Source organism: Asaia sp. HumB (assembly GCF_030263835.1).
GTDB lineage: Bacteria > Pseudomonadota > Alphaproteobacteria > Acetobacterales > Acetobacteraceae > Asaia > Asaia bogorensis.
The window spans coordinates 2,775,760-2,891,102 of sequence record NZ_JARPML010000002.1; the positions used below are offsets into that span (position 1 = coordinate 2,775,760).

The following is a 115,343-nucleotide window of genomic DNA, read 5'->3' on the forward strand; positions in this document are numbered from 1 at the left end:
GTGCGGCAGAAAGCACGCCGCCTGTCGCCTGCAGGCGTCCGTCAAGCGAAAGTTCGCCGATGGCGCAGTAAGCCGCCACGGCTTCATGCGACAGGATGCCCATGGCCGTCATGATGGCCAGAGCAATCGGCAGGTCGAAATGCGAGCCTTCCTTGGGCAGATCGGCCGGGACCAGATTGATCAGGATACGCTTGGGAGGCAGGGCGAGTCCGAGTGCTGCCAGTGCAGCGCGGACGCGCTCGCGTGATTCGCCGACTGTCTTGTCGGGCAGGCCAACGATGATGAAGGCGGGCAGGCCAGAGGCGATCTGGATTTCGACCGTGACCGGGATGGCATCGATGCCCGCAAAAGCAAAACTCTGGATACGGGCAATGGAAGAGGATGAAGCGGTCACCGGCACCAACGAATGATCAGGAACAGGTGAATCTGTTCCTGATCACTATTAGTGCAGTGTTAATAATTCATCAAATTACTTCAGCGCTGATAGATCAGACGTGCGCGCATCGTGCCCTTGAGCTCGCGGAGGCTGTTGAGCAGGCGGTTATCGAGTTCCGAGTCGGGGCTTGCATCGGTCTCGACCACAACATACCCGACCTCGCCATCGGTCTGCAGGTATTGCGCAACGATGTTGCAGTCTTCGCTGGAGAAGATCTCGTTGATCTGGCGCATGATGCCGGGGCGGTTTTCATGCACATGCATGAAGCGCGTACCACGCGGACGTTCGGGCAACTGCACCGGAGGGAAATTGACAGCGCCCAGCGTCGAGCCGACATCGGAATATTCCACAAAGCGCTTGGCGACTTCCACGCCGATACGCTCCTGCGCTTCCATGGTCGAGCCACCGATATGCGGTGTGAGAATGACGTTGGGCAGTCCCTGAAGGGGGGAGACAAAGCTCTCGCCTGCGCCTTTCGGCTCCTTCGGGAATACGTCCACACCGGCACCCATGAGGTGCCCGTCACGCAGGGCAGCAGCGAGGGCATCAATATCGACCACGGTGCCGCGTGCATTGTTGAGCAGGATGGAATTGGGCTTCATGGCGCGGATTTCAGCCTCGCCAATCATGTCCTTCGTCTGCTCCGTCTGCGGAACATGCAGGCTCACGATATCCGACTGGGCGAGAAGCTCATTGAGCGTGGCAACCGGTGTGGCATTGCCATGCGGAAGCTTGTCCACCGTATCGTAATAGATCACGCGCAGGCCAAAAGCCTCTGCCAGCACTGAAAGCTGCGAGCCGATTGAGCCGTAGCCCACGATGCCGAGCGTCTTGCCGCGCACTTCCCACGCGTTCACAGCCGATTTGTCCCAGCCGCCTGCGTGGCATTGCTCGGAGCGTGAGGGGATACGACGCAGCAGCATGACGATCTCGCCCATGACGAGTTCGGCTACAGAGCGCGTGTTGCTGAAAGGAGCGTTGAAAACCGGAATACCTGCCATGCGTGCCGCGTTGAGATCGACCTGGTTGGTGCCAATGCAGAAGCAGCCGATTGCCATGAGCCGGTCGGCCGCCTCGATCACGGGGGCAGTGAGCTGTGTCCGTGAGCGGATGCCCACCATATGCACACCCTTGAGCGCTTCTGTCAGGGCCTCGCCCTCGAGCGCGGTCTTGAGGCACGTTACCTGCTTGTAGCCCTGCGCGGCGAGATGCTGGGCAGCGCTTTCATGAATACCTTCGAGCAGAAGGATGCGAATGCGGTCTTTGGGGAGAGAAAACGAGGCTTCCATGTCGGCTCCTGTCAGCAGCGCAAATCCGAAACGCGGTGCTAGCTCATACGTGGTTCAGGGGGAAGGGCGAAGGCTCGCGATGGCCTCGGGCAGAAGCGCTCTGTCACCACAGGCCAGAACGGTGCCATCGCTCTCGAGCGTGAGGGGCGCGCCCTGCCAGTCCGTCACAATGCCGCCTGCGCCGTTCACAACGGGAACCAGAGCAGCCCAGTCCCACGGTTTCATGGTACATTCCGCAATTAGGTCAATCTGCCCGAGTGCCAGCAGGCCATAGCCATAGGCATCGCCACCCCAGCTTGTGCGCAGTGCGGCTTTCTTCAGCTGCGCGAAACGCTGGTCATAAGGGGCGATGAGCATATCGGGCGAGGTGCAGGACAGTTCGGCGTCACCAAGCGTTGGACAATTCCGGGTGCCGGCAACGCCGGGAAGCGTGGCGGATTCAAAGACGGTTTCACGCCCGGCAACGCCAATCCACCGCTCACGGGTAAAGGGCTGATCGATCACACCCAGCACAGGCGTACCCTTGTGGAACAGGGCAATGAGTGTCGCGAAACTTGGCCTGCCGGTGATGAAGGCGCGCGTGCCATCGATGGGGTCCAGCACCCATATGTAATCCCCCTCATCACCGGAGAAACCATATTCCTCGCCCAGAATGGCATGGTCGGGATGGGCCTGCCTGATGAGGTCGCGCATGGCAGCTTCTGCCTCGCGATCAGCACGCGTGACGGGAGATTCGTCGCTCTTGTCATCCACATCCAGACCAGCGCGGAAATGGGGTGTGACCGCCCGACCCGCATGATCGGCACAGAGCCGTGCTGTTTGCAGGCAGGCATCGAGATCGGGCGGAAGCGTCATGGCTGTAACTCACAATCCGTAAATCAGCCCCGGGCGGGCGGGGCAGCGTCGTGCAATCAGAAGGCATATCCGGCAGTGCGGCCCCGATCGCAAGGGCACATCGGGCCCGAACGACAGTATCGGACCGAAAAACAGAATTTTCAGCCATGATGGCGATGAATCGATACGGGCTGACGCAATGAAAACGTGCAGCCTGCAAGGAAAGATTGACGCGTCATGGGGGGTGCGGCATGTCTGGCCTCGCGCTGCGGCCCTTCACAAGACAAGCGGAAAGCCTGCCTCATTCCCATGAATCCTATTATCGTCATTCCATCGCGTCTTGCCTCGACGCGCTTGCCAAACAAGCCGCTGGCAGAGATCGACGGCAAGCCCATGATCCTTCAGGTGGCGTTACGGGCGCTCGCATCAGGCCTTGGCCCTGTGCTTGTTGCCTCTGGCGATCAGGCCATTCTCGATGCCCTGTCTGGACATGATGTGGCAGGTGTGCTGACCGATCCGGCCCTGCCCAGCGGATCTGACCGCGTTCATGCCGCCCTGCAAAGCCATGATCCGGAGGGGCGTCATGATGTGGTGATCAATCTGCAGGGTGATCTGCCTCTGATTGCGCCGCACAGCCTCTCCGCCGCCCTGCGCCCGGTGGCTGAGGGTTTCGATATCGGTACGCTGGTTGCGCCGGTAGAGACAGAGGAAGAGGCGCGACGGGCCTCCGTCGTCAAGGCTGCCTGCGCTTTCGCGCCGGGTGCAACTGTAGCGCGTGCGCTTTATTTCTCCCGGCAGCCGATCCCCTGGGGTGACGGCCCGCTCTGGCATCATGTCGGGGTGTATACCTGGCGGCGTGAGGCGCTGGCGCGGTTCGTGGCGCTCGCGCCTTCGCCTCTCGAGCGTCGTGAGTCGCTTGAGCAACTGCGTGCGCTTGAGGCGGGTATGAGCATTGGCTGTGCTTCTATCACCGAGGCACCGCTCGGGGTCGATACGCCTGAGGATCTCGTGCGCATACGTCAGGTGCTTGCAGCATGACCCACATAATTGCTTTTCAGGGGCGTCCCGGCGCTTATTCCGATCTTGCCTGCCTCACAGCGCGACCGGGCTGGAAAACCCTGCCATGCCCCAGCTTTCAAGCGGCGATTGATGCCGTGCGCGAGGGACGGGCAACGCTCGGCATGCTGGCTTGCGAAAATTCGCTTGCGGGCCGTGTTCCCGAAATTCATGCACTTTTGCCCGAGGCCGGTCTGCCGATCATTGGCGAGCATTTCCAGCGTGTAGAACACTGCCTGATTGCCTTGCCCGGCACCAGGATCGAGGAAGTGAAGCGGGTTCATACCCACCCGGTGGCGCTGGGGCAGATCAGGAACCTGATCCGTGAGCTTGGTGCCGAGGCCTGCTCGGCCTTCGATACGGCGGGGGCGGCAGAGATGGTCGTCAAATGGCAGTCCCGCGAGGATGCAGCCATTGCGTCATCACTGGCTGCCGAGCTCAACGGCCTTGAGGTTTTGCGGGCTAATGTCGAGGACGCTGCCCATAACACGACGCGGTTCTATCTGGTGGCGCGACAGGCTGCCTGGCCCTCGCCGCAGGATGAACGCGTGATCACGACGCTTGTGTTCCGTGTGCTCAACCGGGCTGGTGCGCTTTACGAGGCTCTGGGTGGGTTCGCCGCAAATGGTGTCAACATGACGCGTCTCGAAAGCTATATGAGCCCCGGCACGCTGACGGCGACAGGCTTTCTGCTGGACGTGGAAGGGCATCCCGAGCAGGAGGCGTTGGGCAGGGCTCTGCCGGTATTGCGGGGATGCAGCGAGAAAATTGCCATACTTGGCGTTTATCCCGCGAGTCCCTCCCGTTATCCGGGGTAGCGCACAGGGGCAGAGCTTCCACGCGATATCCATTTGACAGGGGCGGCAGGAGTTCTATTTAGCAGCAGGTTCTAAAAACGGGGCAGGTGAACAGGCATGGCACGGAACAAGGATTTCAAAGGGTCTCTGACCGCGCTGCTGACCCCGTTTCGTGAAGATGGCACGGTTGATCTCGCGGCCCTCGGTCGCTTTATCGACTGGCAGATCGATGAAGGAACGGCAGGCCTTATCCCAGCCGGCACGACCGGCGAGAGCCCGACCCTGACCCATGATGAGCATGCGCTTGTTGTCGCCCATACCGTCAAGGTGTCGGGCGGGCGCGTGCCGGTCATGGCTGGCGCGGGGTCGAACAGCACGCATGAGGCGATCGGCATGGCACGCCATGCGAAGGCCGTTGGCGCCGACGCCCTGCTTGTGGTGGCACCCTATTACAACAAGCCGACCCAGGAAGGCCTGTACCAGCACTTCATGCTGGTTGCCGATGCGACCGATCTGCCGCTTTATGTCTATAATGTGCCTGGTCGCTCAGTGGTCGAAGTCTTGCCGGAGACGATGGCGCGTCTGGCGCAGCACCCGAATATTGTCGGGACAAAGGATGCAACGGCCAATCTGTCGCGTCCGCTTCAGCTCCGTGCCCTGCTTGGCGATGCGCCATTCACCCAGTTGACGGGCGATGACGGCACAACGGTCTCGTTCCTCGCTGCGGGCGGGACGGGTTGCATCAGCGTCACAGCCAATATTGCGCCGAGGCTTTGTGCCGCGATGCACGAAGCATGGCAGGCGGGTGATGTGGCAAAGGCGATGCAGATCCAGCAACGTCTGACACCCCTGCATGACGCGATGTTCTGCGAGAGCAATCCGGGGCCGGTTAAATACGCAGCATCACGTTTGGGGTTGTGCACCCCGACTGTGCGTTTGCCCCTGTGTGAACCCGGCGCGGCCTCCCGCGCTGTGATTGACGAGGCCCTGAAAAAAACCGGCCTGTCAGGATAAATTGTGGCTGAAAAAAAGAAATCCGGTCTGATCTCTCACGGCATTGCCGCGCAGAACAGAAAAGGCCGGTTCAATTATACAATCCTTGAAACCGTCGAGGCAGGTCTCGTTCTCAAGGGGCCGGAGGTGAAGAGTCTTCGTATGGGTCGCGCAGCGATCAACGAAGCCTATGCTGGCGAGCGGGACGGCGAGATCTGGCTGTTCAATTCCTATATCCCTGAATATCAGGGCGGCGTGCTATCCCGTTTTGACACGCGCGCACCGCGCAAGCTGCTCTTGCACAAGAAGCAGGTTGCCCATCTGCTTGGCGCTGTCTCGCGGGCAGGGGCTTCGCTCGTTCCGCTGGACGTTCATTTCAATGCCCGTGGACGTGCCAAGCTGACACTTGGCCTCGGTCAGGGGCGTAAGAAAGAGGACAAGCGCCACGCGATCGCCGAGCGGGACTGGCAGCGTGACAAGGCCCGGTTGCTCCGCAGCAAAGGCAAGGATTACTGATCAGCGCGTTGGAAAGTGTTGCCCTGCTGTAAGCGTGGTCCGGGCTCACCCACCGTTTATCCGATGATAGAGTCTGCTCCGGTGCTGGTGCGCTTTTTCGGTTGAAAAGGGCATGGCGCTGAGTCCGGGTCATCACAGATGATTGCTGCTCACCATGTGATACGACTGTGCTGGCGGAGAGTCATTCGAGAGCCTGAAGCGGGCTAGTCCCGACAAGGCACATCCCGACAAGGCACAAAAAAAACCCGGCACAAGGCCGGGTTTTTTCTGGATCAGAAGATCGCTCAGGCGATGTTGATGTCGGCTGCTTCCGGACCCTTCTGGCCCTGCACAACCTTCACATCGACGGCCTGGCCTTCATTGAGGCCGGAGAGGCCCGAACGCTCGAGAGCCGAGGCGTGGATGAAGATGTCCTTGCCACCGTTTTCCGGCGTGATGAAGCCGAAGCCCTTCGTGGCGTTGTACCACTTCACGATGCCGCGCAGATCCTGTGCCTGTGACAGGTCAGGAGCCGGACGGGCCGGACGACCACCGCCACCGAAAGCCGGGCGCGGGCCAGCCGGGTTGAAGGCAGCGCGGGGGCGCGGTGCTTCTGCCGTGCTGGTGTCGACGTTGAGAACCTCAGCGACCTGACGGCCCTTGGGGCCCTGGCCAATGCGGACGTTCAGCGTCGTGCCGGGGTTTACGCTGGTGTGGCCAGCGGTGGAGAGGGCGTTTGCATGAAGGAAAACGTCGCCTGATCCATCAGCGAGCTCGACAAAGCCGAAACCCTTTTCGCTGTTGAACCACTTGACGCTGGCGCCCACTTCCGGGCCTGACGCCAGAACCTGTGGGCCGCCCGAAGGGGGACGACGATTTTGCATCCCGCCACGGTCACCGAAGGAGGGGGTCATGAAATCGTCGTCGAATCCGCCGCGGCGCGGGGAACGTGGGCTGCGGTCGGTACGGTTGCTTCTCAACGGTCTAATCCCGAGATCTGTGCGGTGATCCATCATACTGAGAATCACCAGTGGAGTAAGTCGAAACGGTGTGCACGGGCCTGCCGGCTGGTACGGAACGGGCGATGTCCACAAGGGGTTTCATTAAGACCCTAACACGGTTTTTTCGGGTTATGCCACCAGAAAACGTGACCCGATTACCACGATCTTCTTCATATCGCGTTTTTATGAGCGGATAGTCTTCGGGTTACCGGCTGTCACTGTTTCCTGTTACGTGAAATCGGCTATGGTGGCCGCCTGTTATTTCGGAAGGGGATGGATTTGCGCTGTTCAAAGTCGCGCTGGCCGGGCGCCAGACAGGTCAGGGCCGGATCGCTCTCGGTTCTCGGTCTCGCTGTGATGGGTGCAACGGCTCACGCCACCCCGAAACAGGATCCTTATGGCACCTGGACGCTGCAGGGCGAGAATGACGCGGTGTCGACCCTCAAGGGAACCTCGGACCAGTATTATACGTCGGGGCTCCGTTTCAACTGGACATCAGGCACGGATAATCTGCCCAAGCCTTTCGCTGACGTGAACCGCTTCCTGCTCGGTGACGGCGTGCAGCGTGTGAGCCTTGGTGTGCAGCAGCTCATCTTTACCCCGCGCGATACCCAGACCGCTCAGCCGGCTTCGGGTGATCGTCCCTATTCGAGCCTGCTGCTCGGCACAGTCAACTTCATCAATGATACTGACCTTTCGCGCAGCGTTGCCGGCATTCAGTTTGGTGTGATGGGCCCGGCAGGCCTCGGGCGTCAGCTGCAGAACGGTTTCCACGGCGCTATCGGGGATACGAAAAATCTCGGTTGGCACACCCAGCTGCAGAATCAGCCGATTTTCCAGATCCAGGCCGGGCGTATCTGGCGTCTGCCGGTCGTGAACCTCTATGGAATCAGCGCCGATGTGCTGCCGGCCATTTCAGGGGCTGCCGGCGACTATCGTACCTACGCCGATGCAGCCGGAACATTCCGTATCGGTCAGGGACTGGACAGCGATTTCGGCAATGCGACGATCGGGCCGGGCCTCGATGGAACGGATGCCTTCGTCGCCACACGTCCTGTCGCCTGGTATCTGTATGGTGGTGTGGAGGGGCAGGCTGTTGCCTATGACTCGACACTGCAGGGCAATACGCTGCGTGATAACTCGCCTCATGTCGACAAGACCTGGGATGTCGGCATGATCCATGCTGGCCTCGCCGTGATGTGGCATGGTGTGCGCCTGTCCTACAGCCAGAACTGGCAGACTGCCCAGTTCAAGACGGCAAAGGCGGGGCTGTTCAACTATGGTTCGCTCAAGCTTTCGGTCAAATTCTGAGCCTAAGCCAACAGTAAAAACCCGGCTCTGCCGGGTTGTGCCTGCGTGATTGAAAAAGCCCGTACCGGTCTGTCGCCGGTACGGGCTTTTTCCATGCTCGACGTCTGCACTCTCAGTCTGTTTGCGGGCGAACCGCCCCGGACAGGTCTGAGTTAGAGATAATCTGGCGTCGGGATGCCAAGCAGATAGCCCTGAACTTCCTCGCATCCATACGAGTCGAGGAAGGCCATCTGACGCTCTGTTTCCACGCCTTTGGCGCAGCAGGAGATGCCGAGCCGACGGGCCATCTGAATTGTCTGCCCCATAACTTCATTGACCCGGCGATCATCGTTGAGGCGGAGCATGAACGAGCGGTCGAACTTGATCTGATCAACCGGAAAATTCGCCAGCCTTTCGAGCGAGGAGTAGCCTGCGCCGAAATCGTCAAGAGCGACATGCACACCGAGAGCCCTCAACCGGGAAAGCTCCTGATAGGCAATGTCACGCGGACCAAAGGAACGCTTTTCGGAGAGCTCGATCTGCAGACGTTCGGGAGGGAGGCCTGTTTCCTGCAGGATGGCTTCCACCATGCCCGAGAGGAGGCGGCGTGCCAGCCATGTTGGGGAAATATTGACGCATACGCGAAGCGGGTGGCTCCAGGATGCCGCTGCCTCGCAGGCCTTCCTCAAACTCCACTGATCAATCTTTTCGATCATGCCGCCGTTTTCGGCGCATTGAATGAAAATATCGGGTGGAATCTGGCCGACGCCAGGGCGCTCCCAACGCAGCAGCGCTTCGAGCGCCACAACGGTCTGGCTGCCAGGGGCGATGATCGGCATCCAGTTCAGGGAGAGTTCGCCGCGTTCCACGGCCTGCATCAGATCACGTTCAAGGCCAGACGATCCGATGAGCGCCGCCGTGCCGGACAATGTCGCACGTCTCTCATGGGCGCCACCGTTCTGTCGAATGTCGTTCACTGCGGCATCGACGGCCTGCAACAGGGCGGCTGCATTGTCGCCATCATCGGGGAAGAGGGCCCACCCGATCGAGAACAAGGGCTGGATCTCCCCTCGGTCAATCAGGATCTCCGGAGAAAGGGCCTGGCGGATATTGGCGATAAGCGTACGTGTCGTGACGAGCGACAGGCCGGGCGGCGAAACGACAAGGATATTGCCACCCCCTGCATAGGCCAGATAGGCCTGTGCAGGCAGAATGGCCTGGATGCGCGTAATGCTTTCGTCGATGACCCGGTTGGAAGTCTCCCAGCCGTAGCGCAGATTCAGGGCGTTGAGATGATCGAGATCGATCTCCAGTACCGAGAAGCTGGTTTTACGGCTTTCACCGGATGTGGTGTCGATCAGCCTGCCGATATGCGCAGCACAGAGGCGGCGGTCAGGCAGGTCGCGGCGACGCGTCTGCAAAGGCTGGTTGAGCAGGATTGTTCTTGCACAGACAGCCAGATAGGGGGCAAGCTCACGGAGTTCTGTTTCGGATCCCGAAAGCGGAATATGGGCCAGAAGCGCGAGATCATTTTCGAGCGCGATACCTATATCGATCGATGTGTCGGTTCTTTTCAGATAGAGCGAGTCCGTAGCGTTGCAGACGGCCCTGACACACTCAGCCGTAATCTCCGAGGCGATACTGTCGTCACGGGCAATCTCGATCAGGTCTCCGGCCCTGTCGAAACCACATATGCAGGCAGACGATGCGCCCAGCAGCCTGCGCGCGATTTCAAGTATCGCGAGGTGTGGTTCGGGCTGATGGATCGATGACATGTCGCCTCTCTCTGACGGGATAATGCAGGTTATGAAAGACAATGACGATTTGGGCAAGTCTGGTCTTGATCAATAGTCAAAACGAATTCAGTAACATGTCAAAAGATTAAACAAGTATTTCGACGGGTGACTAGTATTGTCATTATCCGGCTCGATTTATCCTGTTCGGATCATCTCGGTCGAATATCCGGAGAAGTGCCTGTAATTCTGTGCCCATTTTGCAGGACTCAGATAATTTATATGTGATCGCCTTGGTTTCGCGATGTGCTTCGTTAAGGAGTGACTCTGCATCGACCCCTTCGGTCAATCTGAAGAGGGGCAGTCCCGACTGTCTGTTGCCAGTCAGATCACCACCGCCGCGCAATCTGAAGTCGCGTTCAGCGATGATGAAGCCGTCCTCCGTTTCCCGCAGCAGGGCGAGGCGTTCCTTGCCTGTGGCACCTGTCGCGCCGTCATCATAGATCAGCAGACAGAACGACGCTGCTGCACCACGCCCGACGCGGCCGCGCAACTGGTGTAGCTGGGCAAGCCCGAACCGTTCGGCGTGTTCGATCACCATGACAGAGGCATTGGGGATATCGACACCGACCTCGATAACCGTCGTCGCGACAAGCAGCCGAGTCTCACCCAGCCGGAAACGGTCGAGCTCGGCCTGTCTCTGAGAGATTTCCTGCCGCCCATGAGCCAGTCCAACAGGTGTAGTCAGGCGTTGCGAAAGGTCGGCCCATCGTGCTTCGGCTGCAGCCACGTCGAGCACCTCGCTCTCTTCAACAAGCGGGCAAACCCAGAAAACCTGTGCCCCTCGCTCGACAATGCGCCTGATCCCGCCAATGACCTCATTAAGCGTTGAGAGGGGATGCAGCGATGTCTGGATGGGTTTACGACCGGGCGGTTTCTGATCCAGCCGGCTCACGCTGAGATCCCCCCATTGAGTAAGAAGCAATGTACGCGGGATGGGGGTCGCCGTCATGACCAGAATATCGGTGCAGTAACCCTTTCCACCCAGCATGGCACGCTGCTGCACGCCAAAGCGATGTTGCTCGTCGATGACGGCAAGACCCAGATCGTGAAACACCACAGCTTCCTGAAACAGGGCATGGGTGCCGATGACGAGCCGTGCCGTGCCGTCGGCGATGGCCTTGAGCGCAAGAGCGCGCGCCTTTCCCTTCACGCTGCCGGACAGATAGACGCAGGGTACGCCAGAATGGCGCGACAGGGTCTCATAATGCTGGCTGGCCAGAATCTCGGTTGGGGCCATGAGGGCGGCCTGCGCTCCAGCTTCCACGGCACGAAGCATGGCCATCAGCGCCACGAGCGTCTTGCCTGCGCCAACGTCGCCTTGCAGCAGGCGCATCATGGGCACAGGTGCGGCCATATCTGCGTCGATTTCGGCCAGAGCCCGGTTCTGCGCGCCGGTCATGACATGGCCGAACCGGTCCAGAGCAGCCTCGCGCAGGGTACCGTCACCTTTCAGAGCGCGACCGGACAGGATGCGTGCCTCCTGACGCGCGAGCGCGAGGGAAAGCTGATCGGCCAGACATTCATCGAATGCCAGCCGTTCGCGCGCCATCAGGGCCAGGCGAGACCAGTGACGGTCTGGCTCGACTTTGGGGCGGTGCAGAATTTCGAGCGCCTCGTGAAAGGGCGGCCAGTCATGGCGCGCCAATGCTTCCGTGGGTATCCATTCCGGCATAGGCGGCAGAAGATCGAGCGCCTTGTGCATGGCGCGGCGCATGACGGACGGAAACAGGCCGGCGGTCAGCGGCCAGACCGGGTCGATGGCGGGGATTGTGTCATGGCGCAGCCAGTTCACCATATAATCCGGGTGCGGCATCGTAAGCGACAGACCGTAGCGCTCGAGCTTGCCCGAGACGGCGAGTTCGTCACCCGGTGCAACGGAGCGGACGAACGCCTGATGGAAGAACAGAATCTCCACCTCATCGGTGTCATCGGTCGCACGGATGCGAAAGGGCTGGCGGGCGCGGCTGGGCTGGACAATGTCGAGCACGCGCAGTCGGGCAGTCAGGGTCGCGCCGGGCATCAGCTGCTCACGGGCCTCACGCAGGGTCATGATCGTGCGTCGGTCAACGTAGCTGCTAGGCAGGGTGAATAGAAGGTCCATAACCCTGTTGCCACCGGCAACCTTGCGCAGCAGCCCGTCATAACGGGGGCCGATGCCGGGCAGGGTGGCGAGGGGCGCCAGAAGCGGGGTGATCGGCGATAGCTCTGGAGACATGACCTTCATGGAACATGGGCTGACATCGGGAGTTTCACAGGCTATAGGATAGAACCGTCATGGAACAAAACGAAACCATCGCCTGGCAGCACGCCTGCATTGTGGCGCGCGTGCTTTGGATTTCTGTATGACCGATACCCCCGACCGGCCGACCCTCTGGGGCGTGCCGGAGGCCTATACGGCCTTTCTCCTGCGTCGCCGCCTGAGCGAGCATGACGGCCCGCTTATCCATGTGGCGCGCGACGATGCCGCTGTCGCCGCGCTGGCTGACATGCTGGCCTATGTCGAGCCCGGCGTGAGCGTATTGCGCTTCCCCGCCTGGGATTGCCTTCCCTATGACCGTGTCTCGCCCAATCCGGCCCTGACAGCTGAGCGTGCCGCAACGCTGACGCGTCTGCTGGAACCCGCAGGGGCGACGCGGCGCATCGTGCTGACCACGGTTCATGCTCTTGTTCAGCGCGTCCCGCCACGCGATGCGTTCCGTAACCAGGCCATCTCCGTGAAGAAGGGCGAGGCCCTCGATCAGGCCATGCTGATCGATCTGCTGGTCGCGAGCGGCTACACGCGCACCGATACGGTGATGGAGGCGGGTGAGTTTGCCACACGCGGGGGCATTTTCGATCTGTTCCCCGCCGGCGAGAGCGAGCCAATACGCCTCGATCTGTTCGGCGATGAGGTCGACAACATCAGGCGCTTTGACGTGTCGAGCCAGCGCTCGACCGATACGCTGGACGCTTTCAATCTTCGTCCCGTCTCCGAATATGCGTTGAGTCCCGAGGCCATAAGTCGCTTCCGCTCCGCGTGGCGCGATCTTTTCGGGCCATCCTCAGCTTCGGATGTGCTGTACGAAAACGTTTCCGAGGGAAGGCGTTTTCCGGGTCTCGAACACTACATTCCGCTTTTCCATGAGCATATGGATACGCTGGTCGATTATTTGCCCGATGCATCGATCAGCATGGACCATCAGGTGCCGGATATTCTCTCGGCCCGTCTGGAAATGATCGCCGATCACTTCGAGGCCAGAAAGGCTCCCGCGCGTGAGGGAGAGGCCATCTATCGGGCATTGCCTTCGCACCTGCTTTATCTCAATCGCTCGGGCTGGGACGCCATGCTGGCCCGTGTACCGAGCATTGCCCTCAATCCTTTCGCCAAGCCCGATACGGTACAGGGCATGGATGCCGGGGGCAGGCCGGGGCCCATTTTCGTCCGTGGCAAGGATGGCACGCGTGAAGGGGCTTTCGATGCCCTGCGGACACAGCTTGAGGCATGGGAGAAAGCCGGACGGCGCTGCTACGTGACGGCATGGACCAAGGGCTCGCGCGAGCGCATTGCCTCGCTGCTGAAGGAGCACAAATTTACCACCGGGTCCCATGACAGCTGGGCTTCGGCGGCGGGGATCTCGCCGGGAACGGTCGGGCTCATTGTGCTCGGGCTTGAACGTGGCTTTGTGGCGGACCGCATGGCGTTCATCTCCGAGCAGGATCTGCTGGGTGAGCGGATCGCCCGTCCGCCCCGTCGCAAGCGCCGGGCCGAGCAGTTCATCACCGAGGCGTCTGAAATTGCCGAAGGTGATCTGGTCGTTCACGCTGATTACGGCATCGGGCGCTATGAGGGGCTGGAAACGGTCAGCGATGGCGTGGCTCCGCATGATTGTCTGCGTCTGCTCTATGACGGGGCGCAGAAGCTTTTCCTGCCGGTTGAAAACATCGAGCTTCTGAGCCGCTTTGGTTCGGAGCAGGGCGGTGTGGCGCTGGACAAGCTGGGCGGTCAGGCCTGGCAAGCCCGCAAGGCCAAGATGAAGGAGCGCATTCGCGACATGGCGGGCGAGCTGATACGCACCGCCGCGGGTCGCGCCATGAAGGAAGCGCCGTCGCTCATACCTGCCGAAGGGATGTGGGACGAGTTTTGTGCCCGCTTCCCCTTTGTCGAGACCGAGGACCAGTCACGCGCCATTGCCGATGTGCTGGAGGACCTGACCTCTGGGCGCCCCATGGACCGTCTGGTTTGTGGCGATGTCGGCTTCGGCAAGACGGAGGTGGCCCTGCGCGCGGCTTTCGTGGCGGCGTTGTCGGGTGTGCAGGTGGCCGTGGTCGTTCCCACCACGCTGCTGGCGCGACAGCACTTTCGCAGTTTCTCGACCCGGTTCGAGGGCTTTCCTGTCCGTATTGCCCAGCTGTCCCGCCTCGTGACAGCCAAGGAGGCTGCCGAGACGCGACGCGCGCTGGAAGAAGGGCAGGTCGATATTGTGGTCGGCACACACGCGCTGATCGCCAAATCGGTCAATTTTGCTAATCTGGGCCTGCTGATCATTGATGAGGAGCAGCATTTTGGCGTGGCGCACAAGGAGCGCCTCAAGTCCATGCGCGAGGATGTGCATGTGCTTACACTCTCCGCCACGCCCTTGCCGCGCACCTTGCAACTCTCGCTGACTGGCGTGCGCGAGATGAGCCTCATTGCCACGCCGCCAACGGACCGGCTTGCCGTACGGACCTTCATCACCCCGTTTGACAGTGTGATGATCCGCGAGGCAATCCAGCGCGAGCGTTTTCGTGGCGGGCAGGTTTTCTGCGTTGTTCCGCGTATCGAGGATATGGACCGCATGGCGGACCGCCTGCGCGACATCGTACCCGATGCAAAAACCGTTCAGGCTCATGGTCGTCTGACCCCGGCAGAACTCGAGCGCGTCATGACGGAATTTTCCGACGGGCGCTACGATATCCTGCTCTCCACCAATATTGTGGAGAGCGGTCTGGACATGCCTGCGGTGAATACGCTGATCATCCATCGTGCCGACATGTTCGGCCTGGGTCAGCTCTACCAGCTTCGCGGGCGCGTGGGGCGCGGCAAGCAGCGCGGCTATGCCTATCTCACCTGGCCGCAGAGCCATCGGCTTTCGCCGGCTTCCGAAAAGCGTCTCGAAATCATGCAGACGCTCGACACGCTCGGGGCGGGATTCACCCTGGCGTCTCATGATCTGGATCTGCGCGGCGCGGGGAATCTGCTGGGTGATGAGCAGTCGGGTCATATCAAGGAGGTCGGGATCGAGCTCTACCAGCAGATGCTGGAAGATGCCGTCACCACCATGCGCCTGCAGAAGGATCAGAAACGCGCTGAGGTCAAGGACTGGACGCCCAACATCATTCTGGGTCTGCCCGTGCTCATCCCCGAAACCTATGTGCGCGACCTTCCTGTTCGGCTGGGTCTCTATCGCCGTATCGCCGGGCTGGAAGGCGAAGCGGAGCTCGATGCAATGCGCGCCGAACTGGTCGATCGTTTTGGTTCGCTGCCGCAGGAAGTGGAGAACCTGCTTGATGTGGTTGTCATCAAGCGTTTGTGCAGTGCGGCTGGCGTGGATCGGCTTGAGGCCGGACCCAAGGGCATGGTCATCCAGTTCCGTAACCGGAAGTTCCGCAACCCGATGGGTCTGCTGAAATGGGTGGAGCGACACAAGGATCAGGGCGTGAAGCTGCGTCCCGATCAGAAGCTTGCCGTCGTGCGCGAAATGACCAACGCGCAGAGAATCACCATGGCCCGCAAGGTAATGGGGGCGTTGAAGAAGCTGGCTGACAAGGCTGACGCCTGAGTCGCGCTGCGAGGTAAGAGCCTACGGGAATATTGGGTTCTGGGGGGAGGGCTCGTCTCTTCCCCTCTATCCCACCCCCAGAGCGGGGGATGATGAGCGGGGTGGAGGCAACTTAATCTGCTCAGGTTTGTTCGATTTGTATCGAACGAATGGAGACATATCATGCTTGCACTCGATCTCTCGGGAAAAAAGGCGCTGGTGACAGGTTCGACCGGCGGTATCGGCCTCGCGATTGCAAAGCGTCTGGCAGAAGCTGGAGCCCATGTGATCGTGAATGGGCGTGGCGAGACACGCACAAATGCGACCATAGAAGCGATCCGTCAGGAGGTCAGCGATGCCTCTGTGAGCGGATTTGCGGGCGACGTGGCGCAGCCTGAAATTATCGCCCAGTTGATTGCAGCGCATCCTGAAGTCGATGTGCTGGTCAACAATCTGGGTATTTTCGAGGAAGTCCCGTTTGCCGAGATCAGCGATGCGGAATGGCAGCGGTTTTTCGATATCAATGTCATGAGCGGCGTGCGGCTCTCCCGTGCGTATCTGCCAAAAATGGTCGAGCGCAAGGATGGCCGGATTGTCTTTATCTCGAGTGAGTCGGGCCTCAATATTCCGGCAGAGATGATCCATTACGGATTCAGCAAGGCGGCTCAAATTGCGATCGCCCGCGGCCTTGCCGAAAGCGTGGCCGGTACCGGGGTGACAATCAACAGCGTGCTGCCGGGCCCCACCCGTACGGAGGGGGTGATGAGCATGATCGACAAGGCTGCCGAAAAATCGGGGCGGTCGGCGCAGGAAGTCGAAGCGTCTTTTCTGAAGGAGAACCGGCCGACCACGTTGATCAATCGCCTGGCCGATCCGCAGGAAGTCGCAAATATGGTGGCCTATATCTGCTCGCCGCTCGCCTCAGCAACGTCGGGTGCGGCCCTGCGCGTTGAGGGTGGCCTGCTACGTCACCCCGGCTGATCGATCTCGCCGGAGGGGGCGTGTAGGGGGGGCGGGTAGTAGCTTGTCGATGAAACGGCTATCACAGGCTCTCCCCGCGATATCGATCAGGACTCCCGAAAGACTGCCTTCCGCGTCGAGTAGTGCTGCAGCGGCATATCCTCCATCGCTGCCGGTGCTGGCGATGAAGCACGGCGTTTCAGATTGCGGGATCGGAAGCGTGCACGCGAAATGGGCAATTTGCGGAAGATGATCACTCACCCAGTCAAAAGCGGAAGGCCATTCATCGGCGCGGTCAAGTGCGCCCAGAGCATCATAGGCCGCCGCCAGAAAAACACCGATGCAAGCTGCATCGATGCTGAACTCCGCCATGAGGACGGTGAAGGCTGGTTTTGTTCCTGACACCTCAAGCCAGATCAGACTGTTAGTATGAGCGTAAAATGCTTCAGTCTCTTCACCAGACTCAAACACCCATGGCGTCAAACTCGTGACGCCTGAGGGGAGCGTGATCTTGTTCAGGGTATCAGGTTGACTCAGCGGGTCGCCTACGAAAATTCCCCGTTCAGCATCGAGGGGCGGGAAAGCCTGCCATGTGAACGGTCGCCCTGCCTAATTTGCCAGCCATTATCGTGCAGGCGATAACGGGGGGTGTTCGCCCATTGTTGGCATCCAGGGTGGCGTGTTGGTGCTGTGACTGATCGCTTCGGCTTATTTTCCGGTGTGCAATGTGCTCATAGCCCGTGATACTGGTTCTATAGGACCCGGATTCCCAGCGATGACCGTTCATATTGCAATAATCGTCCACCAGTTCTGCGTATATGGCGAAACTTTGCTATGAGGATCAAGATTCCATGTATGATAATCTGGCAGGGTATCGTTCGTAGAACAGATTGCGAGCCGTCGTCTTACTCAAAAGACACAAATGAAACCGGAATTGTGACACCAGGGTGTTTCCTCGTGCGCGGGCGTCACGGTTCAGATGCGTGGCGTCAGTGAACGCGCTTGAGGGATCCAAAATCCCCGTCGGCGCCGGATATCCGAGCAGGTCTCGGGCCAATTGTCCCTGATCCGCGAGCCAACTGCCTGGGCAAGCGCGGATCAGGGACAATTGTCCGGGCCATGCCGCTCAGTTCACCGGGATAGGGATAGAGTTAACCTTGAGCACGCCGCCGCCCAGCGTCAGGTCCCACAGAACCTGATTGCCATCGCGATGCCCCATGAACTGGGCCACAGCGAGCGCGGTTGATACGCCACTTGGCAGAACGGGGCGGATGGTCGCCAGCAGATCGCTCAGGTCGGTGATGGCAACATGCAGTTCGCCTGCACTTGTGGCTGTGGTGCGTCCGGGGGTGATCCAGCCATGACCGTCGAGACGTCCTTTATCCCACAAGGCCTGAAGGGAGGAGATCGTAATCCTCCCTTCGGGAGATTTTGTGCTGTCGAGCATCTGCTCAGGAATGGTCAGGGTCGTGCTCAGTTTTCCCGGGAGGGCGGAGCCCCCAGGCGCACTGACACCGGAGGCTACAAAGTTGATATCCACACTTCCCGGTGTCTGGCCTGACCGCAAAGTGACATTCACCCGATCAGCCGTGTAGCGGTTCTTGCCATCAGATAATGCGATGCCCGTCCAGACGAGTTCGGCTACGGCCCCCTGATGCAAGGCGTCGCGCAAGCTCTTAAGGGCAGGCCTGCCATCGACGCCATGGCACCCGGCGGGAGATCCGTTATGGACCAGTTTGAGCAGACCAAACGAGATCAGGGCATTGGCATCACGCAGGTTGGGCAGGGTCAGATGGCCCTGACGGTCCTGTGCCATCACCTGACCGACCCCCAGTGTGGCGCCCCCACCAGAAAGTGCGGCGCTGTAGCCGGACATTGTGAGGCTCGCCGCGCCCATTGTGCGCGATGCGGATTGCGAGGCCATGCAGGATGCCGGGATGGCATCAGCATACGCGTGACGGGCGGCCCCTCCCAGAGCGAGGAGGGCAAGAAGGGAGGCTGCGGCATGTTTCATGGGGGCGAGGATGGGGCTGTTCATGCCCTCTTACAACCCGAATTTTACGGCAGGAGTTGGGCGCAGGCTCGTAGCCCGCTAGGAGAGCTCACGTGCCTGACAGGCGCAATGCAAACATGGATGAGGAATGGTGATGAGTGGACTGGACCCGCAGGACTGGACCGGGCTGCGTGCCCTTGCCCATCGTATGCTCGATGATGTTTTCGATCGGGCCGAGCAGATGGGGGAGGGGCCTGTCTGGCAGCCTATGCCGGCTGCGCTGCGCGCCGGGTTCCGGGACGCGTTGCCGCGCGAGGGGCAGGAGGCGCAGGCGCTTTATGACCGTTTCCTGAGGGGGATCCGCCCTTATTCAAATGGCAATCCGCATCCCGGTTTCATGGGATGGGTTCAGGGCGCGGGTACGCCAATCGGTATTCTTGCCGAGATGCTGGCTGCCAGCCTGAATGATAATTGTGGCGGCCGCGATCATGCTGCCATTGAAGTGGAGCGTCAGGTGATACGCTGGGCCGCCGAGATGGTGGGTATGCCGACCGCTTCGTCTGGTTGTCTCGTCACAGGGTCGTCGCTCGCAAACTTCATCGGAATCATCACCGCCAGCCGCGCTGCCGTACCGGGGCTACGTCAGACCGGGGTATCGGGCGCAAAGCTCGTTGGCTATGCCGCCGAAACCGCTCATGGCTGTGTGAGCCGCGCTTTCGACATGGCGGGGCTTGGGAGCGACGCCTTGCGCCTCATCCCGGTCGATGAGCTGTACCGCATGGATGACGTGGCTCTGTCACAGCGTATCGCCGAGGATCGTGCGGCAGGGTATCATCCCTTTATCATCATCGGCACGGCGGGCAGTGTGGATTGCGGCGCGGTTGATCCGCTGGAGGCCATCGCTGATATCGCAGCAAAAGAAAAATGCTGGTTTCACGTCGATGGTGCTTTCGGGGCGTTTGCCCGGCTTTCTCCTGAGCACGCCATCATGCTTGATGGCATCGAAAGAGCCGACAGCCTTGCCCTTGATTTCCATAAATGGGGACAGGTTCCTTACGACGCAGGGTGTATTCTGGTGCGGGATCCTGCCTTGCATGCGCAGGCATTCGCCCAGTCACTGAGCTATCTCACCCGGGCGGATCGCGGGCTGGCGGGTAATGCCCCCTGGCCCTGCGATTTCGGGCCGGATCTGTCACGCGGGTTTCGGGCGCTCAAGGTGTGGATGACGATCGCCCATTATGGTGCCGACCGCCTGGGGGAAATGGTGGAGGAATGCTGCGCCGTCGCCCGTTATCTGGCCGAGGCCGTGGAGGCAGATGACCGCTTTCTGCTTATGGCCCCGGTTGCCCTGAACATCGTCTGCTTTACAGTGGATGGTCTTGAGGACGATGCGATCGATACGCTGGTGAAAGACCTGCACGAGAGCGGCGTGGCTGCACCCTCCACAACGCGTATCGGCGGACAGCTTGTCATACGCGCGGCAATCGTCAACCATCGCACAACACGCGCCACAATCGACGCAATGCTTGTCAAGATTCTTGAGCTGGCGGAGCGATAACCCGGATATGGGGCATCGGCCCCGTCGTCCGGAGCGAGGCCGCCCGTGAAGGGCGGCCCACGCCGGGACGGATGATCGGGTTATCGCGCCACGAACAGGTCGGAAAGCTGTTTGATCATGGTTCCGCCAAGCTCTTCCGCATTGGTGAGCGTAACCGAGTTACGGTAATAGCGGGTCACGTCATGGCCGATCCCGATGGCGAGAAGCTCCGTCTCGGGTGAGGATTCGATACGCGCAATGACCGAGCGCAGATGGTCTTCCAGATAAGAGCTCGGATTGGTCGAGAACGTACTGTCATCGACAGGCGCGCCGTCTGAAATCACCATCAGGATACGCCTGTGCTCAGGGCGGCGGCGCAGGCGCTTCCATGCCCAGATCAACGCCTCACCGTCGATGTTCTCCTTCAGTAACCCTTCGCGCAGCATCAGTCCGAGATTGTTGCGGGCCCGGCGCAAGGGCGTGTCGGCATCCTTGTAGATGATGTGGCGCAGGTCATTCAGGCGGCCCGGATCAGGTGGACGACCCGCTGCCACCCAGCGCTCCCGGCTCTGGCCGCCTTTCCACGCACGTGTGGTGAAGCCGAGTACCTCCGTCTTGACGCCGCAGCGTTCGAGCGTGCGGGCGAGAATGTCACCACACATGGCGGCAACCGAGATCGGACGACCACGCATCGACCCGGAATTATCGATCAGCAGGGTAACAACCGTGTCGCGAAACTCCGCCTGACGTTCCGTCTTGTAGGACAGCGACAGGGTCGGATTGGCCACGACACGTGCCAGCCGTGCCGCGTCCAGTATGCCCTCCTCCTGATCGAACGCCCAGGAACGCTGCTGCTGCGCCATAAGCTTGCGCTGCAGTCGGTGTGCCAGTCGCGACACGACGCCTTGCAGGCTGCTGAGCTGCTGGTCCAGCTGCTGCCTCAGCCGGGCCAGCTCATCCGGGTCGCACAGATCGGCAGCAACGGCTTCCTCGTCGAAGGCGTTGGTAAAGACCTTATAGGCCGGGGGCGCGGCGCTGGCCTCGGCCTCCTTGCCATTATCGTCTTCCAGAGCACCGGCAGGCTGTTCTGCGCCTTCGTCCTGCAGTTCCGAATCACTGGCATCGCGGCTGTCGGGCTGCTCGGTCGGCTCCGGTTGAAAACCGTGCGTCTCGCTGTCATCCTGATCCTGCGGTGACGGATCATCATCGGGCTGATCGGATTCGGTCTGACTGTCATCATCCTGATCCGGGTCATCTGCCTGACTCTGATCGTCCGGCTCGGGCTCCTCGGTCAGGTCGAATGCCTTGAAAAGGCCGGAGCAGGCCTCGGCAAAGCGTTGCTGGTCCATCTGTGTCGAGGCAAGGCCCGAGAGCGCACGCTTGGCTCCGGGTGAAAGTGTTTCGCGCCATGCCTTGAGCGCCGGACCCGCCTGCGAGGGAGAGGGCAGTCCTGACAGGGCCTCGCGCACAAGCAGGGGCAGGGCGACATTGGCAGGCATATCGTCGCGCGCGCTCATGCGGGCGTAGCCGTTCTCGCTGCAATCGAGGGCCAGTTTCTGGTTCAGATTGGCCCGCACGCCCGCCATGTGACGCGAGCCATAGACCTCGCAACGTACCTGCTCCAGCGCGTCGTACAAGGGGCGGGTCTCGGCGCTGTCGGCCTGCTGGGGCAGGGGGGACAGTTCTGAATTGTGGTGCTTCAGTCGTAAGGCAGCTGCGTCGGCAGCGCCACGAACGCGTGTCATTTCCTGAGGCGTGAGCGCCCGGGAGACATAGGGAAGCTGGACGCCCGTACCCGGTTTGGCACTGGCCGACGCCGCAAAGCTGATTTCGGTCTCGGGCTCGCCTGACATTGCCCGCAGCGCAGCGCTCGTGGCGCGGCGGAAGGCGTCCGTGCGCTCACTGCCCGGCAGGGCAAGGTCGTTCTGGTTCCTGTCCGGTGCCTTGGCTCTCGAGGTGGCCATGCGCTCGCCCCCGTCAGGCGTTCAGCGGCGACTGGTTGAAGCAGCGCTGATAGTATTCTGCGACAATGCCGCGCTCAGCCTCATCGCATTTATTGAGGAAGGTCAGGCGGAACGCAAAAGCCAGATCGCCAAAAATACGCTCGTTCTCGGCCCAGGTGATGACAGCGCGGGGTGACATGACTGTAGAGATATCACCCGCCATGAAACCGGCGCGGGTCAGGTTCGCGAGGGCGACCATGCTTTCGAGACGCGTCGTGATGGCGGGCTCGTTGCCGAGGCCCAGTTTGGCCCGCACGATTCCCACTTCCTGCTCGAGCGGCAGGTAGTTGAGCGATGCGACGATATTCCAGCGATCCATCTGCCCCTGATTGATCTGCTGCGTGCCATGATACAGCCCGGTCGTGTCGCCAAGACCCACCGTGTTCGCCGTGGCAAAAAGCCGGAAACCGGTATGGGGGCGTATCACGCGATTCTGGTCGAGCAGGGTCAGGTGGCCTTCGGCTTCAAGCACACGTTGGATGACGAACATGACGTCCGGACGACCGGCATCGTATTCGTCAAAAATCAGGGCGACCGGGTGCTGCAGACACCACGGCAGAAGACCTTCGCGGAATTCGGTAATCTGCTTGCCATCACGCAGGACGATGGCGTCCTTGCCGATCAGGTCGATGCGCGAGATATGGCTGTCGAGATTGATGCGGACTGTGGGCCAGTTCAGCCGGGCTGCAATCTGCTCGATATGGGATGATTTTCCCGTACCGTGGAAGCCCTGCACCATGACGCGGCGGTTATTGGCAAAGCCCGCCAGAATGGCCCGCGTCGTGTCGCAGTCGAACTGGTAGCTCGGATCGATATCGGGCACATGCTCGGTCCGGATCGAGAAAGCAGGCACTTCCATATCGCATTCGATCTTGAACACGTCACGCGCTGAGACGATCCGGTCCGGCGCGCCAAGAACATGAGTCGGCACCGCGTTCTGTTCGGCAGTGACAACCGTTTCCGGTGCATCGATGGAGGCGAGATCGCTCATGGTTTCAATCCGTCTTTCACTCAGTCATGTCAGGTTCCGGCCAAGGATATGGTCATGTTTCCTCACAAGGCCAGAGGGAAACGCGCAATAATCGGGCCTACAGGCTGATGAGATGGGCGCGAATCGTACTATAGGCCACGCTTACCGTCTTGAATCTGTCCTCTGCTGCGGGGTCTCCGGCATTGGCATCCGGGTGGTGCTTGCGAGCCAACTCCTTGTACCGCGTCTTGAGAGCCTCGATCGTTACGGGCCAGTCCAGCGCCAGTGCACGGAGATGGTCGCGCAGGGGCGGGGGAGCGGCCTCGCGGGCGGCATTGTGCCGCTGGCGGGCGGCCTGAGCACGCCGCGCGCGCGTGGAGGAAAGAATATCCAGCGGGTCGAGAACCTCTTCCTCATCGAAATTCTGTCCACCACGTGTGCCCAATTTCCAAGAGGGGCGCTGCCACGAGATGTCGGCTCGAAGCTGCGCCTCGATCTGGCCCGGTGTCATACCCTTATAGAAGTCCCAGCGCGCATTGTATTGACGGACGTGCTCCAGGCAGAACCAGAAATATTGTCTGAGTTGCGTACGGTCCTTGGGCGCACGATATCCCGCATGCTCGGTGCAGCCGGGCATGTCGCAGTAACGCTCGGGCGCGTCGGGATCCGGGTCGAAGGCCCTGTGTCGTGTGGATTTGCGCTGCATGATCGGGTTTATGTGCGTTGTAAGGCACATTGATGCAAGGAGGGAGTGGAGATGACCGAGTTGAAGGAACGCGCAGCCCGCATGAGCCGGCAGTTGCAGGATGCTTTGGCTCCCGCTGAGTTGACCATTCGTGACGACAGCAAGCGCCACGCCCATCACGCCGGACGCAATGGAGTCGAGGGTGACGAGACCCATTTCACCATGACGATTGTCAGCCCCCGCTTTGCGGGAATGAACCGCGTGGCACGGCATCGCCTCATCAATGAAATGCTCAAGCCGGAATTCGAGAGCGGCTTGCACGCACTCTCGCTCAAGCTGCACGCGCCGGAGGAGGTGTGACGGTGCGGCGCAGCCTTGCGGCAACAGGCCTTGCCATGGCTCTGGCCGGATGCGCTGTCAGCGGGACTGATGGCCTGACGCCGCAGCAAAAGGCGCAGGTGAAGCGTGTCGAGGTCTGTCTAAACGATCCCACCCCGGTTGAGGGCAGCTTCATTCAGCGCGGACCGCAGCAGAATGGCGGGGCAGGGCATTTTCGCTACGCACCAGGGTCGCTTGGGCTGGACTACACTGTTCCCCACGCCATGACGTTGCGTGCAAGTGGAGCCCATCTCGTTCTCGACGATTCGCAGACGGGTGCGGTGACGCGTCTCAACCTCTCACGCAACCCGCTCGGTCTGCTGCTTCATGTTCCCGTGCGCTTCGATGGCAAGATACGGGTTACGGACATCCAGACTGCATTGGGGGCGAGCCAGATTTCGCTCGCCCAGGCGGATAATCCCTCCCAAGGTCTGCTGACTCTGCGTTTTCTCGATCGGGACAACCGATTGCAGCTCTCATCGCTCGATGGTGTCGATGCGCGTGGCAACCGGATACTGATCCAGCTCTCGGATGTTTCTCAGAGTAGCGATGTTGAAAATCAGTCGGACAGCGTCGGAACCGCGCCGAAGAACTGAGGCCAGCAGGTGAGTAGGGCCTGATCGAGATCCCCCATGGTCAGGTCACGATCGAATCGCCTGATGCTCGTGACGCCAAACTCACGAATGCCGCATGGCACGATACCCGAGAAATCATTGAGGTCAGGGTCGAAATTTATGGCGACCCCGTGCCACGATACCCAGCGGCTCACCCGGATGCCGAGTGCCGCAATCTTCGTTTCCTCACCTGTGATGGGGTCGTTGGTCCATACCCCGATTCGACCGCACTCGGTTCGGCTCTTTATGCCGAGCCGGGCAAGGCTTGCGATAATCCAGCGCTCGAGGCTCTGGACGAATGCGCGAAGATCGCGCGGCGGGGTGGGGTCGTGTGGCTGTTGCAGATCCAGCATGGTGTAGATGATTCGCTGGCCCGGGCCATGATAAGTCCATTGTCCGCCGCGACCGGCCTCAAAGGTTGGCAGACCCTCGGGGTTGATCAGGTCGGTCGCCTTGGCTGAGGTGCCTGCCGTGTAAAGGCGTGGATGCTCGAGAAACCACAGCAACTCGCTTTTCTCTCCGGCTCTTATGGCAGCGGCTCTCTGCTGCATGGTCCCGAGCGCGGTTTCATACGAAACCAGCTCTTTCTCGAATTTCGTCGAGATTTTCTCAAAAATCGTCTCATGGACGATTGCCTGGTCATCAGTCATCGGCTATAGCCCCCTTCACACGAGCGGTATCGCCCAGAGCGGCCCGCTTGTCACGATGCGGTCGTGGCGGAATGGTAGACGCGCAAGCTTGAGGTGCTTGTGGGGGCAACCCCGTGGAAGTTCGAGTCTTCTCGACCGCACCAGATGAACTGGTAGCATCCCCTTCGGGGGATGCCAGTTCCACAAAAATTTCCTTGCCAAAAATGTCAAAAAATCTTCGGTAACGAAATGAACTTTCATTAATGATCCGAATTAACCCCAGGGTGTCATTTGTGAAATTTTGTACGCGCGCCATCACTTTGCCGAACTTGCCTATATAACCCGGTTCCAGGCAGCCAGTCATCGTGTAGGCTGCATGGCAGTTCTGAGGTCATAAATTGTACGAATACCCTCAGGACACGCTGCGTACTCAAATAGATCTAAAGGTCGGATAACGTGATCAAGCCGCTCAGAAAAGCTGTACTGCCCGTCGCTGGTATGGGAACACGCTTTCTTCCTGCCACTAAGGCAATGCCGAAGGAGATGCTCCCGGTCGTTGATCGTCCGCTGATCCAATACGCCATCGATGAAGCGCGCAAGGCAGGGATCGATCAGTTCTGCCTGATTACAGGACGCGGCAAGGACAGTCTGATCGATTATTTCGATGTGGCTTTCGAACTCGAGACGACGCTGCGCGAGCGCGGCAAGAACGACCTCCTCAAAACCCTGCAGCCGAGCTCGATCGAGGCCGGATCGCTCGCCGCCGTGCGTCAGCAGGAGCCGATGGGCCTTGGTCACGCCATCTGGTGTGCGCGCTCCTTTATCGGTGACGACCCGTTTGCGATCCTGCTGCCCGACGATATCGTTCAGGGTGAAAAGGGCTGCGTCGCCCAGCTGGTTGAGGTTTACAACCAGACCGGCGGGAACGTCGTTGCGGTCTCGGAAGTGCCCAAGGAGCATACCAACCGTTATGGCATCCTCGATGTTGGCAAGGATGATGGCAAGCTGGTCGAGGTCAAGGGCCTCGTCGAGAAGCCGAAGCCTGAAGATGCGCCGTCGAACCTGTCGATCATCGGTCGCTACGTGCTCCTTCCGGAAATCATGACGCATCTGTCCAAGCTCGAGCGTGGAGCCGGTGGTGAAGTCCAGCTGACCGACGCAATGGCCAAGATGATTGGCCATGCCCCGTTCCACGGCCTGCGCTATGAAGGCACGCGTTACGACTGTGGTGACAAGGCTGGCTACCTTGAGGCGCAGATTGCTTTCGCTCTTGAGCGTCCGGACCTGCGTGATGCCATGCGTGGCTTCATCAAGAAATACGCCGATGCCTGATGGACACTCTGTTTCGACATGAGTTCCATCCCTCGATTCTGCGTGAGTATGACATACGTGGGGTCGTGGAAAAAATGCTTGGTGAGGACGACGCCCGGGCTTTGGGCGTCGTTTTTGCGTCTGGCCTGTGTAAGGGGCACGCGGCCACAATCCTGGTCGGCCATGATGGGCGGCTCACCTCTTCCACACTGGAGAAGGCGCTGGTCGAAGGATTGATCATGGGGGGTGCGACGGTACGTCGCATTGGCTGTTGCCCCACCCCTCAGCTCTATCACGCTTCATACCGTCAAGAGGCGGACGGGGCGATCATGGTCACTGGCAGCCATAATCCGCTGGAGTATAATGGCTTCAAGATTGTCCAGCACAACCGCCCCGTTTTCGGACAGGGTCTTGTTGACCTCACGCATTTGCTTCGAGCGGGCATCATGCTGAATGACAGTGCCGAGGGAGGACAGGCCAGGCTGGAATCAGCGACAGCTTATGTCGATGCGCTGCGTTCTGGCCTGCGTAGCGGCGGGCGTCCTCTCAAGGTAGTGTGGGATAACAGCCATTCCTCAGCGGGAGATATTCTCGTAGCGCTCATTCGGGCTCTACCGGGGCAGCACATCGTTCTGAACGGCGAAATCGACGGGCGCTTCCCGGCTCATCATCCGGACCCGACCCTGCCGGAGGCCATGGTGCAGCTACAGACTGCCGTGTGCCAGCATGGTGCTGATCTAGGCGTTGCCTTTGATGGCGATGCGGACCGGCTCGGTGTGGTGGATGAGCAGGGTACGTTAATCGATGCTGATCATTTAAGCTTGCTTCTGGCGCAATCCATCCTGCGTGACACGCCCGGAGCGACGGTCCTCGGCGACGTCAAAATGTCCCGCGTCTTTTTCGAAGGCATCGAAAGGGCAGGAGGTAAGGGCCTTATGTGTCCAAGCGGGCACTCCCACGTCAAGAATGCGTTGCGTGAGACGGGCGCCGTATTCGCTGGTGAAATGTCCGGACATTTCTTTTTCGCCGACCATTGGCCCGGTTTTGATGATGGGCTTTACGCCGCGATACGCATGATCGACTTTCTGTCGCAGCAGACGGCCCCTTTGTCAGCACTTGTTGCGTCGCTCCCTCACGCCGTCTCGACGCCCGAGATAAGATTCGATTGTTCAGATGAGCAAAAATTCAACGTAATCAACGCCGTTATCGCCCAGGCCCGCGAGAGGGGTATGCGCCTGACGCTCATCGATGGGGTCAGGGTGGATGAGGCCAGAGGCTGGTGGCTTCTGCGCGCCTCGAACACTCAGCCAGCCCTCGTTGCGCGCGCGGAAGGGGACGATGAGGCGGCATGTCAGGCCATGATAGAGACCTTGGCAGATCTGCTTCTGCACTCAGCTGTCGCAACCCCTGGAGCGTTAAAACAGGATATCGGGGGTAATGCTGATCACGGAAGAGGCGGAGGGAAGGCGTGACCCAGAACTTCAGCTTTTACGAGCCGGGTCAGTTTGTCACTCATCCCCAATGTCCGGAGTGGGGCGTCGGGCAGATACAGAGTGTGGTCGGTCAGCGCGTGACGATCAATTTCGAGCATCAGGGAAAAGTTCTGGTGAACACGGCACTCATCGAACTGGTTGTTATCGAGTGAATGCCTTGTGGAATGATGGTTCCAGCACGATGGTGTTGCGCTGAAGATCGCAGCTTTCCTCCCTCGGGCACTCGATCTCGTATTGCCGCCGACATGTCTCTCATGCGGCGCCGAGACCATGACAAGCGGTCTCCTCTGCACTGCATGTTTCTGCTCACTGACACCAATCGGGCTCGCCTGCAGGCATTGCGCGCTTCCGGTACCATCGGCAGCCTATCTGGGATCAGATGGCCGCTGTGCCCAATGCGCCGTTGCTCCATACCCCTGGACGGCAGCACGCGCCGCTTATCTTTACGACGGCACGGCGCGCCGGCTGGTCCTTCAATGCAAATATGGGGATCGGCTGGATATCGCGCCCTTTCTGGCCCGCGTCATGGCAGACATGATGGGGGATGAAAGCGCTGAACGCCGGTTGCTTGTTCCTGTCCCCTTGCACCGACAGCGTTTCTGGAAGAGGCGATTCAATCAGGCGGCCCTGCTGGCGGGTCATCTCGTCCGCTCGTCCCCACACTGGCGCCTTCTGCCTGATGCGCTCGTGCGTCATCGCTCCACAGCCACGCTGGCTCGGTTAGCTCCCGAGCTGCGCGAGCAAGCGCTGGATGCGGCCTTTCATGTGCGGGACCGGATAAAGCGATTAATCGAGGGTCAGCATGTCGTTCTGGTTGATGACATCTTGACCACCGGCGCAACCGCCTCCATCTGCGCAAAACAACTGCTCGGCGCAGGCGCGCGGTGTGTCGACCTCCTGGTGGCCACGCGTACCGTCAAACTTGCCGGCGATCATGATCACCAAGGCGGCATTCAGGAGTGAATATGTCCAACATAGAAATCTATACCCAGCCTGGCTGCCCTTACTGCGTGCGCGCCGTGCAGATCCTGCAATCGAAGAACGTACCGTTTCAAGAGATCAATGCCCCTCACGGCACGCAGGCGCGCGAAGATGCGATCAGGCGCTCGGGCGGTGGACGGACCGTGCCTCAGATCTTTGTTGGGGAGCAGTGTCTGGGCGGCTGCACCGACCTCATGCAGCTTGATGCTTCTGGCAAGCTGGACGCGTTGCTCACGCAGGCATGATCTGCTTTCGTTTGCATTGCAAGGCGGGGCATGAATTCGAGGGCTGGTTCCCCGACGGTGCGGAGTTCGAGCGCCAGAAATCTCATAATCTTGTCTCCTGTCCGCAATGTGGTGTGAGTTCGGTTGAGAAAAGCCTGATGGCCCCGGCTATCGCGCGTCAGAGCACGAGCAAAGGTCAATCGGCGACGCCTGCTTCCTCTATCCACATGACGCAGCACGACCAGCTGAGAACGGTGCTCCATTCGCTGAGGCGTCAGGTAGAGATGCAATGTGACGATGTGGGTGACCGGTTTGCCGAAGAGGCGCTGAGGCGTCATGATGAACGCCATAATGAGGACAGCCAGACCGGTCGTGGCATTTACGGCACGATGAGCGACTCTGACAGGGAAAGGCTTGAAGATGAAGGCGTGGATTTCTCCCCGATACCCTGGCTCGACCGCACAGAATCCTGAGCATGCCGGGGTGCGGCGTGCCGCCGGGCTTAGGCGAGGGGGTTTTTCCTTCAGGCACATTGCTGCGATTGTCGCGACAGGTGTGCTCCTGCTCACGACAAGCCTCCCCGGACAGGCTCAAACACGAGGCAATCCGCCTGCGCCCGAGGAGGGATTGTGGCTTGCACAGGATCACGATGGCGTGTTCCTGATCGGCCATTGTGGCGATACGCTCTGCGGCAGGCTGATTGGCATGCAGTATGATGGCCCTGTTCCCAAGGATGTGTGGGGACGTTCACAATGTGGGCTGGTCATGCTGACCGATTTCCGATTAATCAGTGATGAGAACGTGTGGCGGGGGCATATCCTCGACCCGGAGACAGGGCGTACCTACGACGCCCGCATCCATGCCGAATCACCTGAGGTGCTGAAGCTGCGCGGTTTCATTCTGGGTATCCCCCTTTTCGGCAAGACGCAGACATGGACCCGTTATCGCGGCAAGATCGGTCCTGAATGCAAACTGCCTTGAGCCGAATGGTCGCTTGAGGAGCTTGAGAGCATAACATGAAAACGACGATTTCCCGCCGCAGCTTTGCGTTGGGTACCCTTGGCCTGCTGGGTTGCGGCACGGCCATGGCGCAGGATGCTGCTGATCAGGCCCCGGCTGCACCGCCACCCCCGCCCAAGGCGGTTTCCAAGACCATCTGTTTTGTCGGGGGGTACACCAAGCATGCGCCTCCGGGTGGTGCCGGTAATGGTGAGGGTATTGCCGTTTTCGAAATGGATCGTCAGAGCGGCGTCCTAACGCCTGTCACGACCTTTACTGATATCGCCAGCCCGTCTTTCATCACGCTGTCGCATGACAAGCGTTTTCTATACGCGCTGAGCGAGATCGATGATTTCAACAAGGATGGCGACGGCTCGGTGACCGCCTTTGCGGTGGATCGCAAGACCGGCTCGCTCAAGAAGCTCAACGCGGTCAGCTCCGGCGGGGCTGTGCCTGCGCATCTGAGTGTGCACCACTCAGGGCGTTATGTCCTCGTAGCCAACTACATGGGGGGCTCTGTGGCTGTGCTGCCCATCCGCCCAGACGGGTCGCTCGGTCCGGCGACGGATGTCGTGCACAATACCGGGCCACGCCAGCCCGAGCGTGCGGCAGACAATCCCCAGGGGAATTTCGCGGTATCCGATCACTCGGGGTCGCATCCGCACATGATCCAGAGCGATCCGAGCGGCAAGTTCGTGATTGCGGATGATGCTGGCCTCGATCGCGTCTATGTCTGGACGCTTAATTTGCAGACGGGCAAGCTGGTTCCGGCCAAGACGCCTTATTACGACATGACGCCGGGCAGCGCGCCACGTCATTTCCAGTTCAATCGCTCCGGCAAGCTCATGTACAATCTGTGTGAGCAGGACTCGAAAATTGTCGTCAGCGCTTTCGACCCGCAAACAGGGGCGATCAACAATCTGCAATCGGTCAGCACTGTCACATCGCATTTCCGTGGCAGCACGCTTGCAGCTGAAATCCTGATTTCGGCAGATGACCGCTTTGTCTATGCCTCGAACCGTCTGGGTGATTCCCTTGCCGTGTTCAAGGTGGGTGATGACGGCACCCTGACCCTGCAGGATGAGGCCTGGATGCATGCCGATTACGGTCGCGCCATGATGTTCGACCCGTCGGGCAGCTTCCTGTTCTGTGCCAACCAGCGCAGTGATGCCGTGACGTCATTCAGGATCGACAAGGCGAGCGGCCAGCTCGGCTTTACTGAAAACTTTACCCCGGTCGGAAGCCCAACCACTTTTGCCTTCATGGATACGGAAGTCTGATCCAACCGGCGGGTGAAAACTCTCTCTGCCCTCGGACCCGAGAGGGGCCGGGGCGGAGATGAGGGGGCAGTCGCGGGCAAAGCGACTTTGGCCGGACCAAGGCTGATAAGGCCTCGTTCAGGCGCCATGTTCCCGGATCAGGACCGGGCCACGACACGCCCACTTAACAGGGCGAAAAGCCTGACAGCCTATAGTCTGTCAGGTCGTTGTTCTCAGTCTCGTACAAACATCGTGATGTAGTTGATGCTCGTGTCACGTGTGATGCGCCAGTGCATCGGCCGGTAGCTCATTCCGGCAACGTCGATCATGCGCAGGCCAACGGCGCGACCCATTCTGTGCAGTTCCTCGGGCTTGATGAATTTCTGCCAGTCATGCGTACCGACAGGCAGCAGGCGGGCAATATATTCGGCACCGATCTTCGCGACAGCCAGCGAGAGCAGCGTGCGGTTGAGTGTTGATACCGTAACAAGGCCACCGGGCTTGGTCAGCGAATGGAGCAGTGCGAGGAACTCCTGTGGATCATTGACGTGCTCGATCACCTCCAATGCCGAGATGGCATCGAAGCTCTGCCCTTCGCGGACGAGCGTCTCAGCACTGCCATTGCGATAGACCAGCGGGCCAGCATTGTCCGGCAAGGGATGATCTGCCAGATGGGCCTGTGCCGCCCGTATGCCCTCGGGCGAGGCGTCGAGGCCCAGAACGTCATGGCCCATACGGGCATAGGCCTCGCTCGCAAGTCCGGCTCCGCAGCCAATATCGAGAAGCGAGAGCCTGCCGCCGCGCGATCCTTGCAAGCGTTTGAGATGCGCATTGACCCATTCGGTGCGCATTGGGTTCATGTCGTGCAAGGGCTTCATGGGGCCCTTCGGGTCCCACCAGGTCGCGGCAAGCTGGTCGAAATGGGCGATCTCGCGATCTGAGACGGAAGAGGCTGCGTGATCCGACATGTTGTTTCCAGGCATACAGAAATGGGTCCGTTGTTCCAGAGTATCTGGACGGCGCGATCTGGACTTAGTATGTGACCCGCCTTTCCTTGCGCAACATCGCAGGCTGGAAAATCCGTTCCCGGCACGCTGTGATTGAACGCTTTCTGCTACGTACGGAGCCAGGTGCACAATTATGACGTCTTCAGACCAGTGCCCAACCCGGATCGTCATGAAGTTCGGCGGAACCTCAGTGGCCGATCTCGATCGTATTCGCGCGGTGGCCGAGCGTGTGCGTAAGGAACGGGAAAAAGGCCATCAGGTTGCCGTCGTGGTTTCGGCCATGGCTGGCGTGACCAATCAGATGGTCGGGTATGTCAGTGCGCTCGATCCCATGGCCGACGCACGCGAATATGATGCTGTGGTGGCCAGTGGCGAGCAGGTCACGAGTGGCCTAACAGCCATCGCGCTACAGGCGCTCGGTGTGCCAGCACGGTCGTGGCAGGGCTGGCAGATTCCGTTCCGCACTGATGATGCCCACGGCAAGGCGCGTATTGGCGATGTTGAAGGCGCTGCGCTGATTGCCTGTATGGAGCAGGGTGAAGTGCCGGTCATTGCCGGGTTCCAGGGCGTCGCGCCGGGAGAGCGGATCAGCACGCTGGGTCGGGGTGGCTCTGACACCTCGGCGGTGGCTGTGGCGGCTGCCATCAAGGCCGATCGCTGTGATATCTATACCGATGTCGATGGTATCTACACCACCGACCCGCGTATCGTAAAAAAGGCCAGGAAGCTGGATCGCATCACCTTTGAGGAGATGCTTGAGCTCGCTTCGGTCGGGGCCAAGGTACTCCAGACCCGCTCTGTCGGGCTGGCCATGAAAGAAAAAGTGCGCGTGCGCGTGTTGTCGAGTTTTGAACCTGAAACAGAGCTTTCGGGATCGCTGGTGGTGGATGAGGACGAGATGATGGAAAAGGAACTGGTCACGGGGATCGCCTATTCTCTGGACGAGGCAAAGATCTCGGTGAGCCGAATCCCGGACCGTCCGGGTATCGCCGCTGCCATTTTCAGCCCGTTGACCGAGGCGCGGGTGAATGTGGACATGATCGTGCAGAGCGTCGGCTCCGACGGCTCGACCAATATGACCTTCACCGTGCCCAAGGGTGATCAGGCGCGCGCGCTCGCCGCGCTTGAGGCCGCACGGGCCGACATCCAGTATGGAGAGATCCATACGGCCAATGACGTCGTCAAGATCAGCGTCGTCGGCATTGGCATGCGCTCACATTCGGGCATGGCCAGCACCATGTTCCAGACCCTCGCGGATCGCGGGATCAACGTACAGGTCATCTCCACCAGCGAAATCAAGATCTCTGTGCTGATCGACGCCGAATATATGGAACTCGCCATGCGCGCCCTGCACACGGCTTATGGTCTGGACGGGGAATGAGCATGACCGATACCAGCATCAATCCAGCCCGCCAGAAGGCCCGCGCCACGCTTGACCGGCTCTGGGCCCCGGGTTGCCAGTTCCTTGGCACACCAACCGCCATTCTGGGCGGTGCGATGTCCTGGGTGAGTGAGCGCAATCTCGTTTCGGCCATTTCCAATGCTGGCGGGTTTGGCGTGATTGCCTGCGGGGCCATGACGCCCGACCGTCTGGCCGAAGAAATTGCGGCCACGCAGGCTCTGACAGACAAGCCGTTTGGCGTGAACCTCATCACGATGCACCCTGAGCTCGACAAGCTGGTCGATGTTTGCATCGCAGCGAAGGTCGGGCATGTCGTGCTGGCTGGTGGCGTGCCGAGCGGGGCCACCATCAAGCAGGTGCGTGATGGTGGTGCTCGGGCAATCGGTTTTGCGCCGGCTCTGGCGTTGGGCAAGCGTCTGGTCAAGCAAGGGATCGAGGCGCTGGTCATTGAGGGTTCAGAGGCGGGCGGTCATGTCGGGCCGGTGTCCCTGAATGTTCTGGCTCAGGAAATCCTGCCCCATATCCATGACGTGCCGGTTTTCGTGGCAGGTGGCCTGGCGCGCGGGGATGCCGTTCTGGGTTATCTGGAGCAGGGCGCATCCGGTGCGCAGCTGGGTACGCTTTTTGCTGCCAGCAGCGAGAGCATCGCGCATGAGGCCTTCAAGAGAGCCTTTGTGAGAGCAGCGGCACGTGATGCCGTAACATCCAACCAGATTGACGAACGCTTCCCGGTCATTCCGGTGCGCGGGCTGAATAATGCTGGCACGCGCCGTTTCATGGCTCATCAGGCAGCAACGCTGGGCCGGTTCACCTCGGGCGAATTGACCAAGGAAGAAGCCCAGCTTGAAATCGAGCACTTCTGGGCCGGTGCGCTGCGCCGCGCCGTGATCGAAGGCGATGTGGAGGAAGGCTCGGTGATGGCCGGTCAGTCCGTTGGCATGGTCAAGGCCATTCGCCCGGTTGCCGAGATCCTGCATGATCTGGTTGAGCAGGCGGTTGACGCGCTGGTTGCAAGAGACGCCCGTACAGGGCATCCTGCGTCCTCAGAGTTTGCAGTCGGGTAATCATGCCAGATAAGACCACAGACCGTATTCCCGGATGGCAGGGCAGCGCGGGTGAGGGGGCACGCGGCGTCGGGGTCGATCTGCGCGCCCGACGTGAGGAGCTCGGATGGGCTCTGCCTGACGTGGCCGGGTGGTTGCGTATCCGCGAGAATTATCTGCTGGCCCTAGAAGAAGGGAACATGGCGGTATTTCCGGGCAGCGCCTACGCCTTGGGCTTTCTCAGGACCTACGCCCAGGCCATGGGCATGGACCCCGATCAGGCCGTCGCACGGTTTCGCCACGACACCCGCGGTGCCTTTGACCGCAAGACCGAACTGAGTTTCCCCGAGCCCGTCTCGGAGCGCGGGGTGCCTGTGGGTCTCTGGGTGGGGGCAGGACTGGCCGTTCTGGTTGGCACCTATATCGGCTATTACCATTTCTTCGGCTCGGAGCCCGCGCCGACGCATCAGATGCCACCTGTGGCAGAGATCATGCCCGGAGTGACGCAGCATGGTACGACGTCGCCGCAGATTGCGGCGGTCATGCCCGAGCAGGGGCTCGCGCCGTCGCCCCAGACTTCGTCATCCCGGATGACAGGCGCTGAGCCAACAGCACCCTCAGCCACCATGGCGCAACCGCCCGTCGGTAATAGCGTGCAGCAGGGGGTGAACGGCCAGCCCCCTGTTTCCAACGCAACCGTGACAGGGCAAATGCCGTCTGCCCCGGGCGCCAATACGCAGCCTGCTTCGGCTGGTTCTGTTCCCGTGCCGGGCCAGATCGGTCCTGGGTCGAACGCAAATGCCCAGACGGTGCCCGATCAGGGCACGACAGGGCAGGGCAGCCTGTCGCAGAACGCTACATCGACCGCAGTCCCTTTGCCGAGTGCTGCTCCGGCGCCCAATTCCGGTGTGGCTGCCAACATGATCGGGCTTCATGCCGCTGCGGACGCCTGGGTATCGATACGTGACAGGAATGGCGCGAGCGTGTTCAGCCGGGTTCTCAAATCCGGTGAAACCTGGCAGGGCCCCGCTGATGCCGGGCCTTATCACATGACACTTGGCAATGCGGGTGGCCTTACGCTTTCGGCTGGTGATGTCACAACGTCGGCCCTTGGGCGTGTTGGGGCAGTACGGCGTAATCTTGTCGTGACGGCCGACGCGATCCGTAATGGGCAACTGGGTCAGGACGGCAGTGGTTCAGCTGCGAGCACTGCGCCTGTGGCCCCGGCAACGCACGTTGACGGCAACGATGCCGGCAGTGCACCGACAGACTTGAAAAACACTGTCGCGACCCCAAAGGTTACGGCACCGGTGCATCGCGCGAGCCCGCCCGCCAGCACGTCGCATGAGTCGGAAACTGACCGTCTCAACGCACGACAACTGGAACAGACGGCTCAGCCGCGTTAAAGCACCACCACCAATGCCTGTCGGGCGTGAGGTTCGCTTCTTTCCCGACGCGCATTGCTGCAGAAGACTATGGACGACTAACGAGGCCTGACGCCGCAAAAGGCGGATGGTGCTCACAGGAGACGGGCAGAAGCCGATGCCTCAGGGCGTCTTGTTCTGGCCAACATGACACAGACACGGGGCGGCGTTCTGGAACAGGATTCCGGCGAAGCCCCCGGTTGACGCGGCCCACTGGGGTCCATCAACCGATACGGAGACGAGATTATGAGCGGATATCGCCCTTACCAGTATATCGAACGTCGCAAGTCCCGTCAGATTCATGTTGGCAAGGTCGCTGTCGGCGGTGATGCGCCGATATCGGTCCAGACAATGACCAACACGCTCACGTCGGACGCCAAGGCGACGATCGAGCAGATCCGTCTGTCGGAAATTGCAGGCGTGGACATTGTTCGTGTGTCGTGCCCCGATGAGGAGAGCACCGCAGCCCTGGCCGAGATCGTGCGTGAGGTGAACGTGCCGATCGTGGCGGATATTCACTTCCATTATAAGCGTGCGATTGAGGCAGCCAAGGCCGGAGCGGCCTGCCTGCGCATCAATCCGGGTAATATTGGTAGCGCCGAGCGTGTGCGTGAAGTCGTGAATGCGGCACGCGACTATGGCTGTTCCATCCGTATCGGCGTCAATGCCGGGTCGCTTGAAAAGCACCTTCTCGAGAAATACGGTGAGCCCAACCCCGACGCACTGGTTGAGAGTGCGCTTGAGCACGCCAAGATCCTTCAGGATCATGACTTCCATGAGTTCAAGATCAGCGTTAAGGCGTCTGATGTGTTCATGGCGGTTGCGGCCTATCAGCAGCTGGCCGAAGTCTGCGATCACCCGCTGCATATCGGCATCACGGAAGCCGGATCAAAGCGCGCGGGTACTGTAAAATCCTCCATCGGTCTGGGCAATCTGCTCTGGGCAGGCGTGGGTGACACGATGCGCGTCTCGCTTTCTGCGCCTCCGGAAGAGGAAGTGCTCGTTGGCTGGGATATTCTCAAGTCGCTCGGCCTGCGTCATCGTGGTGTGAAGATCATTTCCTGCCCGTCCTGTGCGCGTCAGGGTTTCAACGTGGTCGAGACGGTGCAGACCCTCGAAGACCGCTTGCAGCACATCAAGACGCCTCTGACGCTCTCCATCATCGGCTGTGTCGTGAACGGCCCCGGTGAGGCGCTGATGACCGATCTGGGCGTGACCGGTGGTGGCGCTGGCCGTCACATGGTCTATTCGGCGGGCAAGCAGGATCATCGCCTGAACGAGGGTCAGGACATGATCGAGCATATCGTCGACCTCGTGGAAGAACGCGTGGCCAAGATCGAAGCTGAAAAGGCCGCGCAGGAAGAGGCCGAAAAGGCCGAGGCCGCGCTGGCGGGCGCCTGAGATCATGAGCCAGTTGCAGCCGGTTCGCGGCACGCATGACCTGATTGGTGATACCGCGCGCCGCCACGCCCATGTGGTGGATACGGCGCGTGAGATCACACGTCGCTATGGCTACGAAGAGTGGTCGACGCCGATTTTCGAGGATACGCGCGTGTTTTCCCGCACGCTTGGCGATACCTCGGATGTCGTGACCAAGGAAATGTACACTTTCGAGGATCGCGGCGGCGACAGCCTGACCCTGCGCCCCGAGGGTACAGCGGCAATCTGCCGCGCCTTCGTGACCAACGGTCTGACGCAGGCCCTGCCGCAGCGCGTCTTCTATAACGGGCCGATGTTTCGCTATGAGCGCCCGCAGAAGGGGCGCTTCCGCCAGTTCCATCAGATAGGGGCCGAGCTTCTCGGCGCCACTGATCCGCTGATGGATGCCGAAACCATCGCTATGGCGCACGCCATACTCAAGGCGCTGGGTCTGGGCGATGCCGTTACGCTCGAAATCAATACGCTGGGTGATCTTGATAGTCGGCAGGCCTGGCGAGAGGCCCTTGTGGCCTATTTCAAGGCTCATGAGGGCGCGCTTTCGGATGAGAGCCGCGCCCGCCTTGAAGCCAATCCGCTGCGTATTCTCGACAGCAAATCGCCGCAGGATCGGGCGCTTCTTGAAAACGCTCCGAAATTCGGCGCCTATCTGAACGAGGTATCGCGGGTTTTCTGGGATGATCTGCGTCGCAAGCTCGATCTGTTTGGCGTCGGTTTTGTCGAGAACCCGCATATCGTGCGCGGGCTCGATTATTACAGCCATACGGCCTTCGAGTTCGTCACTGATCGTCTGGGCGCGCAAGGCACTGTTCTGGCTGGCGGGCGCTATGAGGGGCTGGTCGCGCAGATGGGCGGTCCTGCCACGCCTGCTATCGGCTGGGCAGGCGGAATCGAACGTCTGGCGCTGCTTATCGAGGCTGCTCCAGTTCAGCCGCGTCCTGTGGTGGTGCTCCCCACCGGTGAGGCAACGCTTGCTGCCGCTATCACAGCCGCACAAACCCTCCGCAATGCAGGTTTGGCTGCCGAGATCGAGACCCGTTCCTCGCTGAAAAAGCGTATGGAACGCGTGGTCAAGTCTGGCGCGGCTCATATGGTATTGGTGGGCGAGGACGAGCTTGCACGTGGTGCAGTGACCGTGCGTGATCTGGGCAAGCGTGAACAGACCGAGATTGCGCTTGACGCCCTCGCGGATCATTTCCTGAAAGCACAGTAATCGTGGCATTGGACGACAGGCTGGAGCGTATTGTCGCCCGGTCGGATGAACTGCAAGCCCTCATGTCGAGTGGCGAGATACAGGGTGAGGAATTCGTGCGGGCCTCGCGCGAGTTTGCCGAACTCGAACCCGTCGTGTCATCCATCCTTGCCTATCGTCGTGCGGAAAGCGCCCATAAGGACGCTCAGGCCATGCTGGACGATCCTGAGATGCGTGAACTCGCGCAAGGCGAGATCATGGAGATCGAGGGGCAGCTGGAGGGGCTGCACCAGCAGGTACGGCTTGCGCTGCTGCCGCGTGACGAGGCTGATGAACGCAGTGCCATTCTCGAAATTCGCCCGGCGGCGGGTGGAGACGAGGCAGCGCTTTTCGCGGCCGAGCTTTTCGGAGCCTATAAACGGTTTTCGGATCTGCATGGCTGGCGCTTCGAGGTCATGGAATATGACGAGAGCGACCTGTCGGGCCTTCGTGAAGGCGTTGCGACCATTTCGGGGCGATCGGTATTTGCCCGCCTGAAATACGAGTCCGGCGTGCATCGTGTGCAGCGCGTTCCGGCCACCGAAAGTCAGGGCCGTATCCATACCTCCACCGTCACTGTGGCGATCATGCCCGAGGCGGAAGAGGTGGATGTGGCCATTGATGAAGGTGATCTGCGTATCGACGTCTATCGCGCTTCAGGTGCGGGTGGGCAGCACGTCAACAAGACCGAGAGTGCGGTGCGTATCACCCACATGCCCAGCGGCATTGTGGTGGCCATGCAGGAAGAGAAGAGCCAGCACAAGAACAAGGCCAAAGCCATGAAGATCCTTCGGGCGCGCCTTTATGAAATGCAGCGCGCCCAGGCGCATGCCAGCCGTGCGGCCGATCGCAAATCCCAGGTTGGCACCGGAGATCGCTCGGAGCGCATCCGGACCTATAATTTCCCCCAGGGCCGGGTGACGGATCATCGCATCAACCTCACCCTGCATAAGATTGATCGGGTCATGCTGGGCGAGTTTGACGAGATTGTTGATGCCTTGACGCAGGAAGAGCAGACAGCCCTTCTGGCGGCGGAAGGGCTCAACTGAAGCAAGAGAGACGCTGGTAGCAGCGTCAGCTTACAGGCGAAGCGCAGATATCGGCGTGACCGGGGTGATGTTTGGCAATCTCGGGATCATTCGGCTCGCGCAGGAAAAAATCGGTGAAGTTTTCATCGCCCAGGGCGAGCAGGTGATGCCCCTCTGGGTGATGAAGCGTTCCCTGACTGCTGACCTGATGGGTTTCCGATCGTCCTTCGGCATTGATGACCGTGATCTGACCGCAAAGGGCATAGTCGTGATTGACGCGGCCAAGAGGAATTTCGATCTTTTTTGTCAGGCTGGGCGTCTTGTCATCGAGGCGGAAGGTCGCGGCGAGTGACCCGTCGATATAGAGGCGTGAAACTTCAGACACCTCTATGGGCGCGCGGTCATCGGTAACAGTGAAGCTCTCGGCCAGTGCGATGGTCGGGCTTAGCATGACGAAGACGGTCAGCAGGGGCATGATTTTTTTCATCCCCGTATCATAAGCCGTTTCAGGAGTAGGCAGTGAGCGGTAATCCATCCCCTCTCAAACAAGTTCTTGATGAGACCGCCAGGCGGCTGGACAGCGCCGGGATCGAGGCGGCACGGATGGAGGCGCGTCGGCTAGTATGCTGGGCGCTTGGCTGTGACGCCTCTGCACTCCTAACACGAGACCTCATACCAGCTTCTGCAATGGCCAGACTGGAATCGGGCGTCACGCGCCGTTGCGCGCGGGTGCCGATGGCGCTGATCGAGGGAGGGACCGGGTTCTGGAACCTGACGTTGGAGGTGTCGTCCCACACGCTCATCCCGCGCGGTGACAGCGAGACGTTGATCGAGGCCTTGCTCGATCTGAGACCCGACCGGGACAAGCCGCAGCACTTGCTGGACCTAGGCACAGGTACCGGATGTCTGCTTCTGGCGGTACTGAGTGAATACACGGCCTCTTTTGGCATCGGGGTGGATCTATCACCGGACGCTGCCGCCTTGGCACAGCGCAACGCCAGCAGGAACGGGTTGGTGCAACGTAGCGCCTTTCTGGCTGGCAGCTGGACCGATGCACTGACGGGTCGTTTCGATATCATCCTTAGCAACCCGCCTTATATTCCAGCGGCCGATATTGCCGGATTGATGCCAGAGGTGCGCGATCATGAGCCTGTGCGCGCTTTGGTAGGCGGCGATGACGGGCTCGAGGCCTATCGGGCGATCATGCTTCAGATGTCGCGCCATCTCTCACCGGGTGGGGTGCTCGTTCTGGAGATCGGGCAAGGACAAGAGGACGATGTCGCGGCGCTTGGGGCAGAGCAGGGACTATTGCTGCGTGAGGCAAGGCGAGACCTCGGCGGGATCATTCGTGCTCTTTGCTTCGAGCATGTCTGATTACTCTCGCGGGCTTGCAGGAAAAACCATTGGCAGTGTGCGCCAAACTTGCTAGCTTACGCTGATCGGTCTGTTAAGCTCACCGGTGTATTCATCGGCAGAACATACCGTTTTCCGCGATTTCGCAATGATCCTTGTGATCAGGCTGTGCGGAGTAGGGGCCTGATCCTGTAATCCGGCCTGCAAGAGACAAACCAAGGGTCATTCATTCCCTGCAATCGCGCCGTATCCGAGCTCTGCCGGGTCGGGATTGCGAATACGAAAGTGCTACGCGGACCCATGAATATGAAACGTATGAGAAGCCGTCACCACCGTCCGAGCGGTGGCGGGTCGCGTCATTCAAATGGCCAGACGCCCCTGAACCGTAACCACGTGTTCGACAGCAATGGCCCCGATATGCGTGTGCGCGGTACGGCCCAGCAGCTTTTCGAGAAGTATCTGCAGCTTGGTCGCGACGCGACTGGCACGGGTGACCGTATTCTCGCAGAAGCCTATTTCCAGCATGCCGAGCATTATTTCCGTATTCTCAACGCCATGACCCAGGCAGCGCAGCAAAGCCAGATGGAGCGCCAGGAGCGTCACCAGCAGCGTGCTCGCGCCCAGCAGGATCATGACGACCGTCGTCAGGGCGATGATTCGGGTGCCGAGGGCGAGACTGAAGAAGTGGTTGAGGAAACGGCCGAGTAATCCCGGCTCGATCCGTCTAGAACAGGCCCCTGAACCTTTCGGGCAGGGGCCATAAACGATCGCCCGACAGACTCAGGTCTATAGGGTAGGGGTCATGGGCCCGTTCCAGTGCCTCGCGGTTGATCCGCTCCCGCCATGCACGCAAGGCGGCGTCATCGCTTTCGAGTGTTGCCGCTTCTTCCGGCAAGCCCGCCATGGAGGTCAGCATGGCCTTCCAGGCGTCATCTCCCATACGTTGATGGCTCCCCGCATTGTCGCTGCACCAGGGTTGGGCACGGGTGCGACGCAGTCGGTCCAGTCCGGCATCCAGATCACTGTAGCGCAGATGAAACAGCATCAGAGCCGGATCGGGGCTGGGGAGGCTCTCCTCTATGCTGTGAAAGCCTGGGGACCATGTCACGGGGGATCTGATCAGGCACGGTTTGCACATCGCGGCTGAGAAGCGCAGCAGATGGCGTTGCTCCGAAAGGGGGCGTGTGAAGTCGGCCGCGGGCTCACTGTCGGCCTTGTGCAGGACATCGAACCCTGTTGCAGTCAGACACGGGGCCTGACGGGCTTCTGACAAGGACACGAGAGAGCCAAAACAGGCAGGATCTGCCACGATCATCTCGTCGACATCGCAATACAGAACCGCATCATACCATTCGAGCAGTCCGGCGCAGATAGCGCTGATTGCGCGCGCACGTCTGGCATCATCTTGCGCAGAACGCGGGATTTGCAGGCGATTGGCACCGATCGATGTTGTAGAGCCGTCATCTGACCCATGATCGATCACGTAGCAGCACTGAGGGCCGACCATAGTGCCATAATGGCGCAGCCAGACCGGCAGAAAAACCGGTTCGTTATAAACCATCGTAACCGCTGCGAGTGGCGCTTTCATAAGCGTCATTTAGGCAGGAAGCGGATGGATGTCCATGTGGGGAATTACCGGTCGGATGGTAGCGGCGGACGGATTTGAACCGCCGACCAAGGGATTATGATTCCCCTGCTCTACCGCTGAGCTACGCCGCCATCGCGACCGGTGGGCGTGGAATTAAAAGGGTTGGGCGGATGTGTCAACACTCTGCCGAGAGGTTTTTGCGCCGATCGTGTTTTTACCCGATGGGCAGTCTGTGGCATGGTATGCCAACGGGTTGCCCCACGGTGCCGGGGCAGCTGGCTCGGCGCTCCTCATCCCTCTCAAGGATCTGGATATCCACTTTGAAGCAGCAGTTTCTAAGCTCTCTTTTCGCCCTGCGCGCTTACTTCGACTGGCTGCCTGCGCAGCTTGTCTCCATTCTCATGCTTGTCGTGCTGGCTACCGTGGCGTTTTATGCCAGCAAGCTCGTCTCGGTCATTATCCTGCGTATCTTTGGCCACCGTGAAGAGGCGGTGCTCCGCAAGATCATCCTGGCCATGCGTCGCCCGGTGCGTGTGATGGTTGTGCTGGCGGTTCTGCTCTCGGCTCTGCCTGCTGCCTCGGGATTCACCTGGGAGACGACACAGCTTCTGCAAAAGCTGCTTCTCTTCATTGGCATCCTGATGGTGGGTTACGCGGCCATTGTCGCCTTCCGCATCATGACTGAGGCCTATCTTCAGAAAATCACGGCGCGGGATCATGTCGATGACATCATGATCCGTACCCACCAGACGCAGATCAGGGTCTTGCGGCGCCTGACAGAAATTCTGGTGGGTATTGTAACGGTCGCCACAGCGCTGATGACTTTCGATTCGGTCCGTCAGTATGGCGTCTCTCTGTTTGCCTCGGCCGGTGCAGCTTCGCTGATCGTTGGCCTGTCAGCGCGTGGCCTTCTGACGAATCTGCTTGCCGGTGTGCAGATTGCCATCACCCAGCCCATTCGAATGGAAGACCTGATCATCATCAATGGTGACTGGGCATGGGTGGAGGAGATTACCTCGACCTATGTTGTGCTGCGCGTTTGGGATTGGCGGCGACATATCGTGCCCATCTCCTATTTTCTCGAGAACCGCTTCGAGAACTGGACCCACAACTCTGCTGCCATCATTGGGGTGGTTTTTCTGTACGTGGATTACGAAGCGCCCATCGAGACGATCCGGGGCTTTCTAGCGGAGATCATCAAGACCTGTCCGCTTTGGGACGGGAAGGTGTTTGATTGTCAGGTCGCGGACTGCGATGCGCAGACACTGAAGATCCGTATCATCGCCAGTGCGCGCAATGCGCTGCAAAGCTGGGATCTGCGCTGTGATATCCGCGAGAAGATCATTCTGCGCATGAGAGCGGAGTGCCCCGAGGCGCTGCCTCGCTCGCGCTTTGCGATGGTGCCGCCGCGTCCGGGTGAGGAGGCCTGGCCCAGCGCCGATGCCATATCGCCACCCATCGACCGCCCACCACCGGGCTCATATATGGGGCCTGGCAGCGTCACGCCCCGGGGAGGTGCAGACCTGTCATGAAAAGGACCCGCGGCCAGGCTTTAACGCTCTGCCAGTAATACTCGAAAATCGTCATTGAACTCACTCCTCGATGCTGCACACATACGTTGAACACGGCAGGGTTGTGGCAAATGTTTCACGTAACTGTCATGTTTTTGTGAGGGAAACGTTACCGTCCCGCAAAAAGTGACGTTGAGACCGGATTTCGCCCGGTCCACAAGGCAAGGACACCAGCAGATTGACTACCTATATCGTCGCCTATGAGCGTTTGCCGGGTCAGGACTACGCAGCGCTTGAACAGAAGCTGGCGAGCTTCAGCGAGGGATTTCACGAAATCGATAATTTCTGGCTTATCGGGTCAAACCTGATCATCGCCGATCTGCGCGATGTACTGGCAAAGCTATTGCCTGAGGGGGCCAAATTGATGGTCATGAAATACGTGCCCCATGACAGCATGGAGATGGGTGCCGCCGCATGGCACGGCTTCTCTCTCACGCAGGAAGGCTGGCTGGCTCAGAACCTGTGAGGATACCTCCCGGCCCAGAAAGCAGGGCCGGGGGAGCTGGAGTGCCGCGGAGTTACTGGCGGGTGGCAGCGTCCAGATAGCGGGCGTAGAGCGCGCCAATGGCCGCAGAGGCAAGTCGTGCCGTTGCATCGTCGGCGCGGCTTGTCAGCAGAACGGGCACCTTGGCCCCCATGACAATTCCCGAGGTTGCGGACTTGCCAAGGAAAGCAAGGCTTTTCACAAGGATATTTCCCGATTCCAGATCGGGGGCTATCAGGATCTGGGCGCGGCCTGCCACGTCCGAGGCAATTCCCTTGATTCTGGCCGAATCGCCGCTGACCGCGACATCCATGGCCAGCGGGCCATCGAGTATGCCTCCAGTGATTTCCTTGCGGTCCGCCATCTTGCACAGGCTTGCGGCATCCAGCGTGCCCTGAATCTTGGTGTTGATGGTTTCGACGGCGGAGAGCAGCGCAACGCGCGGTGTGCCGAGGCCAAGCGCATGGTGCAGATCAATGGCGTTCTGAACGATGTCACGCTTGGTCACCAGATCTGGCGCAATGTTGATGGCCGCGTCTGAAACAAGCAGCAGTTCGGGGTAATCGGGCACATTGATGCAAAAGACGTGGCTCATGCGGCGCTTTGTGCGAAGGCCGCTTTCCTGTTTGATGACGCCCGCCATGAACGTGTCGGTATGAAGGCTGCCTTTGGTGAGACCTTGCGCCTCTCCTGCATGAACAAGGGCGATGGCGTGCTTGACTGCGGCGGCCTCATCATCAGCCTGTTCGATGCGCATCCCGGCGATATCAAGCCCGGCCTCCCTGGCCGTCTTTTCGATCTGTGCCCGATCGCCCACCAGAAGCGGGATGATGATTCCGTGGCGGGCGGCTTCGACGGCACCCCCCAGCGCGTGGCTGCTGCAGGGCCAGACGATGGCATAAGGCACGGGGCCAAGTGCTGACGCCTTGGCTACAAGCGCGCGCATCAAAGCGTGCTGCGCCGGGAAAACACTCTCTAGCGTTATGTCGGGAGTTCTGGTTTCACTGTAAGGGGCGTAGCTGGACATGGGCCGTTCAAACTCCGTAGCCAATCAGATCCGCCTTAGCAGCGTCCATGACACAATTGAGTTGCGTCATCGCGCTGCGGCGGTGTGGCCTCGTCTGATCGACAGGATTGCGAGCAAACCGCGAGAAATGGGTCCGCCGCCTCAGGTTCCCCGTCGTCTTGCGAGGTAAGACAACGGTCTAGCGCATGTCATACGGTCTGGCTCGAGACATAGCGTTATCGTCTGGGCAATCGCGATCAGGTTTTCTTGAGTGATCGAACGATCCGGCGCTCTACAGAGAGCAGGGGGCGTTGCCTGATTTGAAAATCCTGCTTGCTTATCCCAGTGCGCTTGAGCCAGCGCCTGCGCTCAGACGCTTGAATGGCCACTCTGGGCCAGACGCTTCAACTGCGTCTGGTTTGGCCAATAGGGCTGCCTGCGCTGAGATTGCTGCGATATGAATTCAAGGCAAGGCGCACGAACATCATCAGTATGCCCGCCGCAAACAGCACTTCGCCAAACAGGTCCAGACTATCAGTCAATGACGAGAAGTTGGGCATCCCCAATGACGCGAGCAGGGATGATGCAGCCCATGTGATGAGTGCGGCCAAAACAACGAGTGAACTTTTCAGCATGGGACCTGCTTATGAGATGTTATTATTTTTAACAAAGGACGTCTCCACTATTTAACGAAGTTTGACGATGAATCTGCAAGCCTTTTCATCACGGCAAAGATTAAATCTTTACGTCATATGGCCGAGATCCCTGACCTCGAACGCTTCCCGCGCCAGAATTCTCTGTCACCCATCCAAGTTTCGTGACGAGTTGCGCGAACGTCTTCAACGAATGGGTCTTTGCGAATTTGAAATGTTAACCTAAGATTGACGACCGCAGACGTTCGGGTGCCGCCAGCGATCGAGCAGCCAATACAGAGTGCCTCGATTGCGCATCTTTACTGCCGTGACGCGGTCGGAGCGATGATCACATGATGGTGAGTGGAACGGGTTTATGTGGAACCCGTTCAGTTTCTGGCTCGCGAAACATGATTAATGTTGGGTCATGATGGCGCCATACTGCCGTCACGTTCAGCGCACCAGCGACCTGTTGCTCGCTTGGAACTAGACGCTTTCCATTGTCGATGGGCTTGATCGGGTGGCACGAAGGAAGGCGCTGATTTCGTTGTGGGATGAAAGAACCAAGCGCGCTCGCTCCGGGCGGCTTTGCAACAGACCTGACATTGGCGACCAGACCGAGCGTAGCTCTGCGCGGTGTTTCGACAGGATAACCAGAAGATAGAGGTGTCCACTGATTCTGTTGATGTTGGGAAATATCGGTGTGTAGCCCTTGAACGCTGATATCCCGTCTCTGGGGGATGCCCGGTTCAGTTGTGCTTGTCGCGATTGATCGTCGTGGGTCTGTCCAAGCGCTCTCCCCAATACACCTTTCTTTAGAGCCTCGGGGAATAAGCGCCCCCTCTAAGCCGCGGCGCGAGCTGAGGCCGCGGTCAGTTCGCCTGTGGAGATGGTCGTGCGGCGTGTCAGACATAGGCAGACGTGCCGAATTATACGCTTATGATCAGGACGCAGCATGGGCAGGATGGTGCGAGTGCAGCCTGCGCGTTGCGGCAAGAGCTCTGGACCATCAGGACACTGATCGTTCAAGTGTGCGAGCCAAAATCATAAATTTTGGGGGATTATCGACGGACCGGATGGTGGGCGCAACAGGGATTGAACCTGTGACCCCTACCATGTCAAGGTAGTGCTCTACCGCTGAGCTATGCGCCCATCCGGTCCGTGAGCGGGGTTTTAGCGGGCGTTGACGGGGCTGGCAAGATGGGTTTTCTAAAAAAAACACCGTAGCGGAAAAAAAATGATCCAGAGCGCGTCGTGGGAGCCAGAGCTCTGTCTTTCCAACAGTTTTTCGCTTCATGATGTGGCCGCGCCCGTGGCGCCACTCATTTTGGCGTCGCCCCATTCCGGTCGTGCTTATCCTCAAAGCTTTCTAAGTCAGACCCGCCTGGATCTTATCTCCCTGCGCCGCAGTGAAGATGCGTATGTCGATCTGCTGTTCGAGGCCTCCCCCTCACGGGGGATACCGCTGCTCTGCGCCCAGTTTCCCCGGGCCTATTGCGATGCAAACCGCTACGCTTGGGAGCTCGATCCCGGCATGTTTCGCGAGCGTCTGCCCGAGGGAAGCCTGACAAACACAGCCAAGGTGCGCAGTGGGCTCGGTATGATGGCGCGTATCGCGGGGCCAGGGCGGGGGATCTACCGTTATCAGTTGCCGGTGTCCGAGGCGTCGCAGCGAATCGCGTCGTGCTGGTTGCCCTACCACGAGGCGCTGGAGGGCATGATCGAACGATGCAAAAGCCGGTTCGGGACCTGCGTCCTGCTGGACCTCCACTCGATGCCGACCATTCCCCACCTCCGTCTGCCGGACATTATTCTCGGCGACCTGCATGGCACGAGTTGTGCACCTGAAATTGTCGAGGGGGTCGCGCATCGGTTGGGTGCGCAGGGGTTTTCGGTTGGCCGGAACCGGCCTTATGCCGGAGGGTACATTACAGAGCGCTATGGCACGCCTGATCGGCAGGTCCATGTGATCCAGGTCGAAATCAGCCGTCGGCTCTACCTTGATGAGCCCACCATACGTCCATCCCCGGACTTCGCGTCGCTCAGAGCTCGGTTGGAAAATGCACTCTCGGGGATCATTGAGCTTGCCGGCGCGTTCAGGACGTATCGCAAACCATGTGATAATCGTTGTATCGGATGATCAACTCCGGCTGATCCGGCCCCTGGGGGCTCGATTGATGCTATCAAGCTGTGTTTGAAGAGCGTTCGCACTCCTTGCTGGCCTCGCGGGCTCGCTTGGATGCGCCCGATACGTCCTCACAAGACTGGAAGAGCTGCCTCATGTCCCAGACCTGCCAAGAGCGCCCCGATATCGTCCTGATCGGTGCCGGTGTCATGAGCGCGAGTTTCGCAGCCCTCATCCGGTCGCTTGACCCAAGCCTGACGATCAGTGTTTTCGAGGCGCTCGATTTATGCGCCAAGGAAAGTTCCGAAGCATGGAATAATGCCGGAACGGGCCATGCTGCGTATTGCGAGCTGAACTACACCACGCGTCGCCCCGATGGCAGCATTGACATGGCCAAGGCGCTGGACGTGAACACGGAATTCGATCTGTCCCGCCAGCTTTGGGCGCATCTGGTTGAGAAAGGCTGGATCACCGATCCGTCGTCGTTCATCCGGCGTTGTCCGCATATGAGCTTCGTGCGCGGCGAGGAGAATGTTGCCTTCCTGCGCGCGCGGTACGAGACCATGGTGCGCCATCACTGCTTCGACACCATGGCCTATAGCGAGGATGCGGCCCAGATAGCGGAGTGGGCGCCGCTGATGATGGCGCGACGTCGTCCCGGCGAAACGCTGGCAGCCACACGTGTGGAACAGGGTACCGATGTCGATTTCGGCACGCTGACACGCACCCTTTTCAATAATCTTCGCAACGAGCCGGGCATCGATGTTCATTACCGCCACAAGGTGACCGCGCTTGACCGCGAGGGGCGCGGGACAAGCAGCAACCCGCGCTGGCGTGTCAGTGTGCAGAATACCGAGACGGGTGAGACGCGCACGGTCTCGGCCGGATTCGTCTTTGTCGGGGCAGGGGGGGCTGCGCTCGAACTGCTCAAGGGTGCCGATCTGCCCGAGGCGCATGGTTATGCGGGCTTCCCGGTAAGTGGTCTGTTCCTGCACGCTGATAATCTTGACCTGTGCCAGCGTCACACGGCGAAGGTTTATGGCAAGGCCGCCGTGGGCTCTCCCCCCATGTCTGTGCCGCATCTGGATACGCGCATTATCAACGGGCGGCCCTATCTGCTGTTTGGCCCCTATGCCGGGTTCACGACCAAATTCCTCAAATCCGGCCGCTGGACGGATCTGCCACGCTCGATCACGACTGACAATGCGCGCGCCATGTTCGACGTGATGGTCGATAACCGCGACCTCGTGCGGTATCTCATCGGGCAGGTTCTCCAAAAACCCTCTTCGCGCTTCGCAGCACTGCAGGATTTCTACCCGTCAGCCCGACAACATGACTGGCGCGTCGCCGTGGCTGGGCAGCGTGTACAGATCATCAAGCGCGAGAACGGGCGTGGGACACTCAAATTCGGCACGGAAGTGTTGAGCACGCAGGACCACAGCCTCGCCGCGGTTCTTGGGGCCTCTCCCGGCGCTTCCATTGCAGCTTCTGTAGCCCTGAAGGTGGTCCAGCAGAATTTCGCTTCCCGCCTGCCGGAATGGCGCACGCGCCTGGAGGCCATCATACCGAGTTATGGTCTTGATCTGCGCAAGGATGAATCCGCCTGCCGCCGGATACGCGAACAGACGGGACGTGTGCTTGGGATCTGAAGCAAGAATGTGCCCCGGGCGTACCTTTGTGCAAGGCACGCCTCTGCCCCCAGTCAGTCGAACTCAGGTTGTGGTGACGTAGCATCCAGCCAGGATTGCAGCGTGTAGGCTGCGGCCATTTTATCCACCACTTCCGCCCGGCGTTTGCGTGTCATATCGGCCTCCTGAATAAGGAAGCGATTGACCGCGCTGGAAGAAAGCCGCTCATCCCAGCAGCAGCCCGGCAAATCGAGCCGGGTTGAGAGCTCCGTCATCCAGTCCTGTGCGGAGCGGGCCGCTGGGCCGAATGATCCATCGAGCGAGAGCGGTAGCCCGCATATCAGCCCCCCGATGCCTTCCTTGCGCACAATACGACCGATCTCTTCGGCGGTCTCGCCGAATTTGCGGCGCTTCAGGCTCAGATAGGGCGAGGCGAGCATGAGCGTCACATCGCTCAGGGCCAGCCCGATTGTCTTCTGGCCGGGATCGAGCCCGAGTAGCCGGGAGCCGGGGGGGAGGGCATCGCGCAGGGCGTATGGATTGAACAGACTCATGGGAAGGCGTTATGATCTCGCAAAATTCTGGACCGTCGGGATTATCCGCTCACTTTCAGGAAAGTCGATCCTTTATGTCGTTGGAAACGCGCACAGTCAGGCGCATAGCAAAACTGGCCAGAATTGGCCTGAGTGATCAGGAATGTGAAGCCATGCGCCAGGAGCTGAGTGGCATCCTGGGCTGGGTCGAGCAACTGAACGAAGTCGACATTACCGATGTGCCCCCAATGATCGGCACCGGTCTGGCCATGCCGCGCCTGCGTGAAGACGCTGTGACCGATGGCGACAAGCGCGACGCTGTGCTGTCCAACGCGCCCGACTCTGTCGGTCCCTATTTTACTGTACCCAAGGTTGTTGAGTGATGCATGATCTGACCCTCGCCTCTGCGCGAAAGGCTCTCAGGGAGCGTCGCCTGTCTGCCGTCGAACTGACCGATCACTTTCTGAACGCGATCGACAAGCTTGACGGTGAAATCAACAGCTTTGTTACCGTTACAGCAGATCAAGCCCGCGCGTCGGCTCGTGCGGCCGATGCCCTGCTGGCCACGGGCAATGCGCCCTCACTTTGTGGCTTGCCTCTAGGTATCAAGGATCTGTTCTGCACCAATGGTGTGCGCACCACGGCTTCGAGCGATATCCTACGCAATTTCGTGCCACCCTATGAAAGCACGGTCACATCAAACCTGCTGGCCGACGGGGCGATCTTCGTTGGCAAGACCAATCTCGACGAGTTCGCGATGGGGTCGACCAACATGACGTCGGCTTTTGGCCCGGTGGTCAATCCGTGGCGCCGCAAGGGCTCTGATGACAAGCTGGTTCCCGGTGGGTCTTCCGGCGGGTCTGCTGCTGCCGTTGCCGCTGGCCTTGTGCTCGGCACGACGGGCACGGATACGGGTGGTTCCATTCGTCAGCCCGCAGCCTATTGCGGTATTACGGGCATCAAGCCGACCTATGGGCGCTGCTCGCGCTTTGGCACGATTGCCTTTGCCAGCTCGCTTGATCAGGCCGGGCCTATGGCACGCACGATGGAAGATTGCGCCATCATGCTGGAATCCATGGCCGGGTTCGATGCGAAGGACAGCACCTCTGTCGATCGCCCTGTGCCGCGTTACGAGGATGCGCTCGAGCGTGGTGTAAAGGGCCTTAAGGTTGGTATTCCGCGCGAGTATCGCCCGGATACGCTGCCAGCGGACATCCAGGCCCTGTGGGATCAGGGTATCGCATGGCTGCGTGATGCAGGCGCCGAGATTGTCGATGTCTCGCTTCCTCACACGAAATACGGCCTGCCGACCTATTATATCGTGGCGCTGGCCGAAGCGTCCTCGAACCTGGCACGCTATGACGGTGTCCGTTTCGGCGAGCGCGTTGACGCTGGTACACTCGATGAACTTTACGAAGCCACGCGTCATGCTGGTTTTGGTGAGGAGGTCCGCCGTCGTATCCTCATGGGCACCTATGTGCTCTCTTCTGGCTATTACGACGCGTATTACCTGCGTGCGCAGAAGGTACGTACGCTCATTCAGCGCGACTTCCTCAAGGCGTTCGAGAACGTCGATGTGCTGTTGACACCAACCGCGCCTTCGGCAGCTTTTGCTCATTCTGAGCGTCCGACCGATCCGGTGCAGATTTATCTGAACGACATCTTCACCGTGCCAGCCAGCATGGCGGGCGTGCCTGCGCTGTCTCTGCCGGCCGGACTGGACCATGACGGTCTGCCGCTCGGCTTGCAGCTGATCGGCCGCTATTTCGAGGAAGAGACATTGTTCGCCGCCGGGCGTGTCATGGAAAAGGCAGCGGGCTTCACGCACAGGCCTGCTTTGCATGCGGGAGCAATCGCATGAGCGGCTATATCATTGAAGGCACAACAGGCCCCTGGGAGATCGTGGTCGGGCTCGAAGTCCATGCTCAGGTCATCAGCCATGCCAAGCTGTTCTCTGGTGCCTCGGCCGAATATGGCGGCGAGCCCAACACCCATGTCAGCCTGATCGACGCAGGCTTTCCTGGCATGCTGCCGGTCATCAACCAGGAATGTGTGGCTCAGGCCGTACGGACAGGGCTGGGGCTGAATGCGCAGATCCATCTGATGAGCCGGTTTGATCGCAAGAACTATTTCTATGCTGATCTGCCGCAGGGTTACCAGATTAGCCAGTTTGCTCATCCGATTGTAGGTGAGGGGAAGGTCGAGATCGAACTCGCCGATGGCTCTGTGCGCCATATCGGTGTCACGCGCCTGCATCTCGAGCAGGACGCCGGCAAGTCGATGCACGATCAGGACCCTACGCGCTCTTTCATTGACCTGAACCGTGCCGGCGTGGCGCTCATGGAAATTGTGAGCGAGCCCGATATCCGTTCGCCGGAAGAGGCAGGGGCGTATCTGCGCAAGCTGCGCCAGATTCTGCGTTATCTGGGCACTTGTGACGGCAACATGGAAGAAGGCTCGATGCGTGCCGATGTGAACGTCTCGGTACGCAAAGCGGGCGAGGAATATCGCACGCGTTGCGAGATCAAGAACGTGAACTCGATCCGCTATGTCATGCAGGCGATCGAAGTCGAGGCGGCACGACAGGTCGAGATCTGGGAAGCCGGTGGCACAGTCGATCAGGAAACACGACTGTTCGATCACGTTCGCAGCGAGACGCGCTCGCTTCGTTCCAAGGAAGACGCGCATGATTATCGCTACTTCCCCGATCCGGATCTTCTGCCGCTTCTTATCGAGCGTGACTGGGTTGAAAGCCTGCGCGCCGCTCTTCCGGAACTGCCCGAGGCCAAGCGCGAGCGCCTGGAAAAAACCTATGGCATTTCACGCTATGAGTCGGGTGTTCTGACGGTAGAGCAGGGGATTGCCGATTTTTACGAGACCGTGGCCAAGGGCAGTGACCCGCGCCTGGCGGTCACCTGGATGCTGGGTGATTTCTTCGCAGCACTAAACCGGACGGGTGCGACGATCGAAACAAGCCCGGTCAAGGCTGAGGGGCTCATGGAGCTTCTGGCGCTGATCACGGATTCGACGATCAACGGCAAGATCGCGAAGGAAGTGCTTGAGGACATGTTCGAGACCGGTGATTCGGCTTCGGTCATCGTCGAGCGCAAGGGGCTGCGTCAGGTTACCGACACCGGGGCTATCGAAGCCGAGATTCGCGGCATCCTTCAGACCCATGCCGACAAGCTCGCAGAATACAAGAGCGGCAAGGATAAGCTGTTCGGATTCTTTGTCGGGCAGACCATGAAAGCCATGAAGGGCAAGGCCAATCCGGCCATGGTGAACGAGCTGCTGGTCAAGCTGCTCGCAGAGTAAAAAATCTGCCGAAGGGGGGTTTGACGTGAAGAGCAAATCCCCCTAGAAGCAGTTCTGCAAACGCCGTGAAAACTGCGTCCCTCTAGGCGGAGGGGTGGCCGAGAGGCTGAAGGCGGCGGTTTGCTAAACCGTTGTACGGTGTCAAGCCGTACCGTGGGTTCGAATCCCATCCCCTCCGCCACTTTTTCCTAAGTTCTCAAATCCGATATCGCGTTATTGCTTGGCCTATGCTTGGCAACATCGCGCATATTTAAACAAAGATGTTCTGTGTGGGGAGTGAGGAATATACGCATGTCCGAATCATACTGGTTTTCAAAACTGCCGATCGTTTGACCGGCGGATTTGAAGATTTTTTTGGTATTTTCAGTAAACAGTAAATAAATTCGATAATTGAAAGATATATATTGGCCGATATCAAGGCTGTGCTCGTCCGTCTTTGGTATCGCGCACGTCGAGCTTTCATGTGATTTGCTGCGGTAACGGTTCAGGTTAGAGCGAAGATGGAGAGAGTTTTCCGGTATCGGGTGGCATCGTCGCTCTGTGCTTCGGGATGCGCCCAACGATTTTTCGCTTGGTGACGGTATCAATGGGTTCATTTCAAGCAGAAAAGGGGTGGCCTGCTTCAATGGGGCGGAGTAACCGGTCGCAAGTCTCATCTATGCGCATACTAATGAAACTGAATTAAGTCTTATTTTTGGTCTTGGGCTCAGTACCCAATGATTTGAATGCGGAAATCTCATTCAGGCTTTGTAAGGGGACTGAAGATGAGCGATCTGCTTTGGCTGACAGAAGAACAGATGGAGCGTCTGCGACCTTTCTTCCCCAAGAGCCACGGCAAGCCTCGTGTCAATGACCGCCGTGTGCCGAGCGGCATCATTTTTGTGAACCGTAATGGCTTACGCTGGCGTGATGCGCCCCGGGAGTACGGTCCATACAAAACGCTGTACAGCCGCTGGCAGCGCTGGGGCGATATGGGCATTTTTATGCGGATGACGGATGGCCTGTCTGCTGCGAAAGCCTAGCCTCGGACCATTATGATTGACGCGACCTATCTCAAGGCACACCGTACGGCCTCAAGTGGGGCTAAAAAAGGGTCCAAGCCCTCTCATTGGACGGACAAAAGGTGGCAAGAATACGAAGCTGCATGCGATTACGGATCAGAATGGACGACCGCTGAGCTTCTTTATGACGGAGGGACAGGTCAGCGACTATACCGGTACCGCTGCCTCGCTGGGCAGTCTTACTGCAGAGCACTGGATTTTGAGAGATCGCGGGTATGACGTCGACTGGTTCAGAGCGGCTTGGAAGAAAAAGGTCTAAAGCCCTGTATTCTAGGACGAAAATCTCGCGGAAGACCGGCTAAGTACGATAAGAGAAAATATAAACGCTACAATCGCATCGAGGTTATGTTCGGAAGACTTAAGGACTGGCGGCAGGTCGCAACCCGCTACGATAGATGCCCGACCGTTGTCTTCTCAGCCATCTGCCCCGCCGCAATCGTCATGTTCCGGCTACGTGTCCTGAGCCCATACATACTCGCGCAATATTGCGTCTGCTTACGGATCAGCCGCAATGTTTAATTGCTGGCTCTCTTTGCTTGGCATTTTCTTTCGATACGCGCTGGAAAATAAACAGCCATCGGTCGATCCAACGTCGGGCATTCGCCGAGTGGAGGAGAGAGGGGAGGGCTCGCGCACCTGGTCCTAGCAAGAGATTGCCCAATACGAGGCATTCTGGCCGGTTGGCTCCCAACAACGGCTTGCGTTCGCGCTAATGCTCTATACTGGGCAGCGCCGATCGGATGCGGTAAAAATGGGACCGAACGATATCCGCGATAGCTTCCTGGACGTGATCCAGCAAAAGACCGGTGCGCGGCGTTCGGTCGCGATCCATCCAACCTTGGCCGATATCATCGCAATAGGGCCATTCACGAGCGGCACATACCTGCAAAATCAGGCCGGGCATGAGGCATCGTCAAACGGTCTTGGCAACCAGTTCTGGACGTGAGCGGATGTGGGGGGATTTCGGGTCATGGCTTGCAAAAAGCGGCGGCCCGGAGACTTGCTGAAGCAGGCTGTACACTACACCAGATAGCCGCATCACGCGTCATAAAACCCCGTCAGAAATCGAGCGCTACACCCGCGTCGTTGCCGAGAAAAAGCTGGATGCAGAAGTAGTGAAGCGTATGGGAATTATAAAACGCACGAGGGGAGGCTTCTACAACTCTCCAAGAATGCCTGATTTCTGGGATTTTTAGGAAAATATGGAGGTCCGGGCGGGAATCGAACCCACGTACGCGGATTTGCAGTCCGCTGCATCACCATTCTGCCACCGGACCGGCTGGTGTGTGAGCTATATCTCTTCAAGAGCTCTTCCGGTCAAGGGGGTATGCGCATCGTAATCGAGAAATAAGAAGAAATTTCCGAATGCCTCTGGATATGGCATATGAGGCCTCAAGCGCGCCTCAGTATCAGCGCATGAATAATGTCATCACGCCGTTGCAGCGTTGTCGTCAATCGAAAGGCCATCCATGAAAACGGATCAATTAAAAGCCTATACTTCGCTCAGTGTCGGTCTGATCGCGCTCCTGAACAGTACGACGGCACTTGCGCAAACCTATGACGGCAAAGGCTCGCCTGAATTTATCCCGCATACGCTGCAAGAAGCGCTGGCGACGGCTTATTTGACTAATCCGACACTGCGGCAGGAGCGCGCCAGATTGCGCGCCACCGACGAGCAGGTACCTTCAGCACTCGCAGGGTGGAGGCCGCAGATACAGGGTCAGGCGGCTCTCACTTACTATCAAGGCGCGAATATCTATGGTGCTCAGGGTCCACAGCCAGGTTCAAGCTTTGGCACGCCTGCTTATAGTAGGTCATACTCGACCCCTGGATATCAGGGTGGTGTGACGATCACCGAAAATATTTATACGGGTGGCAAGACAACGGCGCAGACACACCAAGCCGTCAACACTGTTCTTGCAGAGCGTGCGCAGCTGATAGAAACCGAGCAGCAAGTCTTCAACGACGTGGTGAATGTCTATCTGGGCGTAATCCGCAGCGAGCAGATCCTCCAGATCAATATCAATAACGAGCACGTCCTTGAGGAGCAGCTGAAGGCGACGCAGGACCGTTTCCAGCAGGGCGAGATCACGCGTACCGATGTCGCTCAGGCACAGGCTGCTTTGGCAACGGCTAAGGCAACACGCCAGCAAAGTGAGGGAACGTTACGAGCAGCGCAGGCGACATATCTTCAGATCGTCGGCGTTCCTCCTGCGCCGAATCTGGTCGCACCCCAGCCTTTGGCGCTGCCGGTTAAAGCGGAGAAGGACGTTGTTGCCGAGGCGACCCGCAACAACCCTCAAATCATCAATGCTCTGTTCATTGAAGCGCAGCAGAAAGATAATTTCTCTGTACAGCTGGCCCAGATCCTCCCGAAGATCTCTGCAACGCTTGGATACTCATATATCAAAAACCAAGGCTACGGAAAAATGGTCACCGACAATAAGTACGGTATGATCAATTTCAACGTACCTATCTATCAGGGCGGATCGGAATACGCTGCAGTGCGACAGGCACGACAGCAATATCTGGCGGCGCGCAGAGCGACCGAGATTGCCCGGCGTTCAGCAGCCCAGGATGCCTCCTCCAACTGGCAGCAATTCCGCGCATACAACGATTCGATCACGAGCAACCGTACGGCCATTGCAGCCAACGTCATCGCGCTCGATGGTGTCGAGCGTCAGGCCATCGTTGGCACCAGCTCTACGCTGGAAGTGCTTCAGCAGCAGCAGACCCTTCTTCAGGCTCAGACGGCTCTCGTGCAGAATCTGGCGGGGCTCGTGCAGTCGTCCTATGCTGTGGCTGCGGCGATGGGGCGCCTGACAGCTGTCGATCTCAAACTCGACGTGCCGCTCTACGATGAAAAAGCCTACTACAAAGCCGTCAAGGATCGCTTGTGGGGCATCAATGACTATGCTGTTAGCCAACCTGGACGATAATCTGGCAATCATGGGGTCATAATCGGGCGAGGCTTCATGTCCTGCTCAGGCCGAGAATCCCTGTCATTTCCAGAATCCGGGTACGCTGATTGAAACGAGGGGTTTGGCGAGGCACAGTGTAAACTGTAAAGTGCTGTCATTGGACGTTCGATTCATATCCGGCCCGTCAGGTACGCGGATATGGCAAGACAGGTGACAGGAAGACAATGCTCGAAAAGACCTTTGACCCAGCGGCATGTGAAGCCCGCCTCTATGCCCAGTGGGAGGCAGAAGGTCTTTTTGCAGCGCATCCTGAAAAAGGGGGCGACGCTTTTTCGATCATGTTTCCGCCGCCGAATGTCACCGGCACGCTGCATTTCGGTCATGCGCTCGATTTCGTCCTTCAGGATATCCTGATCCGCTGGAAGCGCCTCGAAGGCTGTAATGTCCTCTGGCAGCCCGGCACAGATCACGCCGGCATTGCCACGCAGATGGTTGTCGAACGCGTGCTCGACAAGGAAGGCGTCAGCCGCAAGGAGATGGGGCGCGAAAAATTCCTTGAACGCGTCTGGGCCTGGAAAGAGCAATCCGGCGGCCAGATCATCGAGCAATTGCGTACGCTCGGTGCTTCGGCCGACTGGGAGCGCGAGCGCTTTACCATGGATGAGGGCCTGTCACGCGCCGTGCGCGACGTCTTTGTCACCCTGCATCAGCAGGGCCTGATCTTCCGTGCCAAGCGTCTGGTTAACTGGGACCCGGCGTTCCGCTCCGCCATTTCCGATCTCGAGGTCGAGAACAAGGAGACCAAGGGCTCCATGTGGTATCTGCGCTACCCGGTCGAGGGTGGCGGGACCATTGTCGTGGGTACCACGCGCCCCGAGACCATGCTTGGCGATACCGCCGTCGCCGTCCATCCGGAAGACGAGCGTTATACCGCGCTGATTGGCAAGTTCGTGACGTTGCCGCTCACGGGCCGTCGCATTCCTATCGTGGCCGATACTTACTCCGATCCGGAGAAAGGGAGCGGCGCGGTCAAGATCACACCCGGACATGACTTCAACGATTTCGAGGTCGGCAAGCGGCATGATCTGCCCATGCCGAGCATCCTGGACGAGGCAGCAGCAATCTGGCTGGATGAAATCGCGTCCGAGTTGCAGGAGATCGAGGGGCTTTCCTCTATCGACTTCGTGCGGTCGCTCGAAGGGATGGACCGTCTTGAAGCGCGCAAGCGTATCGTGGAGGAACTGGAACGTCTCGAGCATATCGAGAAAATCGAACCGCATACGCTTCAGGTGCCCTACGCCGAACGCGGCGGCGCCATTGTCGAGCCGCGCCTGACCGAACAGTGGTATTGCGACGCGGCAACCCTTGCTCAGCCTGCCATCAAGGCGGTTGAGGAGGGGCGCATCCGCTTCGAGCCCCAGCAATGGGAGAACACCTATTTCGCCTGGATGCGTGACATCCAGCCCTGGTGCATCAGCCGTCAGCTCTGGTGGGGGCATCGTATCCCGGCGTGGTACGGCCCGGAGGGAAGCGTGTTTGTGGCACGCAGCGAGGAAGAGGCCCTTGCTCAGGCACGTGCGCAGTTCGGCGATGATGTCAGCCTGACACGTGACGAGGACGTGCTGGACACCTGGTTCAGCTCGGCGCTCTGGCCTTTCACAACGCTCGGCTGGCCAGACAAGACGGCGGAACTCGCGCGTTATTATCCGACGAGTGTGCTCGTCACCGGATTTGACATCATCTTCTTCTGGGTCGCCCGGATGATGATGATGGGCCTGCACTTCATGGATGACGTGCCATTCAGCACGGTCCTGATTCATGGGTTGGTGCGTGACGAGCGCGGCCAGAAGATGTCCAAGAGCAAGGGCAATGGCCTCGATCCGCTCGACCTCGTGGCCGAGTTCGGCGCAGATGCGACACGTATGGCAATCTGTGCCCTGACGGGTCCGGGGCGCGATATCAAGTTCGGCCGCAAGCGCGTGGAAGATTACCGCACCTTCATCACCAAGATCTGGAATGCAGCGCGCTTTTGCGAGATGAACGGCGTCAAGCCTGTGAGCGGCTTCGACCCGGCCAGCGTGCAGAGCGTGCTCGGACGCTGGATCCTCGATGAAGCATCGAAAGCCGTTGCGAGTGCCAAGGCAGCGCTCGACGCCTATCGTTTCGACGAGTTCGCGGGCACATGCTACCGCTTTGTCTGGAACGTGTTCTGCGACTGGTTCCTTGAACTCGCAAAGCCTGCCTTTGCCGCGGAGAACACGCCGGAGCAGGATGAAATCCGTGCGGTCGCCGCCCATGTTCTCGGCGCTATCCTGCAGATGATGCATCCCGTCATCCCGTTCGTGACGGAAGAGCTCTGGCAATCCTTCGGGTTTGGCGGGAGTGTGGCACAGTCCGCCTGGCCGACCCTCGTTCCGCCGCAGGGAGCCGAAATCGCGTCTCATGAGATGGACTGGGTGATCCGTCTTATCAGTGAGATTCGTACCCTGCGTTCGGAGATGAACATCCCGCCGGCGCAGATGGTGCCTGTGTTGCTGCGTGATGCCACCCCAGAAACGCTGGAACGTGCCGAGCGCTGGGCCACGGTGATCGGGCGCATGGCGCGCGTAACATCGGTCTCCGCTCTGGCGGGCGAGCCCCCCAAGGCAGCCGCGCTGACGGTAATCGATGAGGCAACACTCGTCCTTCCGCTGGAAGGACTTATCGATATCGGGGCTGAAATCCAGCGTCTGGAAAAGGAAATCGATCGTCTGGCCAAGGAAATCGACAAGGTCGAACGCAAGCTGGGCAATGCCGATTTCGTGGCGCGTGCCAAGCCGGAGGTGGTCGAGGAGAATCGCGAGCGTCTGGCGAGTTTCACCCATGATCGCGAGCGCCTCCAGGCTGCGCTGGCACGGCTTGCCGGGGCCTGATCCCTCAAGCGTCACGCAGAGTGGCCGACGCGCTCTGCGCGATGACCCCCGCCTGTCCAACGTACCGTTCATGACAGGCAGGGAGGGTGATACCATGTTGGGGCAAGGGCCCAATTGGGTTTCGCCCAAGCCCGTTCCCTCCAGAATCGAGCACGTTATGCGAGAGATTCGCAGTTGCGTGAGGATACTTCAGCGCATAGAGCGAGATGGCTCCGCCTTTGCGGCGGCCTGACTACTCTGGGGGCGTACCCGTGCTGTCTCATCTCAAACGCCTCATATCGCGGCGGATAAAAAGGGGGACATCACCTCGTGATGACCGCCCCGAGTTGCCAGAAACGATCTGCGCTATTCGTGAGGCGGCTCATCAGGGGCATGTTGCTGCTCAGGTTCAGTGGGGCGATATCCTGCTTGAGAGTATCTACCTTCCGTCAGACCCGGTCCGGGCGAGACAATGGTACGGTATCGCCGCCTCCTCAGGCTATGGCCCGGCTCATAATATGCTCGGGCGCTGCCATCATTTCGGCTGGGGTGGCCCGGTCGATTTGCCCGCGGCTGCGACGCATTACGGAATCGCCGCCGCAAAGGGCGATCTCTGGGGCAACTATAATCTTGCAATCATGACCATGCGTGGCATCGGGATCACGGCCGATCTGCCGCGCGCGCTCGCCCTGTTCCGCACCGGGGCGGAAGCCGGGCATCCCAAATCGATGAATCTTCTCGCCCGTTTCATCGAGGAGGGGTGGCACACACCGCGGGACCCCGCCACAGCGCTTGTCTGGTATCGCCGAGCAGCAGAAGCAGGAGATTATCGAGGGCAGCATAATTACGCGACGGCACTTCTCGCCCTCGGAAAGCAGATGGAGGCGCTGGACTGGTGGGAGAAAGCGCTGGCTGATGCGACAACGGATGTGCTGCTCGCCATGCAAAAGAGGCTTCGCGCACTGGATGACCCGCGTGCGCGCGACCTTCTGCCTCGAGTCCACACCAGACTGGCGCTTCTCGGTGTGACGACGTCACCCGGCGGCGGATGACATGATGTGTCGCAGATAAGCAACACAAAGACATAAACACGCATGATGCAATTGCGAGACGATTGCAGGCGATAAAGCCGAAAGATAGGAACCATTCTCAATTGCCGGGAGCGAATCCCGCTACAGACAAGGAGAACGATCGTGTCGGCTAAACGGGTACGTCCCTCACATCCCCTGACGCTCATTGTCGGCATGACGCTCGCCTGCACCTCGGCGCAGGCTCAGGCGCAGTCTGTGCAGTCGGATGACGAGGCGGCGCCCCATGATACAGCACGTCACAAGAACGGGAATCGTGAGGGGGCTCACCGCAGTGCGGCCCGACGTGACAAGGCTCTTCATGATGGAGCTCTGCAAAGCAGGGCGGACAAGTCGGATCGACCGGACACGAGGGCGAGGCAGCCCGATTCAGCGGATGCCGTTCCCGGTAAGGGAGGCGAGGAGAATCTGCTGGTGCGTGGCACAGGCATGAACATCCTGCATCAGCCTATCGGTCTGGGTCGTATGCCCGAGGACATCATGCACACACCGCAGACGGTCAATGCGGTGCCCCAGATCCTGATGCAGCAGCAGAACGTCAAATCCCTCGACGAGGCGCTGCGAAACGTGCCGGGCATTACAGCATCGGTCGGCGAGGGTGAGGGCGGTATGGCGGGTGATCAGTTCCTGATACGCGGTTTTGCGGCTCAGAACGACATCTACGAAAACGGCCTGCGCGATTTCGGCGTCTATACACGTGACAGCTTCGATTACGACCATATCTCGGTCATCAAGGGCCCATCTTCCGAGGTCTTCGGCAATGGTACCACAGGCGGTGCCATCAATATCGTGACCAAGGTCGCCCATCTGGGTGACAGCTATAACGCGCAGTTTTCCGGCGGTTCGGGCGAGTATTACCGCGGCACGCTGGACGTTAACAAACAGCTTGGCGACGCGTCGGCGATCCGGATCACCGGCATGGGCAACGAAAACAATGTTGTTGGGCGCGATAACATCTATTCGCATCGCTGGGGACTCGCGCCGTCAATCGGCTTTGGCCTCGGACGCCGCACGAGCTTTACCCTTGAGTATTTTCATCAATCCGATAACCGCATCCCGGATTATGGCGTGCCGATTGTCACTAAACCCGGAAGCACGGTCGGGCGCCCGGCTACGGAATACGGGCTGAACCGTCACAACTGGTACGGCACGAATTACGATCAGGACGTATCCAATGTGAATATGCTGACCGCGCGCCTCAATTCTGAAATCAGCCAGCACTTGACGATTTCCGACGATTTGCGTGGCGGGCTGTACGACCGTTACTTCTCGGCGTCGCAGCCCGGCTGCGACGCTACTTGCCAGAAGCTGTTTTTCACAAATCCCTCAGCCGCTCAGGTCAACAGGCGCGGTCATCTTGGCGGGCCCGAGCCCTATCAGCAGAATGACTGGTCCGTTCAGAACGTCTTCTCGGCGCGTGCCAACTTCCGAACGGGCTCCATCCGGCACCAGATCATTGCTGGCTGGGATGTTGAGCATATCTACGATCGCCGCAAGAACTACGCCTATAACTTCAACGGGCAGAACGGCACGCGCACCGACACCACAAGTCTGGTCGATCCCTCGCATGTTCAGCCGGGGCTGTTGCTGGGTGGCTTCGGGCAGTACCAGTACGACCTTGTCAATCTCTCCGGCGGGGCCGGACGCAAGCTTTACAAGACCGGCGATGCCACCGACGTCGGGGCATTTTTCTCGGAGCAGATGTGGCTCGCGCCGTGGTTCTCCATTCGCGGAGGCTTCCGCTGGGATCACTGGAACAGTCATTATTCTGCAACCGAAGGGGCGACAGCTGCCGATACGCGCCTGTCTCAGCAGCAGAACACCATCAATCCGACTGTCAGTCTGATGTATACGCCCAGCGACAACACGATGGTCTATTTCAACTGGGCGCGCTCAACCACACCGCTCGGGCTCTACGTGACCAATAGTGCCGAGCCCCTCAAAAGCTCTACACAGGGATTCAAGCCGGAAAAGGCGAGCCTGTATGAAATCGGGGTCAAACAGCAGTTCCTGCATGGCCGACTGGGCGCGACGGCCTCGCTGTTCCGCCTGGAGAAGGGCAACGCGCTGATGACCGATCCCTCTACCGGAAGTGTGTCGTCGTCGAGCGACAGCCAGCGCAATCAGGGCGTGGAACTCAGCCTTTCGGGCCAGATCACCCGCAACTGGAGCCTGATCGGCACTTATGCCTATTACGATGCCACGACGACGGGCTCGCTGACACCGGCCGATATCGGCAAGCGCATCCAGTATGCGCCCAAGAACATGGCGACGATCTGGAGCACCTATACGATTGCGCCAAACAAGCCATGGAACCTCACTTTTGGTGGCGGGCTGACATGGCGTGATTCTGTCTGGCTTGATGCAGCCAACACGGCGCGCGTGCCGCATACAACAGAATGGGATGCGATGGTGTCACACATGGTCGGCCATCGTTGGCGCCTTGCGCTCAACGGTTACAACCTTGCCAATCGTCTGAACTACTCCAACCTCTTCAGCGATCGCGCAACCCCGTCGGTCGGTCGCACCTTCCTGGGTAGCCTGTCCTTCACCTATTGAAGGCGGCTGCTCGACCCGGGTCCCGCAGGCAGGCAAGACCTGCGGGATCCTCCACCTCCGGGTGTGAGGGTGTTTGGGTATTCAGCCCTTGCGAGACAGGGCAAGAAGCGGCGTGAAGGCGAACATCGTCTCGAAACGACAGAACACTGGGGGCGGAATTTCGATGGTTCCCAGCTTCTCGGCTGTCACGCGGCGCCATTCATGGACAGCCTTGCGCAGAGGTGCTTTCTGCGTATGTGGGATATGGCGGATCTTGTAGCCATAGGTCGCGTGAAACATGAAGCTCATCAGGTTGTCCGGATGAAATCCGATCGCCTCGGCAAGTTGACGGCGTAAATCGTACAGGGCTGTAGCCATCGCGGCATTCGCTGGGCGCAGGGGCACACCAGCCAGCGGCGCATGGAACCGGTCTGCGTCGATTTCTACCTCTATCTTCTCGGGAAACTCGAAGGCTTTCGATGCGAGACGATCGCGCAGGATCGCGGTTGTCTGCTCGATCGTGACCGAGGGGGAAATGCCTGATGGCCAGTTGTTCTTTGCCTTCTGCTCTGGGTCGACCCCACCAAGAATTGTCATATGGTAGCTCGATGGCGGGGTCGGCACGATATGGTCAGACCAGTCGCGGCGGATAAGGGCGTTCATGTCCAGCATGGCCACCGACAGGGGATGGGTCTCGGCAAAAGGGCAGATCGTCGTGTTGCCGGGCCAATACAGAGGCTTGCCCTGCGCATCGAACTTGCCCTGACGATCGCCTCCACCTACTGGAAGGGGCGGCCCGTCACAGCCCGGTTCTCTGTCTGCGGTAGAGGCGGGCGCCGCCCCTGTCAGAAAGAGCGCGCCCAGGCCCAGCAGGAGAGTACGCCGGTCTGAGACGGGCAGTGCGGAAAAGCGTTGCATGAGAGACATTCCGGAAGCCTTGAGCATGTCTGCGCAGGGCAAGTAACGACGAGGCATCTCAATGGCACGAAATGTCGCATTTGTGCATGACATGTTCGCTAAATGGCACTGACGCGTTTTCCTGCGGTACGATCCGGCATTGGGTTGGAACGGCGATGGAGTCCCTGGTTCAGGGCGTCGCGTCGTGCGCCAGTTGCCCTCCCAAGGCTACGGGTCGGCCATTCATGCCCTCGCGTGGCGTATCATGTACGGTTGCGATCCCTTCATGCGAGGCATCGAAATGGAGGCCGAGATCCGGCTGACTTACCTGAGATGTGCTCGGTGCGAAGAGAAACTTGCCATGGTGAAAGTCAATCAAGGCAACCTCGTGCTTGAAAAAGCTTGCGCCCAAGGCGCCGTCGAAAAGGTTTTCCAGCACGAGGAATTCCGTCGGTCCGAAGTCGCGCGTGCCAAGGCGCAGGTCATTGAAGCGATGGCGAACGCCTCGTTGCGTTGTCCCGAACTTCGTGACGACAGGCTGGTCCTTCTCCAGATCGGCAGCCGAAGCCAGTGTTTCAGTAACCGTCTCCCTTGGCAGGGCGCTACGGACAAGATCGGGGTCGAGCCTGATATGGACAGGGTGATTGTCGATGAAGGCTGTTATGCGGTCCTCCTGATCGAGATCGATGATCTCTGGCTTGCGTGTGAAAAGCCCCTCCGGCCCTGCGGCACATTGCGGCCCGCCTCGCCAGGCCAGCAGGCCCAGCTTCTCATGGGGAACATCCAGCATGAGCCGCAAATGCCGTAGAATTGGACGCCCGATGATACCAATGATTGGCCTGCCAGCCAGAGATTTGAGCGGGCCATCATCATAGCGCTCTGCGACGAGGTCGTGGAGCACGATCGGCCCGATCTCAAGTGTATCGACCCTTGTTGTCTCAGTCGGTGCGTCAGTTTGGGCCTGGGCGATCATCGGGTGGCTCGGTCCCTAGATGAACCAGATTGCCCCCGCATTTCTGACAAACAGATGGCCGAATAAGGGGCTCACATACATGGCTGCATCGTGCCCTTCGACCCGCACAGGTATGATGGGGGCGTCATCCGGACCGCCGAGCAAAGGAAGGATCGTGGCACCTTCGACGCAGTTCTGCGCGACGATTGCCGCGTTCACGATACGATCGGTTGTCTGGGCTCTGGCAACGCCGGTGCCAGCGAGCGCAATGAGGATCATGAGCGCTTGTATCGTCCTGGCAATTAGCATCGCACGAATCTCCCCGATGGGCGATTGCCGGTTCGGATCACGCAGACGTTGGGTGAAGTCCCAGGTTCAATCGCGCTCGGAGCAATCAGGACCTTACTGAACGAAGACAGGACCCTTCCGGTCTGACGGAAAGTCTATAATCGGGGAGAGAATGATATCAATTCGAAATGTTTTCGGCGTGGCAATACCGTATCGCAAAGCCACCAAGGATTCGAAAAGGGCAAAAGGCCTCTTCGGGCTGTCAGTAGCGCCAAGTGTTTTCCGCCTCGATTGCGGAAATCTTCTCTGCCGCAGGTGGCGATGTCCCGGCAGGGCCGCCAGCAACACGCGCGGGGTATGGGTGAGTCTCCGGTGCTTGGTCATGGCCCCACCATGATTGTCTTTCGGTGTCGCGATGACCCGTGATCTGTGGCAGCCCGGAACAGGTGCGTGAACGCTCTTGGACGCGGAGAGGACAGCCTATCATTCCGGTTAGGGAAGGGATGAACGGTCTGTTTCAGGATGTTCTTTTGCGAGAGGCCGCCTGTTGGCGGTTGCCTACCGGGGCGGGAGGCTCGCCTAGCGTTCTCTTACAGGGCACAGGTTTATCCTCAGATCTCAACGACACAGGTCAGCCCCTGCACTCCTGCCGTATTGATGCCTTCTGTTGCAAGCGTTTCCAGGCACGTCTCTACGGTAGAGCAGGCCATGATCCTCGGGTAAGCCGGAATCATGGCCAGTCGGTCAGCCCTTGCGCGAGATCTGGCTCAGATCGCGCACGGCACCATTGGCGGCGCTGGTGGTGAGAAGGCCATAAGCTCGCAGCGCCGGGGAGACCTCGCGCACGCGATCCGGGGTCCAGGCGGCATCCCCCTTTGCTTCCATGGCAGCGCGACGGGCTTCCAGCACATCAGCCGCCACCACGGCACGCAGCACGCGGTTCGGGATATCGATTTCGATCTGGTCGCCATCCTCGATCAGGCCGATCAATCCCCCTTCGGCTGCTTCGGGTGAGATATGACCGATCGAGAGCCCCGAACTGCCGCCCGAGAAGCGACCATCCGTGATCAGCGCACAGGTCTCGGCCAGACCCTTGGATTTTAGATAGCTGGTCGGGTAGAGCATTTCCTGCATGCCGGGGCCGCCCTTGGGGCCCTCATAGCGGATGACCACCACATCGCCATCGACGATCCTGTTTGCGAGAATGCCTGACACGGCGTCTTCCTGACTTTCGAATACGCGGGCCCGCCCGGTGAAGGTCAGGAGGCTATCCACAACGCCCGCCGTTTTCACGATGGCGCCCGCTTCGGCGAGGTTGCCGTAGAGCACAGCCAGTCCGCCATCCTGCGAGAAAGCATGGGTGCGATCGCGCAGCACGCCGTGCTGACGGTCGGTGTCGAGCGCATGATAGCGGCTGGATTGCGAGAAGGCCTGGGTGGTACGTACGCCGCCCGGTGCGGCCAGAAAGCGCGTGCAGGCGTCGTCATCGCCTTCAAGAATATCCCATTTCTTCAACGCGTCCTGGAGGGTCGGCGCATGGACGGTATGGGCGGTTGTATCGATGAGGTCGCAGCGGGCGAGTTCGGCCAGAATGGCCGGGATGCCGCCTGCACGATGCACGTCTTCCATATGCACGTCGTTCTTCGCAGGCGCGACCTTGCACAGATTGGGCACCTTGCGCGACAGACGGTCTATGTCGGCCATGTGGAAATCCACCCCGGCCTCACGCGCGGCAGCCAGCAGATGCAGAACCGTATTTGTCGAACCGCCCATGGCGATATCGAGCGTCATGGCGTTCTCGAAAGCTGCCTTGGTGGCAATGCTGCGCGGCAGGGCGGTTGCGTCATCCTGCTCGTACCAGCGACGGGCAAGCGAAACGACCAGACGCCCGGCCTCAAGGAAGAGTTCGCGCCGATCAGCATGAGTGGCCAGCAGGCTGCCATTGCCCGGCAGGGAAAGACCCAGCGCCTCGGTCAGGCAGTTCATGGAATTGGCGGTGAACATGCCCGAGCACGACCCGCAGGTCGGGCAGGCAGAGCGCTCGATGGCTTCCGATTCTGCATCCGACACCTTCGGATTGGCGGCGGCAACCATGGAATCCACGAGATCGAGCTTGCGGTTGATACCCGGGCCGTCCAGCTTGCCGGCTTCCATAGGCCCGCCCGAGACGAACACGACAGGGATGTTCAGACGCAGCGAGGCCATGAGCATGCCTGGCGTGATCTTGTCGCAATTGCTGATGCACACCAGCGCATCGGCGCAATGGGCATTGACCATGTATTCGATTGAATCGGCGATCAGCTCGCGCGAGGGCAGGCTGTACAACATGCCGCCATGGCCCATGGCGATCCCGTCATCCACCGCGATGGTGTTGAACTCGCGCGCAATGCCACCGGCTTCAGCTATCGCCCCACCGACCAGCGACCCCATATCCTTGAGATGCACATGACCGGGCACGAACTGCGTAAAGGAGTTGGCGACCGCGATGATGGGCTTGCCGAAATCCTTGTCCGTCATGCCCGTCGCACGCCAGAGCGCGCGGGCACCGGCCATGTTGCGGCCGTGGGTGGTGGTGCGGGAACGATAGGCAGGCATGAGACTGATCCGGGAGAGCTGGAGTGGGGGGGGCGTGTTGCGCATGAAATGCAATAGCAACGAGCCCGCACGAGTATTTTTATTACCCTGTGCGAAATAACGTGGCCAATCGCTTGCCGCAAGGGGAAGTCTGTTCAATCATCGCGCCGCTTGTCATTGAACCAGAGGAAAAACCGCGTGCGCGTTGGCCATTTGACCCGATCCATGCTTCTTGTGACCTCCTGTCTGCTAGGGGCCTCGCAGGCCCTGGCCCAGGGAGGAAACGGTCTTTCTGTCACGCCTGATATGGTGCAGCGCGGCTCCGATATTCCTGCTCATGTCCAGATGCCAGAGACGGCGCGCGACTATATCAAGCAGGATGTCATGATCCCGATGCGTGACGGTGTGAAACTTCACACGGTTATCGTCATTCCAAAAGCAGCCAGGGACCATGAAGCCCCGATCCTGCTGACGCGCACGCCCTATCATGCTTCCGAGCGCGCTGATCGTGTCTCGGGCGCTGCCGAGATGCGCAGCGTGCTGCCACAGGGTGACGGCGTCTTTGTCGATGGCGGCTATATCCGCGTCTTTCAGGACGTGCGCGGCAAATATGGATCGGAGGGCGATTATGTCATGACGCGCCCGCCCATCGGCCCGCTCAACCCCAGCAAGACCGACGACACCACCGATGCGTGGGACACGATCGACTGGCTGATCAAGAACGTGAAGCAGAGCAATGGCCGTGTGGGCATGACCGGGTCATCCTATGAAGGATGGACTGTGGTAATGGCGCTTCTCAACCCCCATCCGGCGCTCAAGGTGGCTGCCCCTGAAAGCCCCATGGTCGATGGCTGGATGGGCGATGACTGGTTCCATTACGGTGCCTTCCGTCAGGGTAGCTTCGACTACTTCACCATGCAGATGACGAAGAAGGGCGAGGGCGACGGCATCCCCCGCCAGAACGTCGATGACTACACGAACTTCCTCGAAGCCGGATCGGCAGGCGCTTTTGCGACCAAGGCGGGGCTCGACCAGTTTCCGTGGTGGCAGCGTACCAAGGCTCATCCGGCCTATGACGCCTTCTGGCAGGACCAGGCGCTCGACAAGCTTCTGGCAAAGCACCCTCTCACCGTACCGACCATCTGGGAGCAGGGGCTTTGGGACCAGGAAGATATGTGGGGCGCCATCCATAGCTGGATGATGCTACGCAAGGACCACCCCAAGGTGCCGAATATCCTCGTCATGGGGCCGTGGCGCCATAGCGGTGTGAATTACGATGGCTCGACACTCGGCCCGCTGCATTTCAACGGCGATACGGCGCTCTGGTATCGCAGCCATGTGATGCGTCCGTTCTTTGACCAGTATCTCAAGCCCGGCAGTGCCAAGGTCAATCTAGACGACGCGATCATCTACAATACGGGCGATAACCGCTGGGATCACCTGCGTGGCTGGCTGGGAAATTGCGGTGAGAGCTGTGTTGGTACAGGTGAGCGCCTCTATCTGGGTGAAGCAAACGGCTTGAGCTTCGAGCGTGCCAAGCCTGGTACCGACAGCTATGTTTCCGATCCGTCCCACCCGGTGCCATTCATGACGCGGCCGTATAGCTTCGCCGATGGCGCGCGCTGGAAGCCTTGGCTGGTCAGCGATCAGCGTTTTGCAGAATCCCGCCCCGATGTGCTGACCTATCAGACGCCGGTTCTGGATCATCCGGTGCGTGTATCAGGCGTGCCGACGGCGGATCTGTTCGCTGCAACAACAGGGACGGATGCCGACTGGGTGGTAAAGGTGATCGATGTCTATCCCGGCGTCACGGCGGATCGTCCCGAAATGGGCGGCTACGAGCTGGCAGTCTCCATGGATATCTTCCGTGGTCGCTACCGTCATGATTTCGCGCATCCCGAGGCGATCCCTGCGAACAAGGTCGAGGAATACAAGTTCACCCTGCCAGCGGTGAACCATGTCTTTCTGCCGGGACATCGTATCATGGTGCAGATCCAGTCGAGCTGGTTCCCCCTTTACGATCGCAACCCCCAAACCTATGTCTCGAACATCTTCGATGCCAAGGCGGCAGACTACAAAACTGCAACGCAGACCATCTCTCACGGTGGGGCTCAGGCCAGCAGCATCTATCTTCCAGTTGTAAACCAGTGAGGCGCGCATGAGCGAGGCAGTTGTGGAAAAAGCCCTGATCGGGGGCGGGTGCTTCTGGTGCACCGAAGCGATCTTCACCGGATTGCGCGGGGTCAAATCCGCTCAGCCCGGCTATGCTGGCGGCCGACGCGAGAATCCGAGTTACGAGCAGGTGTGCTCAGGCGCGACGGGCCATGCGGAAGTGGTGGAAGTCGTGTTTGATCCGCAGGAAATCAGCTACGGCGATATCCTTCGCGTATTCTATACCACCCACGATCCGACCCAGCTCAACCGTCAGGGCAATGACATCGGGACGCAGTATCGCTCGGTCATTTTTGCGCTGGATGAGGCACAGGACGCCATCGCCCGCGAGGTTACGCAGGAAATTGAGGCTTCAGGAATCTGGCCAGATCCGATCGTGACCGAAATTGCCGGCCCCGCCGTGTTCTGGGAAGCCGAGGAAAAGCATCACGACTACTTCGCGCGTAATCCCGAGACAGCTTATTGCAGCGCTGTGGTTGCCCCGAAGGTCGCGAAAGCCCGCAAGATGTATCGCGATCGTCTGAAGGCCTGATCAGAGTCATCTGACCCAACCGGCTCGCATATCATGGCGGGCCGGCTTGATGTCTCGCAGTGCGGGCCTCAAGCGGTATCGTCACGGCGCCGGGTGTCGCCGGAACCAATCTGAGGCTGATCGTTCAGTACCCGGTGGCCTCCCGATCGAGCATGAACTGATCGGCTTCCTCGTCGAAATCGAATAACTCGGTGTAGCGTGCCCAGTTGGTCGCCGTCATGAGCGTTTGCTCGGCGTAGCCCGGCGACATGGTGGTTTCCAGCTCTTCCCGGAAGCGATCCGCCCCGGTGCGATGCCCGGAGCGTTCATCGAGCACGGCGCGTATTGAACGGATGAGCGGGATATGATGAAGCAGCGCCGTGCGCATGATTTCCCGACGCTCATCCTGATCGGCCAAGACGAAACGGGCGCCCGCTTCGGTGATGAGAATGTCACCATCCTCGAGCTCGGCCAGTTCGAGAAGCTGCAGGGACTCACCGAGCGGAAACAGATCATCGAGCGCCATCTGAAGGCGCTCGGCAAGGTGGGGCAGATCGGCTCGTCCGTTGAGCGGGGCGGCTGCCAGCGATTCGAGCAGGCCGACAAGGACATTGATGGGGATGGGCGGAAGGACCAGCGCCATGGGATGGGGGGGCGGCGCAGCGGTGCCACTTTCAAGACTGGCTTCCGAGATGAGGGGCGCCCTGCGTGTCATGAGGGTATAGATATGATCGACGAAGTGCCGGAATGCGGCGTCGTCACGGTTGCGCGGATGGGGAAACGGTACCGTCAGCTCATGCGAGACTCGTCCCGGGTTGGATGAAAAAAGCAGGATGCGGTCACACATCAACACGGCCTCTTCCACGTTATGGGTCACGAGCATCATGGCGCGTGTCGGCAGTCTTTTCTCCGACCAGAGCTCGATCAGGTCCGTCCGTAAGTTTTCCGCGGTGAGCATGTCGAGCGAGGCAAAAGGCTCATCCATCAGCAGAAGGTCTGGCTGCATGACCAGAGCCCTGGCCAACCCCACGCGCTGCTGCATGGCCCCGGAAAGCTCCTTTGGCAACGCGTTCTCATAGCCATTGAGGCCGATGAGATCGATCATGTCATCGCAGCGCTGTTCACATTCGAGGCGCGGCAGACGCTTGGCTTCGAGTCCAAGCGCGATATTCTGCCGGACCGTAAGCCAGGGAAACAGCGCAAAGGACTGAAAGACCATGGCGATGTCGGGTGTCGGCCCGGTCAGCTTCTGGTTTTTCCAGAGAATCTCTCCAGCGCTGGGCGGGATCAGTCCTGAGGCGATACGCAAAAGCGTGGATTTGCCGGAGCCTGAACGCCCGACGAGCCCGACGATTTCACCCGCGTGGAGGTCAAAGCTGACATCCTCAAGCACGGGGAGGTCGGTGCTGCTCTCCTTCTGATAAACCTGCAGGCAATTGCGGATCGAGAGCAGGCTTTCCTGCATGACGGGCTCCATGCTCATTTGGCGGGTGGGCTCAGGGATGACGGGATACGGCGGCGGATCTGCAGGCGGATGGGATGCCAGACCATGAATTCGCCCAGCGCAATGCACAGGGTGATAACAGCAGCCCCAAGCACGACGCGTGGCAGATCACCATTCTCGATGGCTCTGGCCACATAAGCCCCAATGCCGCCGCCATCCTCACCGTGAAGGGCCCAGGACGAACGTTCGGCAAGGATCAGAATGGTCCATCCCGTCATCGAAGCCGCGCTGACGGCCTCAAGCAGGATGGGGGCGATGCCGGGCAGAATGATCTTGCGCCACCACAGCCAGCCGCGAATCTGCATGTTCTGGGCGGCTTGCAGCAGATCCACCGGGAAGCTCCTCATACCGCGCAGGATCTGGGCCAACAAAAGCCACTGGATGAAGAAAAAGCACAGAACGAGCGGCCAGACGAACCGAGACAACCCGAGCAATGTCAGGCCGAGGCACAGCAGCGGGAACAGGATGTTTTTTGGATAGAGCGCCAGAAAGCGCGTCACCATGCGCGCGATCTCGGCGCGCCGTGCCGTCAGGCCGAGCCAGACACCCAGCGGCAGCCACAGCGCAAGAGCAAGGAGGAGGGCGAGCGTCATACGCAGGGCCGAGACAAGGCTCTGCTCGGCCACGACGACGAGATCATGCAGCCCTAGCGCATGATGGCGGTAGAAAAAGCCCATCACGATCAGCAGGGCAAAAGCGAGCGATGAGAGCCCGATCAGCGGTGAGGCCGGATGTGTCGCGCCAGAAGGGCGGAAGCCACGACGGCCGATCGGCATATCGCCCAGCCATGCAAGACAGCGCCGCATATGCTCACCGGCGATCTTGAGCAGGCGGGTACGGCGCCAGAGTTTGAGCATCCAGGGATCGGCCACATGCTCAAAAACCGGGCGCAGGCGATATCGATCCGCCCAGATCTGCCAGGGAAAGACAAGGCAGCTATCGTAAAGGAAGGCAAGAACACCGATAAGCCCGGCCGCCAGCAGGCACTCCCAGAACGACCCCAGAGCCGCGGCCTGCGCCGCGTGGGTTCCAAGCCCGGGGCGTGTCGGCAATGTGCCGTTTACCGGCAGCATTTCGGCAGCCATCAGAAGCGACCAGGCCAGCGGCATGGTGCGGGCAAGGGCCGTCACACAATCCGGGATGGCATAAGGGGCTTCAAGCCGCCAAAGACGCTGCCAGCTTGTCAGACCAAGCCCTCTGGCCGCTTCATCGAGCGCGCGGGGAATCGTGCTCCAGGCACCCAGGGCTGCACTGGCAATGGGGGCAGCAAGGCAAAGCGCGGTGATCCCGATCGCGGAAACCTCGAAGCCGAGAAGATGCAGAAAGGGTAGGAGGCAGAGAAGCGGAACGATATGCATACCGCCCAGGGCGGTGAGCACTGCACCGCGCACAGGCGGTGTCTTTGCTGCGGCAAGGGCGAGGCATGCACCCAGCAGGGCGCCGGCCACGGTGGCCGCTATCATCCGCAGCGTCGTATGACCGAGATCGCCCAGCAACACCCCGAGCCCGGCCAGAGAGCGGAAATGGGGCGTTGTCATGCTGTGATGCTGGAAGGCCGCCAGCTGCGCGGGAACCAGGCGCGAGACGAGGGCCAGCGCCGCCACCACGACGAGGATACCGACAAGCGATGCTGTCAGTCCTGCCTTACGATCCGGCCCGCGTGTGCCGCGTCGCGCCTGAAATGGCGACATGCTCTCCTTCCTCGCGTCAGAGGCGTATAGCTGATCTCAGGGTGTGCGCAGGATACCTGTGCTGCCAAAACCCCCGGTGCCACGTGCCGTCTCATCCAACTCGGAAACCTCGACCCATGTCAAACGAATGACGGGAGCGAGAACAGCCTGGGCAATGCGCATGCCACGTGTCACGACGAAATCCTCGCGGCCAGTGTTCAGGATGATCACCCCGATCTCGCCACGATAATCCTCGTCGATCGTACCGGGTGTGTTGGGCAGGGTAATGCCATGCTTGAGCGCAAGACCTGATCGCGGGCGTATCTGCAGCTCATAGCCAGCGGGCAGGCCGATTTTAAGACCTGTCGGCACGAGGGCGCGTTCCCCGGCGCGGATAATCATATCCGAATCGATGGCGGCCAGCAGATCCATGCCCGCAGCCCCGCTGCTGGCATAATGGGGAAGGTCGAGCCCCTCGGCATGAGGAAGCCTGACGAGTTCAACGGGAAGCGGAGACATGAAACCTTACCTTGAGGCAGAGGAAAAATGGTCGGCGATCAGAGCGGCGAGTTTCGCTGCGACATCGCGTTTGGTCATTTCGGGCCAGTACTCGGGCGCGGCATCGGACAAAAACAGGATCCTGTTGCGATCCCCTCCGAAAATGCGGTGATCTGCACCAACATTATTGGCCAGCAGCCAGTCGCAGTTTTTGCGCGCCCGTTTGCTGATGGCATTGTCTTCGAGGTGCTCTGTCTCGGCGGCGAAGCCGATAATAAGCTCCGGGCGTTCTGGTCTGGTCGCCGAGAGTGTTGCCAGAATGTCCGGGTTTTCGACGAGGGCGAGTGTCTGGGGCTGGCCAGATATTTTCTTGCGCTTTTGCGTGGCGATGTCTTCCATGCGCCAGTCACCCACCGCAGCCGCGCAGATTGCGACATCGGCTGGCAGGGCGGCTTCGCAGGCTGCCAGCATTTCGCGTGCTGTCTGCACATCGATGCGTGTCACAGAGGCGGGGCAGGGAAGGTTTGTCGGCCCACTGACGAGCGTGACTCGCGCGCCAAGCCGCGCGCAGGCCTCTGCCACGGCGTAGCCCTGCTTGCCGGAGGAGTGATTGGCGATGAACCGTACGGGATCGATCGGCTCATGGGTTGGCCCCGCCGTGACGAGCACATGACGACCGGCGAGCAGCGTATGGGGAAACAATGCGGCCTCGATCGCCGCATGAATGGTCTCCGGCGTGCTCAGGCGACCAGGACCAAACTCGCCACAGGCCATTTCGCCGTCATCTGGCCCGACAAAGAGGCAACCATGCTGATGCAGGGTGGCAAGATTGGACTGTGTGGCCGGATGTTGCCACATGCGCACATTCATCGCCGGGGCGACCAGCACCGGGGTATCGGTCGCAAGCAGTAGTGTCGTGGCGAGATCATCCGCCATACCGTTCGCCATGCGGGCAAGCATATTGGCTGTAGCGGGACAGACGACAATCAGATCGGCGCTGCGGGATAGCGCGATGTGATCCATCTGGCTGTCCTCAGCCAGGGAAAGCAGCTCGGTATGCACCGGCGCCCCCGAGAGAGCCTGCACGGCGAGCGGCGTCACGAAATGCGTGGCCGATTGCGTCAATACGCACTCGACCGCGATATCGCTCCGGCGCAGCAGCCGGATCAGCTCCAGTGATTTATAGGCAGCGATACCACCGCCAATGATCAGGATGACCCGGGCGCGCATGGAAAATCAGAGCTTCCAGCCGGAATGGATGGCTGCGATACCGCCAGAGAGATTCTGGTAACTGACCTTTTCAAGGCCCGCATTGCGCATCATCTCGGCAAGCACCTCCTGCTCGGGGAAGGTGCGGATGCTTTCCGCCAGATACTGATAGCTCTCGGAGTCCTTGGCGATGATCTGGCCCATCTTGGGCAGAACGCCAAACGACCAGGCATCATAGATCGGGGCCAGAGCCGCCACCTGCACATGGGAGAATTCGAGGCAGCAGAACTTGCCACCCGGACGCAGGACGCGACGGGCCTCGCGCAGGACAGCATCCTTGTCGGTGCAGTTGCGCAGCCCGAAAGCGATCGAAACACGATCGACGCTGCGATCGGGCAGGGGAATGGCCTCGGCATCGACAACCGAGAACTCGATATCCGTCAGATATCCCTTGCTGGCAGCGCGTGACCGGCCGACCTCGAGCATCGAGGCGTTGATGTCCGTCAGCAGGACAGGGCCGCCATTGCTGCGCAGCCAGCCAAAGCTGATATCGCCGGTGCCTCCGGCCAGATCGAGCAGCTTCAGGTCGCGGCGCGGCGCAAGCGTGTTGATGAAGATGCGCTTCCACACGCGGTGGATACCAAGCGACATCACATCGTTCATGACGTCATAGCGACCCGCCACGCTGTCGAACACGGCGCGCACCAGAGGTTTCTTTTCAGCCCGCGGGACAGAGCGGTAGCCGAAATCGGTGGTTTCATCCCTGTCGGCATGCGCTGATTCGGGAGGGGGAAATGATGCGTTGTCGGTCATGTCGCTCTGGATATAGTGTCGGCACCCAAGATGCCAGAGCTACCAGAAGTTGAAACCATCCTGAATGGATTAAGATCGGCGCTTGCCGGTCGCCGTATCATCAGCACCGAGGTGCGTCACGATCTGCGCTGGCCGGTGCCCGATGATCTTTCGATCCGGGCGGACGGCAAGAAGATCCGTGATTCAACCCGTTTGGGCAAATACATGCTGATTGCCCTCATGCGTGGCCCGACCTTGCTGATACACCTCGGTATGAGCGGGCGGATAAGAATCACGCCCGGCTCAGCAAAGGGCAGGGCCTATCAGCCTCAGCGCCATGAGCATGTCACACTCAGGCTCGATAATGGGACACATATCGGCCTTGTCGACCCACGGCGTTTCGGTTGCTTTCTGCTGGCCGATGCAGGGCGGGAGCGAGAGCACCCCCTGCTGCGACAGCTTGGGGCCGATCCGCTTCAACCTGGCTTTGATGCTGCCTATCTTCAAGAAAAGCTTCATCGCAAGCGCGCGCCTATCAAGACCGCCTTGCTCGACCAGCATGTCGTCGCCGGGCTCGGCAATATATATGTATGCGAGATCCTGTATCGCGCGGGGATTCATCCCGAACGTCTGGCCTCGTCTCTGGATGAAAAGCAGATAGCCCGTATCGCAGAGATCACCCCCGCCGTGCTGCGCGAGGCGATCAACGCTGGGGGATCCACCTTGCGCGATTATGTGGATGCCGAAGGGAAAAAAGGGGCGTTTCAGGATCTGCATCAGGTTTATGGCCGCGAAGGGGAGCCCTGTCCCGAATGTCCGGGCTTTCCGGCGTGCGGGGGAATCCGTCGTCTGATGCAGGCAGGGCGGTCAAGCTTCTATTGTCCGCGGCGTCAGCTGCCACTTTCTTTAGAGGACGCTTGACTGGCAGCGTGAAACTGGACTAAAGGCGAGCCCTCCGCTGGCTCTGCGTCTCTTTTAGAGATGATTGGCCGGTATGCTTTATTGTCGTTGCAAGACGACCTAACAAGCCGAACAGAACAGGGCTGAAGAGTAGAAATGGCTAACACCGCCTCTGCGCGCAAGCGCATCCGTCAGAACGAGCGTCGCCGTGAGCGTAACGTTTCCCGCATGTCCCGCGTCCGTACCTTCGTCAAGAAGGTCGAGAGCGCCATCCTTTCGGGTGACAAGGCTGCAGCAAACGACGCTCTGCGTGCTGCCCAGCCGGAAATGCAGCGCGCTGTTGGCAAGGGCGTTCTCGCCGCCAACACCGTAAGCCGCAAGCTGTCGCGCCTTTCGGCTCGCATTAAGGCTCTGGCTTCGGCCTGATCAGATAACAGGGGAGTGCCTCTTCCAAGGTACTCCCCGGTCTGAGCCTACAGAAAGAACGGGTGTGGTCACGCGACCATATCCGTTCTTTTTTTTCGCCGGTCGTCCCGCTTTCTGACATCCGGTTAAGCTTGCCTGTCGCGCGCTGTTTGCCCTATTCTGTCCGCCCTTTAGCCGGGGATCAGGAAGGTCATGCCTCATTGCACGTGATGGCTCCTGTCGTGTCTTTTGTTACAACTCGGGGGAGTGATGGCAGACGAAGGGTCTCATACGGATCTTCCTGCAGTGACGGAAACGGTTTCCTGCACCAGCGGCACCGATCCTGTCCTTGCTTCCCAATGGGTCAAGGTGCGCGAAAGACTGCGTGTCGAGGTCGGTGACGTTGAGTACCGCACCTGGCTGCAGCAGATTGTGCTTGGCCCGCTGGAAGAGGATGAAATAACCCTCTTTCTGCCAACGCGCTTTCTGCGTGACTGGGTGCGTGGCCAGTATGGCGACCGCCTGCAGGAGCTATGGCGTAACGAGAACCGCGCCGTTCACCACGTTGAGCTTCAGGTCCAGCGCGTTGGCGATGGGCTTGCAACGCCGGTTGCCGTCGAGGCTGCGGCTCCAGTGGTCGAGATCGAGGCCCCTGCGGCTCCGGCTGTCGCTGTGCAGGACGCGCGACACGATCTGGCAGCGCCACTCGATCCGCGCTTTACCTTCGACAGCTTTGTTGTGGGCAAGCCCAACGAGTTTGCCTATGCCTGCGCTCGCCGTGTTGCTGAAAAGCCGTCCAGCCCCGGTTTCAATCCGCTTTTTCTCTATGGCGGTGTCGGTCTGGGCAAGACGCACCTGATGCACGCCATTGGTTCGGAGCTGACGAGCGGTGGGCGTGTCTCAGTCGCCTATATGTCGGCCGAGAAATTCATGTACCGCTTCATTGCGGCCATTCGCTCGCAATCGACGATGGAATTCAAGGAGCAGCTGCGCTCGGTCGACGTGCTCATGATCGACGATTTGCAGTTCCTGATCGGCAAGGACAATACGCAGGAAGAGTTCTTCCATACGTTCAATGCCCTGGTCGATGCGGGCCGTCAGATTGTGGTCAGCGCCGATAAATCGCCCTCCGATCTATCGGGGCTTGAGGATCGCCTGCGTACCCGTCTCGGTTGTGGCATGGTGGCGGATATTCACGCGACGACGTTCGAGCTGCGTATCTCCATTCTGGAAGCAAAAGCGCTTGCCTCGGGAGTTGCCGTCCCTGCCAAGGTGCTCGAATTCCTGGCCCACAAGATCACCTCGAATGTGCGCGAACTTGAGGGGGCCCTCAATCGCCTGATCGCCCACGCCAATCTTTTCGGCCGCCCTGTCACGCTGGAAAGCACGCAGGACGTGCTCCATGACATTCTCAAGGCTCATGACCGTCGTGTGACCATTGAGGAGATCCAGCGCAAGGTGTCGGAGCACTGGAATATCCGCCTGACCGATATGTCGTCGGCCCGTCGCGCACGCGCCGTGGCAAGGCCGCGTCAGGTTGCCATGTTCCTTGCCAAGCAGCTTACCAGCCGCTCCCTGCCGGAAATCGGCCGTAAATTCGGCAACCGTGACCATACTACGGTCATGCATGCTGTTTCGCGCGTGCAGGAACTGATGGAGCGTGATGTTGCCTTTGCAGAAGACGTGGAATTGCTGCGTCGTATGCTCGAGGGCTGATCTTTGCCGCGGCAAGCGGCTCTGCTAGACTGTTTTTTTGTTTTTCGGGTGTTCGAGGGTCTACGATCATATGAAATTCCAGGCTGACCGCACAACGCTGATCCGTGCCCTTGCCCATATCCAGAGCGTTGCGGAAAAGCGCAACACGATCCCCATCCTGGCCAATGTCATGCTCTCCATCGAGGGTAATCTTCTGCGTCTGACCGCTACCGACATGGAAATTGCGGTCGTCGAGGAAGTGGCTGCCGAAGGTGCCCGTGACGGTGCAGTGACCGCCCCGGCCAGTGTCCTTTACGAGATCGTGCGCAAGCTGCCGGACGGCTCGGTGGTCGAACTTGATCACGGTGGCGGTGACGCCCCGCTGGCGCTGCGCGCCGGACGTTATGCCACCAGCCTGAATGTGCTTCCCGTTGAGGATTTTCCCTCAATGGTCGCCGGGGATCTGCCCTGCGAATTCTCCATTCCGGCTGCGGTGCTGCGTGGGCTGGTTGATCGTACCCGCTTCGCTATCTCGACCGAAGAAACGCGCTACTACCTCAACGGCATTTATTTCCATGTCGCGAAGGATGGCGAGACGAGCAAGCTGCGTGCCGTCGCCACGGATGGCCATCGTCTGGCCCGCGTCGAGACCGATCTGCCTGCCGGGGCAGCCGATATGCCGGGCGTCATTATTCCGCGCAAGACCGTGGCCGAACTTCGCAAGCTTTTCGATGAGGGCGCTGGCACGGTGCAGGTCAGCCTGTCCGATACCCGCATCCAGTTCCGTGTCGGCGCTGTGATGCTGACCTCGAAGCTGATTGACGGAACGTTCCCGGAATACGAGCGCGTCATTCCCAAAAACAATGACCGTTTCCTGAAGGTGAACAAGCAGGCCTTTGCAGACGCTGTGGCCCGTGTCGCGGCGATTAGTCAGGAGCGCTCGCGCCCGGTCAAGCTTGCCGTGCAGACCAACCTGCTCACCCTTTCCGCCATCAGTCCGGATCAGGGCATGGCCAAGGAAGAGCTGGACGAGACAAGTGTTTCCTATGATGGCCCAACACTGGAGATCGGCTTCCAGGCGCGTTATCTCAATGACATCACGGACCAGATTGATGTCGAGGCCGAGTTTGCCTTTGCCGATAGTGCGGCACCGACCCTCGTGCGCGACACCAACCTGCCGACAGCGCTTTACGTGCTGATGCCCATGCGCGTCTGATCAGGCAGCGGGCCGCCTTCTTGCGTATCAACAGGCTCGTTCTCACGAATTTTCGTAATTACGAGCGTCTGGTCTGGACGCCGCAAAGCCGCCTCGTTGTGCTCACGGGTGAGAACGGGGCGGGCAAGACCAATCTGCTTGAGGCGCTCTCGCTTCTTGCCCCAGGGCGTGGATTGAGGGCAGCTTCCAACGCCCAGATCCAGCGCCAGGATGGTGGTCCATGGGGCGTTGTGGCCCGCCTGAATGATGTGGCGGGTGAGGGCATGGACCTCGCCACCGGTACCGACCCGGCTAATCCGGTCAGGCGTGTTTTCCGCCTTAATAACGAGGTGATCCGCAATCAGGGGCAGATTGCACCCTACTGCGCAGTCACATGGTTGACCCCACAGATGGACCGCCTGTTCAGCGACCCGGCTTCCGGGAGACGACGGTTCTTCGACCGCCTTGTACTGGCCCTCGATCCCAATCATGCGCGCGAAAGCGCAGCGCATGAGCGTGCTGTGACCCAACGCAACCGGCTTCTCGCGACTCGTCCGGATCAGAAAAGCTGGCTCGATGCCCTCGAGGACAGCATCGCGCGCCATGCGGTGGCGCTGACCGCATCGCGCATGGCTCTTGTCGATGCGATGAACGCGACCGCGCTTACTGATGGTACGGGGTTTCCCGTCGCACGGGTGGCGCTGGAGTGCGAGATTGCGGCTGAACTCCATCGCAGGCCGGCGCTTCTGGTTGAGGATGGCCTGCGGGGGAAACTGGCTGCAGCGCGCAGCGAGGATGCGCAGCGCAGTACCACGAGTGTCGGCGCGCACAGGACCGATTTTGGCCTTCAGGATGCGGCCAGTGGTCGATCTGCAGCCCTGTCCAGCAGTGGTCAGCAAAAGGCCATGCTGGTTCATGTCATTCTCAACCATGCCGGTTTGACAGCATCTCGGACAGGCCGAGCCCCGTTTATTCTGCTCGATGAACCTCTTGTTCATCTTGATTCCCGGCGACGGGAGGGCTTGCTGGGTTATCTAAGCGATCAGGCCTTTGAAGTGTTCCTGACCGGGACGGATCGCGAGCAATTTGCGGCGCTGGGGGGCGAGGTGGACTATCGTTGCGTGACCGCCGGTCAGCTCTCCGTCTGATGGGTCGGTTATTTTGTCACTGAATTGTAACAGATGAGTGAGGCTTCGTTTCATAATTGTCGTCTGCGACAAGTGCGCAATCCGGCAATTGTAACAATAAAAGCGGATGTCATTGTCGCGTCGCTTCATGACATAATCCAGATGCCGCTTTTTGATGTCATTATGAAGCTTAATATGAACCGACCATGTAAAATAGAACATGATACTTTATGTGAGTAAGATAAAGCGCCTATAACTTCCATATAATGCAGCGTATCGTGCGATTTATCCGGAGAATTCGCGTACGATCCTGAGCGTCTTGCCTCAATTCGCCTCTAAGCGCCACAATCTGGACAATTCGAGAATTACATTGTTACTCATTGTTATGAAATTCTCGCGTATGACGGGCCTGTATTGTCCAAGCTGCAGGAGTTGAGGCCCCGGATGAAAATAGCGTTCCTTTACGTGGCTGAGCCCTACCAATGCTATCACGTAGCCGCTGTTTCCTCTGCCCTGTCGCAGCTTCCCAATGTCGAGGTGACGGAATTCGTCAGCTTCCCCGAGACCGCGCAGCATCTCGACCGTATACGTGAGACGAACCAGCTGGGTGGTCATATTGTTCGCGGCACTCTCAGGATGCCCGCACGAGCCACGCTGCTGCGTCGTCTTCGCCGTCTGGACTCTGAACGTGAAGTCGTCATGCGCGCCAACGTCGCCCAGCTGGAGGCATTCGATGCTGTTGTCGCGACAGAATACTCGGCCGGGTTACTGCGAGAAATGGGGCTTACGCGACCCGCTCTGATCCTGATCCAGCATGGTGCGGGAGATCGTGAGGTCAATGACGAGCATCTTATCCGCCAGTTTGATCTCTCCCTCGTCTCCGGACCTAAAATTGCTGAGGCGTTTCTCGCCAGGAAGCTTGCGACGGCAGCACAAACCCGCATCATCGGGTACCCGAAATTCGATGCGGTCAATGGTGACCGGATCGTTCGTGTCTCGGAAAGCAGCGCCAGACCACTCGCCCTCTACAATCCCCATTACAAAAAAGGACTTTCGTCCTATCGGGATTATCTCACGCCGCTTGCTGAGGCCGTCAATCGTCTCGACCGATACGACCTGCTCGTGGCGCCCCATGTGAAGATTTTTCACAAGGACTTTGGACGGCGCCGTCGGCAGTTCGAGAAAGTCGTGGGAGGAAGGGTGAGGCTTGATACAGCTTCCTCCTCAATGCTCGACATGACCCACACCGCGCGGGCGTCACTCTATATCGGTGATGTCAGCTCCCAGGTTTACGAGTTCCTGATCACCCCGCGACCCTGTGTTTTTCTCAACCCCCATGGGGTGGCATGGCGGAACAATCCGCATTTTCGTCACTGGACATTAGGGGACGTGGTGGAGCGTTTGGAGGATATATATCAGGCGCTGGCACAGGCGGAATCGCGTCACGCGCTTTACAAGGCGCGTCAGGAACGCGTCATACAGGAGACTTTCGGCTCGCAGCCCCGACGCGGCGCCTCTTACCGAGCCGCACAGACGATCCGGGACTTTCTTCGTGGCGAAGCTTCCCCGGTCGGTGCCATCGCAGCAGCCTGAACCTGGCCCGGCTCACGACAATGGATCATCAACGTTGAATCAAGGCTGGTGCGCCGTCGATCGTGCTGTCGGCATCTGTGTCGTGGATGGCAAGCAGGTTAAATCTGCAAAAGCTCGCGCATTCTCCTGTTTTCAACACGGACTGTTTTGGTCTAAGAGGACGCGCCAACGGTGGGAAAGCCGCGGGCTTTCCTGATTGATATGCGGGGAGGCTGCGGCACATGACCACGACCAATGAAACACCAACCGGAATGGCTGGCGAACGGGTTGGTGACTTTGCCTCGCGCAGCGTGTCTCATGACCGCATCCGCGAAGCCCTTGCTTTCGATGACGTGCTGGTTGAGCCTGCCGCATCGGACGTGCTGCCTGCTCAGGCTTCCACACGCACCCGCCTCACGCGGTCGATCGAACTGAATATTCCGCTTTTGTCCTCTGCCATGGATACCGTGACCGAGGATGCGATGGCTATTGCCATGGCGCAGCAGGGCGGCATGGGCGTGATCCACAAGAACCTGTCCGTCGAGGAGCAGGCGGAGCATGTGCGCCGCGTCAAGCGCTTCGAATCCGGCATGGTTGTAAACCCTGTCACGGTCGGGCCTGATCAGACCCTTCGCGATGTACACGCCATCATGGCCCAGCATGGCATCAGCGGTCTGCCGGTTGTGCTGCCGGGCAGTGGTCAACTGGTTGGTATTCTCACCAATCGCGACATGCGTTTCACGAGTGATCTGAACACGCCCGTGCGTGACATGATGACGCGCGAAAACCTTGTGACCGTCCGTCACGGGGCTGACGCCGCTGTGGCTCAGGATCTGCTGCACCGCCATCGCATCGAAAAGCTGCTGGTCGTGGATGACCAGAACCGCTGCATCGGTCTGATCACGGTCAAGGATATGGACAAGGCCGAGGCCCATCCCCTCGCGATCAAGGATCAGTTTGGCCGTCTGCGTTGCGCCGCTGCAATCGGTGTTGGTGCCGACGGGCTAGCCCGTGCCGAGGCGCTGGTTTCGGCTGGCGTGGATATCGTGATTGTTGATACCGCGCATGGTCATTCGCGCGGCGTGCTCGACACGGTGGCCACCCTGAAATCCCGCCATGCCGGTATTCAGGTCATTGCTGGCAATGTCGCCACCCCGGAGGCTGCCCTTGCTCTGGCCAATGTGGGTGCCGATTGCGTCAAGGTCGGTATCGGTCCTGGCTCGATCTGCACCACGCGCGTTGTGGCTGGTGTAGGTGTGCCGCAGTTCTCAGCCGTCATGGAAACGTCAGCCGCCTGCCACGAGGCCGGTATTTTTGCCATTGCCGATGGTGGCATCCGCACCTCGGGCGATATCGTCAAGGCCATTGGTGCCGGGGCGGATGTGGTCATGATCGGTTCGCTGCTGGCCGGTTGTGAGGAAAGCCCAGGCGAGGTGTTCCTGCATCAGGGACGCTCCTACAAGGCGTATCGTGGCATGGGCTCGCTGGGGGCCATGGCACGTGGGTCGGCCGATCGCTACTTCCAGGCCGAGGTCAAGGACTCGCTCAAGCTTGTACCGGAAGGGATCGAGGGTCAGGTGCCTTACAAGGGCAGCATGGCGGCCGTGGTGCATCAGCTCGTGGGTGGCCTGAAGGCGGGCATGGGCTATACCGGCTCGGCCACAGTGGCCGATCTGCAGGTGCGTACGCGGTTCCGGCGCATCACCAATGCTGGTCTGCGCGAAAGCCACGTCCATGACGTGACCATCACGCGCGAAGCACCTAACTATCGCCAGGACTGACAAAAACTTGTAAGCGCGGGAGCATGACTCCCGCCGCCAGACTTTCTGCTGCCATCGATCTGCTTTGCGCCATCGAGGCTGCTCCCCGCCGTCCCGCCGATGCAACGGCCAATAACTATTTTCGCGAGCGCCGCTACATCGGTGGTGGTGATCGTCGGGTCATCTCCGCTCGCATATGGGATGTGCTGCGGCAGTGGCGCCGCCTGCACTGGCATCTACGCGACATTCCCGGTGGCCCGTCACCCCGCACGCTCTGTGCGGCGTCGCTCATTCTGGGCGGTGAGGAAATCGGCACCGTGCGCAATCTGTTCAACGGCGAGCGCTTTGCCCAGTCACACCTGACATCACGTGAGGATGCCGCCCTGGCTGCCCTCGGCGGGCGGGAGCTCAATCACCCCGACATGCCCCAGCCGGTGCGTCTGGAATATCCTGACTGGCTTCAGCCCTATCTCAAGCGCGCTTTCGGCGAGACGCTGGAGGCGGAGATGGCTGCGCTCGACAACGCAGCCCCGCTCGATTTGCGCGTGAACCTGCTCAAGGGACATCGCGACGAAGCCATCCGCGCGCTCAGAAACGAGCAGATCCAAGCGTCACCCACACCGCTTTCTCCCTGGGGCCTCCGCCTGCCGGGGCGCCAGAACGTGACCGCCACGCAGAGCTTCCGTGAAGGCATAATCGAGATACAGGATGAGGGAAGCCAGCTCATCGTCGGAACGCTCGATGCGAAGCCGGGCGAGCGCGTTGTCGATTTCTGTGCAGGCGCGGGTGGCAAGACGCTCGCCATCGCCATGGGCATGGAGAACAAGGGCCAGATCGTAGCCTGTGACGTATCGGCACCCCGGCTTGAGGGCGCGGTCAAGCGTCTGCGTCGTGCGGGCGTCCATAATGTCGAGCGTCATCTGCTGACCAGCGGCGATAAGTGGGTCAAGCGCCGTGCCGGCGCCTTTGATCGTGTGCTGGTGGATGCCCCCTGTTCAGGCACAGGGACTTGGCGCCGTAACCCTGATGCCCGTATCCGGCTCGTGGAGCAGGATATCATCGAATTGCAGGCCAAGCAGGCCGATATTCTCGATCGCGCCTCGACACTGGTCAAACCCGGCGGGCGTCTGGTCTATGCAACCTGCTCGCTGCTGGCCGAGGAAAACGAAGCGCAGGTTGCTGCGTTCCTGGCGCGCAATGACCAGTTCGAGCGTGTCGCTGCGGGGGGTGACATGCTTCCCGAAAAGCTGCGCGGTGAATCCGGTTTTGCCCTGACCCCCTTGCGCGATGAGACGGACGGCTTCTTTGCTGCCGTGCTCCAGCGCAGGGCTGGCTAAGGTTTTCCAGATCGTCTCATCATACGACCGGGCAGGGGTGAACGGGTTATCATGGCGCTAGCAATGTTTGTCGGGCTGCTTCTGACACTGGGAGCCGGGATCGGGGCGCAATGGGTGGCGTGGAAGTTCCGCCTTCCCGCCATTGTGCTCCTTTTTGCTCTTGGCCTCATTTTTGGGCCGGGGCTTGGAATACTTCATCCCTCGGCGGCTCTCGGATGGATTTTCCGCCCGCTTGTGTCCCTTCTGGTCGCCATCATCGTGTTCGAGGGCGGCTTGCTCCTCGACTTCCGCCAGCTGCGCGAGGCAGGCGAGGGGGTGACGCGCCTGACCATGCTGGCCCTGCCTATTTCCTGGGTTCTGGGCTGGTCGGCAGCGCATTACATCGCGCATATGGAATGGGGTGTGGCAGCGCTGTTTGGTGCCATTATCACGGTCACCGGCCCGACAGTCGTGCTGCCATTGCTGCGACATAACAAGCTGCAACCCCGTGTCGCCGCCTTTCTGCGCTGGGAAGCCATCATCAATGACCCGATTGGCGCCATTTTGGCGGCCGTCGTGTTGCAGGTGGTAGCGACACGCGTACCGATCGGCACGGATGTCTTTCTCACCACGGTTCTGCCCGATCTTCTGGCTTCGACGGCGGAATCCCTCGCTGTCGGTATCCTGCCGGCTTATCTAGTGCGGTATCTGTTTGTGCGCGACCTCATGCCAGAGCCGCTCAAGACGCCTCTGCTGCTCACGCTGGCGCTGCTGATTTTCAGCATCTGCAACATGAGCATGGAAGGCGCAGGCCTTGTGGGTGCGACCGTCTTTGGGATGGCGCTCACCAATCTGCATGTTCCCGGCCTGTCTGAACTGCGACGCATGAAGGAATCCCTTGTGGTTCTGGTGGTGGCTGTGCTGTTCATCATGCTGACCGCAGACCTGCATCGCGAGGTGTTGGCGCATCTGTCCCTGCCAATCTGCCTGCTGACCGCCGCTGTCATGTTCGGCGTACGGCCGCTTGCCATTTTCCTCTCTACCATAGGGACGGGGCTCAAATGGCAGGAGAGGCTGTTTGTCGCCTGGATCGCGCCGCGCGGTATTGTGGCCGCCGCTGTGGCTGGTGCCGCGGGGTATCGTATGACCGATGCCGGGTATCACAGCGCCGATCTGATCATGCCTGCCGTTTTCGCCATTATCGGCGGAACCATGATCTTTCATGGCTTCTCCCTCCGGCCGATCGCCCGCTATCTCAAGCTCACCCTCTCCAATGAACCGGCTCTGGCTATCGTGGGGGCTTCGCCCTGGTCGATCGATCTGGCGAAATGCCTGAGCAAGAACGGTATTCCGATCCTTCTGGTCGATAACCGCTCCAACACGCTTATCTCCGCCATGCGTCAGGGCGTGCCGGTCCTGCGGGCTGAACTGCTGTCACAGTACGGCGAGGAAGCCCTGGAGGAGCGTCCGGCGGATTATCTGATCTCGACCACGGCGGATGCCATTTATAACGGGCTGGTCTGTGCCCATATGGCGCCCCATATGGGACGTCAGCGCGTGTTCCAGATCAGCCCCGGCGTGGCGCGCCTCGATTTCTATCACGGCCTCTCACGCGATGCCCGAGGCAAACTGCTGGGTGATCCCTCATGGAACTTCACCCTGATCGACATGCTGTTTGACAAGGGGTGGCGGTTCGCAACGGCGATGGCCGACGAGGCGAGCGCGGCAAGCTTCGGCGCCGTGTCGAACCGTCTCGATTTCCTGTCGATACGTCGCGGCCAGTCCATCACGATACGCTCGGCGGAAGATGAGTTCCCCGTCAGTCCCGCCATTGGCGACATGCTGGTCTTCATGACACCCCCTGCGCCGCCAGCCGAGGCGGAGCCCGTTGCCGTGCCAGTCGAACGGACGCCGCTACCTGCATGACGTTTCGGCCCTGTGATAAGCAGCGCCGTAACACGCCCTAGTCCGGTCGGACTTCGATGCCAGCATGACCAGAGGCAATAATCCGGCGCAGCAGGCGTTCCTCGAGGGCGATACAGCCCTCCGTCGCGCCGCTGGTGGGGGGCAGGTGCAGGAAGATGGCCGAGCCGCGGCCCGGAACAGCCGGGCTGTCATTCCATCCCAGTACGACGCATAGATCGTAGCAATGATCCTCGCGCCACAGCTTCTCATGTCGCGCCGGGTGAGGCAGCGTGATCTGCCGGTTGTAGTCAGGGTGAGTTGGGTCATCGCACCAGCCATCATTCGGCGCGAGTGCCTCGATGCGTAACGCGGTGACAGGTCTCTCAACGCGATCAGCCCGATAGAAGACGTGCCTGAATGGAAGGAAGCCGATTGGCGTTGCCATGTCGCCTTCGCTCTTCTCCTGTCTTGTGCCAGCCCCGCCGATCATGGCGGGGAGGGGCTCTCCTTCAAGGAAAAGGGTCGCGCGAGACCCGTTTGCGTGTCGCAGGATGACAGTCATGTCACAAACCTCACGTCTGAACATTAATTTATGAGTAATTACCGTCTAAAGGCCGGTATCACGCCAGGGGAGGCGTCTGATCGGATTGGCGTTATCACGATATCCGTGTAAGGCTCACAGTCAAAACAAGGGTCTTTCTTCCTTGAGAAGTCAGGTCTTGGCTCAGGGGTGTCGTCCCCAGCTGGAGAGAGAAGGTTATACATGCCTGGTCCGCGTCCTGTCCTTATTGTTGACGATGACGATACGCTTCGCCAACTCCTGGTCGAACAGCTCAAGCTCGAAGGCGAGTTCGAACCGATCCAGGCAGTATCTGTTGCCGATGCCAAGGAAAAACTCGGCGTTCCCGATGTCCGTGTCGATGCGATCCTGCTCGATGTGACGCTTCCCGATGGCGATGGCCGCGATTTCTGCGCCGAGCTTCGCCGTCAGGGTATTCGCATGCCGATCATCATTCTGACTGGCTCGGACGACGAAGCCGATGTGGTGCGTGGTCTGGATGCGGGCGCCAATGACTACGTGGCCAAGCCGTTCCGTATTGCCGAGTTGCTGGCGCGCCTGCGTGCCCAGCTTCGTCTGTTTGAAAACAGCGAGGATGCCGTTTTCCCGATCGGGCCGTATCTGTTTCGTCCTTCCTCCAAGATTCTTCAGGAACCGGCCAAGAACCGCCGCATTCGCCTGACGGAGAAGGAAGCCGCGATCCTGAAATATCTGTATCGTGCCGGGCATCGTCCGATTGCCCGTCAGGTGCTCCTCAACGAGGTCTGGGGCTATAACGCAGCTGTCACGACCCATACGCTTGAGACGCATATCTATCGTCTGCGTCAGAAAATCGAGCCCGATCCGGCAAACGCATCGCTGCTGCTAACCGAGGGCGGTGGTTATCGCCTCAACCCGGAAGGCAGTGATGTGCTGATGGGCTGAGAGTCCTGTCTGCATAACACGCGATTCAAAACCCCGGTCCTGCAAAGGCCGGGGTTTTTGTTTAACGCTCTGGCGAGGCGCGAACTGTGCGATGCGAGGGGCCGCCCCGTCACGAGAGAGGCCCAACCGGCTATCCTGGGTTCATGCGGCAGACAGATCGAGATCGAACACCACCGGGACATGATCCGACGGGCTGTCCCAGTCTCTTACGTCTCTCAACACGTTGAGGTTCGTGAGTGCTGGCTGCAGATCTGGCGTCAGCCATACATGGTCGAGGCGCCGCCCCCGGTTTGAAAGCTTCCAGTCGCGATTGCGATAGGACCACCATGTATAGAGTTTCTCCTGCGGCGGGACGACCAGCCTCATGGCATCGACAAACCCGGTCGCCGCCCAGGCATTGAGCCGTTCGATCTCGGGTGGCGTATGACTCACCACGGTCGAAAGCTGCTTGTGGCTCCACACGTCATGTTCGAGCGGGGCGATATTCAGGTCACCGACCACGATGGACCGTATCGGCGGGTTCTCACGAAACCAAGCCGTCACCTCATCGAGAAAAGCCAGTTTATGGGCAAATTTGTCGTTGACCGCTGGGTCGGGAATGTCACCGCCCGCCGGGACATAGAAGTCATGGAGCATGACAGGGCCGGTTGTGGTGTCGATGACGACACCGATATGCCGTGTATCGCTCTTGCCGCACCAGTCGGGCGTTGCTTCAATCGGCCTGATGGGATGGCGCGAGAGAATCGCGACCCCGTTATATCCCTTCATGCCCAGGAAATGCTGATGATCGTAGCCGAGCTCACGCAAGGGATCTGCCGGAAACAAGGCGTCGGGGACCTTTGTCTCCTGAAGGCAGATGATATCGGGCGCCTGTTCCTCACCAAGGCGCTGAAGCACGGGCAGTCTCAGGCGCAACGAATTGATATTCCACGTCATCAGCCGCATGGCGCAGTGTCCTTCAATTTGGCAGGAAGTGCAGCAAAGCCTCTTGCTGTGCGGCTGCAATAAACCATTTAAACAGGCATGACACCTGCGATTCACAACTCTCTCCTGACGCTCGACTCTCACATCGATATTCCGTGGCCCGACCGAGGCGATTTCGCCACCGGGTCACCTGATCGCCAGGTCGATCTTCCAAAGCTGCGCGAGGGCGGTCTCAAGGCTGTCTGTCTGGCCGCTTATATTCCGCAGACTGTGCTTGCGCCGGCGGAGCGGCAGGCTGCCTGGGAGCGGGCTCAGGCCATGCTTGGCGTGATCAACGGTCTTTCGGGCCCAGGCGTCGTGGTTTGCCGGACGGCAGCAGCCGTCAAGGACGCTGTCTCTTCGGGCAACGTCGCCATCGTGCCAGCAGTGGAGAACGGGCATGCGCTGGGTGGTGACATCTCCCGGATCAGTGCTCTAGCGGCACTGGGGGTACGTTATATGACGCTCACCCATAACGGACATAACGATCTGGCGGATGCCGCCATTCCCCTGCCGGCTCTAGGGAATGACAAGAGCCTTCATCACGGACTTTCCCCCCTGGGACGTGAGGCGATTGCCTTAATGAATGCACATGGGATCGTGGTGGATGTCTCCCATGCGGCAAAGACGACCATGATGCAGGCGACCGATATCTCGGCTGTGCCGATCGTGGCGAGCCATTCCTGTGCCCGCGCCCTTTGCGACCATCCACGCAATTTGGATGACGAGCAGCTTCTGCGGCTGCGTGATACGGGTGGTGTGATCCAAGTCACGGCCATGTCCTCGTTTCTCGTTCCGGCTGCCACCGGCAAGGCGGGTGTTGCTGATCTGGTGCGTCATGTGCGCTATGTTGCTGATCTGATTGGGGTGGAGCATGTGGGGGTGTCCTCCGATTTTGATGGTGGCGGACGCATTCAGGGCTGGGCCGAGGCTGGACAATCCCCGGCGGTGACCGAGGCGCTGGTCGAACAGGGGTTCAGCGAAGCCGAACTGGCGAAGATATGGGGCGGCAATTTCCTGCGCGTTCTCGCGCAAGCCGAACGGGTCTGAAGGCAACTTCGAACAAAACAGGATCGTTCTAGCCGAAGCAGCCCGGAAATTTGTCCACTTTCAGGGCAGTTCCGGGATTGACTCCCTGTATTTCCAACGTCTTGGCGCTGTTTCTTCGATCCGGATAGGCAAAATTGTTGTTTTTCAACGTCTTAGCATTAAATGCCCAAAATTTAGGCAAAGCGTCGCAAAGCGCGCCAAACTGCGCCCGTCATCAATTTGTCACGCGATGCCCCACAGACTTATCCACATGTTCCGTGGATGAACTCGTGTTCAGCCTTGGCAATGGTGTCCTGTCATGAAGACCACGCAAACTGACCCCTCTGTTCGTGATGATCAGGCTATTGGTACTACTGAACCGCCTACCCGCAAGGAGGGCGCAGAGGCCATAAGAGAAGCGCTGAAAACCATCCCGTTCACGCCCGGCGTCTATCGCATGCTGGGAGAGAAGGGAGAGGTACTGTATGTTGGCAAGGCGCTTAGCCTCAAAAAGCGTGTGTCGTCCTATCTCCGTCTCAACCAGTTGCCGGAGCGGCTGCGCCGCATGGTGAGCCTTACACGATCGATGGAGATCGTGACGACGCGCACCGAGGCCGAGGCGCTGCTTCTTGAGGCCAACTACATCAAGAAGATGAAGCCACGCTTCAACATCCTCCTGCGCGATGACAAATCCTATCCCTGGATCATGCTGACCGAGGGGCATGAATTTCCGCAGATTACCAAGCAGCGTGGCCGCCCGATCAAGAATGCCACCTATTGGGGGCCGTTTGCCTCGGCCTGGGCTGTTAATCAGACGCTGAACCTGATCCAGCGCAGTTTTCTGCTGCGTTCCTGCAGCGATGCCGTTTTGTCGTCACGCACACGACCTTGCCTGCTGTTCCAGATTCGTCGGTGCTCCGCACCCTGTGTAGACAGAGTGACACCGGGGCAATATGCCGAGCTGGTGGATGAGACGAAACAATTCCTCTCGGGCAAGAGCACGGATGTGCATAAGACACTTGTCGAGGAGATGGAAAGAGCCTCTGAGGCGCTCGAATTTGAACGCGCGGCGGCCATACGTGATCGCATCCGAGGGTTCTCCAGCATGCAGGAATCGGGGATCATCAACCCGGCCTCGATTGGCGATGCTGATATCATCGCGCTCTGGCAGGAGGCGGGACGGACCTGTATCCAGGTTTTCTTCATCCGTAATTCCCGTAACAACGGAAATAGGGCTTTCTTCCCTGATCATGCGGAGGAAGAGAGTGCGGCTGACATTCTCGCAGCCTTCCTGCTGCAGTTCTATGACGACAAACCGCCACCCCCCCAGATCCTGCTCAACAGCGACCCTTCGGAGCTCGACCTTGTTTCAGAGGCGCTGAGTCTCAAGCGCGGGCGCAAGGTGGAACTGTTGCAGCCACAGCGTGGCGAGAGGCGCGACGTGGTTCGTCACGCCGAAACCAATGCCCGCGAAGCACTCGAGCGGCGACTGGCAGAGAGCGCTGGTGTCAGCAAGCTGCTCAATGGTGTGGCAAGCGTCTTCGGGCTGGCAGAGCCGCCGAAGCGGATCGAGACCTATGATAACTCACACATCATGGGGCAGCATGCTTATGGTGTTATGGTCGTGGGCGGGCCGGAAGGGTTCGTCAAGCGCGCCTACCGCAAGTTTGCCATCAAGGGGCCAGTCACGCCGGGTGACGATTTTGGCATGATGCGTGAGGTGATGGAGCGGCGCTTTGGCCGACGTGATCCCGAATCACCGGAGGCCCGCCCGGAAGACTGGCCTGATCTCCTGCTGATCGATGGTGGGCTGGGGCAGTTCAATGCTGTCCGGGCCGTTCTGGAAGATCTGAATGTGCGCGATATTCCTATCGTGGCCATTGCCAAAGGGCCGGACCGCGATGCGGGGCGTGAGTGGTTCTTTCAGGAGAGGCGCGCGCCATTCCAGTTGCCGCCGAATGATCCGGTTCTTTACTACCTTCAGCGCCTGCGGGATGAAGCGCACCGCTTCGCCATCACAACGCACAGGGCAGGGCGTAGCAAGGCCATCAAGGTGTCGGAGCTCGATAGCGTGCCGGGTGTTGGTGCCGTGCGCAAACGCGCCCTTCTGACGCGGTTCGGCTCGGTGCGTGGCGTCCGTAGCGCCAGTCTGGAAGAGCTCGTGTCGGTATCGGGAATCAATTCAGAGACTGCCCGCACGATTTACGAGTTTTTTCACCCGCAATGATGCGCGAGAAGCTATGAAGAACCACCATGAGCGTCCTATCATGGTGCGTAATTTCATCTCCATGTGTTTTCTGACTTGAAGGCAGCTCCGGGAAAGATTCATGCTGACAGATCTGCCCAATATCCTGACCCTGCTGCGTATCGCGTCGATCCCGGTGCTGATCGCCCTGATTGCGTTCAATAATGCTTGGACGGACGGGATTGCCTGCGTGCTGTATATCGCGGCTTGCATCACCGACTACTTGGACGGGATGCTGGCGCGTCGCTGGAAACAGGGGTCGGAACTGGGTCGCATGATGGACCCGATTGCGGACAAGCTGCTCGTGGGGGCCCTGCTGCTCGCTCTGGCGGGGTATGGCAGGCTGGTGGACGGTGCCTTGTTTGCAGCGATTATCATTCTAGTGCGGGAGATCATGGTAAGTGGTCTGCGCGAATTCATGGCCAGTCAGCGCGCAACACTCCCTTCGACCCGCCTCGCGAAGTGGAAAACAGGCATCCAGATGGTCGCGATCGGCTGCCTGCTGGCTGGGGACGTCATGCCTCGACAGATCGGGCTCGGTGCGATTTCCTTTACTCATCTTGGTGCAGTGATGCTCTGGGTTTCGGTGGTACCGACGGTGATGAGTGGGTGGGGCTATCTGGTAACCGGTCTCGCAAAAATGCTTGGAACCGGCACAAACGGTTCTTCAGCCAAACTCACGCACTAGTATTGTGCGCTATACATGTTCTGTATCTGGCATTGTCGTCAGGGGCGTCTTAAAAGGGGCGCAAAGACATCCCTGGAGTAGATGATGAGAAAGGCCGCTCTTTTAGCGATCCCAGTTTTGTTGAGTGGCTGTTCCGGTCTCGGGAAATCCCTCCATGACACGGCCACCTTGCCGGGTGCCAATCCAAACATGCCGGAGGGCATTTCGGAGAATATGGAGAAGGTGCGCGGGCACGCCTACATGGCGATGCCGCTACTGCCCGAAAACGGAAATGTCTGGCCCGGTGCTCCGCAACCCTTGCCTACCTTGCGCGACGTCGAGGCCTCGCCTAACGGCCTGCGGGATGCTCTGGCAGACACCAACAGCTACTTCGGCTCCATGACGAAAAGCCATGGTGCGAGTAATGGGAGCAGCATCCAGCTCGGTGACGGAGGCACCATCGAGATGGGTGAACATGATGGCGTCGTGAATGGCGTTCGCTCTGCGTCTCGCCCGTCGCTCTCTTCCTCGGTTGAGGATAATGCTCACAAATATCTTGCTCCGAGCCATAGCGGCACCATCGTGATCCCGAATGGTGACGGAACAAGCACGCTAATATCGCCGGATGGCTCTGTGCGCGTCACTAAGGATAAGGCGGCTCACTGACCGGACAATCGGCCTGACCCTGGGTGATCTCCAGGTAAGAAACAGGGCAGGTCGAGTGAGGGTTGCCACATACTGGAGTTATGGCCTGTAGAGTGCGCCCCGGTCGGCAACAATTGCGAACGCCCGGCATAGTTCAGCGCGGCTCAGAGAGTGATCAGACACCTCAACGACTGGGGCGGGCCATAAACCTGCTGCGTCAATCACAGGGCGATACGGCGACATCGGACCACTCGCAAAGATCAGAAATTGCCTCTCCATTCAGTATTACTTCGGGTTGGCCATGATGCTGGGAAGGGCCGAGTCTTCGCGGCGGCATGCGGTAGGGGTGCCAGACGGATGGTTCGGCCCAATAAGCTCGGAAGCTCCTCGCGAGAGTCCCTTCCTGCGATCAGAAGTAATTCGGCGGAATAGATGGGTGAGACGTTGTTTTTTTTGCTGGGTAACGTCTGGTAAAATACTCGGACCCTGATGGGCTAAGGCTACTGACTATCAAAAGAAGTACGCCTCCGCCTGACGGTGACACACTGAACTTCATCCACTGTGGCGAAAGGCTGCGCTGGCGCTTGGTGCTAACAAAGCGCTCCATGGCGCAGCGAAAGATTGCGACGAACCCGTTAAGTTGCCGCACCTACGTTATTGCGAGAGGCCTTGCCGCCATATCCTGCTTAGTTTCCGCGCACCTGGCCACGCTCAAAGCTTTACTTCAGCAGGAGGGCAGAGATCTCTGCATCGAAGTTCTTCCACCCCGACACCGGTGCGCGCCCCGCGTTGCCCCACGAGGCCTGACGCGACCCTGGCCCTTCAGCAAATGCACGCCTCCTGAGCCCGCAAGACTTCATGATTACCCGCCATATCTCTGTTCGAAGTCTGGAGCGATGTACACTTATCCTGGACCGAAGCCCTTTCTTGTCAGGGTCGGAAGGCAGACATCGCTAAGGGGCCGGGCGGTTATGAGAACGGTCAGTTGTACTGACGGTAAAGCCCGATCAGTACGCCCTGGATGCGGACACGGCTTTGCGGGAATATCTGCGTCTCATAGGCGGAATTGGCAGGCTCCAGAGCAATCGACTGGCCCTTCTGGCGCAGGCGTTTGAGTGTCACCTCCTGACTATCCACCAGCGCCACAACGATCTTGCCGTTCTCCGCCGTTTCGGCCTGGCGAATGATGACGATATCACCGTCGAGGATGCCAGCCTCGATCATCGAATCACCTGACACATGCAGGGCGTAATGCTGCCCGTTAGTGAGTTGCGCCGCGGGGATATCAATCTGCTCTCCCTGATCGCGGAATGCCTCGATTGGCAAGCCGGCGGCGATACGGCCATAGAGCGGCACACCCACGACAGAACTCTGCGAGTCAACCGAGCTCGAGGCCAGCGGCTTGGCCTGGCTATGCGCAAGGCGGGGAAAGGGGCCAGCTTCTACGGGAGTATCACTCGTCACGGCCGTCGCAGGCTGCGCCTCAGTGACCGGTAGGCGCAGTATTTCAAGTGCACGGGCCCGGTGATGATGGCGCCGCAGGAATCCACGCTCTTCAAGCGCTGAAATCAGCCGATGAATACCGGATTTGGATCGCAGTTCCAGCGCCTCCTTCATTTCGTCAAAAGAAGGCGAAAATCCTGTCCGCTTGAGATAGCCGTCGATATAAAGCAGGAGCTGGTGTTGCTTGCGTGTCAGCATGGGGTCCCTCTCTCCGTGGCGGGGGCGGTACTCGACCGTAACTGCCCGGAATCACAATGTTCTTATTAAGTTCTTGGTTCGATCTCTTCAAGATTTTTTCCCCGGAACATCAAAAATTATCCACCGTTCGAGCGGAAACACTTGACCCGCAGGCGTAATAGAAGCATTTATGCGCCCAGCTTGAAAACGCTGCCGTTCATGTCGCGCGCAGCGACAGATCAGTTTGCGAGGACCCAATGGCCAAGACCAACGTCATCCAGATCCGTCTCGTTTCGACCGCGGATACCGGATATTTCTACGTCACCAAGAAGAACGCCCGCTCGGCGACCGGCAAGATGGAAGTGCGCAAGTACGACCCCGTCGTCCGCAAGCATGTTGCGTTCCGCGAAGCCAAGATCAAGTAAGATCGGCTGACGCTGACGGAAAAGAAAAGCGGCCTTCGGGCCGCTTTTTTTGTGCCTGCTCGCTGTCGATCGGGGAGAGGGGCGGTGCAGACTTCATGCGGGGCCGTGACTCACCCAGTCGACGCCTGGTCCGGCTTGATGGCCGTCAGCTTGAAGGAGAAGTTGGAGAGCACCCTTTTACGAGCAAGGTTGCCGATGCATATTTCGGCAACGATACGGTAGAAGTGCATGCAGGCCGTTCGGTAAGGCCGTCGTGTTGAACTCAGGCACGTGGGCGCTGGTTGAGCCGAGATGTATCGCCACTTCGTCCCGAGGGCGCGAGCGTTACAGAACCCGCGCTGTTCGGCGTGTAGTCACGAAAGATCCGGCGGGAGAAACCCGTCTCTGGGAGTTTTCAGTAGAGCTTTTCGTGCGGGCCATACGGAATGACCGTATCGCCATTACGGGCCAGATTCAGCATGGCGCGTGAGCGCTCATCCAGCATATCGGCGTCCAGGGCGCGCTCGTTCAGGCTGCCGATACGACGCTTCCAGACGGCTTGTTCAGCATCCGCATCTTTCTGGGCCTGAAGCGCCTGATCCATCAGTTTGAGCTGCTGGTGATAGGCCTTGATTCCGTGGTCGCCCTGAAGCGCGTTCCAGCCGAAATAGGCTGTGAGACCGAGAAACAGAGCCGGAGGGACAACGGCACGTACAAAACGACGGATAGCACGAACGATCTGCACGGGAACTCCATCAATCCAGTAACAACCAGCCTGAGCTAGACTAACCTCAGCTTACGATCGCTGACAATCAAGTAAACGCAATGAGGGAGAGAATGACTCTCTCCCCCATGCTTACGTAGTGCAAAAAGGCTCAGGCGCGCGGGAGGATTGAGCGGCCTGCGTAACGGGCGGCGGTTGCCAGCTCGTTTTCAATGCGGATCAGCTGATTGTACTTTGCCGTACGATCCGAGCGTGACAGCGAGCCCGTCTTGATCTGACCGCAATTGGTCGCCACGGCGAGATCAGCGATGATCGAATCTTCGGTCTCACCCGAGCGATGGCTCATGACGCACTTGTAGCCGGCGCGATGTGCGGTTTCCATGGCGCGGAGCGTTTCGGTCAGCGTGCCGATCTGGTTGACCTTCACCAGCAGCGCGTTGGCTGTGTTGCTCTCGATGCCACGCACCAGACGCTCGGTGTTGGTCACGAACAGATCGTCCCCGACGAGCTGCAGCTTGTGGCCAAGCTTTGCTGTCAGCTCTGCCCAGCCTTCCCAGTCGTCTTCTGCAAGGCCGTCTTCGATCGAAACGATCGGATAGCGTGCAGCGAGATCGGCCAGGTAGTCGATCATGCCCGAAGAGTCGAGATCGCGGCCTTCGCCGTCCATCTTGTAGCGGCCATCGCGATAGAATTCGGTGGCGGCACAATCGAGCGCGAAGGTTACGTCTTCACCGAGGCGGTAACCAGCACCTTCGACCGACTTCGAGATGAAGCCAAGCGCTTCGTCTGCCGACTTCAGACCCGGAGCAAAGCCGCCTTCGTCACCAACATTGGTGTTGTGACCCGCTGCATGCAGGTTCTTCTTCAGGTGCGCGAAGATTTCCGATCCCATACGCACAGCGTCCATGATCGTCGGTGCGCCGACCGGCTGGATCATGAATTCCTGGATATCGATGGGGTTATCGGCATGCTGGCCACCATTGACGATGTTCATCATCGGCACGGGCAGGGTGTGCGCGAAAACGCCACCGACATAGCGATAAAGCGGGATATCCAGCTCAAGCGCGGTCGCCTTGGCGGTCGCCAGCGAGACGGCAAGGATCGAGTTGGCACCCAGACGCGCCTTGTTTGGCGTGCCGTCCAGCTCGATCATGGCTTCGTCGATGGCGATCTGATCGGACGATTCGGCACCCTGCAGGGCGTCAAGGATCTCGCCTTCAGCGAAGGCCGCAGCCTTGAGAACGCCCTTGCCACCAAAACGCGACTTGTCGCCGTCACGCAGCTCGACGGCCTCATGGGCACCTGTGGAGGCACCGGACGGGACGGCAGCGCGGCCCTTGGCACCGGAGGACAGTTCAACCTCGACTTCGACAGTCGGATTGCCACGGCTATCCAGAATCTCGCGAGCAATGATATCAATAATGGCGCTCATTTGGGGGCTCCCTGTTTGAACGTTCGAACTTCGGGCATCACAAGGCGTCGAGACACCGGCGCTGTCAACTGGCGTTATGTGAAATGAGGATGGATATTCTGTGAGACCCCTGTCACCGCTCGTCATTTTCCTTGGTATCGCCGGTCTGGTGCCATTCATCGCCCTCGCCATGGCGGCCTTGTTCTGGGGTAGTCTGGGGCCAGTCACCCATATTGGCGTGGCGATGCTGGCCTATGGCGGTTGTATCCTGTCGTTCCTAGGGGCGGTTCACTGGGGGCTGGCCCTTGAGCAGCCCGCCATCATGCCAGCACAGGGCATGGGAGCGATCAACCGACGAAGGCTGTTCCTCGGCGTCATGCCGTCGCTCTGGAGCTGGATCGCCATCTATGCAGGCGTCGTCTGGGCACCGCGCGGCGGTATCTTGATGGAAATGATCGGCTTTGTTCTTGTCTTGATGGCCGAGCGTGCTGCCTATCGCAAGGGCGCCCTGCCTCCTGGATACTTCCCGTTCCGCGCCCTGCTGACGGCTGTCGTGGTGCTTTGTCTGGCCGCCTGCCTCAGCGCACCGCTCCAGCCTTACACGATCTGAAAGACAGGCTCGCAGATCACGGGGAAATTTACCGAGCGGGCAATGAAGCAATGGGCATGAGCCTGATCGTGCAGGCTTTGTGCCTGCTCGACCGAGCTTCCGCTCGCTAGGGTGATGACGGGGCGCAGAACAGCGCTTTCGAATTCACCATCCCCTTGCGGGTTCTCCATCATCACGGCTTCGGCGGCGTCGCGATAGGCCGTCACGACAAGGCCGGCACCTGCAGCAAGACCGAGATACCAGAGCTTGTGGCAGGCACTCAGCGAGGCGAGGAGCAGTTCACCGGGATTCCAGCCCGTCGGATCACCATGAAAGCTGGGATCCGCCGAGCCGTGAATCACGGGTTTGCCTTCCGCCGCAATGTCATGGTTGCGGCTGTAGACATGCCATGAGCGCGTGCCGAGCCCGTGATTGCCGGTCCATTCGGTCTGAACCGAATAGACGTGTCGCTTAGAACCCATTGGACTTAGCAAGCCTGTCGAAAGCCTGAAGCGTTTTCAGGAGTTCGCGCATCTCGGAAAGCGGCACCATGTTTGGGCCGTCGCTTGGCGCCTGGTCGGGGTTCTCATGCGTTTCGATAAACACGGCGGCAACACCGATAGCCACGGCGGCGCGGGCGAGGGGAGGCACGAATTCACGTTGCCCACCTGATGCACCGCCAAGGCCGCCCGGCTGCTGAACAGAGTGGGTGGCATCGAAAACAACCGGATAGCCGGTCGAGGCCATGATCGGCAGGCCGCGCATGTCGCTTACCAGCGTATTATAGCCAAAGCTCGTGCCGCGATCGCATAGCATGATCTTCTCATTGCCAGTCGACGCGATCTTGGCAGCAACGTTGGCCATGTCCCAGGGGGCGAGAAACTGCCCTTTCTTGACATTGATGGCCCGACCGGTCTCGCCAGCCGCAAGCAGCAGATCGGTCTGACGGCACAGAAAGGCAGGGATCTGCAGCACATCGACAGCTTCGGCAGCAGGCTTGCACTGTTCCGCGCCATGCACGTCGGTCAGTACCGGACAGCCGAATTCCTCACGGATACCCGCCAGAATATCGAGCCCTTCGGCAAGGCCGATCCCTCTTTGCGCCTTGAGAGAAGTCCGGTTAGCCTTGTCGAACGAGCTCTTGTAGATCCAGCCGATGCCAAGATCGCCACAGATCTCGGCAAGACCGGCCGCCATGTCGCGTGCATGAGCGCGGGATTCGATCTGGCAGGGGCCTGCAATCAGCGTGAAGGGCTGCTTGTTGCCAATGGTGAGCGAACCAAGGGTGATATCATTCATGCGAGGCGAGCCTTCTTGACGGCAGCCTCGATGAAGCCGGCGAAGAGCGGATGCGGAGCGAAAGGCTTGGACATGTATTCCGGGTGATACTGCACGCCCACGAACCACGGGTGATCCGGATATTCGACCACTTCCGGCAGAACATCATCGGGTGACATACCCGAGAATACGAGGCCAGTGGCTTCGAGCTGCTGACGATAGTGCACGTTCACCTCGTAGCGGTGACGATGCCGTTCACGCACTTCGGTCGTGCCATAGATCTCGGCAGCGCGTGAACCGGGCTTGAGCTTGGCCGGGTAGGCGCCAAGGCGCATCGTGCCACCCATTTCGCCATGCTCACGGCGGCGCAGCATCTCGTTGCCACGTGCCCATTCGGTCATGAGACCAACCAGCGGCTCATCGGTCGGGCCGAACTCCGTGGAAGAGGCTTTGTCGAGACCAGCTAGGGAGCGGGCGCACTCGATAACGGCCATCTGCATACCGAAGCAGATACCAAGGAAGGGCACGCCGTTTTCACGGGCATAGCGCACAGCCTCGATCTTGCCTTCGGAGCCACGCTCGCCAAATCCGCCCGGCACAAGAATGCCGTCGACCCGACCGAGCGCTGCGATCGATTCGGGATTCTTTTCGAACGTCTCGGATTCGACCCATTCGAGGCGGACCTTGACGCTGTTGGCAATGCCACCATGCAGGAGTGCTTCGATGAGCGATTTGTAGCTGTCGAGAAGCGCAGTGTACTTGCCAACCACGGCGATACGGACCTCGCCATCGGGATGACGCAGCGTTTCGACAATTTTGGTCCAGCGGCTCAGATCGGGCTCGCCATCCACAGGCAGGCCGAAATAGCGCAGCACCTCATTGTCCATGCCTTCCTTGTGGTAGGAAATCGGGCAGGCATAGATGGTGTCGACGTCCAGCGCGGCAATCACGGCCTCGGGACGCACATTACAGAAGCTGGCGATCTTGCGACGTTCATTGGTCGGGATCGCGCGGTCCGAACGGCAGATGAGCATCTGCGGCTGAATGCCGACATTCTGCAGTTCCTTGACCGAATGCTGGGTCGGCTTCGTTTTCAGTTCACCGGCTGCGGGGATGTAGGGCAGGAGGGTGAGATGCACGCACATGGTGTGCGCCGGGCCCAGATCGTTGCGCAGCTGACGGATCGATTCGAGGAACGGCAGGCTTTCGATATCGCCCACAGTGCCGCCGATTTCGACCAGCACGAAATCATAGCCATCGGTGCCAGCCACGACGGCTTCCTTGATGGCGTCTGTGATATGGGGAATGACCTGCACGGTCGCGCCGAGATAATCGCCACGTCGTTCACGGGCAATCACTTCAGAGTAGATGCGTCCCGTCGTGGCGTTATCGGCCTTTCGGGCATGAACCCCGGTGAAACGCTCGTAATGGCCGAGGTCGAGATCGGTCTCGGCCCCGTCATCGGTTACGAACACTTCGCCATGCTGATAGGGGCTCATGGTCCCCGGATCCACATTGAGATAGGGGTCGAGCTTGCGCATGCGGACCTTGTAGCCGCGCGCCTGGAGGAGAGCCGCAAGAGCCGCAGAAGCGATGCCCTTGCCGAGAGAGGAAACCACGCCACCGGTGATGAATACGAACCGAGTCATGGAAGGCTCTCCTACACCGGATCGTGTTCCGAGGGAACGAGAAGAATGCCGCCCGAGGACCCGGGCGGAAGAAATTTTTCGTTCTGTTGCGTTACTGCTTCGCAGGAGCCGCCGGAGCAGGTGTTGTGGCGGGCGTCTGGGTGGTCGTGCTGGTGGCCGGTGCGGCAGGTGCCGTCGGGGCAGGGGGCTGCGCCAGAATGTCACTGCCTGCGTTTGTCGAGGCGCCGCGGTTCAGTACCGCGAGCAAAAGGCACAGCACCATAAAAACACCTGCGAGCACTGATGTGGTGCGCGTAAGCAGATTGGCCGTGCCGCGTCCCGTCATGAACGATCCCATGCCCTGGCTGCTGCCAATGCCAAGACCACCGCCCTCGCTACGCTGGATAAGGATCACGCCGATCAGGGCGATAGTCACAAGGAAATTGAGAACGAGCAGCAGCGTGGTCATGTCCGGCTTTCATGTAAACGCAATATATATGCCGTCAGGACGCCGACGAGAGACCTGCCTTCGCGATGCCGAGAAAGGATTCGGCAGACAGGCTGGCCCCGCCGACGAGCACGCCCCCCACGCCGGAAACAGCGAGGATGGACGCGGCATCTTCGGGCTTGACTGAGCCGCCATACAGGACCCGTGGTGATTTGTCATCCGTTTCCAGATGGCGGTGTAGCACCTCATGAATCAGCGTCATGCGTGATTCGATATCCTGTTCGGTTGCCGCCTTGCCCGTGCCTATGGCCCAGATCGGCTCATAAGCCACGATGCCCTGGAACGTTCTGGGCAGACATTCCACGATCTGGCGTGTGAGCCAGGCCTCGGCCTGTCCATCGCGTTTCTGGCTTGCGCTCTCTCCCACGCAGATGACCGGGCAGAGAGCGAATTTCTGTGCGGTCACGGCCTTGCGTCGGATGAGGGCGTTGTCCTCATGATGATGTTCTCGTCGCTCGGAATGACCAAGCAGCACGTGTCTGACGCCGAGATCTGTCAGCATGGGAGCGGAGATATCCCCCGTATAGGCTCCCTCGGCCTCTGCATGGCAATCCTGCGCTCCAAGCCCGATGCCTGAGGATTGCAGGATGGGTGCAATGAGAGCCGTTAGGGTAAAAGGCGGGGCCAGAACGACATCGCGCTCAACCAGAACGGGCTCGATTGCGTCTGCAATTTCAGTAGCGAGTTCCGAACCCCGACCGCGAAGGCCATGCATCTTCCAGTTGCCCATGATCATCTGGCGCATCATGTATCCTTCAACGATCCTGCATTAACCGGCAAGCGATGCTCCTGCTTAGCGGATGTTTTCCGACCGGATACAGGGGGGAACGGCGATTGTTCGCCATCTTTGCATCATCTTATCGTCAGATGAATGACAAGCGTTGCATCGGGCATGGGCGCTTGATGTCCCCGGTGCAGGGGCGCCGTCTGGTCAAGTGAAGCGTGTCAGACTATGGTCCTGCCAATCAATCCTTGGCGAATTGCGGATCCTGGACGCGTATGATTTCGACTTTGCGGCATCTTGTTGTCGATTCCTGGCTTGGGCGCATCATTGCGCTTCTCATTTTTCTGGCCTTCGTTGGCTGGGGCGTCGGCGATATGGTCGGCAGCTATAACGGTGATCAGGCCAATATTGCCGTGAAGATCGGGACCCGACAGATCGGGGCCCAGGATCTCGCCAATGCCATTCAGAACGAAATGCCGCGCGTTGCGCAGCAGATGGGGCTGAGCAACCCGTCACAACTGACCCCGGCTGTGCGTGAGCAGGTTGCCCAGGGTGTGCTTCAGCGCATGCTGGCCCAGAACGAGGTTCTGGCCCTGGCGGACCGCAACGGCATGAAAGTGCCCGATGCCCTCGTTCGTAACGAGATCTTCGGCATGAGCGTGTTTCATGGCACGGACGGGCGGTTCGACCGCAAGCTTTTCAACAGCAAGCTGAGCCAGATTCATATTACGGAGCGCGATCTGCTGGCGAAGGTGCGTGATGATATCGGTGCGCGTAACCTGCTCGAAGGTCTTGGCAACGGCATGAAGGTACCGGGCTCGGTGCTTGATCAGCTGCTATCCTACAATACGCTTGCGCATCAGGTGGACCTTCTGCGTCTCGACAGCGCCTCTGTGGCCGTGCCGGTCGCCCCCGAGGAGGCACAGCTTCGCCGCTTCTATGATCTGCATCCTTGGCTTTATCGTTCGGCAGAATATCGTCATGCTAAGCTTGTCCTGCTCTCGGCAGACACGATTGCCCGCACGCTCACCATTCCCGACGCCGATCTCAAGCGCTTCTACGAGTTCGAGATCCAGAAATACGATGTGCCGGAAACGCGTAGTCTCGAGGTGCTGACGCTTCAGGACCGGGCGGCTGCCGAGGCCGTTCTGGCAGCCTGGAAAGCCAGTGGCGATTACGCCGCTCTTCAGAAGCAGAATCCGGCCGCCGCAGCTGTTTCCTTCCCCAATGCGCGCAAGGCCGATATCCCGAGCCCTGAACTGGCGAAGGCTGCCTTCGCGGCTCCCTCCGGCGTAATCGAAGGGCCGATCGAGAGCCCCGCAGGTTGGATCGTTTTCCGCGTCACGGCAATCAATGCGCCGCACAAGACCGATTTCGACCATGCGAAAGCCGATATCCGTGATGAAGTGGCCCGCTCGCAGGCCCCGCAAATTCTCGGTGGACGCGTGGCTTCGCTGCAGGATGCCATAGCGGGCAGTGCGGATCTCGAGCAGATACCGACGGATATCGGCGCCGTGCCGGCTCAGGGGTCGCTCGATGCGCAGGGCTTGACGAAAGATGGTGAGGTTGCGCCTCTGCCGGGGAGCGATGCCGTCCGCAAGGCCATTATCGCGCGCATCTTCAGTCAGAAGAAGGGCGAGAAGCCCTCGCTGGTCAACGGTCCGGACGGGAGCGCTTTTGCTGTGCTCGTGGACGAGATCGAGCCCGGCCATGTGAAGCCCTATGACACCGTGCGTGAGCAGGTCGGGCATGACTGGCTTCGCGAGCGTCAGATGCATATGGCAGACGAGCGTGCCACCACGCTCATGCAGGCCGCCCGCAAATCGGGTGGTCTCGACAAGGCCGTGGCGGGCACGACCGATGAAGCTCAGATGCAGAAGGATCTGATGATCTCGCGTATGCAGAATGGTAACCTGCCATCCGCCCTGCTGTCGCAGATCTTTTCGACCCCGGTTGGCAAGACTGGCATGATGGCCGATGGTGACGCGCTGTATGTGTTCACGGTCAAGGCGACCAAGCCCGCAAGCCCTGAGAGCACCAAGGCGCTTCGCGCCTCCATGCAGTCCCAGTTGCAGGACACACTGCGCAGTGACGTGCCGGTGGTGTTCGTCCATTCGCTGGAAGGGCAGATCAAGCCAGTGCCGAACATGCCGGTGCTTCAGCAGGCGCTCAAGGCGGGAACCGGACAGGAATGACGACCGAATTTCTCACGCGTATCGAGGCTGCCGACCTTCTGACGCCGGTCGCGGCTTTCATGAAGCTTTCCTCGCTGGTGCCCGCTCAGGCGGGTGGCGGTGAGGGGCGCCCATATCGTCTGCTTTTCGAAAGTGTCGAAGGCGGCGCCGCGCGTGGGCGATATTCGGTCATAGCCCTGCTGCCGGATCTCGTATGGCGCTGTGCTCATGGCGTTGCCTCAATTAACACGGCGCCGCACGACGCTGGGTCGGTATTTACCGAGATTGACGAGGCACCGCTGGTCTCCCTGCGTCGTCTCATCGATGAAAGCCGCGCCAAGTTGCCGGATTCACTGCCCACCATGATCGGGGGCATTTTCGGCTATCTGGGCTATGACATGGTCCGGCAGATGGAAACGCTGCCCAACGCGCCGCAGGATGATCTGCACTTGCCCGATGGCGTGATGATGCGCCCGGGACTGTTTGCCGTGTTCGATTCGGTGCGGGACGAGTTGCACCTTGCCGTTCCCCTGCGCGACGGCGGGATGAGCCGCGAGGCAGGTCTGGATCTGCTTGAGCGTGCAAGCAGGGCGCTCATTGCAGCCCCTCTCGATACGGCGCCTGAGCTGCCGGAAGGCAGCGTTCTCGACGCCCCGGTTTCGACCATGACGGCAGATGCGTTCATGGACAAGGTGCGCAAGGCTCAGGATTATATTGCAGCGGGCGATGCGTTCCAGATCGTGCCGAGCCAGCGTTTCGAGGCGGCGTTTCCTCTGCCTGCACTGGCACTCTATCGTTCCCTGCGACGTGTCAATCCTGCGCCGTTCCTGTTCCTTGTCGAGATGGATGGCTTCTCGCTCGTCGGTTCATCTCCTGAAATTCTTGTGCGGCTGCGTGATCAGGTCGTGACCGTGCGTCCCCTTGCTGGAACCCGTCCGCGGGGTGCGGATCGTGAAGAGGATGAACGCCTAGAAGCCGAGTTGCTGGCCGATGCCAAGGAACGTGCTGAACATCTGATGCTCATCGATCTGGGGCGTAATGACGTGGGTCGTGTGGCACGCATGGGGTCGGTCACCGTGCCGTCGTCCTTCGTGGTCGAGCGCTATAGCCATGTCATGCATATCTCCTCCACGGTGCAGGGTACGATTCGTCCCGAATGTGACGCGCTGGATGCGCTGTCTGCCGCTTTCCCGGCGGGAACACTGACGGGTGCTCCCAAGATCCGCGCCATGGAAATCATCGACGAGCTGGAAGTGACCCGGCGCGGCCCGTATTCGGGCTGCATCGGCTATGTCGGCGTTGACGGCGATATGGATACCTGTATCGGCCTTCGCATGGCGATCCTGCACGAGGGGCGGATGTATGTGCAGGCCGGGTGTGGCGTCGTGGCCGACAGCGATCCCGCCAGTGAGGAGATGGAGACGCGACACAAGTCACGCGCCATTTTCCGTGCGGCGGAGCTGGCCGTGATCCAGGCCAGCGGGGGTGGTGGCTGACGGGCTGAACCGCCGGAAAGTCAGGCATTGTAACGGAATTTGACCTTCACTCGAGACATCGCCATCTTAGTGCCATGATATTGCTGATCGACAACTACGACAGTTTCACCTTCAACCTTGTCCACCATTTCGGGGCACTGGGAGAGGCCTGTGACGTTCGTCGCAACGATGCCCTGAGTGTTGAGGCGGCCCTTGCCCTCCGCCCGGAAGCCATCGTGATTTCTCCCGGCCCATGCTCGCCCAACGAGGCCGGTATCTGTTGTGACCTGATAGCAGCTGCGGCGCCGCATGTGCCGGTGCTGGGTGTCTGCCTTGGACATCAGGCGATCGGGCAGGTTTTTGGCGCGACGGTTGTCCGTGCGCCTGTGCCGATGCACGGAAAGGTCGACGGCATACGTCATGACGGCACCGGCCTGTTCCATGGTCTGGTCAGCCCGACACAGGCGACGCGCTATCACAGTCTTACCCTGGCACCCGAGACGATACCCGACACCCTTATCGTCAATGCCCGGTCGCAGGATGGTGTGATCATGGGCGTGCGTCATCGGACCCTGCCGGTTCATGGCGTACAGTTCCATCCCGAGAGCATCGCTTCGGAAGATGGCCAGATGATGCTGGCCAATTTTCTCAACATCGCCCGTGCCGCTCGTCAGAAGTCGCAAGCAGCCTGAATGACGATGCAGTCTGGTCGTCTCAAACAGGTCATGAGTCGGCTCGCCGAGGGGCGGCGTCTCACGGGGGAAGAAACCGAAGCGCTCTTCACCCTCATCATGCAGGGCGAAGTGCCCGGCGAGCAGCTTGCAGCCATTCTCATGGCGCTTCGCCTGCGTGGCGAGACTGTCGATGAGCTGAGCGGTGCGGTGCGAGCCGTTCGCGCCTGCATGACAACCCTGCCCGATGCTCCGGAAGGGGCAATGGATGTCTGCGGTACAGGGGGGGACGGGCTCGGCACGCTCAATGTTTCCACTGCCGTTGCTTTCGTGCTTGCAGGTCTCGGTGTGCCGGTGGCCAAACACGGCAACCGCGCTCTGTCGTCCCGGGCGGGGGCGACAGACACGCTCATGGCGTTGGGGATCGCCCCATGCGAGGATCTGGACGAGCAGGCGCGCCGCTTGCGTGAGGGCCGTCTGGCTTTTCTCGCGGCCCCTCTGCATCATCCTGCCATGCGCCATGCCGCGCCGGTCCGGGGGGCACTCGGTTTTCGCACGATCTTCAATCTGATCGGGCCGCTCTGCAATCCGGCTGAAGTCCGCCGACAGATGATCGGTATCTACGATCAGCGTTGGCTGCGTCCCGTGATCGAGACACTGGCATCGCTCGGTGCGGAGTGCGTGTGGGCCGTACATGGCGAGACCGATCTTGGCGGGAGCGACGAAATCACCCTCGCGGGCCTGTCGCATATCCATGCCTGGGATGAGGGGCGCTTTCTCGATCTTGTCCTGACACCGGATATGGCGGGACTGCCGCACCGCCCCATCGCAGCGATTGCGGGCGGTGACCCTGCCCATAATGCCAGCAAGCTGCTCGACATGCTCTCCGGCCAGGAGGGCGCGTATCGTGATACCGTGCTGCTCAACACGGCTGTCGCCCTGCATGTCTCTGGCCGTTTCCCCATTCTTGAAAACGCGTCGATCGTCCCCACTCTTCTTCGCAGGAATGTCGAGGTCGCCGCACATGCCATCGATACAGGGCTGGCCCTGTCGGCCCTCGTTCAGGCGCAGAAGCAGGCGCCCGATTCTGCCGTTGCGGTGCACCCCTCCCATTTGATCCAGACGTCAGGCTTGAAATGACCGATCATTCGTCCACTCCCACGCATGACACGCCCGCCGGCTTTCCTGATGTTCAGGTGCCCGGAACCATTGTGCAGGAAGAGACCGCATTGCCCGTTTCCGGAGTGGACATGCCGGATGTTCTGGCTCGTATCTGCGCCCGGACGCGCATCGATGTCGAACAGCGCTCACAGATCATGCCGCTCAAGGAAATCACGGCTCGCGCCCGCGAGGTCAGTGTACCTACGCGTGGTTTCGGTCAGGCGCTCAAGCAGATGGCGGCCGATCGGCGTGTCGGGCTGATTGCTGAAATAAAGAAGGCCTCGCCTTCGGCCGGAATTCTTCGGCCGGATTTTGATCCGGTTGGCATTGCGAAGGCTTACGAGGCGGCAGGCGCGATCTGCCTTTCGATCCTGACCGAAGGCTCGTGTTTTCATGGGTCGATCGAGGATCTCAAGGCGGTCAAGGAAATCTGCCCGTTGCCGATCCTGCGCAAGGATTTCATCCTTGAGCCCTGGCAGGTGCATGAAAGCCGCCTGATCGGTGCGGATTGCATCCTGATCATTCTCTCGGCCCTGACCGATGCCGAGGCTGCCGAACTCATCGCTCTTGCCCGTGGTCTTGATATGGACGTGCTGTGCGAGGTGCATGACGAAGCCGAACTCAATCGTGCCCTTGCGCTCGACACCTCGCTTATCGGGATCAACAACCGTAACCTGCGTACGCTCGTGACCGATCTGGACACCACAGCCAAGCTTGCCCCGCTGGTGCCGCCCGATCGTATCCTCGTTTCCGAGAGTGGTATCCGCACACTCGAAGATGTGACGCGTGTGGGTGAGGTAGGGGCCAGCGGCGTGCTCGTTGGCGAAAGTCTCCTGCGCGAACAGGATCCTGGCATCGCCGCCCGCCGTCTGCTCGGCACGCTCTAACGCACATATTAACAGCCCGGGTTGTGGACTTGCTCAACGGGACTGGTAAATACCGGTCCCTGAGTTGTGCATGACACAACGATCTGGCCCAGGAGATACTCAGCATGTCCGGCAAAGCCCATAAGGGAGCGGCTCAGCCGCTCGCCGATCACAACGGACCGATCCTGCCACTGGAGACCGTGCGCACGGCATATCGCGATATGCTTCTGCTGCGCCGCTTCGAGGAAAAGGCCGGACAGCTTTACGGCATGGGTCTGATTGGCGGTTTCTGCCATCTCTATATCGGTCAGGAAGCGGTTATCGTCGGTATGTCGCTGGCGATGAAGCCGGGCGACAAGATCGTGACCTCCTACCGTGATCACGCGCATATGCTGATGATGGGCATGAGCCCCGGCGGTGTGATGGCCGAGCTGACCGGACGCAAGGACGGTTACTCGCATGGCAAGGGTGGCTCGATGCACATGTTCTCGCGCGAGAAGAATTTCTATGGCGGTCATGGCATCGTGGGCGCGCAGGTGGCCATCGGCACCGGTCTGGCCTTTGCCAACAAGTATCGCGGGACCGATGAAGTGGGCGTTGCCTATTTCGGCGAAGGTGCCGCTCAGCAGGGGCAGGTCTATGAGAGCTTCAATCTCGCCGCCCTGCACAAGCTGCCTTGCATCTATGTGATCGAAAACAACCGCTATGGTATGGGCACGAGCGTCGAGCGCTCCAGTGCTGCGGCTCACAACCTGTCCGAAATCGGAGCGCCTTGGAAGATTCCGGGCCGCAAGGTGGATGGCATGGATCTGTTTGCCGTGCATGAGGCGGCTCAGGAAGCTGTAGCGCATTGCCGTGCAGGCAAGGGGCCGTTCCTACTCGAGATGGAAACCTATCGCTATCGCGGCCACTCCATGTCTGACCCGGCGCGTTATCGCGACCGCTCGGAAGTCGAGGAAATGCGCCGTACGCGTGATCCCATCGAGGCGCTGCATAAGCTGCTTTCCGAGAAGGGCACGACAGACGAGGCGTTCAAGGAGATCGACGCCGAGGTGAAGCAGATCGTCAATGACGCTGCCGAGTTCGCGCAGAACAGCCCCGAGCCTGATCTCTCTGAACTTTGGACCGATATTCTGGTGGAGGCGTAAGTTATGGCCGCTCCTGTTCTCATGCCGGCTCTTTCGCCTACCATGACTGAAGGCACGATTTCGAAATGGACCCGCAAGGCGGGTGACAAGATCAATTCCGGTGATGTCATTGCCGAGATCGAAACCGATAAGGCCACGATGGAAGTCGAGGCGGTCGATAGCGGTATCCTGGCAAAGATCCTCGTGCCGGAGGGCACCGAGAATGTTGCCGTGAACACACAGATCGCCATCATCGCAGAAGAGGGCGAGGATATCTCGGCGCTGGAAAACGGCCCGGCTCCCGCGCAGACGACCCCGGCTCAGACCGCAGTTGAGGAAAAGGCTCCCCAGAAGCCGCAGGAACTGGTGGCGACACCGGACCGCGAATGGGGCGAGACCTCGGTTATCACCGTGCGTGAAGCCCTGCGTGATGCGATGGCCGCAGAGCTGCGTCGTGATGACGATGTGTTCCTGCTCGGCGAGGAAGTTGCCCAGTATCAGGGCGCCTATAAGATCAGTCAGGGTCTGCTTGACGAATTCGGTGAGCGTCGCATCATCGATACGCCCATCACAGAGCATGGCTTCACCGGCATGGCTGTCGGCGCCGCTCTGACAGGCCTGAAGCCGATCGTGGAGTTCATGACCATGAACTTCGCCATGCAGGCGATCGACCACATCATCAATTCCGCCGCCAAGACGCTCTATATGTCGGGTGGACAGATGGGCTGTCCTATCGTGTTCCGCGGCCCGAACGGCGCAGCAGCGCGCGTGGGTGCGCAGCATTCGCAGTGCTATGCCAGCTGGTACGCCCATGTGCCCGGACTGAAGGTCGTTGCCCCCTGGTCATCAGAAGATGCCAAGGGCCTTTTGCGTGCGGCCATTCGTGACCCGAACCCGGTGATCGTGCTCGAAAACGAGATCCTCTACGGTCAGAAATTCCCCTGTCCGGTGGATGAGGAGTTCATTCTGCCTATCGGCAAGGCGAAGATCGAACGCGAGGGCAAGGACGTGACCCTTGTGGCGTTCTCGATCATGGTTGGCGTGGCGCTTGAAGCTGCAGCCAAGCTGGCCGAGCAGGGCATTGAGGCGGAGGTGATCAACCTGCGTACCATCCGTCCGCTCGATACCGAGACGATCATCAACAGCGTCAAGAAGACGAGCCGTATAGTGTCGGTTGAGGAAGGCTGGCCCGTGGCTGGGATTGGCGCCGAAATCTGCACAGTGGCCTGTGAGCAGGCGTTTGATTATCTCGATGCCCCGCCTGCGCGCGTCTGTGGTCTGGATATTCCGCTGCCCTACGCCGCCAATCTCGAAAAACATGCGCTTCCGCAGCCTGACTGGGTGGTGGACGCGGTTCGCAAACTGTTCTGAGGGGCTGCGACCATGGCTACCAATATCCTGATGCCCGCTCTTTCTCCGACCATGACCGAGGGAACCCTCTCGCGCTGGCTGAAGAAGGAAGGCGATACAGTCAAGTCAGGCGATCTGATTGCCGAGATCGAGACCGACAAGGCCACGATGGAAGTCGAGGCGGTCGATGAAGGAATTCTCGGCCGTATTGTCGTGCCGGAAGGCAGCGAGGGGGTGAAGGTCAATTCGCCCATCGCCATTCTGGTTGAGGAAGGCGAGGCTGTGCCTGACGTCGTTGAGTCGGCCCCGGCGCAGAAGGCCGCGCCTGCCCCCGAGACGGCTTCACAGACCGCCGTGCAATCGGCTCCCGCCCAAGCCCCGGCTGCTGCGCCCGCACAGCCTCAAGCCACGCCGGTGGCGGCATCCCACGGCAAGCGCGTTTTCGCCTCACCGCTGGCACGTCGCATTGCCGCGCAGAAGGGTATCGATCTCG

Annotated in this window: 100 protein-coding genes, 5 tRNA genes and 1 pseudogene (2 of these 106 only partly in view); 67 read left to right on the plus strand and 39 right to left on the minus strand. The window is 59.8% G+C overall.

Going from position 1 to position 115,343, the window contains the following annotated elements:
* From P5689_RS13600 to P5689_RS13610, 3 genes are all read right to left on the minus strand, one after another.
* Nucleotides 1-403, minus strand: partial view of a YifB family Mg chelatase-like AAA ATPase gene (locus P5689_RS13600; RefSeq protein ID WP_408868552.1) — the start only. Its footprint begins 1,100 nt before the window's first position; only the first 403 of its 1,503 coding nucleotides appear in the window; the start codon lies at nt 401-403; its stop codon lies beyond the left edge, outside the window.
* A gap of 71 nt (nt 404-474) precedes the next feature.
* Nucleotides 475-1,725 carry a phosphoglycerate dehydrogenase gene (gene serA, locus P5689_RS13605; protein ID WP_023977468.1) on the minus strand — a complete coding sequence of 417 codons (1,251 nt, stop codon included), beginning with the start codon at nt 1,723-1,725 and terminating at the stop codon, nt 475-477.
* Nucleotides 1,726-1,779: 54 nt separating this feature from the next.
* Entirely contained in the window at nt 1,780-2,580 is an 801-nt protein-coding gene (locus P5689_RS13610) for an inositol monophosphatase family protein (RefSeq protein ID WP_285533557.1), read from the minus strand.
* Between the two features lie 288 nt (nt 2,581-2,868).
* Between P5689_RS13610 and P5689_RS13615 the strand changes: the two genes are divergently transcribed.
* The 4 genes from P5689_RS13615 to smpB all read left to right on the plus strand — a co-directional run bounded on the left by P5689_RS13615 (nt 2,869) and on the right by smpB (nt 5,921).
* The gene (locus tag P5689_RS13615) at nt 2,869-3,597 is read left to right on the plus strand and encodes a 3-deoxy-manno-octulosonate cytidylyltransferase (RefSeq protein WP_023977466.1); all 729 of its coding nucleotides are present in this window, start codon (nt 2,869-2,871) and stop codon (nt 3,595-3,597) included.
* Nucleotides 3,594-4,433 carry a prephenate dehydratase gene (locus P5689_RS13620; protein ID WP_285533558.1) on the plus strand — a complete coding sequence of 280 codons (840 nt, stop codon included), beginning with the start codon at nt 3,594-3,596 and terminating at the stop codon, nt 4,431-4,433. The genes P5689_RS13615 and P5689_RS13620 overlap by 4 nt, the downstream gene beginning before the upstream one ends.
* A gap of 96 nt (nt 4,434-4,529) precedes the next feature.
* Nucleotides 4,530-5,426: a 4-hydroxy-tetrahydrodipicolinate synthase gene (gene dapA / locus P5689_RS13625; protein ID WP_166928789.1), complete on the plus strand. Its 897-nt coding sequence runs from the start codon at nt 4,530-4,532 to the stop codon at nt 5,424-5,426.
* Nucleotides 5,427-5,921 (plus strand): SsrA-binding protein SmpB, encoded by a 495-nt coding sequence (smpB, locus tag P5689_RS13630; RefSeq protein WP_062164382.1) that lies wholly within the window; start codon nt 5,427-5,429, stop codon nt 5,919-5,921.
* A gap of 284 nt (nt 5,922-6,205) precedes the next feature.
* On the opposite strand, the gene P5689_RS13635 is transcribed toward smpB, so the two are convergent.
* A complete protein-coding gene (locus P5689_RS13635) occupies nt 6,206-6,880 on the minus strand; it encodes a cold-shock protein (RefSeq protein WP_023977462.1) in 675 nt (224 codons plus the stop codon).
* A gap of 378 nt (nt 6,881-7,258) precedes the next feature.
* On the opposite strand from P5689_RS13635, the gene P5689_RS13640 reads away from it, so the two are divergent.
* Nucleotides 7,259-8,212: a lipid A deacylase LpxR family protein gene (locus tag P5689_RS13640; RefSeq protein WP_231944696.1), complete on the plus strand. Its 954-nt coding sequence runs from the start codon at nt 7,259-7,261 to the stop codon at nt 8,210-8,212.
* 152 nt (nt 8,213-8,364) lie between these two features.
* On the opposite strand, the gene P5689_RS13645 is transcribed toward P5689_RS13640, so the two are convergent.
* Nucleotides 8,365-9,966, minus strand: a complete 1,602-nt coding sequence (locus P5689_RS13645; RefSeq protein ID WP_285533559.1) for a GGDEF domain-containing phosphodiesterase — start codon at nt 9,964-9,966, stop codon at nt 8,365-8,367.
* Between the two features lie 142 nt (nt 9,967-10,108).
* Nucleotides 10,109-12,211, minus strand: coding sequence for an ATP-dependent DNA helicase RecG (gene recG / locus P5689_RS13650; protein ID WP_285533561.1), 2,103 nt, complete (start codon nt 12,209-12,211; stop codon nt 10,109-10,111).
* 118 nt (nt 12,212-12,329) lie between these two features.
* Between recG and mfd the strand changes: the two genes are divergently transcribed.
* Entirely contained in the window at nt 12,330-15,785 is a 3,456-nt protein-coding gene (mfd, locus tag P5689_RS13655; RefSeq protein ID WP_285533564.1) for a transcription-repair coupling factor, read from the plus strand.
* A gap of 162 nt (nt 15,786-15,947) precedes the next feature.
* The gene (locus P5689_RS13660) at nt 15,948-16,745 is read left to right on the plus strand and encodes an SDR family oxidoreductase (protein ID WP_285533566.1); all 798 of its coding nucleotides are present in this window, start codon (nt 15,948-15,950) and stop codon (nt 16,743-16,745) included.
* Here the strand turns inward: P5689_RS13660 and P5689_RS13665 are convergent.
* A complete protein-coding gene (locus tag P5689_RS13665) occupies nt 16,728-17,129 on the minus strand; it encodes a hypothetical protein (RefSeq protein WP_285533568.1) in 402 nt (133 codons plus the stop codon). The genes P5689_RS13660 and P5689_RS13665 overlap by 18 nt on opposite strands.
* 721 nt (nt 17,130-17,850) lie before the next feature.
* Complete coding sequence (locus tag P5689_RS13670; protein ID WP_285533569.1) at nt 17,851-18,762, minus strand: hypothetical protein; 912 nt, start codon at nt 18,760-18,762, stop codon at nt 17,851-17,853.
* Between the two features lie 109 nt (nt 18,763-18,871).
* Between P5689_RS13670 and P5689_RS13675 the strand changes: the two genes are divergently transcribed.
* Nucleotides 18,872-20,275, plus strand: coding sequence for a pyridoxal-dependent decarboxylase (locus tag P5689_RS13675; RefSeq protein ID WP_285533571.1), 1,404 nt, complete (start codon nt 18,872-18,874; stop codon nt 20,273-20,275).
* A gap of 80 nt (nt 20,276-20,355) precedes the next feature.
* Here the strand turns inward: P5689_RS13675 and P5689_RS13680 are convergent, their stop codons facing one another.
* From P5689_RS13680 to P5689_RS13690, 3 genes are all read right to left on the minus strand, one after another.
* Complete coding sequence (locus P5689_RS13680; protein WP_285533573.1) at nt 20,356-22,218, minus strand: cobaltochelatase CobT-related protein; 1,863 nt, start codon at nt 22,216-22,218, stop codon at nt 20,356-20,358.
* Between the two features lie 13 nt (nt 22,219-22,231).
* Nucleotides 22,232-23,248, minus strand: coding sequence for an AAA family ATPase (locus tag P5689_RS13685; RefSeq protein ID WP_285533574.1), 1,017 nt, complete (start codon nt 23,246-23,248; stop codon nt 22,232-22,234).
* Between the two features lie 97 nt (nt 23,249-23,345).
* Entirely contained in the window at nt 23,346-23,933 is a 588-nt protein-coding gene (locus P5689_RS13690) for a DnaJ domain-containing protein (RefSeq protein ID WP_122039170.1), read from the minus strand.
* Nucleotides 23,934-23,984: 51 nt separating this feature from the next.
* On the opposite strand from P5689_RS13690, the gene P5689_RS13695 reads away from it, so the two are divergent.
* Both P5689_RS13695 and P5689_RS13700 read left to right on the plus strand, forming a co-directional pair.
* Nucleotides 23,985-24,272, plus strand: a complete 288-nt coding sequence (locus tag P5689_RS13695) for a BolA family transcriptional regulator (protein WP_023977451.1) — start codon at nt 23,985-23,987, stop codon at nt 24,270-24,272.
* Nucleotides 24,269-24,886, plus strand: a complete 618-nt coding sequence (locus P5689_RS13700) for an outer-membrane lipoprotein carrier protein LolA (protein WP_285533577.1) — start codon at nt 24,269-24,271, stop codon at nt 24,884-24,886. The genes P5689_RS13695 and P5689_RS13700 overlap by 4 nt, the downstream gene beginning before the upstream one ends.
* Here the strand turns inward: P5689_RS13700 and lipB are convergent.
* On the minus strand, nt 24,850-25,554 hold the full coding sequence (gene lipB, locus P5689_RS13705) for a lipoyl(octanoyl) transferase LipB (protein ID WP_285533578.1): 705 nt from the start codon (nt 25,552-25,554) through the stop codon (nt 24,850-24,852). The two genes, P5689_RS13700 and lipB, sit on opposite strands and share 37 nt — an antisense overlap.
* 57 nt (nt 25,555-25,611) lie before the next feature.
* Here lipB and P5689_RS13710 point away from each other — a divergent pair.
* The 9 genes from P5689_RS13710 to P5689_RS13750 all read left to right on the plus strand — a co-directional run bounded on the left by P5689_RS13710 (nt 25,612) and on the right by P5689_RS13750 (nt 31,821).
* Nucleotides 25,612-25,697: transfer RNA gene (locus P5689_RS13710), tRNA-Leu, on the plus strand.
* A gap of 292 nt (nt 25,698-25,989) precedes the next feature.
* Complete coding sequence (galU, locus tag P5689_RS13715) at nt 25,990-26,865, plus strand: UTP--glucose-1-phosphate uridylyltransferase GalU (RefSeq protein ID WP_023977448.1); 876 nt, start codon at nt 25,990-25,992, stop codon at nt 26,863-26,865.
* The gene (locus P5689_RS13720) at nt 26,865-28,316 is read left to right on the plus strand and encodes a phosphomannomutase/phosphoglucomutase (RefSeq protein ID WP_023977447.1); all 1,452 of its coding nucleotides are present in this window, start codon (nt 26,865-26,867) and stop codon (nt 28,314-28,316) included. Before galU ends, P5689_RS13720 begins: the two co-directional genes overlap by 1 nt.
* Complete coding sequence (locus P5689_RS13725; protein ID WP_023977446.1) at nt 28,313-28,489, plus strand: DUF3553 domain-containing protein; 177 nt, start codon at nt 28,313-28,315, stop codon at nt 28,487-28,489. The genes P5689_RS13720 and P5689_RS13725 overlap by 4 nt, the downstream gene beginning before the upstream one ends.
* A gap of 46 nt (nt 28,490-28,535) precedes the next feature.
* Complete coding sequence (locus tag P5689_RS13730) at nt 28,536-29,300, plus strand: ComF family protein (protein WP_285533902.1); 765 nt, start codon at nt 28,536-28,538, stop codon at nt 29,298-29,300.
* A 2-nt stretch (nt 29,301-29,302) separates the two neighbouring features.
* Nucleotides 29,303-29,563, plus strand: a complete 261-nt coding sequence (grxC, locus tag P5689_RS13735) for a glutaredoxin 3 (protein WP_023977444.1) — start codon at nt 29,303-29,305, stop codon at nt 29,561-29,563.
* Nucleotides 29,560-30,015 carry a DUF1178 family protein gene (locus P5689_RS13740; RefSeq protein ID WP_023977443.1) on the plus strand — a complete coding sequence of 152 codons (456 nt, stop codon included), beginning with the start codon at nt 29,560-29,562 and terminating at the stop codon, nt 30,013-30,015. The genes grxC and P5689_RS13740 overlap by 4 nt, the downstream gene beginning before the upstream one ends.
* A complete protein-coding gene (locus P5689_RS13745) occupies nt 29,963-30,523 on the plus strand; it encodes a DUF2147 domain-containing protein (protein WP_285533584.1) in 561 nt (186 codons plus the stop codon). The genes P5689_RS13740 and P5689_RS13745 overlap by 53 nt, the downstream gene beginning before the upstream one ends.
* A 35-nt stretch (nt 30,524-30,558) precedes the next feature.
* Complete coding sequence (locus P5689_RS13750) at nt 30,559-31,821, plus strand: lactonase family protein (RefSeq protein WP_023977441.1); 1,263 nt, start codon at nt 30,559-30,561, stop codon at nt 31,819-31,821.
* 212 nt (nt 31,822-32,033) lie between these two features.
* On the opposite strand, the gene ubiG is transcribed toward P5689_RS13750, so the two are convergent.
* Nucleotides 32,034-32,783, minus strand: a complete 750-nt coding sequence (ubiG, locus tag P5689_RS13755) for a bifunctional 2-polyprenyl-6-hydroxyphenol methylase/3-demethylubiquinol 3-O-methyltransferase UbiG (RefSeq protein WP_285533586.1) — start codon at nt 32,781-32,783, stop codon at nt 32,034-32,036.
* Nucleotides 32,784-32,940: 157 nt separating this feature from the next.
* On the opposite strand from ubiG, the gene P5689_RS13760 reads away from it, so the two are divergent.
* The 6 genes from P5689_RS13760 to prfA all read left to right on the plus strand — a co-directional run bounded on the left by P5689_RS13760 (nt 32,941) and on the right by prfA (nt 40,393).
* On the plus strand, nt 32,941-34,188 hold the full coding sequence (locus P5689_RS13760; protein WP_285533587.1) for an aspartate kinase: 1,248 nt from the start codon (nt 32,941-32,943) through the stop codon (nt 34,186-34,188).
* Nucleotides 34,185-35,273: a nitronate monooxygenase gene (locus tag P5689_RS13765; RefSeq protein WP_285533588.1), complete on the plus strand. Its 1,089-nt coding sequence runs from the start codon at nt 34,185-34,187 to the stop codon at nt 35,271-35,273. Before P5689_RS13760 ends, P5689_RS13765 begins: the two co-directional genes overlap by 4 nt.
* A 2-nt stretch (nt 35,274-35,275) precedes the next feature.
* A complete protein-coding gene (locus tag P5689_RS13770) occupies nt 35,276-36,658 on the plus strand; it encodes a helix-turn-helix domain-containing protein (RefSeq protein ID WP_285533589.1) in 1,383 nt (460 codons plus the stop codon).
* Between the two features lie 264 nt (nt 36,659-36,922).
* A complete protein-coding gene (gene ispG / locus P5689_RS13775) occupies nt 36,923-38,077 on the plus strand; it encodes a flavodoxin-dependent (E)-4-hydroxy-3-methylbut-2-enyl-diphosphate synthase (RefSeq protein ID WP_023977436.1) in 1,155 nt (384 codons plus the stop codon).
* A gap of 4 nt (nt 38,078-38,081) precedes the next feature.
* Entirely contained in the window at nt 38,082-39,326 is a 1,245-nt protein-coding gene (gene hisS, locus P5689_RS13780; protein ID WP_023977435.1) for a histidine--tRNA ligase, read from the plus strand.
* A gap of 2 nt (nt 39,327-39,328) precedes the next feature.
* Nucleotides 39,329-40,393, plus strand: a complete 1,065-nt coding sequence (gene prfA, locus P5689_RS13785; RefSeq protein WP_023977434.1) for a peptide chain release factor 1 — start codon at nt 39,329-39,331, stop codon at nt 40,391-40,393.
* A gap of 25 nt (nt 40,394-40,418) precedes the next feature.
* Here prfA and P5689_RS13790 read toward each other — a convergent pair whose 3' ends face one another.
* Nucleotides 40,419-40,847 carry a hypothetical protein gene (locus tag P5689_RS13790; protein ID WP_240993539.1) on the minus strand — a complete coding sequence of 143 codons (429 nt, stop codon included), beginning with the start codon at nt 40,845-40,847 and terminating at the stop codon, nt 40,419-40,421.
* A gap of 44 nt (nt 40,848-40,891) precedes the next feature.
* Here P5689_RS13790 and prmC point away from each other — a divergent pair, with 44 nt between their 5' ends.
* Both prmC and P5689_RS13800 read left to right on the plus strand, forming a co-directional pair.
* On the plus strand, nt 40,892-41,746 hold the full coding sequence (gene prmC / locus P5689_RS13795; protein WP_285533590.1) for a peptide chain release factor N(5)-glutamine methyltransferase: 855 nt from the start codon (nt 40,892-40,894) through the stop codon (nt 41,744-41,746).
* Between the two features lie 285 nt (nt 41,747-42,031).
* Nucleotides 42,032-42,433 carry a DUF4167 domain-containing protein gene (locus tag P5689_RS13800; RefSeq protein ID WP_235075365.1) on the plus strand — a complete coding sequence of 134 codons (402 nt, stop codon included), beginning with the start codon at nt 42,032-42,034 and terminating at the stop codon, nt 42,431-42,433.
* Between the two features lie 16 nt (nt 42,434-42,449).
* Here P5689_RS13800 and P5689_RS13805 read toward each other — a convergent pair whose 3' ends face one another.
* On the minus strand, nt 42,450-43,313 hold the full coding sequence (locus P5689_RS13805) for a glycosyltransferase family 2 protein (RefSeq protein ID WP_285533592.1): 864 nt from the start codon (nt 43,311-43,313) through the stop codon (nt 42,450-42,452).
* Between the two features lie 56 nt (nt 43,314-43,369).
* Nucleotides 43,370-43,444: transfer RNA gene (locus P5689_RS13810), tRNA-Met, on the minus strand.
* Nucleotides 43,445-43,633: 189 nt separating this feature from the next.
* Between P5689_RS13810 and P5689_RS13815 the strand changes: the two genes are divergently transcribed.
* Together P5689_RS13815 and P5689_RS13820 are read left to right on the plus strand one after the other, a co-directional pair.
* Nucleotides 43,634-44,845 (plus strand): mechanosensitive ion channel family protein, encoded by a 1,212-nt coding sequence (locus P5689_RS13815; RefSeq protein ID WP_023977429.1) that lies wholly within the window; start codon nt 43,634-43,636, stop codon nt 44,843-44,845.
* Between the two features lie 217 nt (nt 44,846-45,062).
* Nucleotides 45,063-45,350, plus strand: a complete 288-nt coding sequence (locus P5689_RS13820) for a hypothetical protein (protein ID WP_023977428.1) — start codon at nt 45,063-45,065, stop codon at nt 45,348-45,350.
* Nucleotides 45,351-45,402: 52 nt separating this feature from the next.
* Here the strand turns inward: P5689_RS13820 and P5689_RS13825 are convergent, their stop codons facing one another.
* Nucleotides 45,403-46,395, minus strand: coding sequence for a bifunctional enoyl-CoA hydratase/phosphate acetyltransferase (locus tag P5689_RS13825; RefSeq protein WP_081866775.1), 993 nt, complete (start codon nt 46,393-46,395; stop codon nt 45,403-45,405).
* Nucleotides 46,396-48,083: 1,688 nt separating this feature from the next.
* Nucleotides 48,084-48,158 (minus strand) — tRNA-Val (locus P5689_RS13830).
* Nucleotides 48,159-48,243: 85 nt separating this feature from the next.
* Here P5689_RS13830 and P5689_RS13835 point away from each other — a divergent pair.
* Both P5689_RS13835 and mqo read left to right on the plus strand, forming a co-directional pair.
* Entirely contained in the window at nt 48,244-49,146 is a 903-nt protein-coding gene (locus P5689_RS13835) for an N-formylglutamate amidohydrolase (RefSeq protein WP_285533594.1), read from the plus strand.
* A 140-nt stretch (nt 49,147-49,286) separates the two neighbouring features.
* Entirely contained in the window at nt 49,287-50,780 is a 1,494-nt protein-coding gene (mqo, locus tag P5689_RS13840) for a malate dehydrogenase (quinone) (protein WP_285533595.1), read from the plus strand.
* Between the two features lie 53 nt (nt 50,781-50,833).
* On the opposite strand, the gene ruvX is transcribed toward mqo, so the two are convergent.
* On the minus strand, nt 50,834-51,313 hold the full coding sequence (gene ruvX, locus P5689_RS13845; RefSeq protein ID WP_023977423.1) for a Holliday junction resolvase RuvX: 480 nt from the start codon (nt 51,311-51,313) through the stop codon (nt 50,834-50,836).
* A gap of 74 nt (nt 51,314-51,387) precedes the next feature.
* On the opposite strand from ruvX, the gene gatC reads away from it, so the two are divergent.
* The 6 genes and pseudogenes from gatC to P5689_RS13875 all read left to right on the plus strand — a co-directional run bounded on the left by gatC (nt 51,388) and on the right by P5689_RS13875 (nt 56,614).
* Nucleotides 51,388-51,675 (plus strand): Asp-tRNA(Asn)/Glu-tRNA(Gln) amidotransferase subunit GatC, encoded by a 288-nt coding sequence (gatC, locus tag P5689_RS13850; protein ID WP_023977422.1) that lies wholly within the window; start codon nt 51,388-51,390, stop codon nt 51,673-51,675.
* On the plus strand, nt 51,675-53,153 hold the full coding sequence (gene gatA, locus P5689_RS13855) for an Asp-tRNA(Asn)/Glu-tRNA(Gln) amidotransferase subunit GatA (RefSeq protein WP_031239913.1): 1,479 nt from the start codon (nt 51,675-51,677) through the stop codon (nt 53,151-53,153). The genes gatC and gatA overlap by 1 nt, the downstream gene beginning before the upstream one ends.
* The gene (gene gatB, locus P5689_RS13860) at nt 53,150-54,607 is read left to right on the plus strand and encodes an Asp-tRNA(Asn)/Glu-tRNA(Gln) amidotransferase subunit GatB (protein ID WP_023977420.1); all 1,458 of its coding nucleotides are present in this window, start codon (nt 53,150-53,152) and stop codon (nt 54,605-54,607) included. Before gatA ends, gatB begins: the two co-directional genes overlap by 4 nt.
* An 88-nt stretch (nt 54,608-54,695) precedes the next feature.
* Nucleotides 54,696-54,788: transfer RNA gene (locus P5689_RS13865), tRNA-Ser, on the plus strand.
* 583 nt (nt 54,789-55,371) lie between these two features.
* Nucleotides 55,372-56,121, plus strand: a pseudogene (locus P5689_RS13870) (IS5 family transposase); the annotation flags it as partial.
* Nucleotides 56,122-56,419: 298 nt separating this feature from the next.
* The gene (locus P5689_RS13875) at nt 56,420-56,614 is read left to right on the plus strand and encodes a hypothetical protein (protein WP_023977419.1); all 195 of its coding nucleotides are present in this window, start codon (nt 56,420-56,422) and stop codon (nt 56,612-56,614) included.
* 257 nt (nt 56,615-56,871) lie between these two features.
* On the opposite strand, the gene P5689_RS13880 is transcribed toward P5689_RS13875, so the two are convergent.
* Nucleotides 56,872-56,945: transfer RNA gene (locus P5689_RS13880), tRNA-Cys, on the minus strand.
* A gap of 192 nt (nt 56,946-57,137) precedes the next feature.
* On the opposite strand from P5689_RS13880, the gene P5689_RS13885 reads away from it, so the two are divergent.
* The 4 genes from P5689_RS13885 to P5689_RS13900 all read left to right on the plus strand — a co-directional run bounded on the left by P5689_RS13885 (nt 57,138) and on the right by P5689_RS13900 (nt 65,127).
* A complete protein-coding gene (locus tag P5689_RS13885) occupies nt 57,138-58,607 on the plus strand; it encodes a TolC family outer membrane protein (RefSeq protein WP_023977418.1) in 1,470 nt (489 codons plus the stop codon).
* A 206-nt stretch (nt 58,608-58,813) separates the two neighbouring features.
* The gene (locus tag P5689_RS13890; RefSeq protein WP_285533598.1) at nt 58,814-61,501 is read left to right on the plus strand and encodes a valine--tRNA ligase; all 2,688 of its coding nucleotides are present in this window, start codon (nt 58,814-58,816) and stop codon (nt 61,499-61,501) included.
* A gap of 326 nt (nt 61,502-61,827) precedes the next feature.
* Entirely contained in the window at nt 61,828-62,532 is a 705-nt protein-coding gene (locus tag P5689_RS13895; protein WP_285533599.1) for a tetratricopeptide repeat protein, read from the plus strand.
* Nucleotides 62,533-62,724: 192 nt separating this feature from the next.
* Nucleotides 62,725-65,127 (plus strand): TonB-dependent receptor, encoded by a 2,403-nt coding sequence (locus P5689_RS13900; RefSeq protein WP_408868580.1) that lies wholly within the window; start codon nt 62,725-62,727, stop codon nt 65,125-65,127.
* Between the two features lie 81 nt (nt 65,128-65,208).
* On the opposite strand, the gene P5689_RS13905 is transcribed toward P5689_RS13900, so the two are convergent.
* From P5689_RS13905 to ilvD, 4 genes are all read right to left on the minus strand, one after another.
* The gene (locus P5689_RS13905; RefSeq protein WP_285533602.1) at nt 65,209-66,024 is read right to left on the minus strand and encodes a DUF1868 domain-containing protein; all 816 of its coding nucleotides are present in this window, start codon (nt 66,022-66,024) and stop codon (nt 65,209-65,211) included.
* A gap of 169 nt (nt 66,025-66,193) precedes the next feature.
* Nucleotides 66,194-66,976: a hypothetical protein gene (locus tag P5689_RS13910; RefSeq protein WP_285533603.1), complete on the minus strand. Its 783-nt coding sequence runs from the start codon at nt 66,974-66,976 to the stop codon at nt 66,194-66,196.
* 15 nt (nt 66,977-66,991) lie between these two features.
* The gene (locus P5689_RS13915) at nt 66,992-67,234 is read right to left on the minus strand and encodes a hypothetical protein (protein ID WP_023977412.1); all 243 of its coding nucleotides are present in this window, start codon (nt 67,232-67,234) and stop codon (nt 66,992-66,994) included.
* Nucleotides 67,235-67,987: 753 nt separating this feature from the next.
* The gene (gene ilvD, locus P5689_RS13920; RefSeq protein WP_023977411.1) at nt 67,988-69,838 is read right to left on the minus strand and encodes a dihydroxy-acid dehydratase; all 1,851 of its coding nucleotides are present in this window, start codon (nt 69,836-69,838) and stop codon (nt 67,988-67,990) included.
* Nucleotides 69,839-70,042: 204 nt separating this feature from the next.
* Between ilvD and P5689_RS13925 the strand changes: the two genes are divergently transcribed.
* Nucleotides 70,043-71,968 carry a CocE/NonD family hydrolase gene (locus P5689_RS13925; protein WP_285533604.1) on the plus strand — a complete coding sequence of 642 codons (1,926 nt, stop codon included), beginning with the start codon at nt 70,043-70,045 and terminating at the stop codon, nt 71,966-71,968.
* A 7-nt stretch (nt 71,969-71,975) separates the two neighbouring features.
* Complete coding sequence (msrA, locus tag P5689_RS13930; protein ID WP_023977409.1) at nt 71,976-72,521, plus strand: peptide-methionine (S)-S-oxide reductase MsrA; 546 nt, start codon at nt 71,976-71,978, stop codon at nt 72,519-72,521.
* A 124-nt stretch (nt 72,522-72,645) separates the two neighbouring features.
* On the opposite strand, the gene P5689_RS13935 is transcribed toward msrA, so the two are convergent.
* The 5 genes from P5689_RS13935 to P5689_RS13955 are packed head-to-tail and all read right to left on the minus strand — an operon-like array spanning nt 72,646 to nt 78,194.
* The gene (locus P5689_RS13935) at nt 72,646-73,983 is read right to left on the minus strand and encodes a nitrate/sulfonate/bicarbonate ABC transporter ATP-binding protein (RefSeq protein WP_369794190.1); all 1,338 of its coding nucleotides are present in this window, start codon (nt 73,981-73,983) and stop codon (nt 72,646-72,648) included.
* Nucleotides 73,980-75,695 (minus strand): ABC transporter permease subunit, encoded by a 1,716-nt coding sequence (locus P5689_RS13940; RefSeq protein WP_285533605.1) that lies wholly within the window; start codon nt 75,693-75,695, stop codon nt 73,980-73,982. The genes P5689_RS13935 and P5689_RS13940 overlap by 4 nt, the downstream gene beginning before the upstream one ends.
* 36 nt (nt 75,696-75,731) lie before the next feature.
* Nucleotides 75,732-76,193, minus strand: a complete 462-nt coding sequence (gene dut, locus P5689_RS13945) for a dUTP diphosphatase (protein ID WP_023977406.1) — start codon at nt 76,191-76,193, stop codon at nt 75,732-75,734.
* Between the two features lie 6 nt (nt 76,194-76,199).
* Nucleotides 76,200-77,402: a bifunctional phosphopantothenoylcysteine decarboxylase/phosphopantothenate--cysteine ligase CoaBC gene (gene coaBC / locus P5689_RS13950; RefSeq protein WP_285533606.1), complete on the minus strand. Its 1,203-nt coding sequence runs from the start codon at nt 77,400-77,402 to the stop codon at nt 76,200-76,202.
* 6 nt (nt 77,403-77,408) lie between these two features.
* The gene (locus P5689_RS13955) at nt 77,409-78,194 is read right to left on the minus strand and encodes a class I SAM-dependent methyltransferase (protein ID WP_122049509.1); all 786 of its coding nucleotides are present in this window, start codon (nt 78,192-78,194) and stop codon (nt 77,409-77,411) included.
* Nucleotides 78,195-78,224: 30 nt separating this feature from the next.
* Here P5689_RS13955 and mutM point away from each other — a divergent pair, with 30 nt between their 5' ends.
* From mutM to P5689_RS14000, 9 genes are all read left to right on the plus strand, one after another.
* Nucleotides 78,225-79,094 carry a bifunctional DNA-formamidopyrimidine glycosylase/DNA-(apurinic or apyrimidinic site) lyase gene (mutM, locus tag P5689_RS13960; RefSeq protein WP_285533607.1) on the plus strand — a complete coding sequence of 290 codons (870 nt, stop codon included), beginning with the start codon at nt 78,225-78,227 and terminating at the stop codon, nt 79,092-79,094.
* 135 nt (nt 79,095-79,229) lie between these two features.
* A complete protein-coding gene (gene rpsT, locus P5689_RS13965; protein WP_023977402.1) occupies nt 79,230-79,499 on the plus strand; it encodes a 30S ribosomal protein S20 in 270 nt (89 codons plus the stop codon).
* A 249-nt stretch (nt 79,500-79,748) separates the two neighbouring features.
* Nucleotides 79,749-81,194, plus strand: a complete 1,446-nt coding sequence (gene dnaA, locus P5689_RS13970; RefSeq protein ID WP_408868553.1) for a chromosomal replication initiator protein DnaA — start codon at nt 79,749-79,751, stop codon at nt 81,192-81,194.
* A gap of 70 nt (nt 81,195-81,264) precedes the next feature.
* On the plus strand, nt 81,265-82,389 hold the full coding sequence (gene dnaN / locus P5689_RS13975; protein ID WP_285533609.1) for a DNA polymerase III subunit beta: 1,125 nt from the start codon (nt 81,265-81,267) through the stop codon (nt 82,387-82,389).
* A gap of 20 nt (nt 82,390-82,409) precedes the next feature.
* Nucleotides 82,410-83,516, plus strand: coding sequence for a DNA replication/repair protein RecF (recF, locus tag P5689_RS13980; RefSeq protein ID WP_285533610.1), 1,107 nt, complete (start codon nt 82,410-82,412; stop codon nt 83,514-83,516).
* A gap of 423 nt (nt 83,517-83,939) precedes the next feature.
* Nucleotides 83,940-85,088 carry a hypothetical protein gene (locus P5689_RS13985; protein ID WP_285533611.1) on the plus strand — a complete coding sequence of 383 codons (1,149 nt, stop codon included), beginning with the start codon at nt 83,940-83,942 and terminating at the stop codon, nt 85,086-85,088.
* Between the two features lie 251 nt (nt 85,089-85,339).
* A complete protein-coding gene (guaB, locus tag P5689_RS13990; RefSeq protein ID WP_285533904.1) occupies nt 85,340-86,848 on the plus strand; it encodes an IMP dehydrogenase in 1,509 nt (502 codons plus the stop codon).
* A gap of 23 nt (nt 86,849-86,871) precedes the next feature.
* On the plus strand, nt 86,872-88,164 hold the full coding sequence (locus P5689_RS13995; RefSeq protein WP_023977396.1) for an RsmB/NOP family class I SAM-dependent RNA methyltransferase: 1,293 nt from the start codon (nt 86,872-86,874) through the stop codon (nt 88,162-88,164).
* Between the two features lie 51 nt (nt 88,165-88,215).
* Nucleotides 88,216-90,069, plus strand: coding sequence for a sodium:proton antiporter (locus tag P5689_RS14000; protein WP_285533612.1), 1,854 nt, complete (start codon nt 88,216-88,218; stop codon nt 90,067-90,069).
* Between the two features lie 37 nt (nt 90,070-90,106).
* Here P5689_RS14000 and P5689_RS14005 read toward each other — a convergent pair whose 3' ends face one another.
* Nucleotides 90,107-90,610 (minus strand): L,D-transpeptidase, encoded by a 504-nt coding sequence (locus P5689_RS14005; protein WP_023977394.1) that lies wholly within the window; start codon nt 90,608-90,610, stop codon nt 90,107-90,109.
* A gap of 201 nt (nt 90,611-90,811) precedes the next feature.
* Here P5689_RS14005 and P5689_RS14010 point away from each other — a divergent pair, with 201 nt between their 5' ends.
* Nucleotides 90,812-91,531, plus strand: coding sequence for a response regulator transcription factor (locus P5689_RS14010; RefSeq protein ID WP_023977393.1), 720 nt, complete (start codon nt 90,812-90,814; stop codon nt 91,529-91,531).
* Nucleotides 91,532-91,672: 141 nt separating this feature from the next.
* On the opposite strand, the gene P5689_RS14015 is transcribed toward P5689_RS14010, so the two are convergent.
* Complete coding sequence (locus P5689_RS14015; protein ID WP_285533613.1) at nt 91,673-92,476, minus strand: exodeoxyribonuclease III; 804 nt, start codon at nt 92,474-92,476, stop codon at nt 91,673-91,675.
* Nucleotides 92,477-92,554: 78 nt separating this feature from the next.
* On the opposite strand from P5689_RS14015, the gene P5689_RS14020 reads away from it, so the two are divergent.
* The 4 genes from P5689_RS14020 to P5689_RS14035 all read left to right on the plus strand — a co-directional run bounded on the left by P5689_RS14020 (nt 92,555) and on the right by P5689_RS14035 (nt 97,101).
* On the plus strand, nt 92,555-93,544 hold the full coding sequence (locus tag P5689_RS14020; protein WP_285533614.1) for a dipeptidase: 990 nt from the start codon (nt 92,555-92,557) through the stop codon (nt 93,542-93,544).
* Between the two features lie 298 nt (nt 93,545-93,842).
* Nucleotides 93,843-95,750: an excinuclease ABC subunit UvrC gene (gene uvrC / locus P5689_RS14025; RefSeq protein ID WP_285533615.1), complete on the plus strand. Its 1,908-nt coding sequence runs from the start codon at nt 93,843-93,845 to the stop codon at nt 95,748-95,750.
* Nucleotides 95,751-95,850: 100 nt separating this feature from the next.
* A complete protein-coding gene (gene pgsA / locus P5689_RS14030) occupies nt 95,851-96,456 on the plus strand; it encodes a CDP-diacylglycerol--glycerol-3-phosphate 3-phosphatidyltransferase (protein WP_023977390.1) in 606 nt (201 codons plus the stop codon).
* Between the two features lie 120 nt (nt 96,457-96,576).
* Nucleotides 96,577-97,101, plus strand: coding sequence for a hypothetical protein (locus tag P5689_RS14035; RefSeq protein ID WP_235075364.1), 525 nt, complete (start codon nt 96,577-96,579; stop codon nt 97,099-97,101).
* A 960-nt stretch (nt 97,102-98,061) separates the two neighbouring features.
* Here P5689_RS14035 and lexA read toward each other — a convergent pair.
* The gene (gene lexA / locus P5689_RS14040; protein ID WP_285533616.1) at nt 98,062-98,781 is read right to left on the minus strand and encodes a transcriptional repressor LexA; all 720 of its coding nucleotides are present in this window, start codon (nt 98,779-98,781) and stop codon (nt 98,062-98,064) included.
* 236 nt (nt 98,782-99,017) lie between these two features.
* Here lexA and rpmG point away from each other — a divergent pair, with 236 nt between their 5' ends.
* Nucleotides 99,018-99,185 carry a 50S ribosomal protein L33 gene (rpmG, locus tag P5689_RS14045; protein ID WP_023977387.1) on the plus strand — a complete coding sequence of 56 codons (168 nt, stop codon included), beginning with the start codon at nt 99,018-99,020 and terminating at the stop codon, nt 99,183-99,185.
* A gap of 394 nt (nt 99,186-99,579) precedes the next feature.
* On the opposite strand, the gene P5689_RS14050 is transcribed toward rpmG, so the two are convergent.
* Together P5689_RS14050 and eno are read right to left on the minus strand one after the other, a co-directional pair.
* On the minus strand, nt 99,580-99,909 hold the full coding sequence (locus tag P5689_RS14050; RefSeq protein ID WP_062164442.1) for a septum formation initiator family protein: 330 nt from the start codon (nt 99,907-99,909) through the stop codon (nt 99,580-99,582).
* Nucleotides 99,910-100,039: 130 nt separating this feature from the next.
* Nucleotides 100,040-101,320: a phosphopyruvate hydratase gene (eno, locus tag P5689_RS14055; RefSeq protein ID WP_285533619.1), complete on the minus strand. Its 1,281-nt coding sequence runs from the start codon at nt 101,318-101,320 to the stop codon at nt 100,040-100,042.
* Nucleotides 101,321-101,420: 100 nt separating this feature from the next.
* Here eno and P5689_RS14060 point away from each other — a divergent pair, with 100 nt between their 5' ends.
* Entirely contained in the window at nt 101,421-101,909 is a 489-nt protein-coding gene (locus tag P5689_RS14060) for a DUF3429 domain-containing protein (RefSeq protein WP_285533621.1), read from the plus strand.
* Here P5689_RS14060 and P5689_RS14065 read toward each other — a convergent pair.
* From P5689_RS14065 to tpiA, 5 genes are all read right to left on the minus strand, one after another.
* A complete protein-coding gene (locus P5689_RS14065) occupies nt 101,897-102,370 on the minus strand; it encodes an OsmC family protein (protein WP_122039365.1) in 474 nt (157 codons plus the stop codon). The two genes, P5689_RS14060 and P5689_RS14065, sit on opposite strands and share 13 nt — an antisense overlap.
* Nucleotides 102,360-103,187 carry a 3-deoxy-8-phosphooctulonate synthase gene (gene kdsA / locus P5689_RS14070; RefSeq protein WP_062164444.1) on the minus strand — a complete coding sequence of 276 codons (828 nt, stop codon included), beginning with the start codon at nt 103,185-103,187 and terminating at the stop codon, nt 102,360-102,362. The genes P5689_RS14065 and kdsA overlap by 11 nt, the downstream gene beginning before the upstream one ends.
* Nucleotides 103,184-104,815, minus strand: coding sequence for a CTP synthase (locus tag P5689_RS14075; RefSeq protein ID WP_023977381.1), 1,632 nt, complete (start codon nt 104,813-104,815; stop codon nt 103,184-103,186). Before P5689_RS14075 ends, kdsA begins: the two co-directional genes overlap by 4 nt.
* A gap of 91 nt (nt 104,816-104,906) precedes the next feature.
* On the minus strand, nt 104,907-105,263 hold the full coding sequence (secG, locus tag P5689_RS14080; RefSeq protein WP_285533625.1) for a preprotein translocase subunit SecG: 357 nt from the start codon (nt 105,261-105,263) through the stop codon (nt 104,907-104,909).
* 34 nt (nt 105,264-105,297) lie between these two features.
* Nucleotides 105,298-106,047 (minus strand): triose-phosphate isomerase, encoded by a 750-nt coding sequence (gene tpiA / locus P5689_RS14085; RefSeq protein ID WP_336717596.1) that lies wholly within the window; start codon nt 106,045-106,047, stop codon nt 105,298-105,300.
* 254 nt (nt 106,048-106,301) lie between these two features.
* On the opposite strand from tpiA, the gene P5689_RS14090 reads away from it, so the two are divergent.
* The 8 genes from P5689_RS14090 to P5689_RS14125 all read left to right on the plus strand — a co-directional run.
* Nucleotides 106,302-108,221 (plus strand): peptidylprolyl isomerase, encoded by a 1,920-nt coding sequence (locus tag P5689_RS14090; RefSeq protein ID WP_285533628.1) that lies wholly within the window; start codon nt 106,302-106,304, stop codon nt 108,219-108,221.
* Nucleotides 108,218-109,696, plus strand: a complete 1,479-nt coding sequence (gene trpE / locus P5689_RS14095) for an anthranilate synthase component I (RefSeq protein WP_285533630.1) — start codon at nt 108,218-108,220, stop codon at nt 109,694-109,696. The genes P5689_RS14090 and trpE overlap by 4 nt, the downstream gene beginning before the upstream one ends.
* Nucleotides 109,697-109,770: 74 nt before the next feature.
* Complete coding sequence (locus P5689_RS14100) at nt 109,771-110,367, plus strand: aminodeoxychorismate/anthranilate synthase component II (RefSeq protein WP_285533632.1); 597 nt, start codon at nt 109,771-109,773, stop codon at nt 110,365-110,367.
* The gene (gene trpD, locus P5689_RS14105; protein ID WP_285533633.1) at nt 110,368-111,486 is read left to right on the plus strand and encodes an anthranilate phosphoribosyltransferase; all 1,119 of its coding nucleotides are present in this window, start codon (nt 110,368-110,370) and stop codon (nt 111,484-111,486) included. It abuts the gene before it with no gap.
* Nucleotides 111,483-112,394 (plus strand): indole-3-glycerol phosphate synthase TrpC, encoded by a 912-nt coding sequence (gene trpC, locus P5689_RS14110; protein ID WP_031239899.1) that lies wholly within the window; start codon nt 111,483-111,485, stop codon nt 112,392-112,394. Before trpD ends, trpC begins: the two co-directional genes overlap by 4 nt.
* Nucleotides 112,395-112,498: 104 nt before the next feature.
* Nucleotides 112,499-113,521, plus strand: a complete 1,023-nt coding sequence (gene pdhA / locus P5689_RS14115; protein WP_023977373.1) for a pyruvate dehydrogenase (acetyl-transferring) E1 component subunit alpha — start codon at nt 112,499-112,501, stop codon at nt 113,519-113,521.
* A gap of 3 nt (nt 113,522-113,524) precedes the next feature.
* The gene (locus tag P5689_RS14120) at nt 113,525-114,871 is read left to right on the plus strand and encodes a pyruvate dehydrogenase complex E1 component subunit beta (protein WP_166928857.1); all 1,347 of its coding nucleotides are present in this window, start codon (nt 113,525-113,527) and stop codon (nt 114,869-114,871) included.
* 12 nt (nt 114,872-114,883) lie between these two features.
* Nucleotides 114,884-115,343: the beginning of a pyruvate dehydrogenase complex dihydrolipoamide acetyltransferase gene (locus P5689_RS14125; protein ID WP_285533635.1), read on the plus strand. 806 nt of this gene lie beyond the right edge of the window; 460 of the gene's 1,266 nt are visible here — the first part of the coding sequence; it begins with the start codon at nt 114,884-114,886; its stop codon lies beyond the right edge, outside the window.

What these genes read in the sequence shown, in the direction of transcription:
- P5689_RS14120 (WP_166928857.1), top strand. Translation starts at nt 113,525, where the DNA reads ATGGCCGCTCCTGTTCTCATGCCGGCTCTTTCGCCTACCATGACTGAA.
- P5689_RS13610 (WP_285533557.1), bottom strand. Translation starts at nt 2,580, where the DNA reads ATGACGCTTCCGCCCGATCTCGATGCCTGCCTGCAAACAGCACGGCTC.
- P5689_RS13765 (WP_285533588.1), top strand. Translation starts at nt 34,185, where the DNA reads ATGAGCATGACCGATACCAGCATCAATCCAGCCCGCCAGAAGGCCCGC.
- P5689_RS13890 (WP_285533598.1), top strand. Translation starts at nt 58,814, where the DNA reads ATGCTCGAAAAGACCTTTGACCCAGCGGCATGTGAAGCCCGCCTCTAT.
- dapA (WP_166928789.1), top strand. Translation starts at nt 4,530, where the DNA reads ATGGCACGGAACAAGGATTTCAAAGGGTCTCTGACCGCGCTGCTGACC.
- P5689_RS13745 (WP_285533584.1), top strand. Translation starts at nt 29,963, where the DNA reads ATGAAGGCGTGGATTTCTCCCCGATACCCTGGCTCGACCGCACAGAAT.
- P5689_RS13740 (WP_023977443.1), top strand. Translation starts at nt 29,560, where the DNA reads ATGATCTGCTTTCGTTTGCATTGCAAGGCGGGGCATGAATTCGAGGGC.
- P5689_RS13615 (WP_023977466.1), top strand. Translation starts at nt 2,869, where the DNA reads ATGAATCCTATTATCGTCATTCCATCGCGTCTTGCCTCGACGCGCTTG.
- P5689_RS13805 (WP_285533592.1), bottom strand. Translation starts at nt 43,313, where the DNA reads ATGAAAGCGCCACTCGCAGCGGTTACGATGGTTTATAACGAACCGGTT.
- trpE (WP_285533630.1), top strand. Translation starts at nt 108,218, where the DNA reads ATGACGACCGAATTTCTCACGCGTATCGAGGCTGCCGACCTTCTGACG.
- P5689_RS13910 (WP_285533603.1), bottom strand. Translation starts at nt 66,976, where the DNA reads ATGATCGCCCAGGCCCAAACTGACGCACCGACTGAGACAACAAGGGTC.
- P5689_RS13760 (WP_285533587.1), top strand. Translation starts at nt 32,941, where the DNA reads ATGACGTCTTCAGACCAGTGCCCAACCCGGATCGTCATGAAGTTCGGC.
- ruvX (WP_023977423.1), bottom strand. Translation starts at nt 51,313, where the DNA reads ATGAGTCTGTTCAATCCATACGCCCTGCGCGATGCCCTCCCCCCCGGC.
- P5689_RS13935 (WP_369794190.1), bottom strand. Translation starts at nt 73,983, where the DNA reads ATGAGCATGGAGCCCGTCATGCAGGAAAGCCTGCTCTCGATCCGCAAT.
- P5689_RS14020 (WP_285533614.1), top strand. Translation starts at nt 92,555, where the DNA reads ATGACACCTGCGATTCACAACTCTCTCCTGACGCTCGACTCTCACATC.
- P5689_RS14010 (WP_023977393.1), top strand. Translation starts at nt 90,812, where the DNA reads ATGCCTGGTCCGCGTCCTGTCCTTATTGTTGACGATGACGATACGCTT.
- P5689_RS13825 (WP_081866775.1), bottom strand. Translation starts at nt 46,395, where the DNA reads ATGTCCAGCTACGCCCCTTACAGTGAAACCAGAACTCCCGACATAACG.
- ilvD (WP_023977411.1), bottom strand. Translation starts at nt 69,838, where the DNA reads ATGCCTGCCTATCGTTCCCGCACCACCACCCACGGCCGCAACATGGCC.
- P5689_RS13835 (WP_285533594.1), top strand. Translation starts at nt 48,244, where the DNA reads ATGATCCAGAGCGCGTCGTGGGAGCCAGAGCTCTGTCTTTCCAACAGT.
- P5689_RS13680 (WP_285533573.1), bottom strand. Translation starts at nt 22,218, where the DNA reads ATGGCCACCTCGAGAGCCAAGGCACCGGACAGGAACCAGAACGACCTT.
- P5689_RS13885 (WP_023977418.1), top strand. Translation starts at nt 57,138, where the DNA reads ATGAAAACGGATCAATTAAAAGCCTATACTTCGCTCAGTGTCGGTCTG.
- P5689_RS14100 (WP_285533632.1), top strand. Translation starts at nt 109,771, where the DNA reads ATGATATTGCTGATCGACAACTACGACAGTTTCACCTTCAACCTTGTC.
- P5689_RS13995 (WP_023977396.1), top strand. Translation starts at nt 86,872, where the DNA reads ATGACTCCCGCCGCCAGACTTTCTGCTGCCATCGATCTGCTTTGCGCC.
- secG (WP_285533625.1), bottom strand. Translation starts at nt 105,263, where the DNA reads ATGACCACGCTGCTGCTCGTTCTCAATTTCCTTGTGACTATCGCCCTG.
- ispG (WP_023977436.1), top strand. Translation starts at nt 36,923, where the DNA reads ATGAGCGGATATCGCCCTTACCAGTATATCGAACGTCGCAAGTCCCGT.
- trpC (WP_031239899.1), top strand. Translation starts at nt 111,483, where the DNA reads ATGACCGATCATTCGTCCACTCCCACGCATGACACGCCCGCCGGCTTT.
- gatB (WP_023977420.1), top strand. Translation starts at nt 53,150, where the DNA reads ATGAGCGGCTATATCATTGAAGGCACAACAGGCCCCTGGGAGATCGTG.
- P5689_RS14015 (WP_285533613.1), bottom strand. Translation starts at nt 92,476, where the DNA reads ATGCGGCTGATGACGTGGAATATCAATTCGTTGCGCCTGAGACTGCCC.
- grxC (WP_023977444.1), top strand. Translation starts at nt 29,303, where the DNA reads ATGTCCAACATAGAAATCTATACCCAGCCTGGCTGCCCTTACTGCGTG.
- mfd (WP_285533564.1), top strand. Translation starts at nt 12,330, where the DNA reads ATGACCGATACCCCCGACCGGCCGACCCTCTGGGGCGTGCCGGAGGCC.
- P5689_RS14075 (WP_023977381.1), bottom strand. Translation starts at nt 104,815, where the DNA reads ATGACTCGGTTCGTATTCATCACCGGTGGCGTGGTTTCCTCTCTCGGC.
- P5689_RS13770 (WP_285533589.1), top strand. Translation starts at nt 35,276, where the DNA reads ATGCCAGATAAGACCACAGACCGTATTCCCGGATGGCAGGGCAGCGCG.
- gatA (WP_031239913.1), top strand. Translation starts at nt 51,675, where the DNA reads ATGCATGATCTGACCCTCGCCTCTGCGCGAAAGGCTCTCAGGGAGCGT.
- rpsT (WP_023977402.1), top strand. Translation starts at nt 79,230, where the DNA reads ATGGCTAACACCGCCTCTGCGCGCAAGCGCATCCGTCAGAACGAGCGT.
- P5689_RS13640 (WP_231944696.1), top strand. Translation starts at nt 7,259, where the DNA reads ATGGGTGCAACGGCTCACGCCACCCCGAAACAGGATCCTTATGGCACC.
- P5689_RS14090 (WP_285533628.1), top strand. Translation starts at nt 106,302, where the DNA reads ATGATTTCGACTTTGCGGCATCTTGTTGTCGATTCCTGGCTTGGGCGC.
- P5689_RS13985 (WP_285533611.1), top strand. Translation starts at nt 83,940, where the DNA reads ATGAAAATAGCGTTCCTTTACGTGGCTGAGCCCTACCAATGCTATCAC.
- dnaN (WP_285533609.1), top strand. Translation starts at nt 81,265, where the DNA reads ATGAAATTCCAGGCTGACCGCACAACGCTGATCCGTGCCCTTGCCCAT.
- msrA (WP_023977409.1), top strand. Translation starts at nt 71,976, where the DNA reads ATGAGCGAGGCAGTTGTGGAAAAAGCCCTGATCGGGGGCGGGTGCTTC.
- P5689_RS13685 (WP_285533574.1), bottom strand. Translation starts at nt 23,248, where the DNA reads ATGAGCGATCTCGCCTCCATCGATGCACCGGAAACGGTTGTCACTGCC.
- P5689_RS13800 (WP_235075365.1), top strand. Translation starts at nt 42,032, where the DNA reads ATGAAACGTATGAGAAGCCGTCACCACCGTCCGAGCGGTGGCGGGTCG.
- eno (WP_285533619.1), bottom strand. Translation starts at nt 101,320, where the DNA reads ATGAGCGCCATTATTGATATCATTGCTCGCGAGATTCTGGATAGCCGT.
- P5689_RS13905 (WP_285533602.1), bottom strand. Translation starts at nt 66,024, where the DNA reads ATGCAACGCTTTTCCGCACTGCCCGTCTCAGACCGGCGTACTCTCCTG.
- ubiG (WP_285533586.1), bottom strand. Translation starts at nt 32,783, where the DNA reads ATGCCTGGAAACAACATGTCGGATCACGCAGCCTCTTCCGTCTCAGAT.
- P5689_RS13940 (WP_285533605.1), bottom strand. Translation starts at nt 75,695, where the DNA reads ATGTCGCCATTTCAGGCGCGACGCGGCACACGCGGGCCGGATCGTAAG.
- hisS (WP_023977435.1), top strand. Translation starts at nt 38,082, where the DNA reads ATGAGCCAGTTGCAGCCGGTTCGCGGCACGCATGACCTGATTGGTGAT.
- dnaA (WP_408868553.1), top strand. Translation starts at nt 79,749, where the DNA reads ATGGCAGACGAAGGGTCTCATACGGATCTTCCTGCAGTGACGGAAACG.
- tpiA (WP_336717596.1), bottom strand. Translation starts at nt 106,047, where the DNA reads ATGCGCCAGATGATCATGGGCAACTGGAAGATGCATGGCCTTCGCGGT.
- lexA (WP_285533616.1), bottom strand. Translation starts at nt 98,781, where the DNA reads ATGCTGACACGCAAGCAACACCAGCTCCTGCTTTATATCGACGGCTAT.
- P5689_RS13720 (WP_023977447.1), top strand. Translation starts at nt 26,865, where the DNA reads ATGGACACTCTGTTTCGACATGAGTTCCATCCCTCGATTCTGCGTGAG.
- pdhA (WP_023977373.1), top strand. Translation starts at nt 112,499, where the DNA reads ATGTCCGGCAAAGCCCATAAGGGAGCGGCTCAGCCGCTCGCCGATCAC.
- dut (WP_023977406.1), bottom strand. Translation starts at nt 76,193, where the DNA reads ATGTCTCCGCTTCCCGTTGAACTCGTCAGGCTTCCTCATGCCGAGGGG.
- P5689_RS13660 (WP_285533566.1), top strand. Translation starts at nt 15,948, where the DNA reads ATGCTTGCACTCGATCTCTCGGGAAAAAAGGCGCTGGTGACAGGTTCG.
- mqo (WP_285533595.1), top strand. Translation starts at nt 49,287, where the DNA reads ATGTCCCAGACCTGCCAAGAGCGCCCCGATATCGTCCTGATCGGTGCC.
- kdsA (WP_062164444.1), bottom strand. Translation starts at nt 103,187, where the DNA reads ATGAATGATATCACCCTTGGTTCGCTCACCATTGGCAACAAGCAGCCC.
- coaBC (WP_285533606.1), bottom strand. Translation starts at nt 77,402, where the DNA reads ATGCGCGCCCGGGTCATCCTGATCATTGGCGGTGGTATCGCTGCCTAT.
- serA (WP_023977468.1), bottom strand. Translation starts at nt 1,725, where the DNA reads ATGGAAGCCTCGTTTTCTCTCCCCAAAGACCGCATTCGCATCCTTCTG.
- P5689_RS13955 (WP_122049509.1), bottom strand. Translation starts at nt 78,194, where the DNA reads ATGACCGACAACGCATCATTTCCCCCTCCCGAATCAGCGCATGCCGAC.
- P5689_RS13900 (WP_408868580.1), top strand. Translation starts at nt 62,725, where the DNA reads ATGACGCTCGCCTGCACCTCGGCGCAGGCTCAGGCGCAGTCTGTGCAG.
- lipB (WP_285533578.1), bottom strand. Translation starts at nt 25,554, where the DNA reads ATGACTGATGACCAGGCAATCGTCCATGAGACGATTTTTGAGAAAATC.
- P5689_RS13790 (WP_240993539.1), bottom strand. Translation starts at nt 40,847, where the DNA reads ATGCCCCTGCTGACCGTCTTCGTCATGCTAAGCCCGACCATCGCACTG.
- P5689_RS13670 (WP_285533569.1), bottom strand. Translation starts at nt 18,762, where the DNA reads ATGAACAGCCCCATCCTCGCCCCCATGAAACATGCCGCAGCCTCCCTT.
- P5689_RS13695 (WP_023977451.1), top strand. Translation starts at nt 23,985, where the DNA reads ATGACCGAGTTGAAGGAACGCGCAGCCCGCATGAGCCGGCAGTTGCAG.
- P5689_RS13925 (WP_285533604.1), top strand. Translation starts at nt 70,043, where the DNA reads ATGCTTCTTGTGACCTCCTGTCTGCTAGGGGCCTCGCAGGCCCTGGCC.
- P5689_RS14000 (WP_285533612.1), top strand. Translation starts at nt 88,216, where the DNA reads ATGGCGCTAGCAATGTTTGTCGGGCTGCTTCTGACACTGGGAGCCGGG.
- uvrC (WP_285533615.1), top strand. Translation starts at nt 93,843, where the DNA reads ATGAAGACCACGCAAACTGACCCCTCTGTTCGTGATGATCAGGCTATT.
- mutM (WP_285533607.1), top strand. Translation starts at nt 78,225, where the DNA reads ATGCCAGAGCTACCAGAAGTTGAAACCATCCTGAATGGATTAAGATCG.
- guaB (WP_285533904.1), top strand. Translation starts at nt 85,340, where the DNA reads ATGGCTGGCGAACGGGTTGGTGACTTTGCCTCGCGCAGCGTGTCTCAT.
- P5689_RS13645 (WP_285533559.1), bottom strand. Translation starts at nt 9,966, where the DNA reads ATGTCATCGATCCATCAGCCCGAACCACACCTCGCGATACTTGAAATC.
- P5689_RS13875 (WP_023977419.1), top strand. Translation starts at nt 56,420, where the DNA reads ATGGGACCGAACGATATCCGCGATAGCTTCCTGGACGTGATCCAGCAA.
- P5689_RS13915 (WP_023977412.1), bottom strand. Translation starts at nt 67,234, where the DNA reads ATGATCCTCATTGCGCTCGCTGGCACCGGCGTTGCCAGAGCCCAGACA.
- trpD (WP_285533633.1), top strand. Translation starts at nt 110,368, where the DNA reads ATGACGATGCAGTCTGGTCGTCTCAAACAGGTCATGAGTCGGCTCGCC.
- P5689_RS14005 (WP_023977394.1), bottom strand. Translation starts at nt 90,610, where the DNA reads ATGACTGTCATCCTGCGACACGCAAACGGGTCTCGCGCGACCCTTTTC.
- recG (WP_285533561.1), bottom strand. Translation starts at nt 12,211, where the DNA reads ATGAAGGTCATGTCTCCAGAGCTATCGCCGATCACCCCGCTTCTGGCG.
- P5689_RS13620 (WP_285533558.1), top strand. Translation starts at nt 3,594, where the DNA reads ATGACCCACATAATTGCTTTTCAGGGGCGTCCCGGCGCTTATTCCGAT.
- pgsA (WP_023977390.1), top strand. Translation starts at nt 95,851, where the DNA reads ATGCTGACAGATCTGCCCAATATCCTGACCCTGCTGCGTATCGCGTCG.
- P5689_RS13675 (WP_285533571.1), top strand. Translation starts at nt 18,872, where the DNA reads ATGAGTGGACTGGACCCGCAGGACTGGACCGGGCTGCGTGCCCTTGCC.
- P5689_RS13690 (WP_122039170.1), bottom strand. Translation starts at nt 23,933, where the DNA reads ATGCAGCGCAAATCCACACGACACAGGGCCTTCGACCCGGATCCCGAC.
- P5689_RS13750 (WP_023977441.1), top strand. Translation starts at nt 30,559, where the DNA reads ATGAAAACGACGATTTCCCGCCGCAGCTTTGCGTTGGGTACCCTTGGC.
- gatC (WP_023977422.1), top strand. Translation starts at nt 51,388, where the DNA reads ATGTCGTTGGAAACGCGCACAGTCAGGCGCATAGCAAAACTGGCCAGA.
- rpmG (WP_023977387.1), top strand. Translation starts at nt 99,018, where the DNA reads ATGGCCAAGACCAACGTCATCCAGATCCGTCTCGTTTCGACCGCGGAT.
- P5689_RS14065 (WP_122039365.1), bottom strand. Translation starts at nt 102,370, where the DNA reads ATGGGTTCTAAGCGACACGTCTATTCGGTTCAGACCGAATGGACCGGC.